The 115,343-nt window shown below is 30.6% G+C and carries 93 protein-coding genes and 4 pseudogenes (2 of these 97 cut by a window edge); 62 read left to right on the top strand and 35 right to left on the bottom strand.

Features of this window, described 5'->3' with window-relative positions; translation table 11 throughout:
• From porK to JL193_RS05055, 5 genes are all read left to right on the top strand, one after another.
• On the top strand, positions 1–1,021 hold the 3' portion of the coding sequence (gene porK, locus JL193_RS05075) for a T9SS ring complex lipoprotein PorK/GldK (protein WP_207972775.1). 353 nt of this gene lie to the left of the window's left edge; the window shows 1,021 of its 1,374 coding nt (coding positions 354–1,374); its start codon lies off the left edge, out of view; its stop codon occupies positions 1,019–1,021.
• Positions 1,022–1,052: 31 nt separating this feature from the next.
• Positions 1,053–1,697, top strand: a complete 645-nt coding sequence (porL, locus tag JL193_RS05070; protein WP_207972774.1) for a type IX secretion system motor protein PorL/GldL — start codon at positions 1,053–1,055, stop codon at positions 1,695–1,697.
• Between the two features lie 45 nt (positions 1,698–1,742).
• Positions 1,743–3,275, top strand: coding sequence for a type IX secretion system motor protein PorM/GldM (gene porM, locus JL193_RS05065; RefSeq protein WP_207972773.1), 1,533 nt, complete (start codon positions 1,743–1,745; stop codon positions 3,273–3,275).
• 19 nt (positions 3,276–3,294) lie between these two features.
• Complete coding sequence (porN, locus tag JL193_RS05060) at positions 3,295–4,146, top strand: type IX secretion system ring subunit PorN/GldN (RefSeq protein ID WP_207972772.1); 852 nt, start codon at positions 3,295–3,297, stop codon at positions 4,144–4,146.
• Between the two features lie 298 nt (positions 4,147–4,444).
• A complete protein-coding gene (locus JL193_RS05055) occupies positions 4,445–5,500 on the top strand; it encodes an NAD(P)/FAD-dependent oxidoreductase (RefSeq protein WP_207972771.1) in 1,056 nt (351 codons plus the stop codon).
• Between the two features lie 71 nt (positions 5,501–5,571).
• On the opposite strand, the gene JL193_RS05050 is transcribed toward JL193_RS05055, so the two are convergent.
• Entirely contained in the window at positions 5,572–5,997 is a 426-nt protein-coding gene (locus tag JL193_RS05050; RefSeq protein ID WP_243456844.1) for a DUF983 domain-containing protein, read from the bottom strand.
• A gap of 46 nt (positions 5,998–6,043) precedes the next feature.
• On the opposite strand from JL193_RS05050, the gene JL193_RS05045 reads away from it, so the two are divergent.
• From JL193_RS05045 to JL193_RS05035, 3 genes are read left to right on the top strand one after another with little or no spacing between them, the layout of a single operon-like run.
• Positions 6,044–7,963 (top strand): ABC-F family ATP-binding cassette domain-containing protein, encoded by a 1,920-nt coding sequence (locus JL193_RS05045; RefSeq protein ID WP_207972770.1) that lies wholly within the window; start codon positions 6,044–6,046, stop codon positions 7,961–7,963.
• Positions 7,964–8,015: 52 nt separating this feature from the next.
• The gene (locus tag JL193_RS05040) at positions 8,016–8,957 is read left to right on the top strand and encodes a 1-aminocyclopropane-1-carboxylate deaminase/D-cysteine desulfhydrase (RefSeq protein WP_207972769.1); all 942 of its coding nucleotides are present in this window, start codon (positions 8,016–8,018) and stop codon (positions 8,955–8,957) included.
• The gene (locus JL193_RS05035) at positions 8,954–9,805 is read left to right on the top strand and encodes a glucosaminidase domain-containing protein (RefSeq protein ID WP_207972768.1); all 852 of its coding nucleotides are present in this window, start codon (positions 8,954–8,956) and stop codon (positions 9,803–9,805) included. Before JL193_RS05040 ends, JL193_RS05035 begins: the two co-directional genes overlap by 4 nt.
• Positions 9,806–9,855: 50 nt before the next feature.
• Here the strand turns inward: JL193_RS05035 and JL193_RS05030 are convergent, their stop codons facing one another.
• On the bottom strand, positions 9,856–10,557 hold the full coding sequence (locus JL193_RS05030; protein ID WP_207972767.1) for an SIMPL domain-containing protein: 702 nt from the start codon (positions 10,555–10,557) through the stop codon (positions 9,856–9,858).
• A 205-nt stretch (positions 10,558–10,762) separates the two neighbouring features.
• On the opposite strand from JL193_RS05030, the gene JL193_RS05025 reads away from it, so the two are divergent.
• From JL193_RS05025 to JL193_RS05005, 5 genes are all read left to right on the top strand, one after another.
• The gene (locus tag JL193_RS05025; RefSeq protein WP_207972766.1) at positions 10,763–12,961 is read left to right on the top strand and encodes a tetratricopeptide repeat-containing sensor histidine kinase; all 2,199 of its coding nucleotides are present in this window, start codon (positions 10,763–10,765) and stop codon (positions 12,959–12,961) included.
• A gap of 77 nt (positions 12,962–13,038) precedes the next feature.
• On the top strand, positions 13,039–13,770 hold the full coding sequence (locus tag JL193_RS05020) for a LytR/AlgR family response regulator transcription factor (RefSeq protein ID WP_207973389.1): 732 nt from the start codon (positions 13,039–13,041) through the stop codon (positions 13,768–13,770).
• Positions 13,771–13,909: 139 nt separating this feature from the next.
• Complete coding sequence (locus tag JL193_RS05015; RefSeq protein WP_207972765.1) at positions 13,910–14,425, top strand: gamma carbonic anhydrase family protein; 516 nt, start codon at positions 13,910–13,912, stop codon at positions 14,423–14,425.
• A 74-nt stretch (positions 14,426–14,499) separates the two neighbouring features.
• The gene (locus JL193_RS05010; protein WP_207972764.1) at positions 14,500–14,877 is read left to right on the top strand and encodes a hypothetical protein; all 378 of its coding nucleotides are present in this window, start codon (positions 14,500–14,502) and stop codon (positions 14,875–14,877) included.
• A 200-nt stretch (positions 14,878–15,077) separates the two neighbouring features.
• Positions 15,078–15,284, top strand: coding sequence for a hypothetical protein (locus JL193_RS05005; RefSeq protein ID WP_207972763.1), 207 nt, complete (start codon positions 15,078–15,080; stop codon positions 15,282–15,284).
• A gap of 404 nt (positions 15,285–15,688) precedes the next feature.
• On the opposite strand, the gene JL193_RS05000 is transcribed toward JL193_RS05005, so the two are convergent.
• Positions 15,689–16,876: a pyridoxal phosphate-dependent aminotransferase gene (locus JL193_RS05000; RefSeq protein WP_207972762.1), complete on the bottom strand. Its 1,188-nt coding sequence runs from the start codon at positions 16,874–16,876 to the stop codon at positions 15,689–15,691.
• A 21-nt stretch (positions 16,877–16,897) separates the two neighbouring features.
• Positions 16,898–17,989 carry a fatty acid desaturase family protein gene (locus tag JL193_RS04995; RefSeq protein ID WP_207972761.1) on the bottom strand — a complete coding sequence of 364 codons (1,092 nt, stop codon included), beginning with the start codon at positions 17,987–17,989 and terminating at the stop codon, positions 16,898–16,900.
• 123 nt (positions 17,990–18,112) lie between these two features.
• On the opposite strand from JL193_RS04995, the gene rsmG reads away from it, so the two are divergent.
• Together rsmG and JL193_RS04985 are read left to right on the top strand one after the other, a co-directional pair.
• Positions 18,113–18,742, top strand: coding sequence for a 16S rRNA (guanine(527)-N(7))-methyltransferase RsmG (rsmG, locus tag JL193_RS04990; RefSeq protein WP_207972760.1), 630 nt, complete (start codon positions 18,113–18,115; stop codon positions 18,740–18,742).
• Positions 18,743–18,862: 120 nt separating this feature from the next.
• The gene (locus JL193_RS04985; protein ID WP_207972759.1) at positions 18,863–19,048 is read left to right on the top strand and encodes a hypothetical protein; all 186 of its coding nucleotides are present in this window, start codon (positions 18,863–18,865) and stop codon (positions 19,046–19,048) included.
• 266 nt (positions 19,049–19,314) lie between these two features.
• Here JL193_RS04985 and JL193_RS04980 read toward each other — a convergent pair whose 3' ends face one another.
• The 6 genes and pseudogenes from JL193_RS04980 to JL193_RS04955 form a co-directional block, all read right to left on the bottom strand.
• Positions 19,315–19,617, bottom strand: coding sequence for a helix-turn-helix domain-containing protein (locus tag JL193_RS04980; protein ID WP_207972758.1), 303 nt, complete (start codon positions 19,615–19,617; stop codon positions 19,315–19,317).
• A pseudogene (locus JL193_RS04975) lies at positions 19,601–19,876 on the bottom strand (type II toxin-antitoxin system RelE/ParE family toxin); the annotation flags it as partial. The gene JL193_RS04980 and the pseudogene JL193_RS04975, both read right to left, overlap by 17 nt.
• A 327-nt stretch (positions 19,877–20,203) precedes the next feature.
• Positions 20,204–21,592: a tetratricopeptide repeat protein gene (locus JL193_RS04970; protein ID WP_207972757.1), complete on the bottom strand. Its 1,389-nt coding sequence runs from the start codon at positions 21,590–21,592 to the stop codon at positions 20,204–20,206.
• A 110-nt stretch (positions 21,593–21,702) separates the two neighbouring features.
• On the bottom strand, positions 21,703–22,626 hold the full coding sequence (locus tag JL193_RS04965) for a glutaminase (RefSeq protein WP_207972756.1): 924 nt from the start codon (positions 22,624–22,626) through the stop codon (positions 21,703–21,705).
• 94 nt (positions 22,627–22,720) lie between these two features.
• Complete coding sequence (lysS, locus tag JL193_RS04960; protein WP_207972755.1) at positions 22,721–24,418, bottom strand: lysine--tRNA ligase; 1,698 nt, start codon at positions 24,416–24,418, stop codon at positions 22,721–22,723.
• A gap of 349 nt (positions 24,419–24,767) precedes the next feature.
• The gene (locus JL193_RS04955) at positions 24,768–25,268 is read right to left on the bottom strand and encodes a DUF456 domain-containing protein (RefSeq protein WP_207972754.1); all 501 of its coding nucleotides are present in this window, start codon (positions 25,266–25,268) and stop codon (positions 24,768–24,770) included.
• A 337-nt stretch (positions 25,269–25,605) separates the two neighbouring features.
• Here JL193_RS04955 and JL193_RS04950 point away from each other — a divergent pair, with 337 nt between their 5' ends.
• Positions 25,606–25,965: a BlaI/MecI/CopY family transcriptional regulator gene (locus JL193_RS04950; protein WP_207972753.1), complete on the top strand. Its 360-nt coding sequence runs from the start codon at positions 25,606–25,608 to the stop codon at positions 25,963–25,965.
• 309 nt (positions 25,966–26,274) lie between these two features.
• Here JL193_RS04950 and JL193_RS04945 read toward each other — a convergent pair whose 3' ends face one another.
• The gene (locus tag JL193_RS04945; RefSeq protein ID WP_243456875.1) at positions 26,275–27,144 is read right to left on the bottom strand and encodes an IS3 family transposase; all 870 of its coding nucleotides are present in this window, start codon (positions 27,142–27,144) and stop codon (positions 26,275–26,277) included.
• A gap of 26 nt (positions 27,145–27,170) precedes the next feature.
• On the bottom strand, positions 27,171–27,482 hold the full coding sequence (locus JL193_RS04940; protein WP_207970461.1) for a transposase: 312 nt from the start codon (positions 27,480–27,482) through the stop codon (positions 27,171–27,173).
• Positions 27,483–27,603: 121 nt separating this feature from the next.
• On the opposite strand from JL193_RS04940, the gene JL193_RS04935 reads away from it, so the two are divergent.
• The 9 genes from JL193_RS04935 (at position 27,604) to JL193_RS04895 (ending at position 40,485) form a co-directional block, all read left to right on the top strand.
• Positions 27,604–28,899, top strand: a complete 1,296-nt coding sequence (locus JL193_RS04935; protein WP_243456842.1) for a M56 family metallopeptidase — start codon at positions 27,604–27,606, stop codon at positions 28,897–28,899.
• Positions 28,900–30,156 (top strand): tetratricopeptide repeat protein, encoded by a 1,257-nt coding sequence (locus JL193_RS04930; RefSeq protein WP_207972751.1) that lies wholly within the window; start codon positions 28,900–28,902, stop codon positions 30,154–30,156.
• A gap of 689 nt (positions 30,157–30,845) precedes the next feature.
• Positions 30,846–31,409: an RNA polymerase sigma factor gene (locus JL193_RS04925; protein ID WP_207972750.1), complete on the top strand. Its 564-nt coding sequence runs from the start codon at positions 30,846–30,848 to the stop codon at positions 31,407–31,409.
• Between the two features lie 325 nt (positions 31,410–31,734).
• Entirely contained in the window at positions 31,735–32,883 is a 1,149-nt protein-coding gene (locus JL193_RS04920; RefSeq protein ID WP_207972749.1) for a FecR family protein, read from the top strand.
• Positions 32,884–33,032: 149 nt separating this feature from the next.
• Positions 33,033–36,617 carry a SusC/RagA family TonB-linked outer membrane protein gene (locus JL193_RS04915; RefSeq protein ID WP_243456841.1) on the top strand — a complete coding sequence of 1,195 codons (3,585 nt, stop codon included), beginning with the start codon at positions 33,033–33,035 and terminating at the stop codon, positions 36,615–36,617.
• Positions 36,618–36,627: 10 nt separating this feature from the next.
• Complete coding sequence (locus JL193_RS04910) at positions 36,628–38,124, top strand: RagB/SusD family nutrient uptake outer membrane protein (protein WP_207972747.1); 1,497 nt, start codon at positions 36,628–36,630, stop codon at positions 38,122–38,124.
• A 2-nt stretch (positions 38,125–38,126) separates the two neighbouring features.
• Positions 38,127–39,107 (top strand): substrate import-associated zinc metallohydrolase lipoprotein, encoded by a 981-nt coding sequence (locus JL193_RS04905; protein ID WP_207972746.1) that lies wholly within the window; start codon positions 38,127–38,129, stop codon positions 39,105–39,107.
• Between the two features lie 8 nt (positions 39,108–39,115).
• Positions 39,116–39,886 (top strand): DUF4302 domain-containing protein, encoded by a 771-nt coding sequence (locus tag JL193_RS04900; RefSeq protein WP_207972745.1) that lies wholly within the window; start codon positions 39,116–39,118, stop codon positions 39,884–39,886.
• Positions 39,887–40,107: 221 nt separating this feature from the next.
• On the top strand, positions 40,108–40,485 hold the full coding sequence (locus JL193_RS04895) for a hypothetical protein (protein ID WP_207972744.1): 378 nt from the start codon (positions 40,108–40,110) through the stop codon (positions 40,483–40,485).
• 110 nt (positions 40,486–40,595) lie between these two features.
• On the opposite strand, the gene JL193_RS04890 is transcribed toward JL193_RS04895, so the two are convergent.
• On the bottom strand, positions 40,596–41,216 hold the full coding sequence (locus tag JL193_RS04890; RefSeq protein ID WP_243456886.1) for an IS630 family transposase: 621 nt from the start codon (positions 41,214–41,216) through the stop codon (positions 40,596–40,598).
• Positions 41,161–41,664 (bottom strand): helix-turn-helix domain-containing protein, encoded by a 504-nt coding sequence (locus JL193_RS04885; RefSeq protein WP_207970473.1) that lies wholly within the window; start codon positions 41,662–41,664, stop codon positions 41,161–41,163. The genes JL193_RS04890 and JL193_RS04885 overlap by 56 nt, the downstream gene beginning before the upstream one ends.
• A gap of 205 nt (positions 41,665–41,869) precedes the next feature.
• On the opposite strand from JL193_RS04885, the gene JL193_RS04880 reads away from it, so the two are divergent.
• Positions 41,870–42,262, top strand: coding sequence for an energy transducer TonB (locus tag JL193_RS04880; RefSeq protein WP_243456840.1), 393 nt, complete (start codon positions 41,870–41,872; stop codon positions 42,260–42,262).
• Between the two features lie 10 nt (positions 42,263–42,272).
• Here JL193_RS04880 and obgE read toward each other — a convergent pair whose 3' ends face one another.
• The 4 genes from obgE to JL193_RS04860 all read right to left on the bottom strand — a co-directional run bounded on the left by obgE (position 42,273) and on the right by JL193_RS04860 (position 48,300).
• Positions 42,273–43,262: a GTPase ObgE gene (obgE, locus tag JL193_RS04875; protein WP_207972743.1), complete on the bottom strand. Its 990-nt coding sequence runs from the start codon at positions 43,260–43,262 to the stop codon at positions 42,273–42,275.
• 84 nt (positions 43,263–43,346) lie between these two features.
• Entirely contained in the window at positions 43,347–44,468 is a 1,122-nt protein-coding gene (locus JL193_RS04870) for an adenylate kinase (protein WP_207972742.1), read from the bottom strand.
• 107 nt (positions 44,469–44,575) lie between these two features.
• A complete protein-coding gene (secDF, locus tag JL193_RS04865) occupies positions 44,576–47,548 on the bottom strand; it encodes a protein translocase subunit SecDF (RefSeq protein WP_207972741.1) in 2,973 nt (990 codons plus the stop codon).
• A 152-nt stretch (positions 47,549–47,700) separates the two neighbouring features.
• On the bottom strand, positions 47,701–48,300 hold the full coding sequence (locus JL193_RS04860) for a hypothetical protein (protein ID WP_207972740.1): 600 nt from the start codon (positions 48,298–48,300) through the stop codon (positions 47,701–47,703).
• 167 nt (positions 48,301–48,467) lie between these two features.
• Here JL193_RS04860 and JL193_RS04855 point away from each other — a divergent pair, with 167 nt between their 5' ends.
• On the top strand, positions 48,468–50,144 hold the full coding sequence (locus JL193_RS04855; RefSeq protein ID WP_207972739.1) for a formate--tetrahydrofolate ligase: 1,677 nt from the start codon (positions 48,468–48,470) through the stop codon (positions 50,142–50,144).
• 48 nt (positions 50,145–50,192) lie between these two features.
• Here JL193_RS04855 and recQ read toward each other — a convergent pair whose 3' ends face one another.
• The 7 genes from recQ to rpsA all read right to left on the bottom strand — a co-directional run bounded on the left by recQ (position 50,193) and on the right by rpsA (position 60,682).
• Entirely contained in the window at positions 50,193–52,304 is a 2,112-nt protein-coding gene (recQ, locus tag JL193_RS04850; protein WP_207972738.1) for a DNA helicase RecQ, read from the bottom strand.
• Positions 52,305–52,447: 143 nt separating this feature from the next.
• Positions 52,448–53,374 carry a malate dehydrogenase gene (gene mdh / locus JL193_RS04845; protein WP_207972737.1) on the bottom strand — a complete coding sequence of 309 codons (927 nt, stop codon included), beginning with the start codon at positions 53,372–53,374 and terminating at the stop codon, positions 52,448–52,450.
• Positions 53,375–53,610: 236 nt separating this feature from the next.
• Entirely contained in the window at positions 53,611–54,666 is a 1,056-nt protein-coding gene (locus tag JL193_RS04840) for a DUF6588 family protein (RefSeq protein WP_207972736.1), read from the bottom strand.
• A gap of 307 nt (positions 54,667–54,973) precedes the next feature.
• Positions 54,974–56,911, bottom strand: coding sequence for a DNA topoisomerase (ATP-hydrolyzing) subunit B (gene gyrB / locus JL193_RS04835; protein ID WP_207972735.1), 1,938 nt, complete (start codon positions 56,909–56,911; stop codon positions 54,974–54,976).
• Positions 56,912–57,180: 269 nt separating this feature from the next.
• Complete coding sequence (locus JL193_RS04830; protein WP_207972734.1) at positions 57,181–57,792, bottom strand: CDP-alcohol phosphatidyltransferase family protein; 612 nt, start codon at positions 57,790–57,792, stop codon at positions 57,181–57,183.
• Positions 57,793–57,825: 33 nt separating this feature from the next.
• A complete protein-coding gene (locus JL193_RS04825) occupies positions 57,826–58,443 on the bottom strand; it encodes a hypothetical protein (RefSeq protein ID WP_207972733.1) in 618 nt (205 codons plus the stop codon).
• 397 nt (positions 58,444–58,840) lie between these two features.
• Entirely contained in the window at positions 58,841–60,682 is a 1,842-nt protein-coding gene (gene rpsA / locus JL193_RS04820; RefSeq protein ID WP_207972732.1) for a 30S ribosomal protein S1, read from the bottom strand.
• Positions 60,683–60,899: 217 nt separating this feature from the next.
• Between rpsA and JL193_RS04815 the strand changes: the two genes are divergently transcribed.
• Together JL193_RS04815 and JL193_RS04810 are read left to right on the top strand one after the other, a co-directional pair.
• On the top strand, positions 60,900–61,352 hold the full coding sequence (locus JL193_RS04815; RefSeq protein ID WP_207972731.1) for a RidA family protein: 453 nt from the start codon (positions 60,900–60,902) through the stop codon (positions 61,350–61,352).
• Position 61,353: 1 nt separating this feature from the next.
• Positions 61,354–61,983, top strand: coding sequence for a 7-carboxy-7-deazaguanine synthase QueE (locus JL193_RS04810; protein WP_207972730.1), 630 nt, complete (start codon positions 61,354–61,356; stop codon positions 61,981–61,983).
• 125 nt (positions 61,984–62,108) lie between these two features.
• Here JL193_RS04810 and cmk read toward each other — a convergent pair whose 3' ends face one another.
• Positions 62,109–62,804, bottom strand: coding sequence for a (d)CMP kinase (cmk, locus tag JL193_RS04805; protein ID WP_207972729.1), 696 nt, complete (start codon positions 62,802–62,804; stop codon positions 62,109–62,111).
• 5 nt (positions 62,805–62,809) lie between these two features.
• Entirely contained in the window at positions 62,810–63,841 is a 1,032-nt protein-coding gene (gene porQ / locus JL193_RS04800; RefSeq protein WP_207972728.1) for a type IX secretion system protein PorQ, read from the bottom strand.
• A 497-nt stretch (positions 63,842–64,338) separates the two neighbouring features.
• On the opposite strand from porQ, the gene JL193_RS04795 reads away from it, so the two are divergent.
• Positions 64,339–65,826, top strand: coding sequence for a DUF389 domain-containing protein (locus JL193_RS04795; RefSeq protein WP_207972727.1), 1,488 nt, complete (start codon positions 64,339–64,341; stop codon positions 65,824–65,826).
• Between the two features lie 54 nt (positions 65,827–65,880).
• On the opposite strand, the gene JL193_RS04790 is transcribed toward JL193_RS04795, so the two are convergent.
• From JL193_RS04790 to JL193_RS04780, 3 genes are all read right to left on the bottom strand, one after another.
• Positions 65,881–66,963: a mannose-1-phosphate guanylyltransferase gene (locus tag JL193_RS04790; RefSeq protein ID WP_243456839.1), complete on the bottom strand. Its 1,083-nt coding sequence runs from the start codon at positions 66,961–66,963 to the stop codon at positions 65,881–65,883.
• Positions 66,953–67,555 carry a SprT-like domain-containing protein gene (locus tag JL193_RS04785; protein WP_437440084.1) on the bottom strand — a complete coding sequence of 201 codons (603 nt, stop codon included), beginning with the start codon at positions 67,553–67,555 and terminating at the stop codon, positions 66,953–66,955. Before JL193_RS04785 ends, JL193_RS04790 begins: the two co-directional genes overlap by 11 nt.
• An 85-nt stretch (positions 67,556–67,640) precedes the next feature.
• The gene (locus tag JL193_RS04780) at positions 67,641–68,321 is read right to left on the bottom strand and encodes an SDR family NAD(P)-dependent oxidoreductase (RefSeq protein WP_207972726.1); all 681 of its coding nucleotides are present in this window, start codon (positions 68,319–68,321) and stop codon (positions 67,641–67,643) included.
• Positions 68,322–68,385: 64 nt separating this feature from the next.
• Here JL193_RS04780 and JL193_RS04775 point away from each other — a divergent pair, with 64 nt between their 5' ends.
• Both JL193_RS04775 and JL193_RS04770 read left to right on the top strand, forming a co-directional pair.
• The gene (locus tag JL193_RS04775) at positions 68,386–69,675 is read left to right on the top strand and encodes a metal-dependent hydrolase family protein (protein ID WP_207972725.1); all 1,290 of its coding nucleotides are present in this window, start codon (positions 68,386–68,388) and stop codon (positions 69,673–69,675) included.
• Between the two features lie 14 nt (positions 69,676–69,689).
• A complete protein-coding gene (locus JL193_RS04770; RefSeq protein ID WP_207972724.1) occupies positions 69,690–69,902 on the top strand; it encodes a hypothetical protein in 213 nt (70 codons plus the stop codon).
• Here the strand turns inward: JL193_RS04770 and JL193_RS04765 are convergent.
• Both JL193_RS04765 and JL193_RS04760 read right to left on the bottom strand, forming a co-directional pair.
• On the bottom strand, positions 69,889–71,400 hold the full coding sequence (locus tag JL193_RS04765) for a hypothetical protein (RefSeq protein WP_207972723.1): 1,512 nt from the start codon (positions 71,398–71,400) through the stop codon (positions 69,889–69,891). The two genes, JL193_RS04770 and JL193_RS04765, sit on opposite strands and share 14 nt — an antisense overlap.
• Positions 71,401–71,560: 160 nt before the next feature.
• Positions 71,561–72,601 (bottom strand): glutaminyl-peptide cyclotransferase, encoded by a 1,041-nt coding sequence (locus JL193_RS04760; RefSeq protein ID WP_207972722.1) that lies wholly within the window; start codon positions 72,599–72,601, stop codon positions 71,561–71,563.
• 263 nt (positions 72,602–72,864) lie between these two features.
• Here JL193_RS04760 and JL193_RS04755 point away from each other — a divergent pair, with 263 nt between their 5' ends.
• The 4 genes from JL193_RS04755 (at position 72,865) to JL193_RS04740 (ending at position 77,208) form a co-directional block, all read left to right on the top strand.
• A complete protein-coding gene (locus JL193_RS04755) occupies positions 72,865–73,119 on the top strand; it encodes a type B 50S ribosomal protein L31 (protein WP_207972721.1) in 255 nt (84 codons plus the stop codon).
• Between the two features lie 386 nt (positions 73,120–73,505).
• Positions 73,506–74,897 (top strand): phosphoglucosamine mutase, encoded by a 1,392-nt coding sequence (gene glmM / locus JL193_RS04750; protein ID WP_207972720.1) that lies wholly within the window; start codon positions 73,506–73,508, stop codon positions 74,895–74,897.
• Between the two features lie 56 nt (positions 74,898–74,953).
• Positions 74,954–75,727, top strand: a complete 774-nt coding sequence (locus JL193_RS04745; protein WP_243456838.1) for a hypothetical protein — start codon at positions 74,954–74,956, stop codon at positions 75,725–75,727.
• Positions 75,728–75,738: 11 nt separating this feature from the next.
• On the top strand, positions 75,739–77,208 hold the full coding sequence (locus JL193_RS04740) for an aminotransferase class V-fold PLP-dependent enzyme (RefSeq protein WP_207972719.1): 1,470 nt from the start codon (positions 75,739–75,741) through the stop codon (positions 77,206–77,208).
• A gap of 48 nt (positions 77,209–77,256) precedes the next feature.
• Here the strand turns inward: JL193_RS04740 and JL193_RS04735 are convergent, their stop codons facing one another.
• Positions 77,257–78,147 carry a lysophospholipid acyltransferase family protein gene (locus JL193_RS04735; protein WP_207972718.1) on the bottom strand — a complete coding sequence of 297 codons (891 nt, stop codon included), beginning with the start codon at positions 78,145–78,147 and terminating at the stop codon, positions 77,257–77,259.
• 82 nt (positions 78,148–78,229) lie between these two features.
• Here JL193_RS04735 and JL193_RS04730 point away from each other — a divergent pair, with 82 nt between their 5' ends.
• A complete protein-coding gene (locus JL193_RS04730; protein WP_207972717.1) occupies positions 78,230–78,883 on the top strand; it encodes a rhomboid family intramembrane serine protease in 654 nt (217 codons plus the stop codon).
• Between the two features lie 170 nt (positions 78,884–79,053).
• On the opposite strand, the gene JL193_RS04725 is transcribed toward JL193_RS04730, so the two are convergent.
• Positions 79,054–79,665, bottom strand: a complete 612-nt coding sequence (locus JL193_RS04725; protein ID WP_207972716.1) for an RNA polymerase sigma factor — start codon at positions 79,663–79,665, stop codon at positions 79,054–79,056.
• A gap of 110 nt (positions 79,666–79,775) precedes the next feature.
• Here JL193_RS04725 and JL193_RS04720 point away from each other — a divergent pair, with 110 nt between their 5' ends.
• From JL193_RS04720 to JL193_RS04630, 19 genes are all read left to right on the top strand, one after another.
• The gene (locus tag JL193_RS04720; RefSeq protein ID WP_207972715.1) at positions 79,776–80,930 is read left to right on the top strand and encodes a FecR family protein; all 1,155 of its coding nucleotides are present in this window, start codon (positions 79,776–79,778) and stop codon (positions 80,928–80,930) included.
• Positions 80,931–81,088: 158 nt separating this feature from the next.
• Positions 81,089–84,169 (top strand): TonB-dependent receptor, encoded by a 3,081-nt coding sequence (locus tag JL193_RS04715; RefSeq protein ID WP_207972714.1) that lies wholly within the window; start codon positions 81,089–81,091, stop codon positions 84,167–84,169.
• 57 nt (positions 84,170–84,226) lie between these two features.
• Positions 84,227–85,201 carry a glycerophosphodiester phosphodiesterase family protein gene (locus JL193_RS04710; protein ID WP_207972713.1) on the top strand — a complete coding sequence of 325 codons (975 nt, stop codon included), beginning with the start codon at positions 84,227–84,229 and terminating at the stop codon, positions 85,199–85,201.
• Positions 85,202–85,205: 4 nt separating this feature from the next.
• The gene (locus tag JL193_RS04705) at positions 85,206–86,450 is read left to right on the top strand and encodes a ComEC/Rec2 family competence protein (protein ID WP_207972712.1); all 1,245 of its coding nucleotides are present in this window, start codon (positions 85,206–85,208) and stop codon (positions 86,448–86,450) included.
• A gap of 6 nt (positions 86,451–86,456) precedes the next feature.
• Positions 86,457–87,404, top strand: coding sequence for a glycerophosphodiester phosphodiesterase family protein (locus tag JL193_RS04700; protein ID WP_243456836.1), 948 nt, complete (start codon positions 86,457–86,459; stop codon positions 87,402–87,404).
• An 85-nt stretch (positions 87,405–87,489) separates the two neighbouring features.
• Positions 87,490–88,794: an MFS transporter gene (locus JL193_RS04695; RefSeq protein WP_207972711.1), complete on the top strand. Its 1,305-nt coding sequence runs from the start codon at positions 87,490–87,492 to the stop codon at positions 88,792–88,794.
• 227 nt (positions 88,795–89,021) lie between these two features.
• On the top strand, positions 89,022–89,600 hold the full coding sequence (locus JL193_RS04690; protein WP_207972710.1) for an RNA polymerase sigma-70 factor: 579 nt from the start codon (positions 89,022–89,024) through the stop codon (positions 89,598–89,600).
• A gap of 47 nt (positions 89,601–89,647) precedes the next feature.
• Positions 89,648–90,823, top strand: coding sequence for a FecR family protein (locus JL193_RS04685; protein WP_207972709.1), 1,176 nt, complete (start codon positions 89,648–89,650; stop codon positions 90,821–90,823).
• Between the two features lie 163 nt (positions 90,824–90,986).
• A complete protein-coding gene (locus JL193_RS04680) occupies positions 90,987–94,415 on the top strand; it encodes a SusC/RagA family TonB-linked outer membrane protein (RefSeq protein ID WP_207972708.1) in 3,429 nt (1,142 codons plus the stop codon).
• 20 nt (positions 94,416–94,435) lie between these two features.
• Positions 94,436–95,821 carry a RagB/SusD family nutrient uptake outer membrane protein gene (locus JL193_RS04675; protein WP_207972707.1) on the top strand — a complete coding sequence of 462 codons (1,386 nt, stop codon included), beginning with the start codon at positions 94,436–94,438 and terminating at the stop codon, positions 95,819–95,821.
• Between the two features lie 53 nt (positions 95,822–95,874).
• Positions 95,875–96,768 (top strand): glycerophosphodiester phosphodiesterase family protein, encoded by an 894-nt coding sequence (locus tag JL193_RS04670; protein WP_243456835.1) that lies wholly within the window; start codon positions 95,875–95,877, stop codon positions 96,766–96,768.
• A 32-nt stretch (positions 96,769–96,800) separates the two neighbouring features.
• Positions 96,801–97,712: a glycerophosphodiester phosphodiesterase family protein gene (locus JL193_RS04665; protein ID WP_207972705.1), complete on the top strand. Its 912-nt coding sequence runs from the start codon at positions 96,801–96,803 to the stop codon at positions 97,710–97,712.
• A gap of 301 nt (positions 97,713–98,013) precedes the next feature.
• Positions 98,014–99,015 (top strand): NAD(P)H-dependent glycerol-3-phosphate dehydrogenase, encoded by a 1,002-nt coding sequence (locus JL193_RS04660; RefSeq protein ID WP_207972704.1) that lies wholly within the window; start codon positions 98,014–98,016, stop codon positions 99,013–99,015.
• Positions 99,016–99,084: 69 nt separating this feature from the next.
• Positions 99,085–99,690, top strand: a complete 606-nt coding sequence (udk, locus tag JL193_RS04655; protein ID WP_207972703.1) for a uridine kinase — start codon at positions 99,085–99,087, stop codon at positions 99,688–99,690.
• Positions 99,691–99,694: 4 nt separating this feature from the next.
• Positions 99,695–100,012 (top strand): FtsB family cell division protein, encoded by a 318-nt coding sequence (locus JL193_RS04650; protein ID WP_207972702.1) that lies wholly within the window; start codon positions 99,695–99,697, stop codon positions 100,010–100,012.
• The gene (locus tag JL193_RS04645) at positions 100,012–101,373 is read left to right on the top strand and encodes a methylmalonyl-CoA mutase subunit beta (protein WP_207972701.1); all 1,362 of its coding nucleotides are present in this window, start codon (positions 100,012–100,014) and stop codon (positions 101,371–101,373) included. The genes JL193_RS04650 and JL193_RS04645 overlap by 1 nt, the downstream gene beginning before the upstream one ends.
• Positions 101,374–101,393: 20 nt before the next feature.
• On the top strand, positions 101,394–101,708 hold the full coding sequence (locus JL193_RS04640; RefSeq protein WP_207972700.1) for a hypothetical protein: 315 nt from the start codon (positions 101,394–101,396) through the stop codon (positions 101,706–101,708).
• On the top strand, positions 101,705–103,798 hold the full coding sequence (scpA, locus tag JL193_RS04635; protein ID WP_207972699.1) for a methylmalonyl-CoA mutase: 2,094 nt from the start codon (positions 101,705–101,707) through the stop codon (positions 103,796–103,798). Before JL193_RS04640 ends, scpA begins: the two co-directional genes overlap by 4 nt.
• A 157-nt stretch (positions 103,799–103,955) precedes the next feature.
• Complete coding sequence (locus JL193_RS04630) at positions 103,956–104,570, top strand: GAP family protein (protein WP_207972698.1); 615 nt, start codon at positions 103,956–103,958, stop codon at positions 104,568–104,570.
• A gap of 88 nt (positions 104,571–104,658) precedes the next feature.
• Here the strand turns inward: JL193_RS04630 and JL193_RS04625 are convergent, their stop codons facing one another.
• Positions 104,659–104,823: a hypothetical protein gene (locus JL193_RS04625; protein ID WP_207972697.1), complete on the bottom strand. Its 165-nt coding sequence runs from the start codon at positions 104,821–104,823 to the stop codon at positions 104,659–104,661.
• Between the two features lie 173 nt (positions 104,824–104,996).
• Between JL193_RS04625 and JL193_RS04620 the strand changes: the two are divergent.
• The 6 genes and pseudogenes from JL193_RS04620 to cas1 form a co-directional block, all read left to right on the top strand.
• Positions 104,997–105,872: pseudogene (locus JL193_RS04620) on the top strand (IS982 family transposase).
• Positions 105,873–106,125: 253 nt separating this feature from the next.
• Positions 106,126–107,645 (top strand): annotated as a pseudogene (locus JL193_RS04615) (GH3 family acyl-acid amido synthetase).
• Positions 107,646–107,887: 242 nt separating this feature from the next.
• A complete protein-coding gene (locus tag JL193_RS04610) occupies positions 107,888–109,411 on the top strand; it encodes an FMN-binding glutamate synthase family protein (protein WP_207972696.1) in 1,524 nt (507 codons plus the stop codon).
• 4 nt (positions 109,412–109,415) lie between these two features.
• Complete coding sequence (locus JL193_RS04605; RefSeq protein ID WP_207972695.1) at positions 109,416–110,390, top strand: YpdA family putative bacillithiol disulfide reductase; 975 nt, start codon at positions 109,416–109,418, stop codon at positions 110,388–110,390.
• 243 nt (positions 110,391–110,633) lie between these two features.
• A pseudogene (gene cas9 / locus JL193_RS04600) lies at positions 110,634–114,820 on the top strand (type II CRISPR RNA-guided endonuclease Cas9).
• An 11-nt stretch (positions 114,821–114,831) separates the two neighbouring features.
• A protein-coding gene (gene cas1 / locus JL193_RS04595; protein WP_207972694.1) for a type II CRISPR-associated endonuclease Cas1 crosses the window boundary here: on the top strand, positions 114,832–115,343 show its 5' portion. The gene runs 382 nt beyond the window's last position; only the first 512 of its 894 coding nucleotides appear in the window; it begins with the start codon at positions 114,832–114,834; its stop codon lies beyond the right edge, outside the window.

Raw genomic sequence — 115,343 nt, 5'->3', positions numbered from 1 at the left:
TAATGGAGCATTGCCTTCTGGAGGTATTCACGATTACGCATTTGCAACTGCAGATACAACAAATGCAACTCCTTATCAAAAATACATGTACGACAACTATTGGAGTTTAGGAGACGGAATCGACTCTATAAAACCTTTAAATTGGGAAAAAGAATTGATTTGGAAAACAGAAGAATATCCAGATGTAGATTATGTAGAGGTTATGGATTCTCTTTACATTAGTAGAGAAGAAGCCGTAGATGGAATTAGAACCTTTAATACAAAATTTTTAAAATATAGATACTCTTGGTTCGATCGAGACAATGCAGCAAGAAAAGGAGGAAATAGAAAAGATTTTGTTCAAACAGAAGTTTTAAATATTTACCCAGATACAACAGTTTGGGTAAAAGATTTTAATTATTCTTATAACGATCCAATGCATCAAGATTATTTTTACCATCAATCTTATGGAGATTATCCTGTTGTTGGTGTCACTTGGGGGCAAGCAAATGCATTTTGTAATTGGAGAACAAAAAAGAAAAACGATTACTTAAGAACCAGAAAAAACGTAACGCAAGTACCAGATTTTAGATTACCTACAGAAGCAGAATGGGAGTATGCAGCACGTGGAGGCTTAGAATTTGCAACATATCCATGGGGTACAGGAAGTACAACAAGCGATAGAGGTTGCTTTTTAGCAAACTTTAAACCCGTAAGAGGAAATTATGCAGTAGATGGTGCTTTATATACTATGGAAGCAAAATCTTTTAATGCAAACGATTACGGTTTGTACAACATGGCAGGTAATGTATCTGAATGGACAAACAGTGCTTACAACTTATCTTCTTACTACATGGCCTCAACAATGAACCCGAATGTAGAAGATAGAAAAAATAAAAGAAAAATTGTACGCGGAGGTTCTTGGAAAGACGTAGCATATTTCTTGGAAGTATCTTCTAGAGATTACGAATATGCAGACACTGCAAGAAGCTACATTGGTTTTAGAACCGTACAAAATTACATAGGAACTACAAACAAATAATACAAAAAACCCCTAAAAATTAAAAAAAATTATGGCACAATCAAGAACTTACAAAAGAACAATGAATTTCGTTTACGGAATGGGAGCAGCAGTAGTAATTATTGGAGCTTTATTTAAAATACAACACTTTTCTATAGGCCCTTTAACAGGAGGAGTAATGTTAACAATTGGTCTATTAGTAGAAGCAGCAGTATTTGCAGTCTCTGCTTTTGATGCCCCAGAAGACGATTTAGATTGGTCTAAAGTATATCCAGAATTAGCAGATGAAGGCTTGTCTTCAGAAAAAGAGCAGAAAAAATTAGGAGCAGAGGGCATGCTATCTCAAAAATTAGACAATTTATTACAAGAAGCAAAAATAGACTCTAGCTTAATGGAAAGCTTAGGAAATAGCATGAAAAACTTTCAAAATGCCGCAGAAGGTTTATCTGCAGCATCTGGTTCTGTAGCTTCAACCAACAAGTATAACGAAGAAATGTCTAAGGCAGCACTTCAAATGGAGTCTTTAAACAACTTATATAAAATTCAAGTAGAAAATTCTAGCAAACAAACAGAATTAAATACAGAAGTCGTACGAAATACAGAACGATTAAAAGAACAAATGGATGCTTTGGCTAAAAACATGTCTTCTTTAAATGGAGTGTATGGAGGAATGCTTTCGGCAATGTCAACAAAATAATAATTAGTTAAAACGAAATGTATAACAACTTAAAAACTAATTAGAATGGCAGGAGGAAAAATGTCCGCAAGGCAAAAGATGATTAACTTAATGTATCTTGTATTTATTGCAATGTTAGCAATGAATATGAGTAAAGAAGTACTATCGGCTTTTGGTTTTATGAACGAAAAATTAGTAGAAAATAATATTTCTACGACAGAGAAAAATGCTTTAGCATACGCTAATTTAGCAACAAAAGCATCAGAACAACCAGCAAAATTTGGACCTTTAAAAGCGAAAGCAGATAAAATTAAAGATTACTCATCAGATTTTTATTCTTATTTAGACGAATTAAAAACTAAAATGATTTCTGAAATTGAGGATAAAGATAATTATGAAGAAATGGATAAAACAGACTGGCTAGATGCTTATTTCTTTAAAGGAGATGGTTACACAGCGGAAGGACAGGAGTTTTTAGATAAAATGAATGCTTATAGAAATAACCTAATTACCGTTTTAGGAAAAGATAGTAAGTTTGCTCCAATTATTAACGAAAGATTTAATACAAATCCTGTTATAAATAGTAAAACAGAACAAGAAGTACCTTTTTTAAAAGCTCGTTATGAAGGATTTCCTATGGTAGCTTCATTAACTAACTTTACACAAATTCAGGCAGATATTAAAAATACCGAAAGCGATATTATTTCAGATTTATTAGGGGGCCAATTAGAAAGTGAAGTTTCTATGTCTAACTATAATGGAATTGTTCAATTAGATAAAAATGCTTTTTATCCTGGAGATAAAGTTACTGGTTCTGTAGTTTTAGGTAGGTACGATCCTAACCTAAAACCAAGTAGAGTCGAATTAAATGGTAGTAAATACGATAACTTTAAAGATGGTAGCGTAGTTTTAGATTTAAGAGCTGGTAGTGTTGGAGAAAAAGATATTAAAGGGACTATCTATTTTATGGAAAATGGAGAAGAGGTTCCTGTTCCTTTTAAAAGCACATATTCTGTAATATCTAAACCAAATGCTCCTGTAGTTTCTGCAGATAAAATGAATGTAGTCTATAGAGGTTTGCAAAACCCTATTTCTATTTCATTACCTGGAGTTCCAGACAAAGATATCAAAGCAAGTGCACCTGGCTTAAGAAAAACAGGAGCTGGTAAATATATGATGAGCCCACAAGGAGGAAAAACCGTAAAAATAAATGTAAATGCAAAATTAGCAGATGGTAACTCTATTAATACAAGTTCAGAGTTTAGAATAAAAGATATTCCTGCTGCAATGGGTACCGTAAGAAATCAATTCGGAACTGTAAGAATGCCTAAATCTGGTCTAGCAAATACACCAATTGGCGCAGGTTTACCAGACTTCTTATTCGATTTAGATTTAAGGGTAACAAGCTTTAAAGTTAAGGTTCCTGGTCAACTAGCAATAATTGTTAATGGAACTGTATTTAATGCAGCAGCTAAAAAAGCCTTAGCTAAAGCAAGAAGAGGTGATATGATTAATATTTTTGATATTAAAGCAGAAATTAAGAATAACTCTTACAAATTAAAAAAAGTATTACCCGTTAATATCGAGTTAACAAACTAGAATAAAATAATAGATAAAGATGAAAAATTTTATAATACTATTTTTTACCCTTTTAACAACAGGTTTGGTAAGTGCGCAAGCAAACTTATTAAATGCAAAATCTGTAGATCAAATAGGTGTAAAAAGCGAGCAACAATTAGCTGCAGATAACGATGGTCCATTACCTTATGGGTATGTAGATGATAGAGATGTGCTGTGGTCGAAAGTTGTTTGGGAATTTATAGATTTAAATCAAAAAATAAATTTACCATATTATTTTCCAATAGATACAACCAACATTTCTACAGATAGAAGATCTTTGTTTGATACTTTAATTAAAGGAATTCGGCAAGGAAAAATCAAAGAAGCATATTCCGATTCTTTTTTTACTTCTAGAATGACACCAGAAGAAATAAATTCTCGTTTGGTAAACGTTCGTGAAGAAAATGGATATACAGATACCTATAGAATTCAATCACAAGATATTGGAGGCTATATGATAAAAGGCATGTGGTATTTCGACAAACGACAAGGAGAACTAAAATACCGTTTATTAGCACTCGCACCAATGGGTAAAGATGTACAAACTTTAGGCGTTCAAGAAATAGAAGACGAAGAATTGTACGAATTATTCTGGATTTTCTTTCCTTCCGCAAGAGACGTTTTACACGACGCAAAAGTTTTTAATCCACAAAATGCTTCACACCCTATTTCATTCGATCACTTATTAAACGCAAGAAGATTTAGCTCGGTAATTGTGCGTGAAGAGAATATTTATGGAAATAGAAGCATAGAAGACTATGTGCGCGGAAACTCATTATTTCAGCTTTTAGAAGCGAACAAGATTAAAGAAGATATTAGAAACAAAGAAATGGATATGTGGAATTACTAAATTCATTTTAACAATAATAATATGATAAAACGTTTGCGAAAGCAAGCGTTTTTTATTTGAAGCTATTTACTACTTGTAGTTTATCTTGAACGAATTCGAAAGACACTCGCTTTTTTTTATGCTGTATCTATTTTAGTACCTCCACTTTTTAAAAAAGTAATTTCATAATTATAACAGATACCGAGTCGAGTTCAGCATAAAAAAAGAGCTCAAACAAATGCTACAATCAGGGCTAAGCATACCAGTAATTTTCGTTCAATTACTATAATTTTTAGCATAACTTAACTACTTTTGGCATATGAAAGTAGATTACATAATTGTAGGTTTAGGTTTGGCAGGATTGGCTTTTGCAGAGGAGTTAATAACTGCAAAAAAAACTTTTATTGTTTTCGAAAATGCCTCGCAAACATCATCTTTAGTCGCTGGTGGAGTGTACAACCCTGTTATTTTAAAAAGGTTTTCTCCAGTTTGGAAAGCCAAAGAACAATTGGCAGTAGCACTTCCATTTTACGAAAGATTAGAAAAAAAATTTAATACAAAGTTCGATACAAAACTTGTCATTAAAAAAGTATTCAAATCAATAGAAGATCAAAACAACTGGTTTGCAGCTTTAGATAAACCCAATGTGGCTCCATTTTTAGATAAGAAATTAGATAAAAAAAACTATTTAGGAGTTGTTGGAGAACAACACTTTGGAAATGTAAAAGAAGGAGGGAGAATAGACACTCTAAAATTAGTAGAAACTTACAGAAACTATTTAAAAGAAAACCATTCGATTCGTTTCGAAAAATTTAACTACAAAGAAATTGTTTTCGACCAAAATTTGGTAAAATATCAAGATTTAGAAACAAACACCATTGTATTTGCAGAAGGTTTTGGCATTAAAGAAAATCCATATTTTAAATATTTACCATTAAAAGAAGCAAAAGGCGAGTTAATTACCATACATGCACCAGAATTAAAGATCGATTTTTTACTAAAATCAACACTATTTGTAATGCCTTTAGGAGACAATTATTATAAGGTTGGTGCAACTTTTAACCATGCAGACAAAACGTCTAAACCATCGAAAGAAGGAAAACAAGAATTGGTAGAAAAGTTACAGAAAGTAATTTCTGTTCCCTATAAAATTGTAGATCACACAGCAGGCATTAGACCTACTGTAAAAGATAGAAGACCAATGGTTGGTGTACATCCAAAATTTAAAAACTTAGCAGTTTTAAATGGCTTAGGAACACGTGGAGTTATGATTGCCCCAACAGTGGCAAAGAACTTATTTCATCATTTAACCAATAATAAAAAGTTAGATAATGAAATAGATATTAAAAGATTTAAGAAAGATTTTTTATTCTAAGTTAATCACTTTTTTAAGATAATAATCCTTTTTTTACGACTATTCGTAAATCTTCTTTCTTTTCTGCAATTTTACTCTTGTGGTTTTTGTTTCTGGGAGAATTTTTTATAACCCACAAACATATTTATCCAAAGAATTCGAGACAAACGTAAATTTACAGGAGCCAAAACAACTAACGCCACAATAATTACAATAAAAGATTGTAATAAAGTAAAACCGAAAAGTAATTTCGAAATTAAAAAAACAATAATAGAAAGTGCAACTGTAATGCCATAATTTACGTACATAGCACCATAAAAAAAAGAAGGCTCCATCATATATTTTAAATTACAACTAGGGCAGTTACTATGCAATTGCGTAATTTTAGAAGGGTTAAAGGTAAATTTATATCTAAAGAAATCTCCTTCATGGCATCTTGGACATTTCCCTTTTACAATACTGTAGATTTTTGTTCCTTTTTTAAACATCTGAACCTTAAAAATTATATACTTTTGCAAAGGTAAATTTTTTACAACTTTAATTCGGTAACAATCATTACATTTCATGCTAAACGTTCATAATTTAACAGTTTCTTTTATGGGAACTGATTTGTTTTCAGGAATTACATTTAAACTCAACAAAGGCGATAGGGTGGGTTTAATTGGTAAGAATGGAGCTGGAAAATCTACGCTTTTAAAAGTACTTTCTAAAGATATAGAAACAAGTGGGGGCACCATGGCTTTCGACAAAGACATTCGTATTGGTTTTTTACGCCAAGATATCGATTTTGTAGAAGGAAGAACCATTTTAGAAGAAGCATACCAAGCTTTTGAAGAAATAAAAGCCATAGAATTAGAACTTGAAGAAATTAACGAGCAACTAGCCACAAGAATAGATTACGAAAGCGAAGGTTACACACAGTTAATACACGATTTAACCGATAAAACAGAACGTTACGAGTTGTTAGGAGGTTATAATTACCAAGGAGATACAGAGAAAATTTTGCAAGGTCTAGGTTTTCAAAGAGAAGATTTCGATAAATTAACAGACACTTTTTCTGGAGGCTGGAGAATGCGAATCGAGTTGGCAAAATTGTTGCTCCAGAACAACGATATTTTATTATTAGATGAGCCAACAAACCATTTAGATATCGAATCTATTATTTGGTTAGAAAACTTTTTAAAATCTTACACAGGCGCCATTGTATTGGTTTCTCACGATAAAATGTTTTTAGACAATGTAACCAATAGAACTATTGAAATTTCTTTAGGGCAAATTTACGATTATAAAAAACCATATTCCGAATTTTTACTATTAAGAGGCGAAATTAAAGAAAAACAGTTGCAAGCCCAAAAGAACCAAGAGAAAGAAATCAAACAAAAACAACACTTAATAAACAAATTTAAAGCAAAAGCGAGCAAAGCTTCTATGGCACAATCTTTAATGAAGCAATTAGATAAAGTCGAATTAATTGAGGTAGATCAAGATGATAACCAAGCCATGAATGTTCGTTTTGCAGTTTCAAAAGAACCAGGAAAAATTATTGTAGAAGCAGAAAATTTGTCGAAAAGTTATGGAGATAAAAAAGTTTTAGAAGGTGTAAATTTATTAATTGAAAGAAATAGTAAAATCGCATTTGTGGGGCAAAACGGACAAGGAAAATCTACTTTGGCAAAAATGCTGGTAGGAGAAATTCCTTTCGAAGGACGTTTAAAACTTGGGCATAATGTAGAGGTAGGATATTTTGCCCAAAATCAATCTGAACATTTGCCACCAGAAAAAACCGTCTTAGAAATTATGGAAGACGCTGCAACAGATACCAATAGAATGCGAGTTAGAGACATGCTAGGTGCTTTCTTATTTGGTGGAGATGCTGTCGATAAAAAAGCAAAAGTACTTTCTGGAGGAGAAAGAAATCGTTTGGCATTGTGCAAATTATTACTCTTACCATTTAATGTGTTAATAATGGACGAGCCCACAAACCACTTAGACATTGCTTCGAAAACCGTTTTAAAAGAGGCCTTAAATAATTTCGACGGAACTTTAATAGTAGTTTCTCATGATAGAGAGTTTTTACAAGGGTTAACCACAACAGTTTATGGTTTTAAAGACAAAGAAATTAAAGAATATTTAGGCGATATCGATTATTTCTTAGAGCAACACAAAATGGAAAGTTTGCGAGAAGCAGAAAAGAAAACCGTTGTAAAAGTGGCTAAAGATACTTCTAAGAAAGAAGCACAGCAATTTTCTAGAGAACAAGAAAAAGAATTAAAAAAACTAAACAATAAGCTTTCTAATATAGAAACAGAAATTGCAGACTTAGAAAAAGAAATCGAAAAAATAGATTTAGAATTGGCTAATAATTACGACGAAGTTGCTGCAAGACCCAATTTTTTCGAAACATACAAAGCTAAAAAAGCAAAAGTAGATGCCTTAATGGAAGAATGGGAAAAAGTAGAAGATCAGGTTTCTAATTTTTCTTAAAATAAAATAAAAACCTTACCAGTTTTTAAAATTGGTAAGGTTTTTTTTAAATATGGACTTCAACAAACAAATAATTTCCGAAAACCAACAAATTCATCTTCCCATTCTCGAAGAAAAAAAAGTAGCCCTTTTTATCAAAAGAGAAGATGTTATTCATCCTTTTGTTTCTGGAAATAAGTTTCGAAAACTAAAATACAATTTAGCGGAAGCTAAAAAACTAAAGAAAAAAGCACTTTTAACTTTTGGAGGTGCCTTTTCGAATCATATTGTTGCTACTGCAGTTGCCGGTAAATTAGCAGGTTTTAAAACTTTTGGTATAATTCGAGGAGAAGAATTGGGTAAAAACCTCAAAAAAACCTTAGAAGAAAACCCAACTTTAAGACAGGCACACAAAAACGGAATGAAATTTAATTTTGTTTCCAGAGAAGTTTACAGACAAAAAGATTCTTTCGGTTTTATCGAAAAAATGAAAAATAAATGGGGCGATTTTTACTTGGTGCCAGAAGGGGGCACAAATTGTTTGGCAGTAGAAGGTTGTAAAGAAATTTTAACAGAAGAAGATGCTAATTTCAATTATATTTGTGTGGCTGTTGGTACAGGTGGTACCATTGCAGGTGTAATTAAATCTCGAAAAAAGAAACAGAGAATAATTGGTTTTTCTGCATTAAAAGGAAATTTTCTTGTTGAAGAGGTTAAAAAATACACAATTAAAAATGATAATTGGTCGTTAAATAACGAATATCATTTTGGCGGATATGCAAAATACAACGAAGAATTAATCGATTTTATAAATAATTTTTCGAAACAAACCCATATTTTGTTAGACCCTATTTACACAGGTAAAATGATGTTCGGAATTTTAAATTTAATCGAAAAAGAGTATTTTCCGGAAAATAGTAAAATACTAGCAATTCATACAGGAGGAATCCAAGGAATAGAGGGTTTTAATCAGAAATTAAAAAAGAAGAATCAGCAAATTATTAATTATTTATGAAGTTAAAAATTTTACTTGGGTGTGTATTTTTATTGTTACTTGCTAGCTGTGGTTCTAAGAAAAAGGTAATTAACAAGAAAAATCCTGGAGTTGTAATTATCGAACCAGAACCTGTAGAATTACCTTCTGTAAACGAAGTAAAGCTTACCAAAAAAATAGCCAAGAAAAACCCGAAATTAAATAAACATACGTTAGCTTACATTCGAAAATATGCTCGAATTGCCGTAAAAGAAATGCACGAATATAAAATTCCTGCAAGTATTACTTTGGCCCAGGGAATTTTAGAATCCGGAAAAGGAAGAAGCGAATTAGCGCTAAAATCTAACAATCATTTTGGCATAAAATGCCATACACAATGGAAAGGCGAACGCGTTTATCACGATGATGATGAAAAAGGAGAATGCTTTCGAAAATACGTATATCCAGAGACTTCTTACAACGACCATTCTTTATTTTTAACCCAAAGAAAACGCTATGCATTTCTATTTAATTATAAAATAACAGACTATAAAAAATGGGCTTATGGTTTGCGGAAAGCAGGGTATGCAACAGACAGAAAATATCCTGCAAAATTGCTAAAAATTATAAAAGACTATAAATTATATGAGTTCGATAAGGTTAAAAAAGAAGAATTTTCCGAAGAAATTAAAGAATTAAATGATGGAGAAGCTTTCGAGAAACCAATTGTAATTGAAAAAGCAGCAGGAAAATATTACACCGTAAAAAAAGGAGACACTTTATATTCTATTTCAAGAAAATTTAATATTTCGGTAGCAGATTTAAAAGAAATTAATAACCTGGCAGACAATGTTATTTCTATAAATCAAAAATTATTGATTGAGAAATAATACATAATTTCTGGTTGAATGCTGTCGAAATCAAAATAAGAAATTCTTATTTATTTGATTTCGAACTTTATATAAACAGACGTTTTTAAAACCATTTTCTCAAACTGAACAATCGATTTGTTACTTCTAAATTTAGAAATTCCAGAACCTGCTCCATAGCCCAAAACATTGATATGATTTGCAGCCACAAAATTAGGATTATGGGTTTCAATTTCGTTAATTTTAATCGGTTTTCCTACCTTTTCGTTGATAGCAGATAACAGATATGTTGCTTTGGCTTTTGCGGCTTTTATTGCTTCAATTCTATTTTCTTTTTTCAATGCTACAATTTTAGAATGTGTCGCTTTTGTAATATTTACATTGGTTATTTTAAGCGCTTCAAAACACTCGAAAAGTTGTTTTAATTTCTTGGGATTTTTTACCTTTAAGTGATACTTTGCAGTAGAAAGAATTTCTTTCGAAAACCAACCCGTTTTCGATAAAACCGAATTTATATCAGAAATAAATAGATTGTTTTCTGGAATGCCAATGTTTTTTAACTCTTGTTTTAATTGATTTTCTAGGCGTTCTAACTTTATTTTATTTCCTTTTTGCATTCTTTCCTTCAAAAAAATATCTAAGTAAATTTCATCGGGTATTATTTCTTTTTCTGAAGTGCCAACAACTTCTATAAAAGATTTTTCTTGTGTAAAATTTTGACTGTAAGTAACAGATGCCAATAAAAAAAATACGAATAGTTGGTAATATTTCATGCTATTATTTTTTAAGAGGGCATAAAATTAAAGTCAACTTTTTAAAGAAAAAAAGTAGAATGAGTAAACACAACTTTTCTTTGAGTGAACAAGCATAAAAGATTCGTAAACGATACAAAATGAGCTGTAAATACAAGAATTTTAAAACAAACACGTTTTTTTAGGTAATTTTTTGTGTGTATGTTTACAGCAATTATATTTCTAAATGAATTTTAAAAAACACATTATTTTATTACTTCTTTTTTTAAATGCCATGTTTTTTGCACAAGAAAAAAAGGGTCTTATAAAGGCAAAAGATTTTTTTGTAAAGGTAGTAGTAGAATCAGAAAAAACAGGGAATTTAATTACAAATGCAGATGTTTCGATTAACGGAAAACAGTTTCTATATTCAGATTTTTATAGGTGCTACAGAATAAAAGCAAAAGTAAATGACGAGTTGATAATCAGGCATCCCGATTTCGAAACGGTGTATTATGTTATAAAATCGAATGAAGAAATAAAAATTTTAGTCAAAGATTTTCCAGACGAAAATTATTCTATTTCCAAGCTTCGAAAAAGCAAAAAGCCTACAGATAATTTTTATTTGCAGTATTTAGATTCAGCAAAATATTACACAAAAAAAGACATCGAAAAGAGTTTAACTTTTATCGAAAAAGCCCTACAAGGCACTAATAGTAGAGAAAGAAATGCCACCACCTATAAAACGTTAGCCAATATTTATTTGTATTGGAAACAGTACGATTTAGCGGTTTACAATTACAAATTAAGCAATCAAATTTATAGAACAATAGATACCAGAATTAAGTTGGCAAAAGCGCAATTTCTATTGAAAGATTTCGAAGGCAGTAAAAATACACTCAAAAAACTAGAAACAGAAAAATTACGAAATTTCGAGAAAATTTTAGTGTTCGAAAGTTTAGGAGATATTGCTTTTAAAAATAAGAATTATACAGAAGCAAAAAAGAAATATCAACAAGCATTTAAAGTTGCAAAAAACAATAAGGTAACCTCTAAAATTACAGATTTAAGCTCTAAATTAGGCACTGTTTTTTCTGCTCAAGGAAATTTAAAACAAGCGAAATTAAGTTTTAAAAATTCTTTAAATTTTGCTGAAAAAGAAAATGAAACTCGTGTTTTAGAGGAAGAAGAAAAAGTAGCAGATTTTTTAAATTCCAATAAAAAATACGACGAAGAAATAGAACTTAGAAAAAAGAGTTTAGAAAAAACAAAATCTAAAAAAATACCGTCGAAAAGTGTTGAAAATGTAAAGTCAGATTCGATTACTTCACAAAAAATAAACTATAAAATAGGAAATGCCTATATTTTAAAAGAAGCGTATAAAGAAGCCATTCCGTTTTTAGAAAAAAGTAGAATAGATGCCAAAGAAAATAACGATATTGTTGTAGAAAAAGATGCGACTAGAAAAATATCGGAAGTTTTTGCAAATCTTGGAGAATACGACAAAGCTTTAAAAAATTACGAAAAATATGTGGCTTTGGTCGATTCTTTGTATGTTCGAAAAGAACAAGAAATTCAACAAGCAAAACGTTTGTCTAAAAAAATTGCCGACAACCAAAATAGAATTGCAAGTTTAGAAAAAGACAAAGAACTTACACAAAGTAAAATTAGTTTGGCGTACATAGACCAAAAATTATCCGAAGAAAGCAACCGCAGACAGCGACTAATTATTTACTCTTTAATTGGCGGTTTTTTATTGATGTGTTTATTGGCTTATTTTATGTACAGAACAAACAAACAGCAAAAACTGGCAAATAATTTATTGGCTTTAAAATCGATGCGTTCGCAAATGAATCCACATTTTATATTCAACGCTTTAAATTCTGTAAATAGTTTTATTGCTGTAAACGACGAGCGAAATGCAAACAGATATTTGTCGGAATTTTCGGTGTTAATGCGATCTGTTTTAGAAAATTCCGATGAAGATTTTATTTCATTAACAAAAGAAGTAGAATTGTTAGAATTGTACGTAAAACTAGAACACAATAGGTTTAAAGACAAGTTCGATTACCAAATAAATATCGATAAAAATATCGATTTAGACCAGTTTTTAATTCCGCCAATGTTGTTGCAACCTTATATAGAAAATGCAATTTGGCACGGATTAAGGTATAAAAAAGAGAAAGGAAATTTAGAAATATCCATCAATCAAAAAGATGCAGAAACCATTTCTATTTTAATTATAGATGATGGAATTGGAAGAAAACAGTCTCAAGAATTAAAAACGAAGAATCAGTTAAAACAAAAGTCTAAAGGAATGAGTACCATAAAAAACAGAATTGCGATTTTAAACGATATGTACAAAGACCGAATTTCTGTAGAAGTTTCGAACGTTTTAGAAACTGGAGAAGGTACAAAAGTAGCGTTGTTGTTAAAAAAAGTCTAAAGATAGAAGCTTAAAGTTGGAAGATTTTGAGCATTAAACTTCCAACATTAAGCTACGAACTTCTAACTATAAAATATATGAAACTAAAAGCCATAATTGTAGAAGACGAACACATAAGTAGAGAAATTCTACGCAATTATTTAGGCAAGTATTGCCCAAATGTAAAATTGTTAGGCGAAGCAAGCAATATCGAAGAAGCCTATAGTTTAATTAAAAAACACGAGTTAGATTTAGTGTTTTTAGATGTAGAAATGCCTTTTGGAAATGCCTTCGATTTGTTAGAAAAAGTAGAAAATAGAACCTTTGAAACCGTTTTTGTAACTGCTTACGACCATTATGCAATAGAGGCGTTAAACAATCATGCCAGTTATTATTTGCTAAAACCAATTTCGATAGACGAGTTGATAAAAGCCGTAAATATTGTTACAGAAATTAAAGAAAAAGAGAACGAATTGCAAGACCAAATATTGGCGCCAAAAACAAATTCTGCAACTGGTAAAATAACCATTCCACATCAAGAAGGTTTTGAAGTTTTAAACATTAACGATATTCTTTTTTGCAAAGCAGACGATAATTATACAGAAATTCATTTAGAAAATTCTAAAAAATTAGTGAGCAAAACTCTAAAATATTTCGAGGAAACTTTAAAAGAATATACCTTTGCAAGAATTCATAAATCGTATTTGGTAAACGTAAATGCCATTATTAAGTACAAAAAAGGAAAAGGAGGAAGCGTAATTGTTTCGAGTGGAAAAGAAATTTTGGTTTCTGCTTCTCAAAAAGCGAATTTGCTGTCGTATTTTAAATAAAGAAGTTATTCAACAGGAAGAAAACTCAAAACGAAAAATTCGAAGAAAAATATAAAAATTACCCAAAATTCTCGAAGAACAAAGTGTTTTATAAAAAATGTAAATTTAAATCTTGAACTTTAAACTTTAAACCTAAATCATGCCCATCATAAAAGCTGTAAACGGAAAATATCCACAAATACCAGAAGACTGTTTTGTGGCAGAAAATGCTACAATTCTTGGCGAAGTTTTTCTAGGAAAAGAATGTTCTATTTGGTACAATGCTGTAATTCGTGGCGATGTTCATTATATAAAAATTGGCCATAAGGTAAACATTCAAGATGGTGCTGTAATTCATGCAACATATCAAAAATCGCCAACCAACATTGGCAATAATGTTTCTATAGGACACAATGCAATTGTGCACGGTTGTACAATTCACGATAATGTTTTGGTAGGCATGGGATCTATTATTATGGACGATTGTGTGGTAGAATCGAACTCGATTATTGCTGCAGGAGCAGTTGTTACCAAAAATACGCATGTAAAAAGTGGTAGCATTTATGCAGGAGTTCCTGCCAAAAAAGTAAAAGATATTTCACAAGAACTCATTTCTGGAGAAATTAATAGAATTGCCAATAACTATGTAAAATATTCAAGCTGGTTTAAGGAGTAAGTTTTGGTAATTATTTAACGCACAGTTGCCAGTTTAGTCTTTACCTTTGTTTGTACAGTTTAAAAAAAATATTGATGAAACAGCATAAAAAAGCAGCTTTGGTTGGTCTCATATTCGTGTTGATATACTTTTGCTACGACATTTACCATATCATTAGAATAAGCAAAGGATTTAGTTTTGAAGAATCTTTGTTACCAGAACTTGTAATTCTTTTTATTAATCAATTATTACTTATTGCGCCTGCAGTGGTCTTATTTATAATTAAAAGCTTTAAAAAAAAGTACATTTTTGCGGTGTGGTTGTATCCGATTATTCTTGCTTTAGGTTTTATAAATATTTTAGTTTCTAATGATCCATTAGCAGCTGGGTTGCCAATGGTTTTTTTGGTATTTCCTGCTTGCATAATATTGGCCATTTTATATTTTTTATTCCGAGAAAAAGATAAATTCTAGCTTTAAAATCGATTTTTAAAAGAGGTAGTTTTGTTGTTTTGTAAAATTATTTTCACTTTTTTTTCTGATTGTCGTAAACTATAAATGCTACATAAATTAAATTTTGGCATTTTATAAAGAAATTAAAAATGTAACATTTTGTTTTTCTCGTCGTCTTCTAAATGTAATCAACAAAACAAAAATAGTTTAAATATACCATTATGAAATCGACAATCACACCTACACAATTTGAAAGAGGAATTTTAACATCTGTTTACAAACAAGATATAAAGAGCGGATTTGCAAAAACAAAATCTTTATGGAATGTAAAATCTTCTATTTTCCACCAAGAATGTATCGAAAGTCAAATAGGTGTTGTTTTAAGAGTTTCTCTTTTTGCAATCGCTATTATTATGATTTCTTTCTAAGGAGTACCCAATCAACCCAAAAAACACTCCATACATCAAGAAAGGCTTTGTTCTCTTTCTGTATAAAAGAATTCGTAATTTAGACCTCTCAAGATTTTAAAAATCTGTGAGGTCTTTTTTTTTAACAGGTAATAAATTAGCTTACAAGTAAGCTTGTGTGAAAGATTGTAGCAATTGTTTTGATCTGTTTTTTCTTTTTCAGAAAAAAAGCGAGTGCCTTTCGATTTCGCTCAAGATAAACTCTCAACCTGAGTTGAAAGGACACGCCCAAAACAAAAAAAATCCACCTTAAAAAAAGATGGATTTTATAATTTTATAAAAAAAGAGTTCTCGTGAACTTCGTTCGATACTTTCAATTAAAATATATTATATTTGAAAGTAATGCTCGAACTGACTTTGAACTTTTAACTCAATGCTTTTTTAATTCTTTTAATGGCTTCACGAATTTGTAATTCGGATGCTGCATAAGAAATTCGAATACAATTTGGCGCACCAAAAGCATCTCCTGTGACTGTGGCAACATTGGCATTTTCTAAGATAAACAAAGAAAAATCGCTTGCATTTTCAATTTTTGTGCCTTTAATAGTTTTACCAAAGAAAGCAGAAATGTCTGGAAAAACGTAAAACGCACCTTCTGGAACATTTACTTTAAAACCATCGATTTCTCTAAGTAAATCGATTACAATATCTCTACGAGTTTTAAACTCATCTACCATATACTGTATTTTTTCAACAGGCGCTAAAACAGCAGTAATTGCTGCTCTTTGGGCAATACAATTGGTTCCAGAGGTAATTTGCCCTTGCATTTTTGTACAAGCCTTTGCAATCCATTCTGGTGCTCCAATAAAGCCAATTCTCCAACCAGTCATTGCAAAACCTTTTGCCAAACCGTTTACAGTTATTGTTCGATGGTACATGCTTTCGATAGCCGCAAAACTAAATGGTTTCGAATTGTAATTTACGTGCTCGTAAATCTCGTCTGATAAGACATAAATTTGTGGATGTTTTTCTAAAACGGCTGCTAAAGCTCTGTATTCTGCTTCAGAATAAATCGTTCCACTTGGGTTATTTGGCGAATTGAAAAACACCATTTTTGTTTTTGGTGTGATTGCCGCTTCTAATTGTGCTGGTGTAATTTTAAAATCGTTTTCTATTGAAGAAGGAATTTCTACATATTTTGCTTCACATAATATTGCAATGGCAGAATAACTTACCCAATAAGGTGCTGGCAATAAAACTTCGTCTCCAGGGTTTAATAAAACCTGCGCAATGTTTGCAATAGACTGTTTTGCACCTGTAGAAACCACCACTTGGCTTGGTTTGTAATCTAAATTATTGTCGCGTTTAAACTTTACGCAAATTGCTTCTTTCAGTTCTGCATAACCATCTACTGGAGAATACGAATTGTAGTTTTGATTGATGGCTTCTATGGCAGCATCTTTAATAAAATCTGGTGTATTAAAGTCGGGTTCTCCCAAACTTAAACCAATAATGTCTTTTCCTTCTGCTCTTAATTCTCTTGCTTTGGCAGCCATTGCTAAAGTTTGAGAAACGGGTAAACTGTTAATTCTGTCCGATAATGGATGTTTCATTGTACTATTTAGTTGTTTTATTTATGCTAATTCTGGTTTTTGACCTAAAACGCCCAAATGTCTAAAGTGCTCTATAATTGCTTTGCGCATTGTTTTGTATTCGTTGTAAGGCAAATTAAACTCTTGTGCTGTTTCTTTTACAATTTTAGCTAATTTATTATAATGTACATGAGAAATATGCGGAAAAATATGATGTTCAACTTGATGATTTAAACCTCCTGTATAGAAGTTTACCAACCAATTCGTAGGTGCAAAGTTAGAGGTGGTATATAACTGGTGGACTGCCCAAGTGTGTTCTAAATTACCATCTTTGTCTGGAAGTGGCATTTCTGTATTGGGTACAATGTGTGCCAATTGAAAAACCAAACTTAAAATCATCCCAGCTGTATAGTGCATTACAAAGAAACCTAAGAGAACTTTCCACCAAGCAACGTCTAAAACCAACAATGGTAAAACAATCCAAAGTGCATAATAAACAATTTTAGAAATTACCAGTTTTGTCCACTCTACTTTAGGATTGGGAAATTTACCATAAGATAATTTGCGTTTTAAATACCTGTGCATTTGTTTAATATCTGTGGTTATTGCCCAGTTAATAGTTAATAACCCGTATAAAAATATCGAATAATATTTTTGAATTTTATGAATTGGAAACCAAGAAGAGTGTTGAGAAAAACGAATGATTCTACCAGCATCTATATCTTCATCATGGCCTTCTACATTGGTAAATGTGTGGTGCAAAACGTTGTGTTGCACTTTCCAGTTATATACGTTTCCTGCAAGAATATAAATACTGCTTCCCATTAATTTGTTTACCCATTTTCTTTTCGAAAAAGATTCGTGGTTTGCATCGTGCATTACATTCATACCAACTCCAGCCATTCCAATTCCGGTAATTACCATCAGCAAAACCATAGCCCATTGAGGCATAGAAACTGTTAATATTAAAATAAACGGAATTAAGAAAAGCGAAAACATAATAATTGCTTTGGTGTACAATTTCCAGTTTCCTGTTCTTTTTAGATTGTTCTCTTTGAAATAATTGTTTACTCTTTTATTTAGAGTTCTAAAGAATTTGGCTTTATCTACTCTAGAAAAATTTATTGTTTTCATTAATTGTTTTAAAAATAAGTTACAAAAATAATCTTTTTGAATTTGCTTTATATGATAAACGTCAGCTTTTGTTGCCAATTGTTTGTTAAGTATAACTATTTTTGCACTTTAAATGTTATATAGATGGATATTATTCACAAATATTTTAAAAATTTATCAGAAACGCAAATTCAGCAATTGGGTAAGTTGCAAGAGTTGTACCAAGATTGGAATTTGAAAATAAATGTGGTTTCTAGAAAAGATATCGACGAATTATACTTGCGTCATGTTTTACATTCTTTAGGAATTGCAAAAATTGTTAGTTTTAAACCAGGTTCTAAAGTAATGGATGTGGGTACTGGAGGTGGTTTTCCAGGAATTCCTTTGGCCATTTTGTTTCCAGAAACGCAGTTTCATTTGGTAGATTCTATCGGAAAAAAGATTAAAGTGGTAGATGAAGTTGTGGCTGGTTTGGGTTTAGAAAATGTAAAAACCACCAATAGTAGGGTAGAAGAAATAAAAGATACCTACGATTTTATTGTGAGTAGAGCTGTAGCGCAAATGGAAACCTTTGTGGGGTGGACCAAAGGAAAAATCAGTAAAAAACAAAACCACGATATTAAAAACGGAATTCTATATTTAAAAGGTGGAGATTTAACTGAAGAATTACAAAAATATACTTCTGCAACCATTTACGATTTGCCCAATTATTTTGATGAACCTTTTTTTGAAACTAAAAAAGTGGTGCATTTAGGGATGAAGTTTAAGGGATAATTTTTGCAAACCACTCAAATTTAGCCTCATATCCTATTATTTGTTGTTCATACGATGCTGAGGTTTAGAGATTTTCTTTCTTTTTTATAGTTTTACTTTTCAACGAAAAAAAGGAAGGAAATGAATTTAAAAAGAACATTTGGAGCAGTATTAACCACATTAGGAATTATAGGATTAATCTACACAGGATATATGGTTTTACAAGGTGGAGGAGAAATTACATCTATGATTGTATTTGGGATTTTAGGTTTTATCTTTTTTGCTTACGGAATTAGCTTGCTAAGAACAACTAAAGATAAGGCTTAATATTAGCTCTTAAAAGATATTCATAAAAACAAGAATCTTTTTGAGATTTCTGTTTTTTGATTTTCGTTAATGTGTTTTATATAAAAAGTAGCGATAACTTTTCGGATGATACACAAGCCGAATTTTTAAATTGTACTATATTACTTTTTTGTTGGAAATCGTTAAATTTAAAAATTTGATGGACTTGCAAACACACCCTAACTTTGATTGAGCAACTAATTAGCAGTGAGCGATATAGTTATTTCGATTATTGTTTTTAGCTCGAGTTAAATATTCAGCGATAATTTCAAGCTTCCACCCAATCCTTCTCGGATAATTCTCATCAAAGTAGAAAGTCGAATATCACTTGCGTTATTTTCAATTCGGGAAATATAACTTTTAGTCGTTCCGACTTTATCTGCAAGTTGTTGTTGGGTTAGATTTTTGCTTTTTCTTGCTTCTTGAATCAAAACACCAATCTTAAAAGCTTCAAACTCTTCTTGGAATTTTTCTCTACTGTCAGTACCTTTTTTTCCGTATTTGGCGTCTAAATGGTCGTCCCAATTCGTAACGTTATTTTTTGTCTTCATAATACTCTTTTTTTAGTTTTTCAGCTCTTTTTAATTCCGATTTAGGTGTTTTTTGCGTTTTCTTTTGAAATCCACTTAACAGAATAACCAAATTTCCTTTGTCAAAAAAACAAAATATTCTAAAAATTCCTTTATTCGCAGACACTCGCATTTCCCAAAGGCCATCTGTGTTAGTTAGGTGCTTTAAAAATTTGTTAGGAACAATTTTGGTTGTTTGAACCATTGTTACAGTCCAATCAATTTTGTCCTGTACATTTTTGTCTTGCGTATTATAAAAATCTCAAAAATGGTTTTTATAAATTTCAATTTTCCGTTTAAATTTGCTCAATTCTGCTAAGTACTGAATTTAACACAAAGTTAGCTAATTAGATAACATTAGGCAAGTTTTATTCTAGAATTTTAGATTCGAAGACGAATTTCCGGGTATTTAATGGCAACTTAATACACTCACAATATCTTTTTAGTGATTTATAAAAAAGTAAAAAAGAAAATAGTTGAGATACTTTTATATCGTGAATTTTGATTGAAAGTAGTAAGTTCTTCAATTTTATTGAAAGTAGTAACAGAATTTTACAATTTGATAAAATTAATTTTTAATAATTTTGAAAGTATTTTTTACTTGTGTTTTATTGTCTAAAGTTATAAAAGTATAAAGTCCTTTTGGTAATTCAGAAATATTAAAATCTACTTTTTTTGAGACACCTTGTTGAATTACATTAGTATTGTAGTCGAGTATTTTATATCGAAAATGATCGGAAGAATAATTTTTAATAGTAAAATTAGTGCTTACAGGGTTAGGGCTTAGGTAAGGTAAATCGGCTAAACTTGGTAATGGTTTTGCTATTGTATAGTTGATGGAATTTTCTAAATAATAATTTAAATCGTTAGAATCATATTTTTGAGTGTAGTTTAATTCTTTTGCTTTGTTTAAATATTTAAGAGATTTCTCGAACTCCCCTAATTCATTATATATAACTCCTAAATTTTTATTTGCATAAGAATTTTCTTTATTAATTTTTAAAGCTTCTTCTAAATCTGTAATTCCTTCATCAGTTCTATTTAATTTGTGTAATATAAAACCTCTAATGGTTCTAATATCTAATTCGGCTTTACCGTCTCCAAATTTATTTAAATTAGCTTCTTTTTCGAAGGCTAAATTTATAAATTCCAGTGCTTTTTCATAATCTTGAAAATCGGAATAAATAGCGCCCAAAATCCAATTAGAAAAAGCATGCTTTTTCCATTTTTCTTTCACTTTATTAAAGTAGGTTATTGCTAATCTATAAGATTTAATTTGAAATAAATAAGCACCTAAATTATACTTATAAGTATAATTTTCTGGAAATTGATCTATTGCTTTTAATTTATAGTGAATTGCTAAATCTTCATTTTCAAATTCAGCAAAAATAGCACCTAATTGACTATATAAATCACTTTTAAGTTTTGGAGAAACTTTTTCTCGAACACTTTTTCGATGTATAAATCTCTCTGCATTTTGAAAGTCCTGCAGAGCTAAAAAAGTATTTCCCAATCTTTTTCTGGCAACAGCTCTTATATAAAAATCTTTTAAAGTTTTAGGATTAAATTCAGTTCTTTTATTAATACCTTTTAAAGTATTAATATTATTGCGAACTTTTTTCTTGTTCTTTTGATTAAATTCTAAAGCGAAATCATTTCTATTTACAAGTTTACCATTCTTAAATTCCCAAGTAACTATTTTTTTATTTTTATCGTTAAATTGAAAACAGTTTCCGTGAATTTTTTCATCATTATTATAATAGAAAATTTCTTTTTTGTTCCCAGAAAGATAATACGTTTTTAAGCTATCTAATTTATTATCATCGCCAAACCAACTTTCTATAGAAACAATACTATCTTTAAAATAACCCCTAACAACTTTGTTTTCTTGCGAAAGTGAGTTTAAGTGTAGTAACAGAAAAAATATAAATAAGAAGATTTTATTTTTTTGCAACATATTTTGTGTGTTAATTTTCTGGTATTTAAGTAAATAGTTGATTTTTTTATATTTTACCTCTATTAATGTAGGAAAAGTTCTTCAATTTTATTGAAACTGACAAATTAGTTTTAAAAAATAGAGCAAGCTGTTTTTGTTGTAAAATGCTCTAAAAACAACATTCCTTTGTAAGAGTTTCCTTTTTTATTTAATTTTGGGCTCCAAACTGCAATACAAAATCCATTTGGATGAATCGCGACAATTCCTCCACCAACACCACTTTTTCCAGATAAGCCAACTCTAAAAGCAAACTCACCAGACTCATCATAAAAACCACAAGTTAGCATAATTGCATTAATTCTCTTTACTTGGCTTTTTGTAATTACTCTTTTTTCTTTGTGGGTTTTAAAGTTATTATCTGCTAAAAACAAAAATATTTTAGATAATTCTTTGCAGCTCATCTCTAAAGAGCAGATATAAAAATAGAAGTCTAAGACTTTATCGACATTATTTTTTATATTACCAAAAGACTTTATAAAATTACACAGAGCGACATTTCTAAAACCTGTATTTTTTTCTGACTTGGCTACTTTTTCGGAATAATTTAATGTAGCATTGTTTGATAATTCTCTGCAAAAAGCTAAAAATTCTTCTTTTGGGTTTTCTAAATGGCTTATTAAAACATCGCAAACTACAATGGCGCCTGCATTTATAAATGGGTTTCTTGGAATTCCGTTGTCAGATTCTAATTGTTGTAACGAATTAAAAGGGTTTCCAGAAGGTTCTACATCTACTCTTTGCCATAATTTTTCGCCTTCTAGTTTATAGGCCAAAGCAAGGGTTAGTATTTTAGAAATACTTTGTATAGAAAATTTTTCTTCGAAATTGCCAATACCAAAAGTTTCGTTATTTATTTTAGTGATGTGTATGCCGAAATTATCCGCAGAAACACTTCCTAATTCTGGAATATAATTAGCTACCTTACCAATGTCTTCGACATTTTTTATGTTGGAATAAATTTCCGTAATTATTTTTTGATATTCTTTTATTTGCATTTTGTAAACTTACTAAAAGCGAAGTTAGTTTTTTTAAACAAAAAAAGGAACTACATTTCTGTAATTCCTTTTCATCTTATACTTTAAAAAACTTTTACAAAGCTTCCACAAACAAACCTTCGTTTGTTTTAGAAACTTTCGCAACTTCTTTTTTAGTTAAACCTTTAATGGTTTTGTCCCATTTTTTGTTAGACAAGCCCGATTGCGTTTTTAACTCGTTTAAATCTATTTTCTCTACTTTTGCAATCATTGCCAAGACTGTTTTTTCTTCGTCATTTAACTCGACAGAAGGCGTTTTTTTCTCAGGACGCATTTGTGGGAAAAATAATACTTCTTGTATAGATTGGTTGTTGGTTAAAAACATAATTAACCTATCCATACCAATTCCCATTCCTGATGTTGGAGGCATACCATATTCTAAAGCACGTAAAAAATCGTAATCTATAAATTCGGTAGCTTCATCATCTCCTTTTGCAGCTAATTTTAACTGATGTTCAAAACGTTGGCGTTGGTCAATTGGGTCGTTTAATTCTGAATAGGCATTGGCAATTTCTTTACCACAAACCATTAATTCGAAACGTTCTGTTAGTTCTGGATTGTCTCTATGTTCTTTACACAGTGGAGACATTTCTTTTGGGTAATCTGTAATAAAAGTTGGTTGAATGTAGTTTCCTTCGCATTTCTCGCCGAAAATTTCATCAATTAATTTTCCTTTTCCCATGGTTTCATCCACTTCGATATGCATCGATTTTGCTGCGGTTCTAATTTCATCCTCAGTTTTATCATAAATATCAAAACCTGTAAATTCTAAAATAGAATCGCGCATAGAAATTCGTTTGTAAGGCGCTTTAAAGTTAATTTTATGTTCGCCAAAAGTAGCTTCTGAAGTTCCGTTTACAGCAATGGCACAATGTTCTAACAAGCGTTCACAAAAATCCATCATCCAATTGTAATCTTTGTAAGAAACATAGATTTCCATGGCTGTAAATTCAGGATTATGTGTTCTGTCCATTCCTTCGTTTCTAAAGTTTTTCGAGAATTCGTAAACTCCATCGAAACCACCTACAATTAACCGTTTTAAATACAGTTCGTTGGCAATTCTCATATACAAAGGAATGTCTAACGAATTGTGATGCGTAATAAAAGGTCTTGCTGCAGCACCTCCAGGAATGGGCTGTAAAACCGGGGTTTCTACTTCGAAATAACCCGCGTTATTAAAAAAAGAACGCATGGCATTAAATAATTTTGTACGTTTTATAAAAACCTCTTTTACGTGCGGATTTACCACTAAATCTGCATAACGTTGTCTGTAACGTAATTCGGGATCGTTAAACTCGTCAAAAGTATTGCCTTCTGCATCTGTTTTTGGTAAAGGTAAGGGTTTTAATGCTTTAGAAAGTAACTTAAAGCTTTTTACCATTACTGTTTTTTCGCCTACTTTAGTAGTAAAAAGTGTTCCTGTAATTCCTATAAAATCACCAATATCTAATAGTTTTTTATAAACCTCGTTGTACAAAGTTTTGTCTTCACCTGTACAAATTTCATCACGATTAAAATACACCTGAATTCTTCCTTCACCATCTTGTAACTCTGCAAAAGAAGCTTTCCCTTGAATTCTACGCGACATTAATCTACCAGCAATAATTACCTGTTTACCTTCAGAAAAGTGCTGTTTTATTTCTTTTGAATTTGAATCGATTGGAAACAAATCTGCAGGATAAGGGTTGATGCCCAAATCTCTTAATTTTACAAGCTTTTCTCTACGTACAACTTCTTGTTCTGATAATTGCATTTTGTATGGTATTAGGTTCTGTTTTTATAAAGGTTGCAAAGATACAATCTATAAAAGAATTAGGCAATTGGCGGTATTAATAAAATGCAGATTATTATTTGCGGAAATACGAAATCGTTGTATATTTGCATGCTACTTTTTGTTGAAGTAGCATTTAGTTGTGTTGTTTGGCACTTTAGAAAAAGTGTCTTGGTTTTGTTAACCAATGGAAAGCTTCCCTTAAAAGGGTCGCTTTTTTTGTTTAAAAGAGTTTTTATTTCTTGGTATTTCCGTTTTTACTTGAATAACAGTTTTAGGGCAAATCCCTAGGCATCGCTTCGAGGATTTTTTTGGTTAAAAACAGTGAAAATTAAAAGAAATCTCCTTTAAATTGCCAAAACTTCATTAAAAATAAAATAACAAAAACCACAGCCACAGAAAATTTAATGGTTGCAGAAGCTAGCAATCCAATAAAAGAGCCGAAAGAGGCTTTTATTGCTCTGTTGGTGTCTTTACTATCGTATATTAATTCGCCTATAAGAGCTCCAAAGAAAGCGCCAATTAAAATACCAAAAGGAATAGGGGTAAGCAAACCAATAACTAAACCTATTGTGGTTCCATAAACGCCATATTTACTTCCACCAAAACGCTTGGTTCCAATTGCAGGAATTATATAATCGAGCACCCAAATAAGAACGGCAACGCCTAAGGTAATTCCTAAAAAATTCCAATTCATTGGTATTACAGATGTAAAATGCAGTACCAATAAACCAATCCAACCTGTTAAAGGACCAGGTAAAATGGGTAAAAAAGAGCCTACTATACCTAATAATACTAATATAAAACCAATAAAAAGCAAAAGAATATCCATAGTTTATTTTAATTGTAAGACGAAAATACAAAACCTTTGTTACATATTTTTAACTAAAAAATTAGTTTAAACTAATTTTTTAGTTATATTTGTGTGGTTAAAAAAAAAATTATGCAAAAAATAGTTCTTCAAGCGTTGTTATTGATAACCATTTTTATTGTAAAATTTGGTAAGGGAAAATAACCGTTTTTGGAGAAGCAGCAGTGTTTACAGCGCAAACACTAACGAATAATTCTGGGACGTTTAAGTTTGGTTTTCACGCAGAAAGCGCTCCTAATAACATTCGATTTATAAGAAATTTAATGTATTGGTTAAGTAAAAAATAAACATCTAAAAAATGAACAAACAATTAACAAAAGCAGAGGAGCAGATAATGCAGGTTTTGTGGGATTTAGAAAAAGCTTCTGTAAAAGAGGTTATCGATAAATTGCCCAAACCAAAACCCGCTTATAATACTGTTTCTACGATTATAAGAATTTTAGAAAATAAAGAATTTGTAGCTCATAAAGCTGTAGGTAGAGGTTTTATTTATTATCCAATAATCGATAAAGAAACCTATAGCAACCAAAGTTTACACAAATTAATGAACGGTTATTTTAACGGCTCGTTTAAAAGTATGGTTTCCTTTTTTGTAAAAGAAAATAAAATGGATGTTAAAGAATTAGAAGCAATTTTAAAAGAAGTGAATAAGAAGTAGTAAGCAGTAGGCAGTAGGCAGTGGGCAGTTTGAAGTGGGCAGTTGGCAGTAGGCAGTAGGCAGTAGGCAGTAGGCAGTAATCAGTTGGCAGTAGGCAGTGGGCAGTGGGTAGTTTATAGTAGGCAGTCTAAAACCCTGTGTTTTTATATTCGTATAAAAAATGTACTGACTTAAAGTCTTTTTGAGGAAAATTTAAAAAACAAAAAACAATGATAAATTATATAATTCAAGTCATTTTATTTCAAATGCTATTCTTGGCTGTTTTGACCCCTATAAAACAAGAGTAATCTTTTAAATTTCGATTATTAATTAAGCTGTTAATTTATTTCTTCTAATAAGGTGTTTATCTTGACTCCATTTTTCCATTGGAGTTATTCGTCCTAATAGACCATGGATCCTTCTATTATTGTAAAATTTCACGTAGCGTTTTAGTATTTGCTCTATTTCTCCAAAATATTGATAATCGAACCTTTTGAATACTTCTTTTTTTAATATTCCGTGGTATGCTTCAATATGTGCATTCTCTTCTGGAGTCGCAATGTGTGTAAATTCTTGTTGTACTCCGATTAATCCTAAATATTCACGCACTTTTTTTGCTATAAATTGACTGCCATTATCACTCCTAATAACTACATTATTGGGATAATCACAATCTTCAAACAATGCAGATAATAGCGCTATTACGTGATTTTGTTTGATATTAAAGGAAAAATAGTCTTTCAATATTCTACGTGTGTGAACGTCAATAACCGAGAGTAAATAAGCGTTTTTACCTACACTTGGTATCCAAACCATCTTTATATCCATCTCTAAACACTCCAAAGGTCTAGAAGTATAAACCTTTCTAAACTTTACAAATTTACGTCCAGAACCACTTCTATCTATCCTATTGTCAAGCTTCAACAGACCTTCTTCCTTCATAATTCTATATAGCTTTTTATGGTTTATAGTATAGCCGTCTCTATTTAAATAACTGGTCATTAATCTATAGCCACAATCTATAAATTCATCCTTTAAAACCTCTTTAATAGCTGCAACTACGTCATCCTGCAATACCAGGCCTTTAGTCTTGTGAAAGGTCTCTTTAGTTGGCTTATTTCCTTTTTTACCACCACTAGGCTTTCTATAATAGCTACTTGACACAATACCTACCATTTTGATAATCTTACTCTTGCTAATTTTATGTTTTTTATATATAGCGTCTACTAGATCTTTCTTGGATCGGACGTTCCAAACTTTTTTTTTAAAAGTTCTCGTTGCACTTCAAGTTCTATTTCTCTATCGCTTAGTAATTTTCTTAAAACACGATTTTCTTGTTCGGCTTCTTTAAGTTCTTTGCTTTTAGTGTCATAGGTAACTTTTAAACCAGCTTCACCTTTGTGCTCAAACTTTTTCCGCCAACTGTAGAAAGTACCTGTGCTTACACTGTATTTTCGGCAGGCTTCAACAATGCCGATTTCTTCTGAAACTGATAGTATTTCTAACTTCTGTGCTAATGTCCATTTCTTGTATTTCATATCTCAAATATATTTATTTGAAATTTAAAATATCACTCCGAATTAATAAGGGGCTAAAGTATTGGCTTTGTATGATTTTATATTAAGTAAAGAAACATTTTTTGTAAAAAATCGATGGTATTTGTTAAGTACACCAATTTTATCCTTTTTATTGCCATTGGTAAAAATACCCACCTTTAAAAAAGCAGTTCCGCAAGAATTTATTATTTATTTACCAGAAATAGTTTTATCTCCGCAGAAAGTAATTCAAGAAGCTTCTTGGTACCAAAGTATTAATTACATAGATGTTTTTTTGGGTATTGGTTTTATTGTTTTTAGCATTTTTTTTATCGCTAAATTATTACAAATTATACATCTTATAAAAACTCATAAATTAATTAAAAAAGAAGGATTTACCTTGGTTATCATTGCTAATAAAACCAAAGCTTTTTCCTTTTTTAATTATATTTTTTTAGGGGAAGAAATTCCAGAAACTCAACGACCTCAAATTATAGCCCACGAATTAGTGCACAGCAAGCAGAAACATTCTTTAGACTTATTGTTTTTCGAATTTTTAAAAATTGCAATGTGGTTTAATCCAATAATTTTTTTATATCAGAAAAGAATAAGGCTTTTACATGAATACATTTCAGACGAAGTTGCCACCAAATTACTGCCAAAAGAAAATTACATTAACCATTTATTATCGAACTTTTTTCAAGTTGAAAACATTGCGTTTATCAACCAATTTTACAAACAAACATTTATAAAAAAAAGAATTATTATGATCACAAAGAAACAGTCAAACAAAATAAATCAACTAAAATATTTATTATTAATTCCTGTATTAATAAGCATGCTTTTTTATACTTCGTGTTCTGATTCTCCAGAAATTATCGAAAATGAAACTTTAGAAAATTTATCTTCAGACTTAGAAGTTGAAAGATTATTAAGAGAGAATCAATTATTAAAAGATTCATTAATCAAAATTAAAAAACAAGTAGAAATTCGATCTAATTTAAAACGTTTTTCAAAAAATAACATGTTAGAAAATTATAAAAATTTTACTAATAAAGAAGAAATTTCTTTTATGAAAATTGATAAAGCACCTACTTTTCCAGGTTGTGAGTCTGGAGATAAAAACTGTTTTTCTAAAATGGTACAAAAACATTTTAGCAAAAACTTTGATGCGAAATTGCCTAATCAACTAAATTTAAGTTCAGGAAGAAAAAGAATTTTTATCATGTTTAAAATAGATAAAGATGGAAATGTGGTAGAGGTAAAGGCGAGAGCTCCACACGAAAAAATAAAAGAAGAAGTGCTAAGAGTTATGCAATCTTTACCAAAAATGATTCCAGGAGAACAAGATGGTAAACCAGTGGCTGTTAAATATTCCATACCTTTTGTTATTGCAGTTGAAGGAAATAATAAAAATTAGATGAAAAAGAAAATTTTAATTGCATGCTTATTTTTTACCATTTTAAAAGTGCAAGCTCAATCTTCAATTTTTTCTGCAGTAGATAGTTTGTTCGAAAAAGGAAGGTATCAATTGGCTTTAAAAGAATTGGCAAAAATAGAGGCTTCTTTTATCTCTAATTACAAAACAGCAACAATTTACGAATCGATAGATAATTATAAGAAAACTGCCTATTTTTTAGAAAAAGCCTTAGAATTTCAAGACGACGAGCAAGCCAAACTAAAATTGGCAAAAGCCTATCAAAGACTTAAAAAGCCAAGTAAATCCATAAAAATTTACAAAGAAATTACTGCCAAAGATTCTTTAAATTTAGTACTAAAATATCAATTAGGAAAACTATATTTAATTACAAATAACGCTACAAAAGCGGTTAAATTATTTAAAGATTTAGTAAAAAAAGACTCTTTAAATGCCCATTATTCTTATCAATTGGCTTTGGCCTATGCAAAAAGAAATGATACCAATAGAATGATAAATAGTTTTATAGATACTTTCGAAAAAGACACCACTCACTTAAAAGCAATTGCGCATTTAGCGTCGAGTTTTCAAAAATTAAATAAGATTGATTCTACAAAGCTATTTATAGAAAAAGGATTGAAATTGGATAAAAACCATATCCGTTTAAATAAATTAAAAATCAACCAATTATATAGAGAAGAGAAATATAAAGAAAGTATTCCTCTACTTTTAAATTTAGACACAATAGATAAAAAAGACACCTATGCTACCTCTATGTTGGGTAGAACTTATTACAATTTAGATAGCTTAAAAATAGCTAAAAAATATTTTAAAAAGGTATCTTTTTTAGATAAAGAAAACTATAAAGCTTATACCTATTTGGGGCATATTGCTATGAAAGAGAACGATTATAAAAATGCACAATTCTTTTACAGATTGTCAACTTTTATAGGAAAAAAGAAAAGAGATGAAGAGTATTTTGGGTTGGCAACCATGTATTATGAAACGAAACAGCCAAAAAATGCACTTATAAATTTCGAAAAGGCCTACAAAGAGAATAGAAAAAATTATAAAGCATTATACCAATTAGCAAAAATTTCTGACGACTATTATAAAGATAAAAAAATAGCATATAGACATTATATAAAATACATGGATCATTTTCAAGATAAAGATACAGAGATAACAAATTTTATAAAAAGGAGAATTGCAGAAATTAAAAAAGATTATTTTCTAAAAGGAGAAAAGTTAGACGATTAATATCGTTAAAATTTAGTAATTTTACGCTCTTATTTTCAAACAATAAGAGCGTTTTTTTTTGCCATAATGATGAATATTTACTTCCTTTTTTAAAGTAACTATTTGTTATAATTTATGAATTGAAATTAAGAAAAAAAAAGATGATGATTTTTTTACAGTAAGCGAAAAAAGACGTTTTATTACGGTAAAATTGGATTAAGATATTATTTTTAGTAGAAGAATTACAGGAAACTTCAGGAGTATTTATTGTTTTCTGATAAAAAAAACTAAGTTATATGTTAAGATGTTACTCTTAGTACACAATTAATTTAGATATATTAGTCTAAGTTCTGCATAAAAATTAGATATAAGACACATAATCATCTTAAAATCAAAAATTTATCAGTTTTAGCTCAATCTTAAAACTAGAATTTCAAATAAATCTCGATTACGCTCGACTTGATATTTGAATTAATATATTGATAGTGAGTAGTGTAATGGATAAATTTCCTCGAACTCACGTTAAAAGAATTGCTAAAAAAAGTAGGTAAATCATTACTTATTTAAAATATTTATTATTCGATAGTAAATTTATTTTTTTTTATCATGTTAATATTAACTACTTTTCGCGTCACTTTGTAAGAAGTTTACTCACACATATTGTTTTTTAATTAAATAAAATATTTACTTTTCAATATTTTAAAGTTATCATGGATAATAACCTCATAATAAAGCAACTAAAGAATAAAGATAAAAAGGTCTTTAGAAATTGCTATGAGTTATATTTTGAAGATTTGGTGCTTTATGCAAATAAATATGTGTACGACTTTTCTATAAGTGAAGATATTGTTCAAGAGGTTTTTGTACAACTTTGGATGCAAGCAAACACTATAAATATTAAGGTTTCTTTTAAATCTTATATTTATAAAATGGTAAAAAATAGAAGTTTAAATTATTTAAAGTCAGTTAAAATTGTCGATACCGAAAATTATATAGAATTAAGTAATTTAATAGTTAGTGATCTTGATGTTTCTGATTTTTCGGAAGAAGAGAGAGAAGCAAAATATCAAAAAATTATGCAGGTGGTACAAACAATGCCAAAAAAAATGCAAAAGATTTTTAAACTAAAATTTATAGAAAATTACAAGTATAAAGAAATAGCAGACGAACTAAATATTTCTATAAATACAGTAAAAACTCAACTGAAAAGGGCTAAAGTTAAGTTTGATAAATCTTTAATACTATTTTTACTATTCCTATTCTTAAATAATTAATGAATTTTAGATAATCTTGCTCGAAATTAATTACCTGTTGTGCATTTTTACTTAAAAATATGCAAAAATTGTCGTTAGTTCGAGTGATTTTGAGGATCGAAAAATGGTATCAAGAACTATTTAAAAAACTAAAATTTTTATTCTCTACACCAATTTTATTCATTTTAATCGTAAGATTTCCTCGAATTGACAGAATTTTATCGAAATGTACAACAGGTTTCATCATGTTTTTTTAATAATTAATTAACTTTTTTGTAACCCTTTTTTAGTTTTAAACTGTCTTAGTTAAAAATGCTATCAAAAGCCTCTGTTTAAATAGATGTTTATGGAATTTAAATTAATTATAAAAAAAATTAACAATACTCTTTCAGAAAAAGAAAAAGAGGAATTCGAGACTTGGTATTCAGAATCAAAAGAACATCAAGAGTATTTTCATAAAGTAAAAAATAATAAGGAGTTTTCTGATTATATTTTAGAAAAAGAGAAAAAATGGAATTCTATTGTACAAAGAACAACTAAAAATCATCATAAAAACAACAACAAGAAATATTTTGCAGTAGTAGCTTCAATTGCTTTATTTTTTTCAGTTTTTTACTTTTTTAACATGTCAGGAAAAAAAGTTCCTGTAAAAGAAGCTGTTGTTAAGTATGATAACTTAAAAAAAGTTACACTTACTTTAAATAACGGAGAGAACATTAGTCTAGAAGACAATACTAATATTGAAGTGTTAAATGTTAAAAATAAAAATAAAACATTAGAATATTATAAAGTAGAAGACGCTTTAAAAGAGAAAGAGAAAGAAAATCTAACAGAAATAGCTTATAATTTTTTAACGACGAGTAGAGGTGGTGAGTATTCTTTAGTTTTGGAAGATGGAACTAAGGTTTGGCTAAATTCTGAATCTAAATTAAAATATCCCGTAAATTTTATTGATGGAAAAACAAGAGTTGTAGAACTTATTTATGGCGAAGCTTATTTTGAAGTTTCATCGAGTAAAAAACATTCTGGAGATGGTTTTAAGGTAGTTCACGCTTTGCAAGAAGTAAATGTTTTAGGGACACATTTTAATATTAAGGCATACCCAGAAGATAGAGAAATAATTACAACTCTAAAAGAAGGACGTGTTTTAATCGAGAATATAGATGGTAAAAAAACATATTTAAAACCCAATGAGCAATTTATTTATAACAAATTAGATGCAAGTGCTATTTTAAAGAAAGTTAATGCAGATGAACAAATATCTTGGGTTAGAGGTTTTTTTACATTTAAAAACACATCATTATTTGAAATTGCAAAAGTGCTTTCTAGATGGTACGATGTAGATATAAATATAAAAGATGAAAAAATTAAAAATTTAAAGTTTAATGGAGTTTTAAACAAAAAACAAAATTTAGATCTAATTTTAAAATCAATTACAAATACAAGCAATATAAATTATGAGAAAAATAATGGAAGTCTAGATTTTAAGAAATAAAAAAAGGAATGCGGTTTTGTCAATCTCTCACAATATAAAAACCAACATTCCCTATAATCATGCTAATTAATTTAACACTTAACAAATTTATGGAAATTAAATTTACTGGAGTTTTTTTCTTTTTAAGAAAAAAACTATTAACTACTATTATGAGAACGTTCATATTCTTATTCTGCACAATTTCGTTTGCGTTAGTACCAAATGAAGGATTGTCTCAAAACGCAAAAATTAAAATTGATTCAGATAAAACAGTCTCTGTAGAAGAGGTTTTTGAGTTAATAAAAAACCAAACAAATTACACCTTTGTTTACGAAAATCATCTTTTTGAAAAATTACCAGAAGTAATTCTAAAAAAAGGTATTATTGTCGTAAAAGATCTTTTAAACCTGAGTTTAAAAACAAGTAATATCGTATATACATTCGATAAAAGTGGCACAATTCTACTTAAAAAGGGTGTTTTTCAGCAGAAAATTAAAGGAACTCTATTAGATAAAAATAAACAACCTATTGTTGGTGCTTCTGTTTTAGTAAAAGGAACTGGTAAGGGAGTTTCTACTGATTTTGATGGAAAGTTTTCTATTGCAGCTTCCAAAGGAGATATTTTAGTTTTTCAATCTTTAGGTTTTAAATCAAAAGAAGTATCAATTCTAAATGCTTCTGAAATTACTGTAGTTTTGGAAGATTTTGCTGAAAGTTTAGGTGAAATAATTATAACAACTGGTTATGATAAAATTAATAAAAGAAGTTTTACAGGTGCTGCAACTACTATTAAAGCGGCAGATTTAAAAATCGATGGAGTTGTAGATGTAAGTAGAATGTTAGAAGGTAAAATAGCTGGTGTTAACGTACAAAATATTACAGGAACATTTGGTGCAGCACCCCAAATTACTATTAGAGGTTCTTCTTCTGTTTTTGGAAATAACAATCCGTTATACGTTATAGATGGTGTTGTACAAGAAGATATTGTAGAACAAGATTTAGACGCATTAACTTCTGGTGATGCATCTACACTAATTAGTTCTTCTATTGCAGGTGTAAACTCAACAGATATAGAAAAGATAGATATCTTAAAAGATGCATCAGCAACCTCTATTTATGGTGCAAGAGCTAGAAATGGTGTTGTGGTAATTACCACAAAAAGCGGTAAAAGATCTAGTCCGTTAAAAGTTAATTATACACTAGAGCAAACAGTAAGAGACATTCCATCATATAACCAATACGATATTTTAGACTCAAAGGAAACTATTGGTGTATTAGAAGGTTTAAGAAGTCAAGGCTATTTAAGATTACCAAATGTTGGAAACGCAAGATTTTCAGGTGTTTATGGTGTTTTAGAAAAGCAAATAAATAGCTATTCTAATGGTGGCTTTGGTGTGCCAAATACACCTGAAGGAAGAAGTGCTTTTTTACAAAATTACGAATTAGCAAATACCAATTGGTTTAAAACACTTTTTAGACAGTCTCTAATGCAAAACCATACATTAAGCTTTACAGGTGGTGGAGAAAATAATTCTTTTTATGCCTCTGTTGGTTTTTTACACGATCCAGGATGGTCTGTGGCAGATAAAGTAACAAGAATTACATCGAATATAAAAAATACGTTTTATTTTTCAGATAAATTTAATTTATCTATCTCCACTGTTGCATCTGTAAGAAACCAAAAAGCACCAGGCTCCTTTAATAGAGAAGCAAATGTTGTGGATGGGCAATTTAGTAGAGATTTTGATATCAACCCATTTAGTTATGCATTAAATACTTCTAGAGCACTAAGACCTAGAGATAATAACGGTAATTTAGAATATTATACAAATAATTGGGCACCATTTAATATTTTAGAAGAATTAGATAATAACACGTTAGATTTAGATGTAAAAGATATTAGATTTCAGATTGATGCATCTTACAAAATAACCGATCACCTTACTTACGACTTAAACACATCTGCCAGATATGTAAACAGTACAAGAGAGCATCAAATTAGAGAAAATTCTAATGTAGTTAAGGCTTATAATGCCGATCAAACAGCGGTTATTGCAAATGCAAACATTTTCCTATACAGAGATCCAAACAATCCAGATGCAATTCCAATTCCTGTTTTTCCTGAAGGAGGTTTGTATCGTAAATTCGACAATTCTTTAACGTCTTATTATTTAAGAAATAGTTTTCAATACAAAAGAGATTTTAATAAAAAACATAGTTTTGATGCTTTATTAGGTCAAGAGTTAAGGTATGTTGATAGAAATGATGAGAACTTTACAGGTTATGGTTTACAATATGAAAACGGTTTTGTACCATTTACTGATGCAAGATTACTTGAAAAAATTATTGCAGAAGGGGGGAATTATTTTGGACTAGGAAGAGAAAGAGAAAGAACTGTCGCTTTTTTTGGAAGAACGACTTATTCTTACGATAACAAGTATGTTTTTTCTTTAACAGGAAGATACGATGGTTCTAATAGGCAAGGAAGAAGTGCTAAATCTAGATGGTTGCCAACTGGAACAGTAAGTGCAAAATGGAATGCAACCGAAGAAAATTTTATTCAAAAATCTAATACCATTAATAATTTACAATTTAGAGCATCTTACGGTTTAAGCGCTTCACCTGGACCAGCTACAAATTCTTTAGCAATTTTCAGAAGCCAAATTACAGATAGGCTAACACCTTCTGAAAGAGAAACGTATCTCGATATAGATGCATTAGAAAATTCCGAACTTACTTGGGAAAAACAATACGAGTTCAATATTGGTATGGATTTAGGCTTGTTTGATAACAGAATTCAGTTTACAACAGATATTTACCAAAGAAATATTTTTGATAATATCGATTTTGTTAGAACATCTGGTATTGGTGGTGAACTTGTAAAAAGTGGTAATAATTCCGACAGTGAACAAAAAGGTATTGAATTCGCAATTACATCAACAAACATAAAAACAGATAACTTTAAATGGGTTACCTCTTTAAATTTTTCTTATTTTGATCAAAAGATTACAAAACTTCAAAATAGACCTAGAGTTATAGATGTAGTAGGTTTACAAGGTGGTTCCTTAGAAGGTTATCCAAATAATTCATTATTTTCATTCAATTTTAATGGACTTAATGAAGATGGCATTCCTACATTTGTTTTACCTGATGGAGACAATCCTGTTACAGATGTAAATTTTCAAGACAGTTTTAATATTACAGATTATTTAGTTTACAATGGATCTGTATTGCCAAACAAAGCTGGAGGTATCTCAAATTCATTTAGTTACAAAAACTGGAACTTAAATGTTTTGATAACAGGTGCAGGAGGTAATAAGGTAAGGTTAAACCCTTCTTTAGATAATTTTTACTCAGGTACAAATGTATTTACAAAAAGTAATATTAACAGATGGATTTTACCAGGAGACGAAAATATTACAAGCATTCCAAAAATTATAGATGTTAGAGATAATAATATTTATAACCAAAGCGATTTATCAAGAGCATATAACGCTTACAACTTTTCTACAGCAAGAGTTGCAAATGGAGATTTCTTAAGAATGAAAAGTATTTCTTTAGCATATAATTTTAACAAAGATGTTTTAAAGAAATTAGATCTTTCTCAATTACAATTAAAATTACAAGGTACTAACTTGTTCTTATTGTATTCAGATGATAGATTAAATGGACAAGACCCAGAGTTTTATGGAACTGGAGGAGTTGCCTTACCTATAACGAGACAATTTACTATGTCTTTAAATATTGGACTATAAAAAAAACAAAATGAAAAAATTACAAAAACATATATTTAAAATAACTACAGTATTAGTATTTTCTTTACTAACAGTTAGTTGCGACGATTATTTATCTGAATTACCAGATAATAGAGCAGAAATAAATTCTCCAGAAAAAATAAGTGCCTTAATAACAGGTGCATACTCACAAGGAAATTATCAATTAATTGCAGAAATTATGTCGGATAATGCAACTTCTAGATCAAATATTAGAAGTTACATCAATGTTTTACTTCACGAACAAATGTTTACTTGGGATATAAGTTTAGATGAAAATCAAGACTCACCAACATTTTTCTGGTCAAACAGTTACGAGGCAATTTCACAAGCAAACCAAGCATTGTCGTCAATAAAAAAATTAGAAGGGCAATTTAATTTAGACGCGCAAAAAGGAGAGGCTTTATTAGCAAGAGCATATGCACATTTTATGTTAGTTACCTTTTGGGGGAAACAATACAATCCAAGTAGTGCCAATTCAGATTTAGGTGTACCCTATATTTTAGATCCTGAAACAGAGTTAATAAAACCTTACAAAAGAAATACGGTACAAGAAGTATATGACTTAATTGAAAAAGATTTATTAGAAGGTTTAAATTTAATACAAAATAGAGAAAAGAACCCTAAATACCATTTTTCTAAAGAATCTGGAGCTGCATTTGCAACAAGATTTTATTTACAAAAAGGAGATTGGGACAAAGTAATCTTTTATTCAAATCAAATACTTACAAATCCAAGATTACAAATTAGAGATGTTGTTGAATATTCAAATTTATCCTATTCTCAACAAACATTACAATATAGCAATTCTTTAGAAGACGCAAATTTACTTTTAAACTCTACATCTTCTTGGTGGGCAAGAAATTTTTGGAGAACAAATTACGGATTATCATTTTTAAACACCGAAGAAATTTTCCAACAAGATAATCCATTTAACAAAAACTGGGCCTATGGTATTTTCGGGTCAAATGAAGCAAGTAATGTTCCTAAATTTGATGAATATTTTAAGATTACCAATCAATCTGCAGGAACAGGAAGAGGTTATACAAACTCCGTTTTATTTGGTTTTGATGAAGTTCTTTTAAACAGAGCAGAAGCCTATACAATGAAAGAAGATTATACAAATGCTATTAAAGACTTAACAGATTTTTTATCAAAAAAAACAGAAAACTTTAACCCAAGTACAGACATTTTAACAGAAGATATGATTGTAAGCTTATTTCCTGTAACTACAGGAAGGTTAACACCATTTTACGGTTTTATAAGCGACAAACAAAATTCATTTATAAACGCTATTTTAAAATTTAGACAAAAAGAATTTTACCATGAAGGTATGAGGTGGTTTGATGTAAAAAGATTCAATATCGCCATTAAAAGATACTATAGAAAAGAAGATAAAGAAATCGAATTAACTAAAGAAGATTTAAGAAAACAATTACAAATCCCAGAATCCGCAATTAATTTTGGAATAACACCTAATCCTAGATAATTATGAAAAAAACATATATGTATATAGCAGTAATAATTTTCGGAATTATTTCTGCTTGTAGTTCAAACGAAGAAAAATTAACCGAAAGCAATTTAAATACAGAAACACCAGAATTAAACGCAACTGATGTTTGGTTGAGAGAAAACATTACAAACGATTATAATATTGATGTTACCTATCAATGGGATGAAGGAAGAGTAGATTTAAATAGATATTTATTTCCACCAACTTTAGAGAATGTCATTCCAATTATGAAAGTTGTTAAAAAAGTTTGGATTGATACTTACTCAGAATTAGGTGGTGAAGATTTTATAAAAAGAATAGCGCCAAGAGAAATGGTTCTAATAGGTGGTTTTAATTTAAATCCAAGTGGAACAAGAACTTTAGGTTTTGCTGAAGGTGGAAAAAACATCGTACTTTTTGAAGTTGATGAAGTAGATGTGAAAAAAAAAGATGATGTTACAGAATTTATAAAAACCATTCAACACGAATATACCCATATTTTAAATCAACAGGTGCGTTATGACGAAGAAGCTTTTAAGCAAATTACACCAGGAGGTTACACTGCGCAATGGTTTAATCCAGCAAATAGGCAAGAAAGATTCGATATAGCCAACAAACAAGGATTTATAACAGATTATGCAAGACTAAACGAAAATGAAGATTTTGCAGAAATGGTTGAAACAATGTTAACAAATAACGCGACTGAATATCAAGCATTATTAGATAATATAAAAAATGGAATAATAAAAAATGCTGTAGAGAAAGCATTAGACGATTTAGGTTCAGGAGCAACACAAGCAGAAAAAGACGCAGCAACACAAGCAGCAAAAATTACTGCGACTCCAGAAGCAGACAATGCAATAGCATTAATTAAAGCAAAAGAAGCCATAGTAGCGGAATATTTTAAGAAGTCTTTTAATATAGATTTATATGAATTACAAAAATTAGCTACAGATAATATTTTAGAAGCAATTAAATAATAAGAAAAATGAAAAAAAATAAAATTAACACCTATCAATTATTGGTAGCACTTTTTCTTCTAATATTAAGTAGCTGTCAAGACAATAGTGATCCAGATCTTCTTTTCGAAGACACTCCAACAGTTAGAATAGAAAAAGCAATAAAAGAACTAGAAGAGTCTTTACAGAGTTCCGAAAATGGTTGGAAAATGACTTATTTTACTGATAATACACAATTAGGTGGTTATACCTTCTTATTTGATTTTATTAGTAATTCTGAAGTTAAAATGGATTCTGATTTTGGAACTCCAGACGCAAGTAAAGTTAGCTTGTATGATATTACTTTAGGTTCTACAGTAAAATTAACTTTCACAACAAAAAATGTTATTCATGAATTATCAGATGGCGCTAATTCTCCCGATAGCGATTTAGTAGGGCAAGGTTATAGAGGGAGTTTTGAGTTCTTATATTTCAAAAAAGAAGGAGAAGATATTCTTTTTAAATCCAATAGAGACAGAGACAATATCATCCGTTTTACAAAAGCAACTGCAGATGATTGGACGAATTTGACAACCCAAAATAAGGCTATGTTAAATGATAATATTCCTAATAAACCTTTAAAATCGGTATTTAGAAATCTTACTATAGAAAACAATGGGCAAATTACAGTTTACGATTTTTCTTTCAACAAAAATAGAAGATTTGCGACTGTAACTGCAATTACAAAAGATGTAGCCAAAAAGACATTAGCTTTGGAATTTCACCAACACCAGATGGATTTAAAATTAGTCCAAGAGTAGAAGTAGGAACTGCAAAAATTAGTGAATTTACGTATAATGCTACAGAAGATGAATTTGTAGCAGAAGCTAATGGAGTAAAACTAACTTTAAGATACGAAAGCGATTTAAACTTTGTTTTACCTGCCTATGATTTTGGAAACGAACCATCAGGGAATAATAACATAAGACTATATTCGACAAGATTCTCTACAAGTGATGATAGCCCAGCTTTTACAAAATTTATGGATGAATTTAGGGCGTTTTTTACAGCAACATTAAATGGACGCTCTGTACAAAGACTTTACCTATATGATTTAGATCAACCTGAACCTTATCTTGAACTACGTTATTTATCTGGGACTAGAATTTTTACCCAAAGGTTTTCTGTTAAACTTACAATTACTGAAGATACTTTAGGAAATAAAATAGCAAAATTTACTGAAATTTTGCCTAGTAATACTCATTTTTCAAGAAGAGGTTTACTCCCTTTCTTAGAATATATAACTAGAGATAGTGGTTTTTACATTCAAAAAAGAGCAAATTTAAATGCAACGCAAAATACAATTGGTTTAATTGCTGTAGATGATTTTACATTACTTTCTCATTGGTATGATTTTTAATATTACTGTACAGGAGTAACTCCAAATTTATAACTTTTAAATTAAAACCCTTTTGGAAACAAAAGGGTTTTTGAATTTTTGAGATATTTATCAAAAAGTATTAATACCATTTAAACATTAAAAACGTTATAAAAAGATTTTAGATAAAATTCATATCCGGTTATAGACTTAATGGTCTTATTATCCATTTGATAAACTAGGTGCTCTATTTTGGATTCTAGTATATCTAAAGTGTCATAAATTTTCATTGCAATTTTACTTTTAAGGTATTGCCAAACTTTTTCAGCTGGATTTAGTTCAGGGCAATATGCAGGGATAGGTAATAAGATAATATTATCAGGCAATTTTACATCTTTAGTAGAGTGGAAAGCTGCATTGTCAATAATTACAATTTTTAGTTCCAAAGGATTACAGGCACTTAAGTCTCTTAAATACTCAATAAAAAAGTCTTTACACACAGTATCTGTTAGCATGCAGAAACTCTCACCTGTAATGGGTGAAAAACTTCCCCATAGCCATTTACTCTGATAACTATGTTTGTACTTTGCTATAGGTTTAACGCCTTTAGCTGTAATGACTCTTTTTTGTTTGGTGATTAATCCAAAACGAGATTCATCTTGAAAAAATAAATTGACCGATTCAAAGTTATTTTTATTTAGTTTTGTTCTAAATAATTTAAAAGTGTTTTCTAGGTTTTTTAAAAACCATTTCGGCTTTCGGGTCTTTTTTATAATGTGACTTTCTTGATACTTTTAGCTTAGACTTATGTTTTCGCCTACAATGTGCATAAAGTGCACCATAATTTATCATCTCTGATAAATCTTCGGCTATATGAGCTTGTAACTCTATATAGGAAGTTATGGTGGTATCGCTGTTAGATAATGTCTTGGAGATATAGGCTTTTGCTCTATCAGAAATATGAACGGTATTATTACCTCCGCTATGTATTTCTAATAAATTTGAAAGGCCTCCTGTTTCATAGTCTTTAATCCAATTGCCTATGGTGGTTGGACGTCTGCCAAGCTTCTTTGCGATTGCATTACGATAGATATACTTCCCGGACTTTATGTAGTATAACATTTTTAAACGATCTCTTCGTAATTCTGTAGTGGTAGACTCATATAGTTTTCGCAATTCAACAGATTCTTCTTTAATCGATAAGGTAATTTTCTTTGGCATATTGAAAGATAATAAATTTTACCCCGAAAGATAATAAATATTATCTTGAATTCAAAGTTTAAATGGTATAAGTATGATTAAAACTAATTTAAATTGTATTTTTACTACATATTGTACAATTATGTGTTTTAGGTTTTTTTCTTTTTTAATTTTAACTCTCTTTTGCATTTCTTGCGATAAATTTACTTTCAAAAAAAATACAAATGTGCAAGTTTTAGATACATTTGTTAACTTTTCTTCTATAGACACGTATCCGTCTTTTAAAGTTTGCGATTCATTAATTGAAAAAGCTCAACAAGAAGACTGCTTTAGAAACACCATCCATAACAAAATAGGAGAGGAGTTGCTAAAACACGAATTCACAATAAAAGATTCCATTTTCGAAACTGTAATTGTTAATTTGCTAATAAATTCTAAAGGAAATATAGAATTGGAAACGATTGAATCTTCAGAAATTATAAAAAAAGAATTACCAGAGTTAGATAGTATTTTAAAAGTAAGTATTCGGCAAATTCCAATAATTTATCCCGCAATTAAAAGAGGTATTCCTGTAACTACCAAATATAGGTTGCCAATACAAATTCAGTTAAAAGAATAAAGAAATGGAATTAGTTTAGCATCTTCCATAGTTTATCTTTTAATTCTTGTAAGCCAATTTCTGCTACTGAAGAAATAAAAATAGTCTCTATACCTTTTGGCAAATCTTGTTTTATTTCAGTTATCAATTCATTATCTAACATATCTGATTTAGAAATGGCCAACAAACGATCTTTATCTAACAATTCTGAATTGTGTTTTTTTAGTTCGTTTAACAAAATTTCATATTCTTTATTAATATCATCACTATCTGCAGGAATTAAGAATAATAAAGCAGAATTACGTTCTATGTGACGTAAAAAACGATGTCCTAATCCTTTTCCTTCAGCAGCACCTTCTATAATTCCAGGAATGTCTGCAATAACAAAGGTTTGATGATTTCTGTGCTCAACAATACCTAAATTGGGTTTTAAGGTGGTAAAAGCATAATCTGCAATTTTAGGTTTTGCAGCAGTTAAAACCGATAATAATGTCGATTTTCCGGCATTTGGGAAACCAACCAAACCTACATCTGCTAATAATTTTAATTCAATTCTAAACCAGCCATCTTGTCCGTCAATTCCAGGTTGCGCATAGCGTGGAGTTTGGTTTGTCGAAGATTTAAAATGCCAATTTCCAAGACCGCCTTTTCCACCAGGTAATAAAATTACTTCTTTTTGATCTTCGGTAATTTCGTGCAAAATTTCGTCGGTATCTGCATCTCTAACAATTGTTCCTAAAGGTACATCTATATAAATATCTTTGGCATCGTGACCAGTACTTCTGCTTGCGCTTCCAGCACCACCATTTTCTGCTCTAAAATGGCGTTTAAATTTTAGGTGAAAAAGCGTCCACATATTTTTGTCTCCACGTAAAATAATGTGTCCTCCACGTCCACCATCTCCACCATCAGGGCCTCCTTTGGTAATAAATTTTTCTCTGTGTAAATGCACAGAACCTTGCCCTCCTTTTCCAGAAGATGCGTATATTTTTATGTAGTCGACAAAATTTCCTTCAGTCATAGTTTTTGTGTAATTGTGTAATTGTTGAAACGTGTAATCGTACTCGTTGCTTAAACAATTAAACGCTTAAACAGTTACACATTTTTACAATTTATTAAATACTTTTGCGATACGTTGTGTAATTTCTTCAATAGAACCTACACCATTTATTCCATAATATTTATTTTGAGCTTCGAAATAGTCCTTTAAAACGGCAGTTTTTGTGTTATATTCGTTAAAACGGTTTCTAATTTTAGCTTCATCAGTATCGTCTGTTCTTCCGCTAGTTTTTCCTCTTTCTAACAAACGCTCTACCAATAAATCTTCTGGTACTTCTAAAGCAACCATTCCGTTTATTTGTTCTCCTTTATCGGCTAAAAAAGCGTCTAAAGCTTCTGCTTGCGATTGTGTTCTTGGAAAACCATCGAAAATAAAACCATTGGCATCTGCATTTTTTTCTACTTCGGCTTTTAGCATATTTATGGTAACTTCATCTGGTACTAAATCGCCTTCATCCATATATTTTTTGGCTAATAAACCCAATTCTGTTTCATTTTTAATGTTAAAACGGAATACATCTCCTGTAGAAATGTGTACCAAATTGTACATGTCTTTTAAAAATGTTGCTTGTGTTCCTTTTCCTGCTCCTGGAGGGCCAAATAATACGATGTTTTTCATTTTTGGTGGTGTTGATAATTGATATATTTCTGAATAATTTCTTCCTAAACCCTTGTAGTCTAATCCATAACCTACAATAAATTTATCTTCGATACTTTTTCCGATATAATTTATGGGCAACTCTTTTCTAAAAACGTCTGGTTTAAAGAATAAAGAAGCCACTTTTAATTGTTTTACATTCTTGTTTTTAAAGATATTATAAATTTCTTGGAGCGTAGTTCCTGTATCTATAATATCTTCTAAAATAATAACGGTTCGTCCTGTTAAATCTTCATTTATGCCCACCAATTCTTTTACATTTTCGGTTGAAGAGGTTCCTTGGTAAGAAGCTAATTTTACAAAAGAGACTTCGCAATTTCCTTCAAACTCTCTAATAAAATCGGCAGCAAATAAAAAGCATCCGTTTAAAATACCCACAAAAATAGGTACTTCGTCTTTAGGAAGATCTCTTTTTACCTTTTTTGCCAGATATTTTACGATACTTTTAATTTCGTTTTCTGAAATAAAAGGTTTAAAATATAAATCGTGAAGTTTTATAATACTGCTCATAGAAGTGCAAATATAACTGCTATTGATTGAATAGAAAAACCGTTTTCTTTTTGAAACCAAAACAAGTTTCGCCTAAAGAAAACGGTTTTTATTTATTTTAGTTAGAACTATTTTTTCTTTTCTTCTTTTTTAGACGAATCGTACATTATTGGTGTTGCCACGAATAACGATGAATAGGTACCCACAATTACCCCTACAATTAAGGCGAACATAAATCCTTTAATAGAATCTCCACCAAATAAGAAGATAGCTAACATTACCAATAATGTGGTTAAAGAGGTGTTTATGGTTCTTCCTAGAGTAGAACTAACTGCTTTATCTACGTTTTCATTTAATGGTCTGTTTTTGTAGTCTCCTACAAATTCTCTAATTCTATCGAAAATTACCACAGTATCATTTAAGGAGTAACCCACTACCGTTAAAATGGCGGCGATAAAAGATTGACCAATTTCCATATCGAAAGGCATAAAATTGTATGTTATTGAGAATACACCCAATACAATTAATACATCATGAAAAACGGCAACTACAGCTCCAATAGAGTAAGATATTTTTCTAAAACGTAATAAGATGTATAAGAAAACTACTAACAAAGAGCCAAAAACGGCATACAATGCATCTGTTTTAATATCATCTGCAATGGTTGGTTCTACTTTCATATAACTCATTACACCAGCACCTTCTTTCTCGAAACCTGGTTTAAAGTTTTCGTAAGTTGTATTTCCTAAATACGGTTTTAATCCATTATATAAAGTGTTTTGTACAGCATCATCTACTTCTTGCCCTTCTTCATCAATTTTATAAACGGTTGTTATTTTTAACTGGTTTGCACTTCCGTATGTTTTTACTTCTGGAGCGGTTCCAAAAGCATCTTTTAATGTTCCAGCAACTTCAGTAGCGCTCATATCTTGGTCGAAACGAACTACATAAGAACGGCCTCCTTTAAAATCTACTCCTTGTTTTAAGCCAATAGAGAAAATAGAAACGATTCCTGCTAAAATAATTGCTCCAGATATGAAGTATGCAATTTTACGTTTTTTTAAGAATTCTACATTAATGTTTTGGAACCATCCTTTAGAGATAGAAGTATTAAAAGTTAAGTTTGTACCTCTATTGATAGCGCCATCAATTAAGATACGCGTAATAAATACTGCTGTAAATAAAGAAGTTGCAATACCAATCATTAATGTTAAGGCGAAACCTTTAATAGGGCCTGAGCCAAAAACATATAAAATAATACCTGTTAATAAGGTCGTAATGTTTGCATCTATAATTGCAGAAAGTGCTCCTTTTACAGAGAAACCTTCTTCCACAGATTGTTTTAAGCCTTTTTTACCAAATAAACCTTCTTTAATTCTTTCGAAGATAATTACGTTTGCATCTACAGACATACCTATGGTTAAGATAATACCAGCAATACCTGGTAATGTTAAAACGGCGTTGAAAGATGCTAATATTCCGAAGATGAATAAAATGTTTACAAGCAATGCAATATCTGCAAATAAACCTGCTTTTCCGTAATATAAAATCATCCAAAGTAACACTAAGATGATTGCCAAACCAAAAGATAAGAAACTGGCATCAATTGCTTCTTGCCCTAAAGATGGTCCCACCACTTCTGCTTGAATAATTCTTGCAGCTGCTGGTAATTTACCTGCTTTTAAAACGGTAGCAATGTCTTCTGCCTCTGCAACCGTCATGCTTCCACCAGAAATAGAAGTTCTACCACCAGTAATCGCTTGGTTTACGGAAGGTGCAGTATATACATAGTCGTCTAGAACAACAGCAACAAAATTACCTACATTGTCTGCAGTCATTTTTGCCCATTGTTTTGTTCCAGAACTATTCATGGTCATGCTAACTTCTGGCTTATTTAATTGGTCGAAAACCTGTGCAGCGTCTAAAATAACATCACCTTCAATTGTAGGTTTGTCTTTTCTGTTAGATTTTATAGCATATAAAGAGATAATTTCTGTACCATCATCAATTTTATTAGACTTATAATCCCATAAGAATTTTGCATATCTTAATTCGTTTGGTAATAAGTCTCTAACTTCTTTATTTTTTAATAAGCTATTTACTCTTGCAGTATCTGCTACTTTTGCTTCTGCTACAACAGAGCTAATTTGTTGTTGAGATTGCGCGATGTTTGGTCTTAAATAAGTAAATAGATTTTTTTGAACCTTAGTAGAATCTACTGTTTCTCCTAAAAGATCGTCAATATCGTCTTTTTTAACAGAATCTTTTGCTTGTTCAACTTCAGAATCGTCTTTTAATAATTCAGTAACTTTAGCATTTGCAGAAAAGAAAAAGTTTTGTACTTCTGCATTTGTATAGACTTCCCAAAACTGTAATTCGGCTTTGCTTGTAATTAATTTTGTAACACGTTCTATGTCTTTTGCACCTGGCAATTCAATTTGAATTCTACCAGAATTTCCAATTCTTTGAATGTTTGGAGAAGCAACTCCAAACTTATCAATTCTACTTCTTAATACTTCAAAAGCAGTACCAATAGAGCTGTTAATTTCTTCTTGTAAAGTTTCTCTAACAGAAAAATTATCTTCATTAAAAGAAATTTTATCGCTTAAAGCTTTTGTTCCGAAGATAGAAGGATCGCTTAATTTTGTAGTGCCAGCAACTTTTTCGAATTCTTCGAAAAACAAATCTAAATAAGTAGCATTGCTGTTTTTTTGTCTTTCGTCTGCGTTTTCTAAGGCTTTATTAAACGCTTCGTTTTTAGAGTCGTTAGACAAACTTTTTAAAACTTCTTTTACAGAAACTTGTAAAATGGCATTAATACCACCTTTTAAATCGAGACCGAGATTCATTTCTTTGTCTCGAACATCATCGTAGGTATATTGTGCGATACCTAAATCGATAACATCTTTGTTGGCAACGCTATCTAAATATTTTTTCTCGAATTTAGCTTTTTGTCTAGCATCGTTGTCTGGTGCATTTTGTTTAGCGTACACTTTCGCATCCTCTTCTACTTTATTGGCTAGAAATGTGAACGATAATTGGTATAAACTCACTAATCCAAAAAGAATAGCGAATAATTTAATGAGTCCTTTGTTTTGCATTTTATATTTATTTAGTCAAAATTTTTTAAAAAACGAGCAAATATATGCCTTCTCGTAAAATCTGACAATTATTTTAATGGTTTGTTTTTTTGTGATGTGTTTGATTTACATTCACTTAAATCGTTTGAAAAAAATGTAAAAAAGTTTACATTTTAAGCGAAGTATTTTTGTGGTCCAGCTCTCACTTCTGGCTCTTGATAAGAAGTGTAATCTTTAATGTAAAGGCTGGTTTTGTTCGCTTTATAAGCTGTTTTAAAGAGTTGATTGGCTTGGTTTTCGAGCACTTTATAAAAACAGAAAATATTATTTGTGGTAAACCTATCTGAATGAGGTTCGATTTCAAATATAAACTTATCGTCTAAATTAGAGATATCAAGTTTATTTGTTAGTTCGTAAATATCGATACTATAGGTAGTGGAGTCTCTATTTTCGTTTTCTTTTTTAGAATTTTTATTTAAAGATAACCTATGTTCTTTTGTAAGTGCTTTTTTAACGTCATTTACATTTACAATACTGTAATAAGAGATTTTTAAAGTGCCTTTTTCTGTTTTTTGAATGGCGATGTTTGTAACCCCAATATCTACAAGTTTTTTTTGAACTTCAGAAATGGTGTTTTCAATATTTTTATTCTGCGAAGAAGTATCTATAAATTCTAGAACAATTTCTTGATTGGGTTTATAAACCTGCTCTTGGAATACTCCAAAACAAATGCATATGAAGAGAAAAGCACTAAGGTACCATTTAGAATTCATGCCCCAAATATATGTAAAAAAATGGGTTTGTACTTTAGAAATAAAAAATCTTCTTTTCTAAGAAATTTATAGTTGTAAAATGGATTGATTTGTCTTCTTCTATCTTACAAAATTAACTATATTTAATTTTTGAAAAAATTTAAAATAAAACAATACAAATTGTAAATATGGCTTACTTAACAGACATTAAAATTGCGCAAGCAAAAGAACTGAAACACATAAGAGAAATCGCAAAAAAATTAAATATTAATGAAGACGATTTAGAAATGTACGGAAAGTACAAAGCAAAACTTCCTTTAGCTTTAATTGATGATAAAAAAATAGCCCAAAATAATTTGGTTTTAGTAACAGCGCTAACACCAACTCCTGCTGGAGAAGGAAAAACAACGGTTTCCATTGGTTTAACAGAAGGATTGAATAAAATAGGAAAACAAGCAACCGTAGTTTTAAGAGAACCTTCTTTGGGACCTGTTTTTGGAATAAAAGGCGGAGCAGCAGGTGGAGGGTATTCTCAAGTGGTACCTATGGAAGATATTAATTTGCATTTTACTGGAGATTTTAATGCGGTTGAAAAAGCGAACAACTTGTTATCTGCATTAATTGATAATAACATTCAGAGTAAATCCAATAATTTAAATATAGATCCAAGAACCATTCTTTGGAAACGTGTAATAGATATGAACGATCGTTCTTTGCGTGATATTACCATTGGTTTAGGAGGAACTGCAAATGGCGTTCCAAGGCAAGATGGTTTTCATATTACACCAGCTTCCGAAGTAATGGCGATTCTTTGTATGGCTTCGGATATCGAGAACTTAAAAAAGCGTTTAGGAGATATCTTTATTGGTTTTACCTATAAAAATGAACCCGTTTTTGCACGAGATTTAAAAGCAGAAAATGCGATGGCAATTTTATTAAAAGATGCCATTAAACCCAATTTGGTACAAACTTTAGAAGAAAATCCTGCCATAATTCATGGAGGACCTTTTGCAAACATCGCACAAGGAACCAATACGATTATTGCTACCAAAATGGGGCTTTCTTTATCTAATTACGTAGTTACAGAAGCGGGTTTTGGTGCAGATTTAGGCGCAGAAAAATTTCTGAATATAAAATCTCAGTTCGCAAAACTGAATCCTAAATGTGTGGTTTTAGTCGCTACAATTAGAGCTTTACGCCATCATGGAGGTGCAACAACAGAAGATTATAACGCCCCAGATTTAGAAAAAGTAACAGAAGGATTTAAAAACCTCGAAAAACATATCGAAAACATTCGCAAATATAATATAGAACCTGTTGTCGCAATTAATTCTTTTGTTTCAGATTCTGATGAAGAAGTAGATTTTGTGATTGAAAAATGTGCCAGTTTAGGCGTGCAAGCAGTATTGTCTGAAGGTTGGGCAAAAGGAGGAGAAGGAACCAAAAAATTAGCTGAAGCAGTTGTAGAGGTGGTCGAAAATAAAGCAACTCAATACAAACCTTTGTACAATTGGAACGCTCCAATTAAAGATAAAATAGAAACAATTGCCAAAGAAATTTACGGGGCAAAAAATGTCGAATACAGCAAACAAGCTCAATTAAATTTAAGAAGAATTGATCGATTAGGATTTAATAATTTTGCGGTTTGTATGGCGAAAACACAAAAATCGTTTTCAGATAATGCCGCTTTAATAGGAAGACCAGAAGGTTTTACAGTAACCGTTCGCGAAATTGAAATTGCTGCTGGAGCCCAATTTGTGATTCCTATTTTAGGAAAAATGATGCGTATGCCTGGATTGCCAGCCATACCAGCTTCAGAAAATATGACCATTGATAACGATGGTGTTATTTCTGGTTTGTCTTAAAATTTACCAGACCTTACAGGTTTTTAAAACCTGTGAGGTCTTTAAATATTATTTGTTCTTTAAAATAAGCGTAATACTTATTCTTATTTTGGAATAAGAAACTTCTTCATTTAGTTTTTCGTAAATCGGTTTTAGTTCTATTTTTCTGTCGAATTCATTAAAAGCAACACGCACTTTCTCTATGGTTTCTTTGCTAACATATTGTTCTAAATCTACCTTTTTACCTTCGGAATATAATTGAGACAAATGCGAAAAAATAGTAGTGATAGATAAATTTCTTTCTTCTGCAATTTCTTTGGGAGTCAATCCTTCTTTGTATAATTCGAAAGTTTTTAATGTGGTAGGCGTTTTTCTTGGCTTTGCAACATTTTTATACTTTCGAATAACACTCATAAACTCATCTCCATACTTTTCCATTTTGTTCATTCCCACTCCAGAAATGGCTAAAAATTCGTTTTCGGTTGTTGGGAGTTCACTTGCCATTAATTTTAATGACTTGTCACTAAAAACAATATAAGCAGGCATATTTTCTTCTTTAGAAATAGAATATCTTAGTTTTTTGAGTTCTGTAAACAAGTCTTTATTTGTTTCGCCTTCAATTATAATTTTTGCTGTTTTTTTAATTTTCTTTTTTTCATCAATACTTATTGGGGTTGTTAATCTTATCGTTTTTTCTCCTTTTAAAACTTTCCAACCAATGGGTGTTATTTTTAAAGCAGAACCTTCTGCATACATGATTTCTATCAAACCTTGGTTTGCCATTTGAATGATGTAATCTCGCCAGTTAAAAAAAGAAATGTCTTTTCCTATTCCGTATGTTTTTAGACGAAAGTATTGTTTTTCGTGAATAGCTGCATTGTTACTTCCTCGTAAAACGTTAATTAGCATTGTAATTCCGTCTTTTTCTCCCATTCTTGCAATTCCAGAAAGTGCTTTTTGGGTAATAATAGTGCCATCAAAACCTTTGGGCGGATTTGCACAAACATCGCAATTGCCACAATTTTCTGTTAAATGTTCCCCAAAATAAGACAATAATATTTTTCTTCTGCACGATTTTGCTTCCGCAAATTGAAGCATTCTATTGAGTTTTTCTTTCTGCATTTCAGTATTTGCGCCTTCTTCTGCAAACTGACTATACAAAACAAAATCTCTCATATTATAATACAGCAAAGTTTCAGAAGGCAACCCATCTCTTCCTGCTCTTCCTATTTCTTGGTAATAACCTTCGAGGTTTTTGGGTAAGTTATAATGAATCACAAAACGTACGTTCGATTTGTCAATTCCCATCCCAAAAGCAATTGTAGCAACAATTATTTTTGTGTCATCATTTATAAAATCGGTTTGAGTTTTTTCTCTTTCCTCATTACCCATTCCAGCATGATAAAAAGCAACAGAATGCCCAAGTTCTTTTAAATGATTGGCAACTTCTTCTGTGTTTTTTCTGCTCAAACAATAAATAATTCCACTTTCGTTTTTTCTTCGATTTATAAAACTAACAATCTCTTGTAGTTTTTTCTTTTTTTGAACTTGTCCACGAACTTCAATACTTAAATTTTTACGATCAAAAGAAGAAATAAATAATTTAGAATTTTTTAAACCTAACTGTTCTTCGATATCTTTTCTGGCAGATTTATCAGCAGTGGCAGTCAATGCCATAAAAGGTATGTTTGGAAGCGAATTTCTAAATACTTTTAACTGTGTGTATTCTGGTCTAAAATCATGCCCCCACATACTTACACAATGTGCTTCGTCAATAGCAACCAATTTTATATTTAGTTGTTTTAGCCAAGTATTGCTAACGGATATTAATTTTTCTGGTGATAAATACAATAGCTGTAGATCGCCATTCATGGCTTTTGTAATGACTTCGTTTTCTTCTTGAACAGAAATAGAGCTATTAAAAAAATCGGCTTTTATTCCATTTGCTTTTAATGCTTGTACTTGGTCTTTCATTAAAGAAATTAAAGGAGAAACTACGATTGTAATTCCATCGAAAAGTAAGGCAGGAATTTGAAAACACATCGATTTTCCACCTCCAGTTGGCATCAATACAAAACTATCTTTTCCTTCTATGGTTCTGTTAATAATGTCTTCTTGTAAAGGACGAAAATCTTCAAAACCAAAAATATTTTTTAATAAAGTGTGGGGTTGGCTCTTCAATTTATGGACAATTTAAACACAAACATACATATTGAATTTTAAAATTTCTTAAATATTGATAAAAACACGAGTAAAAAAACAACTCTTTCAAGATTTTGAAAGAGTTGGATTTATACTATTTATTAAAAGCTAAGTATTAATTATTATAATTCTAACAATCCATTCGTTTTAGAAACGCCTTCTGCAGACGCTTGCATGTGTGCTTTTTCTGCATCGTTTAAATTGATTTCTACAATACTTTCAATTCCGTTTTTACCTAAAACAACAGGAACTCCAATACACAAATCATTTAAACCATATTCGCCTTCTAAGAAAGTAGAACAAGGGTAAATTTTCTTTTGGTCGCAAGCAATTGCCTGAACCAAACCACTAACAGCTGCTCCAGGAGCATACCATGCAGAAGTGCCTAATAAACCAGTTAATGTTGCTCCACCAACTTTTGTGTCTTCCTTAACTTGATTTAACCTTTCCTCTGAAATAAATTCTGAAACAGGTACAGAGTTTCTTGTTGCCAACCTCGTTAAAGGCACCATTCCTTTGTCTGAATGCCCACCAATTACCATTCCATCTACGTCAGAAATCGGTGCGCCTAAAGCTTCTGCCAACCTGTATTTAAAACGAGCAGAATCTAATGCACCACCCATTCCAATAATTCTGTTTTTTGGCAATCCTGTAGTTTTATGAACTAAATACGTCATGGTATCCATAGGATTAGAAACCACAATAATAATTGTATTTGGAGAATGCTCAATTAAGTTTGAAGAAACTGTTTTTACGATTCCTGCGTTTATTCCAATTAATTCTTCACGAGTCATACCAGGTTTTCTTGGAATTCCAGAAGTAATTACACAAATGTTAGAATCTGCAGTTTTAGAATAATCGTTTGTGCTTCCAGTAATCTTCGTATCAAAACCATTTAAAGAAGCAGTTTGCATTAAGTCCATCGCTTTTCCTTCTGCATATCCTTCTTTAATATCTAATAAAACCACTTCCGAAGCAAAATTTTTAATGGCAATATACTCTGCACAACTTGCACCTACTGCACCTGCACCAACAACTGTAACTTTCATATTTTTAAATTTTAATTTATGTTGAATAATCGTTTGCTAAAATACGATTTTTAGACGATGTTTTAGTTAATTTAAAGCAAAAAAAAGCTGTCACAAAAGTAAATTTAACTGTTGTTTTTAGCAAAGTATAAAGATATAAAATACTAAAAAATCAATAATTAAGATCTCCCATTACAGTCGAAATGACAAATTTTAATACTTTCGAGACAGCTTTTTTTGTTAAATTTTAATGTTTTTTATCTGATGCTAATTGCAACTCCTAAAGTAGCAGTGTTATATTGCTGTAGAGTATAAGCTCCAAATATTTTGAAAAAACCTAAACTTAGTCTAGCGCCAACTGTTGTTGTAAAGCCACTGGCATCATAATCTAAAGTTAAAGGATCTTTTAAAGTTCTATTATAATTATTAATACCATCGCTATATTGTAAATCGTATTCTCCTGCCAAACGTAAAGTAGAAGAACCTGAAGTATATCCAACTCCTCCATATAAATTAATAATAGGAAAATTTAAAGAGGCTAAAGCTTGAAAAGTGTAAGAATTTAATTTTAATTCAGCTAAACCATTTGTAATATTAATATCATTTCCATTAGGGTCTTTAATGTTATGAGAAATGGTCATGTTGGTAAAAGCTCCTAACAAAGAAATATGAAGAGGGGTTTTGTCCATTGGTCCAAACCAATCTGTAATTTCTTTTTTTAGGCCTAAACCAAATAAATTAGCTTTGGTTTCGTTACTACCAACATTAGGAACGAATCTTAGTGTTGCTTCGAATTTAGCGGGAAGTCCAAGACTTAGTTGAACTACAGGTGTAGGAACACTATTAAGTGGGAGTTCATCTCTATAACCATCTGGCATTGTAAAATTTCTTTTTAATTCAGGATGAGTTCCTCCATTAATATTTGGGTCTGAATTTGCAGGTATCGTTACCTCAAAGGCATTAACAGCAGCTGCACCTTTTCCAAAAATAGTAGGAGAAGTAGATGGGTTTTTAGTGATTTTATTAGAAAGTTTTAAAGAGTTAATGTCGAAGTTATTTTGGTTATCGCCTGCGAAAGAAAAATTACCTCCAATTGCAATGTCAAAGCCAAATGGCTTGTGAACCTTAGCAGTATGATACCAGCCATTACTCATTCCAAAAATTAAGGCTTCTGCAGCAGGTGTTAAGTATCCTTTTGTAAGCTCGTTAGCGTCTGATAAATCGGCAAATAGGATATTTTCGAAACCATCCTGTGCTTTTGCATTAAAAACTAGGGCGAATACACCCATAAAAATTAAAATAGATTTTTTCATTTTGTGTGGTTTGGTTAGTGTTATTTAGTTGAATAAGGGGATATATATGTAGCGAATATATAAAATTATGTTAATAAATTTAATATTTGAGGCTTCTTAGGGGTAAAAAAAGGGAAAAATACCTAATTATAGGTACAAAAAAAAGAGACTGTCTTAAAAATAAATTTAGCTGTTATTTTGAGTGATGTCGAAAGATCTAAAATATTGAAATTCAATAAATAAGATTTCTCCATTACAGTCGAAATGACAAATTCTAAAACTTTTAAGTCAGCCTCTTTTGGTGCTTTAATTATTTATGAAGAATAAATTAAACGTCGATGTTTGCATATTTTGCATTTCTTTCGATAAAGTCTCTTCTTGGCGGAACATCATCTCCCATTAACATAGAGAAAACTCTGTCTGCTTCTGTTGGGCTGTCTATAACTACTTTACGAAGTGTTCTAAATTCGGGGTTCATGGTTGTGTCCCAAAGTTGTTCTGCGTTCATCTCTCCAAGACCTTTATATCTTTGTATGGCTACAGAGCCTCCCATTTGCTGTGCAATTAAATCACGCTGATTATCGTCCCACGCATATTCTTTTTTCTGTCCTTTTTTTACTAAATATAAAGGTGGTGTTGCAATGTAAATATAACCTTGCTCTACCATTTCTCTCATATATCTAAAGAAAAACGTTAATATTAATGTAGCAATATGCGAACCATCAACATCGGCATCACACATAATTACAACTTTATGGTATCTTATTTTTGATAAATTTAAAGCTCTTGGATCATCTTCAGTTCCTATAGAAACACCCAAAGCAGTAAACATATTTTTAATTTCTTCGTTTTCAAAAACTTTATGTTGCATTGCTTTTTCAACATTTAAAATTTTTCCACGAAGAGGTAAAATTGCTTGAAAATTTCGATCACGACCTTGTTTTGCGGTTCCACCTGCAGAATCTCCCTCAACTAAGAAAATTTCACATTGTGCAGGGTCAGTTTCTGAGCAGTCAGATAGTTTTCCAGGCAAACCACCAATAGACATTACCGTTTTACGTTGTACCATTTCTCTGGCTTTACGTGCTGCATGTCTTGCAGTGGCTGCTAAAATTACTTTTTGGACAATGGTTTTTGCATCGTTCGGATTTTCCTCTAAATAATCAGTTAACATTTCTGAAACTGCCTGCGATACTGCAGAAGTAACTTCTCTGTTACCTAACTTAGTTTTGGTTTGTCCTTCGAATTGTGGTTCTGCTACTTTTACAGAAACAATGGCGGTTAACCCTTCACGAAAGTCGTCTCCAGCAATTTCGAATTTTACGTTTTTTAACAAACCGGATTCGTCTGCATATTTTTTTAACGTACTTGTTAAACCACGTCTAAAACCAGATAAATGCGTACCACCTTCGTGTGTGTTAATGTTGTTTACATAAGAGTGTAAATTTTCTGCATAAGAAGTATTGTAAACCATGGCAACTTCTACAGGAATGCCATTTTTTTCCCCTTCCATAGAAATTACAGAACCAATTAACTGCTCACGCGTAGAATCTAAATACTTGATAAACTCTGGCAAACCTTCATCAGAATGAAACGTTTCTGAAATAAAGTTTCCTTCATCGTCTTTTCTTCTTTTATCGGTTAACGTAATGGTAATTCCTTTATTTAGGAAAGACAATTCACGCATACGAGTTGCTAACGTTTCGTAATTATATTCAGTTGTTTGTGCGAAAATCGATTTGTCTGGTAAAAAAGTAACAATGGTACCTGTAAAATCGGTTTCTCCAATAGTTTTAACAGGATATAAGGCTTTCCCTTTTTCGTATTCTTGTTGCCAAATTTTACCTTCTTTATGAACGGTTGCTGTTAAATGATCCGATAATGCGTTTACACAACTTACACCCACACCATGCAAACCACCAGAAACTTTATAAGAATCTTTGTCGAATTTACCACCAGCACCAATTTTTGTCATTACAACTTGTAGTGCAGAAACGCCCTCTTTTTTGTGAATTCCAACAGGTATTCCACGTCCATTATCTTTGGTTGTAATAGAATTGTCTTCGTTTATGGTAACATCAATTGCATCGCAATAACCACCCATTGCTTCATCAATAGAGTTATCTACAACTTCATATACCAAATGGTGTAAACCACGTATTCCAACGTCTCCAATATACATAGATGGACGCATTCTTACATGCTCCATTCCTTCTAATGCCTGAATACTGGACGCATCATATTCTTTCTTTTTGTCTTCGCTCATTATAAAAGTGATTTTTTATTTTTAGGTTGATAAAACTCGTCTTAAAAAACGAATTTTGTAAACTCAAATTTACAATTTTTAGTGTATTTTTCAAGTGTTTTTAGCGATTTAGTTCTAAAATTATCAACATTTGTTAAAAACAAGAAAGTGTCTTAAATCGCTTAAAAATGATTTTATTTTCGATTTTTTAAATTTTGAATTAGTTTTTAAAAACCGAAAACAGCGTAATTGCTTATATCTTTAATTTTTGTGCTTAAAATTTTAGAAGTTTAACTATTTAAGAGTATATTCTTCTTAAAACCTTTCTTTTTTCTGATTAAATACGCGTGGTAAGCACTTGGAATATCGTGCGTCCATTTAGGAAGAATTAGAATGATTAAAATTACATCAATATGAGAAATTAAACCAAAAATAATTGCTAAATAAAATGGAATTCCTGCGTAATTAAAACCTATTAAAGAGGTAAAAGCAATCAATAATGTGAGTCCCCAAATTTTAGATAGAAATGCGTGGGTACAAGTTTCTTTACCAAATTTTAAATAACTAATTACATAACAAGCAATTTCCATAATAAGAATAGACCATATTGCAATAGAGTTTTCTTTGATTAAATTCGGATATAAAATCCAAGTTGCAAAACCAATTGAGAGCCAAAAAACCATATCTGTTTGGCTGTCTAATCTCCTTAGTTTTTCTGACGAAATTTCTTGTTTCCTTGCAATAATTCCATCTAAAATATCGGAAATTAAACCTAAATACATTAAAATTAAAATGATTGGTTTTGAGGATTCTCCAATAAAATAAGCAAGGCATAAAATTATAGGAGCTAATAGAAATCTGAATAAAATGAGTTGTTGTGGTATATTTAATTTAAGTTTCATAAGTTTATTTTTTAATTACTCGGAAGTTTTTAATTAAAATGTAAATAACATTTTTGGTGTAATCGCAAAACTGCCAATATCTTCTTTTACTGCACCTTCAATTTTATAAGGCGAATATTGTGCTCCTAAAGCAATTGTAAGTTCAGTTTTGTTTTTTAGCTTCTTTACAAATTCTAAAGAAGGATTCATTAGTATAGAAGAAATCATTTCATATTTATCTTCGTCTTCTTTGCCAGTATAGAAAGGATTTCTAGCATTTGTTTGAATTCCAGATGCTCCAATACCGAACCTAAAATTTATAACTGTTTTTGACTTTTCTAAAATATTCTTCTTTAAATAAAATACAATATTTGCCATAAAAGTGCTTTTTGCTTTTAAAGTATCTATAGTTCTTCGATAAGTAAATTCTTTTTTTTGCGTTGGAACTGCAAATTGCAAGCCTATTCCGAAAATGTCTTTTTTAAAGAATGGAAAATCGGAACTTATTTCAAAATAAGGCGAAGTGCCAAAATATTTTGTCAATTCTCCTTGTGGAATAAATAAACCAACTCCTGCTTTAATTTTTGGGTTTTCTTCGAATAGGTTGTTTTCTTGTGAATTGATGTTTATTGATACAATTAAAATAAGACCGAATAAAATTATTTTTTTCATGATGATGTATTTAAAATTAATACGTCAAAATTATTTCTTCAATAAAAAACAAGAGTCCAGAATTTCTCGATTTTAGGAAATTCTGGACTCATTTGTGGAATTCTGGACAAATTTTTATAACTTTTACGAATTGTTTTTTAAATTTTACGGAATCGTGTTAAAGATTGCAATGGCATCTTTTTGCTTTTTTGGCAAAAAAAGATATCTTTTTGGATGGTGATTAAGATAAATTCAAGCTCGTTAAAAGACTCAAAAAAACTGGAATGATTAGCCAGTTGCAGTTTTTAGTTTTTTTTGAAAAAAAAATCAGGGCATAAAAAAACCGATGCAATTTGCATCGGTTTTTAGATATTATAAACTTTTACTGAGATACTGAAAACAAGTTCAGTATAAAGAATTACTTCTTCTTTTTCGCGCCAGCTTCCATTTTTTCTTTAAGTGCTGCTAAACCACCAATGTCTCCAAAAGTTGTTTTTTCTGCATCTGCAGATTTTTTAGCGGCAGCTTTGATGTTTCTTTTTTCTTCTTCTTTAAAAATTGAAGTATGAGAAACAACTACTCGTCTGTATTCTTTAGAAAATTCCATTACAATAAACTTTACTGTATCTCCTTTTTCTAATTTAGAACCGTCTTCTTTTTCTAAGAAACGAGTTGGTGCAAAACCTTCTACGCCATCAGCAAAAGTTACCACAGCTCCTTTATCGTTTTTTTCTTTAACAGTACCTTCGTGTATAGAACCGATTGTGTAGGTAGCTTCATGCGCATCCCAAGGATTTTCTTGTGTTTGCTTATGACCTAAGTTTAACTTTCTGTTTTCTACATCTAACTCTAATACTTGTACTTCTAACTTGTCTCCAACAGTTACAAAATCTGACGGATGTTTGATTTTCTTCGTCCAAGATAAATCAGAAATATATACCAAACCATCAATACCTTCTTCTAATTCTACAAACACACCAAAGTTCGTGTAATTTCTTACAGTTCCTGTATGTGTAGAACCTATAGGGTATTTAGAGGTAATATCTGTCCAAGGATCTGGGTGTAATTGTTTGATACCTAAAGACATTTTACGGTCTTCTCTATCTAAAGTTAACACTTGTGCTTCTACTTTATCTCCAACTTTTACGAAATCTTGTGCAGAACGTAAGTGTGTTGACCAAGACATTTCCGAAACGTGAATTAACCCTTCTACACCTTGTTCTACTTCTACAAATGCACCATAATCTGCTAAAACAACCACTTCTCCTGTTACTTTATCACCCACTTTTAAAGTGTCGTCTAAAGCTTCCCAAGGATGTGCCGATAATTGTTTTAAACCTAATTGAATTCTAGATTTGTTATCATCAAAGTCTAAAATTACAACGTTTAATTTTTGATCTAATTCTACAACCTCATTAGGGTGATTAATTCTAGACCAAGATAAATCTGTAATGTGTATTAAACCATCTACACCACCTAAATCTACAAACACACCATAAGAAGTAATGTTTTTAACAACACCTTCTAATACTTGTCCTTTTTCTAATTGGCCAATGATTTCTTTTTTCTGTAACTCGATATCTGCTTCGATAAGCGCTTTGTGAGAAACGACAACGTTTTTAAATTCGTGGTTGATTTTTACAACTTTAAATTCCATTGTTTTTTCTACATACTGGTCGTAATCTCTAATTGGTTTTACATCTATTTGAGAACCTGGTAAGAATGCTTCGATTCCAAAAACATCTACAATCATACCACCACGAGTTCTACACTTCACAAAACCGTTTACTACTTCACCAGTTTCGTGAGCATTATTCACTCTTTCCCAAGCTTTAATTACTCTTGCTTTTTTATGAGACAATACTAATTGACCAGAAGAATCTTCTCTTTTGTCAACCAATACCTCTACTGTATCTCCTTCTTTTAAACCTTGGTTGTAACGAAATTCGTTTAAAGAAATAACCCCTTCTGATTTAGAATTGATGTCGATAATTGCATCTCTATCTGTAATTCTAATTACTGTTCCTTCAATAACGTCACGTTCGTTTACAAAACCTACAGTTCCTTCTAATGCTTTTTCAAAATTTTGCAATTTTTCTTCATCAACAGCCTCAATACCTTGTTCGTATTTGTGCCAGTCAAAATCTGCTAAAAATTGTTTTGGATCTTTTTTTTCTTCGACAACAGGAGTTGTTGTTTCAGTTTCTTGTACTTCAGTAGCAACTACTTGCTCTTCTGTGTTTTTTGTTTCTTCAGACATGTGTCTAAAATTAATTTTGTATCTTATTGTTTTACAGATTTTTAACGATTAAAACGCAAAGAGATGTTTTTATAAATAATTGTTTTTAAATCCTTTTACAAATCTGTTCTCGTAAAAAGGAGTGCAAATTTACAAAATACATTTGATTTTTAAGTACTTACAAGTAAAAATATTTCACATAATTTGTTTTTATATTTGTGTTGAAAATCAAAACTTTATGAAAATTACTTTAAAAATCTTATTTCTTTTTTTATTATTGATGAATTTTTCCTGCAAAAACGAATTAAATTCTATTATAAAACATCACAAATCTCACGAAAAAAGCAGGCAAAATGTTCCTTTTTCAGATGCTGTGCAAGTTGGTAACATCTATTTCTTAACTGGACAAATTGGTAAAAACCATAAGACTGGTAGAATTGTTGGGGGAGGCATAGAAGCAGAAACCAAACAAACTCTCGAAAATATTGAAGCTGTTTTAAAACAACACAATTTAACATTAAAAGATGTTGTAAAATGCACCGTAATTTTAGCTAATATTGATGATTTTTCTAAAATGAATACAATTTATCGTACTTTCTTTACCGATAATTTACCTGCAAGAACTACCTTTGCAGCCAATTTAGTTGCTGGCGCAAATGTAGAAATTGAAGTAATAGCCGCAAAGAGGTAAAATGGACAAAAAAACGCAGGATTTAATCGATAAAGGAATAATGCTTCCGTTAATGGAAGAATTTTACACCATACAAGGTGAAGGCTCTCATACAGGAACTGCAGCCTATTTTATTAGAGTTGGTGGTTGTGATGTGGGTTGCCATTGGTGTGATGTAAAGGAAAGTTGGAACGCAGATTTGCACCCGCCAACTTTAGCAGATACAATTGTGCAAAACGTAAAAAAGTACGCAAATACGGTTGTAATTACTGGTGGTGAACCGTTAATGTGGTCTATGGATTACATTACAAACCTACTTCAAGAAAATCATATAAAAACACATATCGAAACTTCTGGAGCGTATTCGTTTTCTGGAAAATGGGATTGGTTTTGTCTCTCGCCTAAAAAAACAAAACTACCATTAAAAGAAAATTACAGAGAAGCAGATGAGCTAAAAATGATTATCCACAACAAATCAGATTTTGATTTTGCGGAGCAAGAAGCTGTAAAAGTAGGCAAGAAATGCCAGCTTTTTTTACAACCCGAATGGAGTAAAAAAGAAAAAATGACCGAAGAAATTGTAAATTATGTGATGAAAAACCCAAAATGGAAAATTTCTTTACAGACCCATAAGTATTTAAACATTCCTTAATTTTTTTATTTGAAGCTATTTCCAGCTTGGAATTTATCTTGAGCGAAGTCGAAAGGTTATGTCTTTTTGCTGAAAAAAGCAAAAAGGATGCTGTTTCAATCTGGGCTAAGCAAGTTTATAAACTTTTAGTTTTCTTGAAGTTTTCTGTCAATTAAACTACAAATTCTCTCGAACTGTTCTTTTATTCCCATATCAGAATTATTAATTTCTACAGCATCTTTGGCTTTTATTAATGGAGAATCTTCTCTTGTAGAGTCTATTCTATCTCGTTCTTCCACATTAAAAAGTATGTCTTTAAAAGAAACCTTATCGCCTCTATCTATTAATTCTTTATAACGTCTTGTCGCTCTTTTATCTGCAGAAGCTGTTAAAAATAATTTTAATTCAGCATTCGGAAAAACAACAGTTCCAATATCTCTTCCATCCATTACAACACCACTTTTTTCTCCCATTTTTTGTTGTTCTGCCACTAATTTTTTTCTTACTTCAGATATTGCAGCGACTTTGCTTACCAGCTGAGAGATTTCTAAGGTTCTTATTTCTTTTTCTACATTTTTGCCATTTAAAAACATTTCAGCAAAACCTAATTGTTTGTTAAACTGAAATGAAAGAGAGATGTCTTTTAAATTTGAAATTAATTTTTCTTTATCTAAAAAATCTTTACCTACAAAAAAATGTTGTTTGGCAAAAAGCGTAACAGCTCTGTACATTGCACCTGTATCTACATAAATATAATTGTATTTTTTTGCAATTAATTTTGCGATACTACTTTTTCCTGTTGACGAAAATCCATCGATTGCAATAGTAATTTTTTTACTCATATTAATTATCTGTTTCTTTGACTATTCAAATCAATTTCTAAACTAAATGTACTCGCATTTGTAGCTGAATGATACTTAGAATAGGCATAATTTAATTTAAATCTATTCATTTTAACACCAAAACCGAAAGAAATTCCGCTAAAAGTTCTGGTATTTTGTAATTTTAATTCTGCTGCTCTTCTAAAGTTGTAGCCTACTCTTAAATTGATAAGACTTTCTGGAAATAGTTCTGCACCTATTACCAAATGTCTAATAGCATTTCCTAAAAAGCCTACATTTTTTTCGGTAATGTTGCCTTCTAAATCAATGGATTGATCAGAAGGGTTTGCAACAGAAATATTCCATTGTTGTAAATTAGTAATGGTTCCATACCATTTTAAAGGTACATATTCTAATTTATAAGAACCTCCTAAAGCAACAACGAAAGGTAATTTTTCAATTTGTCCGTTAAAAGATTTAATTTGAGTTCCAATGTTTCTTGCTACTAAAGTAAAAGAAAACGATTTATATGGGCTATAATATAAAATTCCAATATCTGTAGCAATTCCAACCGAAGAAAAGTTACTTATGTTTGAATGAATTAATTTAAGATTGGCTCCTATATAAAAATTTGTATATGGTAAATTATAAGAGTAACCAACAGATATAGCAATATCATTAGCATTAAAAGTACCAGTTTCATTTCCTTGTTGATCTGCTTCAATAAACGATCCATAATTTAAATATTTAATGCTTCCTTGAATAGTTCCAAATCTTTTTGATATTTCTCTAGCATAAGAAACAGACCCAACATTTATTCCTGCTAAATAACTAGAATAGTTTGCCGAAAACTGATTGTCAAGTTCGGCATTTATAGTAGCAGGATTCCAAATAGGTTGATTTACATCGTCTAATAAAGTTAAAACTTCCCCTCCTAAACCAATTTGTCTTGCAGAAGTCGAAAGATTTAAAAACTGATATATATTTTCTCCTCCAACTTGTGCATTTATCGTTGTTAAAAAAATGAAGAAAAAAAATAAAAATTTAGTAAATTTCATATCACTGCAAATAAACGAAGTATCACAACAATAACGAAAATAATTAAAAATATTTTACAGCACTGTATATAATTACCCCGATTTTCTTATAATTTTAGATGATTGAGTTGAGTAGATGGTTTTTTGCATTCTAATTCAACAAAACCAAGTATTTACGAAGATTTTTATTGGAAAAAATCTTCTAGAGTATAGTAAACACTCCTAAAACGATGATAACTGTAAAGAGTATTTAAAAAAAAAGGATTTAAATAAGCATTATTTTTAAAGCTTAAAACCCAAAATAAGATATAAGAGTGGCACTTTTAACGATGTATCTTGCTTTTAGTGATAGAAATTAGAGGTTAATAATTTTTCTTCAAAAAAGTATCGAAGAACTCTCATTTTTAATAGAACAAAGTTTTAAATTAAAAATCGATAAAATCTACTTACAGTAAATTTAAATTATTCTTTATCAGTAAACTTTTTTTGTATCTTTCCAACGTTCTAAATCATAGAATATGGAAGAAGATATAAAGAAGAATATAAAACCACATTCACCAGAAGAGAATTCTAAACCCGAAGATTCTAAGCAAAGTGTTAAGAATGAAGCAAAAGGATTGCTTGAAAGTATTAAAAATTTTTTAATTGAACTTTTCGACTTTAGAGACGACACAGATCAGGAAGCTACTTTAGAAGCCATAAAAGCAGATATTCCTTTTAAAGGCGCAACAGCTTGGATTCTTATATTTGCCGTTTTTGTGGCGTCCATAGGTTTAAATGCCAATTCTACAGCAGTGGTTATTGGAGCCATGTTAATTTCTCCTTTAATGGGGCCAATTTTAGGTTTGGGAATGTCTTTTGCTTTAAATGACATTAATACATTTAAAAAATCGCTTATTAACTTAGGAATTATGATTGGGCTAAGTTTATTTGCCTCTTTTATGTTTTTCTATTTTTTTCCTTTAAGTGAAGATACTTCAGAATTATTAGGTCGTGTAAGTCCAGATATTCGAGATGTTTTAATTGCGTTTTTTGGAGGTTTAGCACTAATGGTTGCACGAACTAAAAGAGGCACAATTGCTTCTGTAATTTTTGGGGTTGCGATTGCCACAGCTTTAATGCCTCCTTTATGTACAGCTGGTTATGGCTTAGCAAAAGGCAATTTTTCTTACTTTTTTGGTGCCATGTATTTGTTTACAATTAACACCATTTTTATTGCCTTGGCAGCTTTTATTGTATTAAAAATGTTGCGTTTTCCTATGCATAAATATGCAAATGCAGCCAAAAGAAAGCGGTATGCAACAATTGCGTCTGTAGTAGGTGTTGCAGTAATGATTCCTGCAATATTTACATTTATTAATGTATTTAAAGAAAACCAAGTGAATACAGAAATTAGAAATTTTATTAAAAATGAAATCAGTTCTAATCCTTCTTATTTGTTAATGGAAAGTCCTTATGAGAAAGAATCTAAAACATTAGAATTAAAATTTTTTAACGAAGTAAGTGAAGCTGAAGAAAACTCTTTAAAAAATAGGTTGTTAACCGACCCAAGATATAAAAATCTAAAAGAAATTTCTTTAAAAATAAGAGATAGTGATACCAAAAGCTTCGATTTAATTACAACTGCTTATAAAGAGAAGCGTGAAGAACTTCAAGAAAGTAAAAATATTATTGCAGGTTTACAAAAGCAAATTGCAGAGTTACAAGAAACCATCTCTACATTAAATGCAAGAATAGAGCAAGATGCACTAAATAAAAATCAAAAAGTTATTGCTTTTAGTAGAATTGCAAAAGATGCTAAAATTAGGTATGTAGATATCGAACAAATTAGTTTTGCCAATAAACTATCATCTAAAGATTTTATAAATATAGACACAATACCTGTGGTTGCTATAAAATGGAATAAAAAATTAAACGATAGCATAATTAAACCCAAAGAAAGAGAACTTAGAAATTGGCTACAAAAAGAAATGCAATTAGATACCTTATTTATTAAAAGAGATTAGCAAAGGTAAAAAGCTTCTTTTTTGGAGCTTTTATATCTTTTAGAAGATTTTATTTTAAACAAAATCGTCGCCAAAGTTCGCTTTCACTTGGGTACTAATTTGTTTAATATCTTGCTCGTCTTTTTTAGGACAAATTAAAAGTACATCTTCTTTTTCTATAACCATAAAGTCGCTTAAACCTTGTATAACTACTTTTTTACCAGATTGTGTACGAACCATATTTCCATTGGCGTTTCTAAAAATAGTAGTTGCGCCAACAACAGCATTTTCGGTTTCGTCTTTTTCTAATTTGCTATACAAAGAGCCCCAAGTACCTAAATCGCTCCAGCCAAAATCTACTGGAAGAACATGTACATTATTTGCTTTTTCCATAATGGCAAAATCAATTGAAATATTTTTACATTTTGTATAATTATTTTTGATGAAATCGTCTTCGAAATCTGTATTATACACACGATTGCCATCGTCTAAAATATCGACCATTTCTGGTAGAAAATTTTTAAATGCTTTGATAATACTTTTGGCAGACCAAACAAATATACCTGCATTCCAAAGGTAATCTCCATTTTCTAAAAATTTTTTTGCTGTTTCTAGATCTGGTTTTTCGGTGAAATTGGTTACTTTTTTTATTTTTGAAGCTTCTTTTTTAAATTGAATATAACCATAACCCGTATTTGGAGAGTCTGGCTGAATGCCTAAAGTCATTAAAATATCTTTTTCTAAGCAAGCATCAAAAGAAGTTTTAATGTTGTTTGTAAACTCATTTTCGTCATCTATCCAATGGTCAGATGGAGCAACCAACATTACACCATCAGGGTTTTGATTGTAAATTTTTAAAGCGGCATATAAAATACAAGGAGCTGTATTTTTCATGGCAGGTTCTAACAATAGCTGGTTTTTCTTTACTTTTGGTAATTGCTGTAAAACCAAATTCTCGTAGTTTTCGTTAGTAGCAATTAATATGTTTTTTGTAGGAACTAAATCGTTAATTCTTTCGAAAGTACGCTGTATTAAACTTTGTCCAACTCCCAAAACATCGTGAAATTGCTTTGGATATTTAGAGGTGCTAATTGGCCAAAATCGAGTACCAATTCCTCCAGCCATTATTACTGCGTAATAATTTTTATTATTTTTCATACACTGTTATCTCTACATTTTGGTTGAATAAATAAACCTTTTTATTGCTCATATTCAAACATTCGAATCTTGTTCTACGCTTATTGCCTCTTTTGTAGATGGTATTTTTAAAGACAAATAAGCTTCCATAAGGAATTTCAAAGATAAAACTCTTTCCTGTTTCAGCAATATTTCCTTTTAAAGCTAACGATAAATTAACATCTGCGTCTGTACTCGCTTTCGGATTCTTTAAATAGTTGGCAAGGTAAGGCAATATTTCTTTTGGATAAATTTCAGGATTTAAAAACGGCAACATTAAATGCTGAAAAATAGCTTTCCATTCTTGTCCATGAGGTTGAACTCGTCCAAATTTTTGATGCGTTACATGATGTGCAATTTCATGTATTAACGTTAGTAAAAATTGATGTTTGTTGAGGTTGTTATTTACCGTAATTTGAAAACTTCCATCAGGCAATTGTCTAAAATCTCCATGTTTTGTAGCACGTTGATTTACAATTTTAAGTGTAAAATTGTGCTCGTTTATTAAAAACTCTACAAACGGAATGGCTTTAGCAGGAACAAAATTAGCCCACCCTAATCCTCGCAAAGGCAAGGAACCTTTATTCTTGTTTAAAAAGTTGTCTTTATTAGAAATAACTTTATTTTTTTATTATTGAACCACAGCTGTTTGCTAATTTTTATGGTGTTGACGAAGAAACTTGTAAAACTTTACCATTGTAAAATTTATTTCCGTTTAAAGCGAAATTAAATATATAATCTGCCATTTCTTTTGCCGAAAGTGGGGCTTGATAACCAGGAAAAGCTTCTGCTAACATTTCGGTTTGTACTGCTCCTAAAGCCAAAACATTAAAAGCAATTTGTTGTTCTTTATATTCTTCTGCTAGTAATTCTGATAATGTAATTACGGCTCCTTTTGCAGACGAGTAGGCTGCCAAACCAGGAAATTTCATGCTTCCTTGAATACCTCCCATAGAACTTATGGTAACCACATGACTTCCTTTTTGCAAATACGGAATCGTTAATTTGGTAATTTCTGCAACTGCAAACACATTTACTTTATAAACCTCTAAGAATTCTTGCGAAGAAATTTCGGTGAAGGGTTTGTTTACTAATTTACCAGCGTTATTCACTAAAATATCAACTTTAGGCCAATTGTTTTTAATAAAATTAGTTACTTTTTGCAAATCTTTACGATTTGAAATATCTACAGAAAGTACTGTTATATTTTTATGGTTGATGTCTTTTAAAGGTTTCGAATTTCTTGAAATGGCTAAAACTCGATGGCCATTTTCTGCGAATTGTTGCGCCAATTCAAAACCAATTCCTCTACTTGTACCTGTAATAACAATGTTTTTCATTCTTTTTGTTTAAAAGAAGCAAATTAGGTAAAATTTCATACATTTAAGAACTAAAAATACAATAATGAAAAAAATATTCTTTCTTTTTTGCACACTATTTCTTTTTCAAAACTTAATAGCGCAAACCACACATATTTTATGCGGAAAATTAATCGATACAAAATCAGGAAAAATCGAATTAAAAAAAACAATTGTTATCGAAAAAAACAAAATTGTTCGTGTTTTAAACGGTTATGTAACACCTAAAGGTAAAAATGCCCAAACAATTGATTTAAAAAATAAAGTGGTAATGCCAGGTTTAATAGATTTTCATGTACATATAGAACAAGAATTCGATAGAAATACACGCTTAAATCGGTATATTTTAAATGAAGCAGATATTGCCTTTAATTCAGTAGGGTTTGCAAAAACAACGTTGTTAAATGGTTTTACAACAGTGCGCGATTTGGGTGGAACTGGTGTAAATATTTCCGTTAGAAATGCCATAAATGCAGGTAAAATTTCAGGACCAAGAGTGTTTACCGCTGGTAAATCTTTGGCAACTACAGGAGGTCATGCAGATCCAACAAACGGAAGCAGTAGGGTTTTAACTGGCAATCCTGGGCCTAAAGAAGGCGTTGTAAACTCTGTAGAAGATGCAAAAAAAGCGGTAAGACAGCGTTACAAAAATGGGGCAGATTGTATTAAAATTACTGCAACTGGTGGCGTTTTAAGTGTGGCGAAATCTGGTGACAATCCGCAATTTACAATCGAAGAAGTAAAAGCTATTTGCGAAACTGCCAAAGATTATGGAATGCATGTTGCTGCACACGCCCATGGAGATGAAGGTATGCAAAGAGCCATCATTGGAGGCGTAAAAACCATAGAACATGGAACGTATATGAGTGACAAAACGATGGAACTTATGAAAAAACACGATGCCTATTTGGTACCAACAATTACTGCAGGAAAAGAAGTAGAAGAGAAGGCAAAAATAGCTGGATTTTACCCCGAAATTGTGGTGCCAAAAGCCTTGGCAGTTGGCCCGCAAATTCAAGGAACTTTTGCAAAAGCGTATAAAAAAGGTGTTGGAATTGCATTTGGTACAGATGCAGGAGTTTTTAAGCATGGTAATAATGGCAAAGAATTTGGGTTTATGGTAGAAGCAGGAATGCCAGCAATGGAAACCATACAATCTGCCACAATTACAAACGCGATGTTATTAAAAATGGAAAATGAAATCGGACAAATACAAAAAGGTTTTTATGCCGATATTATTGCTGTGGATGAAGACCCAACAAAAAACATCTCTACAATGGAAAACGTGGTTTTTGTAATGAAAAATGGTGTGGTTTATAAAATATCTAACAATTAAATAGAAACCGAAAAATGTTAAAAAATAAAAATTGGGATGTATTCTTTATGATTGTAGCTTTGCTAAATGTTACGTTTTCTTTTGTGGGAGATAAAGAAGTAGAAAAGATTTTTAGCTACGAAATAAATATTTGGAGTTATAGAATTCTTTGGGCTGTGCTTGCCGTTATTTTTTTTATGAATTATAGAAAGAAAAAGAATTTAGAAGCAGCTGCTAATCAAAAGTAATGTGTTGGTAGGCACCAATATCTGGGCTCGAAGTTCTGTTAATTCCTAAAATATCTGTAGTAAAAGGTGTTGCAATGGCTTTGTTAATGGCGTCACTTTTTTCTCCTATGATAAAATCTTCTTTTTGGCTATTTCTAAAATTTGGATTTCCATTTAAAATGCAGTTGCTATAATTTGTGTTATTTTCAAAATCAACTTCAGCAATACCCTCGAAAGAATTATTGGTGTCGTTAAATTTAATCATACAATTTTTTATTGTGTAATTAAACATTCCTCCGTCATCTAATCGATCTAAAAGAAATTCTACATTGTTATTTCCATCAAAAATGCAGTTGGTAAAATTAGCCTCTATTAAATTTCTAGTTTCAATAACTTCTTGTTTGTTATCATCTAAATAAGTAAAAAAATTATTAATTAAAACTGCGGGCAATTGTCTTAAGCCTTTGTTCCAATAATTGGCAAACGTACTGTGTGTAAAATTATACGTTCCGCCAGCAGTTGCTGCCAAAGAAGCTTGCCCAGCAGCACCAATAACCACATTGTGTGCTTCTATGTTGGTTTCTCTGGCTAGTATTCCGTAATTAGAATGGTTGTAAATTTCTGTATTTTGTAATTTTAAAGTAGGGGTAGAGGTGTTTCCAATACTATCGATTAAAATTCCGATAATTCCGTTTTTAATTTGAGCGTGGCTAATTTCGTTATTGGTGCTTCCTGCGCGCATCCAAATAGCGCCCCATTGTCCAGGAACATCACTAAAACTGTTTTCTAATCGATCGCCTTCTATAATTACTTTTTCGGTTAAAGTTCCATTAATTTTTAAAGTGGCTTTATCGTCTATAATTAAACCCGAATTATCATGAAAATGCACTCTTGCACCAGCTTCAATAGTTAATGTTTTATTTGCAGGTACAGCTGCATAACCATAAATAACAGTGGGTTTGGTTTTAGAAAAAACAAGTTCTTTAGGTTCTAAAAAGCGTCCTTTTATTGTAGTGGGTTTTCCGTCTAAAGTTAAGCTATCTATTTTCATAGTAATAGGGTCTTTTCCTGGATAAATAAAAGTAGCGTCTTCTACCAAAGTTACTAAATCTACATCTTGTTGGTTGTTTCCATTATCAAACAAAATACGATCTGTGTATAAAGGATTTGTTTCTGTAGAAACGTTTACAGTGGTTTCTATAAATACGTAAATGCTGTCTTTTGCGAGAATGTCTATATTGCTAAAATCTTTTCCAGGAATACCATCGACATTTAATCGGTAGTTAGAAGAAGCTCCTTTTTCTAACTGAATTCTAGGAATGGTAATTGCATTGTTACTTCTGTTATATACTTTTAAATTGTAGGTTGCAGAGCCAATATTTGTAAATATGGTATCTAAAAAAACCGTGTCTTTAGAAAATTCTAGATTTCCAGAACTAAGTATGGTCGAAAAATCTTTTCTACAAGAACTTATAGAAATTAGGGCAGTACAAATTAAAAAAGTTAAAAAATAACGCATAGATTTTATTTCTGTCTCTTCGATCGCAGTCGAGAGGTTAATACCATTTACCATTTGAAAATCCTGTAATTTCAAACAATAACTGGTATAATTTTAGGTCTCGACTGCGCTCGACCTGATATTGTTGTGTAAACAAGATAACTTATAAAATTAGTAAATATTACTTTTTAATTAATTCTATTTCAAATAATTTTCCCCAATACTTTCCAGTTACAAAAAGCCTGTTGTTTTCTTTGTCGTAAGCAATTCCGTTTAAAACTTCGTCGTTAGCAACTAATTTTTGTGTTTTTGCCATTTCTTTTTCTAAAGATCTTAAATCTGCCAAACCTTCTACAATACCTGTTTTTGGGTTTATAATTGCGATGGCACTTTTTTGATAAATATTACCGTAAATTTTTCCGTTAATTAATTCCAATTCATTTAAACTTTCTAAAGCTCTATCGTGTGTATAAACTTGTATCGAATGCTTTTCTTTAAAAGTTTCTTTGTCTAAAAACCAAATTTTGTTTGTACCATCAGATTTTATCAAATTATTTTCATCTTGTGTTAAACCCCAACCTTCTTTACTTTTATTATAGGCAAATTCTTTTTCTTGTTTAAAAGTTTCTAAATCGTACACAAAACCCTTTTTGTTTTGCCAAGTTAACCAAATAATTTTATGGTTAACGATGGTCATTCCTTCTCCAAAATATTTTTTATCTAAATCTATTTTTTGAAGCACTTTACCAGTTTTAATATCTACTTTTCTTAAAGTAGATTCTCCTCTTCGTCCAGTGGTTTCGTATAAAAAACCATTGTAATATTCTAAGCCTTGCGTATATGCTTTTGTGTCATGTGGGTAGGTGTTTACAATTTTATAATCGTAAATGGCTGGTTTTTTATTGGCAAAAACTTCAATAAAACTATTTTTCTTTTTTGTTTTTCCGTCAAAAAAAGCCAAAGCAGCCACACTGTGTTTACCAACCCCTAAATTTGTGGTATTTATTGTTGCAGTATTGCCTTCGCTAGCAATTTCTTTTCCGTTTACATAAAACTGAATTTTATCTACAGGTTTGCCATTTTTCTCTACCATTTTAATGGTTACAGATTCATTTAAAACAGTTTTTGCGGGTTTTTCAATCGAAAATTTATAACCATCGTTACAAGATATGGCAATTAATAAAATAGATACAAAGGCTATTAAAATAGAAAATTTCTTCATTATTTATATAAATTTCAATGTTTTGGAGTGTAAATATTCAAAAAAAAGGCGATAAAAAACAATTTTCAAGCACTAAAAGAGCCTTAAATTTTTAGAATCTTTACAGATGTTCAAATAAAAACAATTTATTTATTTGTAAATTAAAAAATAAGGTTAAATTTGCATCCTCAAAATAGTTAAAAACAGCTATTTAGAATTTTTGAGTAGAACCTTACCAATTTTACTCTTGCAAACATAACACTAAAGTATTAAAATATAATAAAATGAAAAAAGGAATTCATCCAGAGAATTATAGAATGGTAGCATTTAAAGACATGTCTAATGACGATGTATTTTTAACACGCTCTACAGTTGACACGAAAGAAACGATAGAAGTTGATGGTGTTGAGTATCCTTTAGTAAAATTAGAGATTTCTAGAACTTCTCACCCATTTTACACTGGTAAATCTAAATTAATTGATGCTGCAGGACGTATTGATAAATTTAAAAACAAATACAAAAAATTTAAAAAAGACTAATTTTTTTAGAATTTTAAAGATATGTAAAACTTCAACATTTATTTGTTGGAGTTTTTTTATGCAGCTTATTTCAGTATTTTTATTTTGGGCGTTTCCTAAAATTCGAACTTGCAATTTGTATTGAATGTAGTCAAAAGGTGTAGTTTTGTTCTCGATATAAATTTGTTCATTCTTCATAAATTCACTCGAACTGAGAGCTAAAAAGGATGACATTACAATCTCTAACGCGCATTTTTATTAACAATTTTTTTCTTTAAACTTATACCATTTCTTGTTGTAAATTACAGTAATTTAAAATGATAAATGATCTTACTACTTGTTAAATTATTTTACAGAATCATTTAATAGAATTATCTTTGTATTTAATCAAAAAACAACCAAAAAGAATGACATTAATCAAATCAATTTCAGGAATTAGAGGAACCATTGGTGGTAAAACAGCCGATAATCTTACTCCAATAGACGCGGTAAAATTTGCATCTGCTTACGGGGCATTTATAAAAGCAAGAAACCATCATAAAAAAGACATTAAAGTGGTTATTGGAAGAGATGCACGTATTTCTGGAAAAATGATTTCGAGTTTGGTAGCCAATACTTTAGTTGGTTTAGGAATAGATGTTGTAGATTTGGGTTTGTCAACCACACCAACTGTAGAAGTTGCAGTTCCTATGGAAAATGCAGACGGAGGAATTATTTTAACAGCATCTCACAATCCAAAACAATGGAATGCTTTAAAATTATTGAATGAAAAAGGAGAATTTTTAAATGGAACTGAAGGTGAGAAAATTTTAGAGTTAGCAGAAAATGAAGATTTTGAATTTGCAGAAGTAGATGATTTAGGAAATTACTCTAAAGACAGTTCTTATTTACAAAAACACATTCAAGCTGTTTTAGATTTAGAATTGGTTGATGTAGAAGCCATTAAAAAAGCAAAATTTAAAGTAGTTGTAGATGGTGTAAATTCTACAGGAGGAATCTTTATTCCTGCATTATTAAAACATTTAGGTGTAGAATGTGTAGAACTGTATTGTACACCCAATGGACAATTTCCACACAATCCAGAACCTTTAAAAGAGCACTTAACAGATGTTTCTGAATTAGTTGTGAAAGAAAAAGCAGATTTCGGAATTGTAGTAGATCCAGATGTAGATCGTTTGGCTTTAATTTGCGAAGATGGTTCTATGTTTGGCGAAGAATACACGCTAGTTGCTTGTGCAGATTATGTTTTAGGGAAATTAGGTGGTGGAAATACAGTTTCTAACCTATCATCATCAAGAGCATTAAGAGATATTACAGAAAAACACGGAGGCACGTACACAGCATCTGCAGTTGGAGAAGTAAACGTAGTTATTAAAATGAAAGAAACCAACACTGTAATTGGTGGCGAAGGAAATGGAGGAATTATTTATCCTGCTTCGCATTATGGTAGAGATTCTTTGGTAGGTGTCGCATTATTTTTATCGCATTTAGCAACCCAAAAAATGTCTTGTAAAGAATTAAGAGATTCTTATCCAAGTTATTTTATGAGCAAAAATAAAATCCAGTTAACACCAGAAATTAATGTTGATAAGATTTTAGAAACCATGGCTTCTAAATATGCAAACGAAGATGTAAACACCATAGATGGTGTAAAAATAGACTTTGCAGAAAAATGGATTCACTTAAGAAAATCGAATACAGAGCCAATTATTAGAATCTATACAGAAGCAAAATCGCAACAAGCTGCAGACGATTTAGCGGTTCGTTTTATCGATGAAATTAAAAAAATTATAGCTTAGAAATATTGAAAACAAAATTAGTAGTATTATTTTTTTTATTGATATCTGTTACTCTTTTGTCACAAGAAAAAAAAGTAAAAAAAACATCAAATAAAGGAAAATTGTTTTTTTATTGGGGTTGGAATAGAGCGAGTTATTCGAATTCAGATATTCGTTTTCAAGGAAATAATTACGACTTTACATTACAAAATGTAAGCGCAAAAGATAGACCCACAGATTTTACGTTCGATTATTTTCATCCTACAAAAATAACCTTACCACAAACAAATGCTAGGGTTGGTTATTTTTTAAGCGATAATTATACGATTTCTGTAGGTGTAAATCATATGAAGTATGTAGTAAGATCTTTTCAAACAGTAAAAATTAATGGAGAAATAAATGCAGGAAATACTTTTGATGGAATTTATAATAAGGAAGATATCCAATTAACCCACGATTTTTTACAGTTCGAACATACAGATGGTTTAAATTATGTTAACGTAGAGTTTAAAAGGTTTGATGAAATTGGACATTTTATTGGAATGAATCATAAAGATTTTCAATTAAATGTAACCGAGGGTTTTGGGGCAGGTGTTTTGTTTCCAAGAACAAACTCGAAGCTTTTCAATCAAAAAAGGTGGGACGAGTTTCATGTTTCTGGTTGGGGTATTTCTGCAGGAGCCGGTTTAAACCTAACGTTTTTTAAGTATTTCTTTGCTCAGTCTGATTTAAAATACGGCTACATTAAAATGCCAAGCATAAGAACTACAGAAAATGCAGAAGATAAGGCTTCACAAAGTTTTACATTTTTCGAAAAAACAATTGTGTTTGGGGCAAAATTCAATATTTAAAACATAAAGTAATGGATTTAGAAAAGTATTTTAGTCAGTTTAGAAAAAACATTGTAGGCATCAATCAAAAATTTACTTCTCCTTATGGAGAACAAAATTTAATTTATACCGATTGGACTGCCAGTGGAAGGCTGTACTTGCCATTAGAAGAAAAAATGCTTCATAAATTCGGACCTTTTGTAGCGAATACACATACAGAAACTTCTACTTCTGGAGCGGCAATGACGTTGGCATATCACGAAGCTAGAAAAATTATAAAAAAACATGTAAATGCGAATGAAAACGATGTTTTAATAACATCGGGTTCTGGTATGACAGGAGTTGTAAATAAATTTCAACGTATTTTAGGTTTAAAAGTTTCAGAAAATTTAAAAGACCATACCCATATTCCAGAAGAAATAAAACCCATTGTTTTTGTATCTCATATGGAACACCACTCTAACCAAACTTCTTGGTTAGAAACCATTGCAGATGTAGAAGTTGTACCTTGTAATGACGAAGGTTTAGTGTGTTTAGAAAGTTTCGAAAAGTGTATTAAAAAACATGAACATCGTAACATAAAAATAGCTTCAATTACTTCTTGTTCTAATGTTACTGGTATTAAAACGGAATATCATAAAGTAGCAAAACTAATACACAGTTATAATGGTTTGTGTTTTGTAGATTTTGCTTGTTGTGCACCTTATGTAAATATAAATATGCATCCTGAGGCAGAAGACGAATATTTAGACGCTATTTTCTTTTCTCCTCATAAATTTTTAGGAGGTCCAGGCACTTCTGGAGTTTTAGTTTTTAATAAAAAGTTATACAAAAATACCATTCCAGATAATCCTGGAGGAGGAACCGTAAGTTACACAAATCCTTGGGGGCAACATGATTATTTTGATGATGTAGAAACCAGAGAAGATGGAGGAACCCCTGCATTTTTACAAACAATTAGAATTGCTTTGGCGATTCAATTGAAAGAAGAAATGGGCGTTGAAAACATTAAGAAAAGAGAAGATGAAATTAATAAAGTTATTTTTAAAACTTTAGAAGATTTAAAAGGAGTTAAAATTTTAGCACCCAATCATAAAGAAAGGTTAAGCATTTTTTCTTTCTATTTTGAAAAATATCATTTTAATTTAGTAGTAAAATTACTAAACGATCGTTTTGGAATTCAAACAAGAGGGGGGTGTTCTTGTGCAGGAACTTATGGGCATTTTTTATTAAATGTAGATCAAGAAACGTCTAACAGAATTAAGGACCAAATTTTACACGGTTGTAATACAGAGAAACCAGGTTGGGTTCGTTTGTCTGTGCATCCAACAATTACAAATAAAGAATTGGAATATATATGCAATTCTTTAAAAGAATTATCTAAAAATATCGAAAATTGGTCTAAAGATTACGAATATCATCCAATTAAAAACGATTATGCACATAAAACTGTAGCAGCAATCGAGCATCAATTGGTAAACGATTGGTTTTATAAAGATTAGAATTTATTTTTTATCGTTCGTTAAAATAATATGAAGTGTTTTTTAAAATTATAAAAATTCTTTTGGCACTTTATCTCTATGCTTAAATCGTTTGTGAGACCACAAATAGAATTCGGGTTGGTCTAAGATGTTTTTTTCTGTTAACTTAGTATATAAATCTGTAATTTTATAATTTTTAAATTCTTTTGGAGCTTCCGTTATTAACTGAAATTCTATTTCGTAATAACCTCTTTTTACTTTTTTTGCAACGTAGTTGATCACTACTAAATTAAATCTTTTCGAAAGCATTTCTGCACCTGTATGCACTGGAACTTTTATATTAAAAAATTCTCGCCAATAATAGGTTTTGTGAGGTTGTGGAGATTGATCACTTAATAAAATATATGCACCTCTTAAACCTTTACTGAAATTACTTTGCATTCCCTTTATCGTATTCGAAGTATCAAAACCATCGATACCAAATCTTTTTCGAGACTTGTAAATTTTCTTTTCGAAGTATTTATTTTGAAGTTGTGCGTATGTTCCGTAAACAGTAATGTCTAATACCAATGGCATGGTTACAGACCATTCCCAATTTGCTTGATGCGCTCCAACCAAAGCGATATTTCTTCCTTGTTTGGCATACGAATTTACTAATTCTGGATTTTTATACTTGTACCGTTTTAAAATTTCTTTTTCAGAAATAGAGAAAGCTTTTACACTTTCCATCATTAAATCGATTAAATGTTTAAAGAATTTTTTTCTAATTTTTAAAAGTTCTTCTTCAGGTTTTTCTGGAAAAGCCAATTTCAAATTCTCTAAAACAACGGTTTTTCTATAGCCAATAACATGATAGATCAGAAAGTACAAAACATCAGACTTTATATATAATAATCTCATTGGTAGTCTCGAGAGTATCCAAATAATAGGGTATGTAAGTGCAAAAACAAGAAATTGCATAATAAGGTTTTATCTTGCAAATATCGGATATAAATTTAAAACGAAAAGAGATATTTCTAAAGGTTTTTATTATGTTTGTTGTATGATAGAAAGTATAAATAGCGCCGTTTTATTTATTATTATTGCCAATGTTTTGGTTTCGATGAAAGGTTTTAACGATTATTCTTTTTTAGACACCTATAAATTTCAAGTTAGTAGAATTTTATCTGGAGAAAAAGTAAGAATGTTTACCTCTGGCTTTTTACATGTAGATTGGATGCATTTAGCATTTAACATGTATGCATTGTATTTATTTGGAGGAATTGTTTCTGGAGTGTTAAAAACGCCTAATTTTTTAATAATTTACTTCGGTAGTTTGTTAACAGGAAGTTTGTATTCTTTACTTTATCACAAAAAAGAGCCTTATTATAGTGCGGTTGGAGCTTCTGGAGCGGTTTCTGGAGTTATATATTCTTCTATATTATTGTATCCAGACATGAGTTTATATTTATTTTTTATTCCAATACCAATTCCAGGATACATTTTCGGAATTGCCTATTTACTATATTCTATTTATGGAATGAAAAAAAATCTAGGAAATGTTGGTCATGCAGCGCATTTAGGTGGGGCAATGGGTGGTTTTGCTATTACATTAATTCTAGTTCCATCATTAATTTCTACGAATACATTAATGGTTATTTTATTAGCTGTTCCTATTGTATTGTTATTAATTTTTGGAGATAAATTAAAATCATAATTACATTTTTTCTAATGATAAATGGTACTAGAGTGGAAAGACTATATTTACCTCAATTTCGTTCGATATAGATTTTTCCTAATATTTTTGTGAGTCCAATAGTGGGCAGTTAGCGTAAATTAATTTTGTTTATAAGGTGTTTTAAATCAATAAAATGGCTTGTAAGTGTGTTAGTGATTCGAAAAAACGGCATGCACCTCTTTTCGTTTCTTAAACATTAAAAACAAAATCGTTTTTACTTTGTCTCCAAGGCTTTTTCTTAATGCAGAAAATGCTTTCGTAATATGGGCTTCTACAGATTTTATAGAAAGATTTAAATATTCTGCAATTTCGATATTTGTAAGTCCCTCTTTCTTACTCAGTAAAAAAATTTGCTTGCATTTTGGAGGTAGTTTTTCAATTTCTGTTTTTACAAGGCCAATTAATTTCTCTAAATTCTTTTCTTCATTCTCTTCAACAATAAGATTTAGTGCATCAATATGAATTTTTTCGAGCATTAAAACTTTTTTCTGTTTTCGATATAGGTCTATAAATTCATTATAAACAGACTTGTATAAATAATTTCTTAAAACAAAATCTTCTTTTAATTTTTGGCGATTTCTCCAAATCTTCATAAAAACATTTTGCACAATGTCTTCTGCCAAGCTACTATCATTTGTTAAACTAAATCCATAAACACAAAGTTGATGGTGATAATTTTTTACTAAAAAACGATAGGCTTCAGATTCTCCATTTTTTAGAGACTTTATAAGAGAAATCGTATTAGAAAAATGATTGTTCATTTAGAAAATGATATTTTTTGAAGTTATTCTATGCGAAAGTAAAAAAAAATGCATCAAAAAAGTTAGGGTTCAATAAAAATGTAACGTTATAATAACATATACGTAAAAGAATGATTTCGAATAAAGTGCAAAATATAATTATAAAATACCTAAACAAACAGGCTTCTGCATCAGAATTAAACGCCTTAGAAGAGTGGTTGAAAGAACCTTCGAACATCAAGGAATTTAATGCGTATGTAAAAGTAAATTATCTCTCAGATTTCAACACGAAAGAATTCGATGCTATTGCTTCAGAAAAAAAAATACTTCATTTTATTGCCAAAGATAAAAAGAGATTACGGCTTAAAAAAGTTACCAATTTTCTTAAATATGCGGCTACAATAGCCATATTTGTTTCTCTTGCTTATTTCTATCAGCAAAATAATTCTAAAAATAAAAAAGAAGTTGCACTTCCTTCGGAAAAAATTACATTACAAACGAGTAATGGAAAATTTACTGTTTTAGAAGAAGATGGAAACTTTAAAATACAGGATAAAGAAGGAAATGTTATAGGAAGCCAAAAAGGAGACGAATTGGTGTACGAGAAAAAGAGTGAAGCGAAAGAGCTTATTTACAACACTTTAAAAGTACCTTATGGAAAACGGTTTGCCATTGTTTTGTCTGACGGAACAAAGGTAAATTTAAATGCAGGTACTTCTTTTAAATATCCTGTAAATTTTATAGAAGGAAAAGAAAGACAGGTTTTTATTGAAAGTGGAGAAGCTTATTTCGATGTTACAAAAGACCCTAAACACCCATTTATCGTAAATAATAGGAATATGAATGTACGTGTTTTAGGAACACAATTTAACATTAGTTCGTATCCAGAAGACGCAAATATTACTACAGTATTGGTTGAAGGTGCTGTAAGTTTGTACAATGCTAAAAATAATTACAATGCAAACAATACCACTTTGCTAAAACCTGGTTTTAAAGCAAATTGGAATAAAAAAGATTCAAATATAAAGGTTCAAAAAGCAGATATCGAGATTTATACGGCTTGGATTAACGGAAAAATACTTTTAAAACATATGCCTTTTAAAAGTATTATTAAAAAATTAGAAAGACATTACAATGTTGAAATTATAAACAATAATAAAAAATTAGATAACGATTTTATTACTGCAACTTTCGAAACAGAAACTATTCAAGAAGTTTTTGAGGTAATAAATGAAGTGCATCCAATAAACTATACAATAGAAAAAAATAAAATAATAATTAACTAAACCTAAAATCTAAACAGCCAATGAAATAAGTACTTTACATTTTAAATAAAAGAAATCTACTTTTTAGTTACCATTAAAAAAAACCGAAAGATGCTGGAACATCTTCCGATTATATAGTGTGACTAAATGAATTAATCACTTAAATACACCACAAAAATATGAAAAAAGTAATTAGGTCTGTAAGAGTAAAAAAACCTTACCCTATAAAACTCAATTTAAAAATGAGAATTACAACATTGTTATTCTTAGTATCGTTATTTCAGCTTCAAGCCACTGAATCTTATTCACAAAAAACCAAAGTTACATTACACTATAAAAATGTAGTTTTAGAGGAAGTTTTAAATAAAATAGAATCTATCACAGATTTTAAATTTATCTACAAAGACAATCATATAAACTACACAAAAAAGGTTTCTATAAAGTCGGCAAAAGAACCCTTATCAAGTGTTTTAAAGAGATTATTCTCTAATACACAGATTTCCTTTTCTGTAAAAGGTAAGCAAATTATTTTAAAACCTGCAAAAAACAAAACTTCTACAGAAGATACTATTCAACAGCAAACTAAAATCACAGGAAAAGTTACGGACATAAATAAGGAACCACTTCCTGGGGCTAGTATTCTTATAAAAGGGACTACAAAAGGGACTGAAACAGATTTTAATGGTAACTTTTCTATAGATGTTACAAATGATAATGTAATACTTATTGTTTCTTACATTGGTTATACTTCTAAAGAGATAGCTATTAAAGGACAAAATAATTTAAAAATTATTTTAGAAGAAAATTTGCAATCTTTAAATGAAGTTATTATTAGAGGATATCGTAAAAGTTTAAGTAAAGCTATTGATATAAAGAAAAATACTGTTAATAGTGTTGATGCTGTTGTTGCTGAAGATATTGCCAAATTTCCTCAATCAAACATGTCTGAAGCTATACAAAGAATTTCAGGTATTCAAATTAGAAGAGATAATGCAGGTGGAGTTGGTAATGAAGTTAGTGTTAGAGGTTTGCCTCCAGAATACACTCAGGTAACATTAAACGGACAAGCCGCTCCAAATTCAAGTGAAGCAAGTAGAACTTATAATTTTAATACTATACCCGCTGAATTATTTGGAGCAGTTGAAGTGTTTAAATCTCCTACAGCTAAATTAGACGAAGGTGGAATTGGAGGAACTGTTAATTTAAAAACAAGAAAAGCTTTAGATATAAAAGACAAAATTTTGGTAACATCACTAGAAGGATTGTACAATACACAAGGAGATAAAATTACACCAAAAGCAAGTTTAGTGTATGGGAAAAATTGGAATAATAAATTTGGTATTATTGTGGGTATAACATACAATAGATTTTTAAATGCTTCAGAAGGTTACGATATTGTAAGATATAGAGACCAGTCTTTTGACACTAATAATGATGGAACAGATGATATTACTGATGTAAGAGTACCACTACCTAGATACGTTCATCAAAACCAAGACGTTAAGCGTTTTGCTTTTAATTTTGGTTCGCAGTATAGACCTTCAGATAATTTTACACTTACGTTTGACGCGCTATATTCAAAAAACAAACAACTTGAAACTCGTTACACTCCTATTTTTTTCGTACAAGGTACAGAAGCAATTAATGTAAAAAATGATGGACCACTTCTACTTTCAGCAGATTTCCAAGATGTACGAATTGTTTTAGAAAATCAGCAACAATTAAATGATACAGATGTATTTCAATCAGGCTTAACTGGTAAATGGTTTATGGGTAATGACTGGCAATTAGAAACAACTGTTTCATATGGTACAAATTCAAGATTTATTGATAGACCAAGATATTATGCACAAAATATAAATACGGTTTCTTTCAGTATTGAGGATGATAAAAAATGGTTTAATCTACAAACTCCTACAGATTTAACCAACCCCTCTCAATTTACAGTAACAGAAGCAAGAGCACGTAATTTAAATTTAAGCGATAAAGTTTTTGGAACGCAGGCAGATTTCACAAAAATAATAAATAACCTAAAACTAGAATTTGGTGCAAAATTTACTAATAGAAATAAAGAGAGGACATTTTTTGATAATAGAATTAGAGGTCTAAGTGATGATTTTGCTCCTATTTCTAAATTATTTACTGGTTTTTTAGACAATGTAGATGAAGCAAAAGGACCCGAAGAATTTTTGGTTCCAGATTGGGATAAAGCAAGAGATATTTATGCTTCTCAAATTGATTTAAAAAACGCGGAGCGTAAAGATGCTTTCTTCGACATTACAGAAAATGTTACAGCATCTTACATTATGGGTACATTTGATTGGACAAAGATTAAACTTAATGCAGGTATAAGATTCGTGAATACATCAATAATTTCAAGAGGTTTAGAGTTAGATGAAACTTCTGGAAATTTTTCTAATCGTGAAGTAAAGTCTAGTTACGTAGATGTTCTACCAAGTATAAATGCCAATTATGAAATTGGTAAAGACTTATTTGTAAGAGCAAATTATGCTCGTGTTATGACAAGACCTAATTTAAGTGATTTAACCTCTTATAGAGAAATTGACGATGTTAATCTTACTATTTCAGAGAAAAATCCAAATTTAAAACCATTTAGAGCAAATCAATATGAAATTGGTTTGGAATGGTATCCAAAAAAAGAAACATTAGTTTCTGGAGCTGTTTTTGTAAAAGATATAGAATCTTTTATTACAAATGAAACGACGCAGGTAGAACTTGACGGACAAACATATACTTTAAGAAGACCAGTTAACGGAAATCAAGCATCTATTGTTGGTATGGAATTGAACTACCAGCAACCATTTTCTTTTTTACCTAGTCCTTTTGATGGTTTAGGTGTTGTAGCTAATTATACACTTTCAAATAGTAATTTTAAAGAAGTTATAGATTTAGGAACAGGAGAAACTGAAAGTTATGATTTACCTAATAATTCTAAGCACTCTTTTAATTTAATTGGTTATTACGAAAAATATGATTTTAATTTTAGAGTTGCATATAATTATAGAAGTGATTTCTTACGAAGTAAACCTGTACCTGAAGACGGTCTAAAATTTAGAGATGACTATGGTCAAACAGATATTTCTGCAGGTTATGATATTTCTGACAAATTTGGAATTACTTTAAATATACTAAACGCTTTTAACGCTCGTAGGTTTGAATACATTTTCAACCCTAATTTTCAAGATAATATTTCTGTTTTCGGAACAACATGGCAATTAGGAGCTAGATACTCCTTTTAAAATTTAATTTCCTGTTTATAATCTATAAACAGGAGATTATTTTTAACTCTTTAAAATATGCACAAATTATTTTGCACTTACCTAATTTTTACATCTATCTTTTATTCTTGTAATAAAAAGAACTTGTTAGACGTAGAGGAAATTGAAAAAAATATACCTCATGGAACAGGTATAGATTCTGAAATAAATCGAACTAAAATAGATTTCTTAATAGATAAACTAAATAACCCAGATAATAATTATGTTTTAGTAGCTTCTCATAGAGGTGGTATTTATTGGAATAATGCTCCTGAAAACACTATTAAATCATTTGAAAGAACATTAGGGACAGGAACAGATATCATTGAAATAGATATAAGAAAAACAAGTGATGGTAAATTAATTGTAATGCACGATAGTGATTTAGAAAGAACAACAAATGGAACAGGAAAAATTTCCCATCGTACCTTATCTTATATCAAATCTTTAAAAATACTAAATAGAGATGGACAAATTACAGATAATTTAGTTCCAACATTAGAAGAAGTAATGCGCTTTGCAAAAGGAAAAACTTTGGTTATGATAGATAAAGCCAACGATTCTTTTGAAGAAGTTAAAAATATCTTGATAAAAACAAAAACAATGGACCATGCAGTTTTTGTTGAACCATATCAAAAAAACGAAGCTCAAAAAAAATTAACACCTTATTTATTTGAAAAGAGTCATTATATACCTAGAGTAAAAGAAACCGTTGATAATGTTGCAAGGTATGTTACTCCATTTTTAAAAGATGGTAGTGCAAGTGCATTTGAAATCAGATTTTCAACAGAAAATTCTCACACATTAAATTTAATTCAAGAGTTTAAAAAACAAAATATAAGTGTATGGATAACAACGCTATCTAAAGAAATGTGTGCTGGACACGATGATACTTTAGCACTAACAAAACCTGAAGAAGCTTGGGGTTGGTGTGTTCGAAAAGGGGCAAATATTTTACTTACTGATTATCCAGAAAAGATGGTAAAATTTTTAGAAACTAAAAAACTACATTAATTTTATGCGGAAATTAAAGGCAATAATATCATTTATTATTATATCATCTTTTGTATTATTTTTTATTTCTTGTGAAAATAATAGAGTAAATAATAAAACTTCTTTAGAGTGGGAAGAAGGTTTTTTAGATATCCATTTTATCCATTCTGGAGGAGGAAATGTTTCTTTTATGATTTTTCCAGACGGAACTTCTTTACTTTTTGACGCAGGAGATGCAAAACAGCGAAAAAAACATCCATATTATCCACCTTTCGATAATAAAAATATTTCTACAGGAGAACGCATTGCAAACTATATTAACTATTTTTTAGATAAAGATACGCTAGACTATGCGCTAATTTCCCATTTTCATAGCGACCATTATGGAGAAGTTACTAGAAATACTCCCATAGCAAAAAATGGAGCTTATAAATTAACAGGCATTACCGCCGTTGGAGATATTATACCTATAAAAAAATTAATTGACAGAGCATATCCAGAATACAATTATCCTCTTGACTTATTAAAACCAAATGGAAAGGTAAATTTATCGATGGATAATTACTTAAAATTCTTGTTGTATCAAAAAGAAAATGCTGGTTTAAAAGTAGAGCAGTTATTTCCAGGTACTAACAAACAAATAATATTAAGACATCAACCATTAAAATTCAAAAATTTTGAAGTTAGAAATATAAAGGTTAATAATTTAATTTGGGCTGGTAAAAATAACGAAATTAGTAAATATACATTTACCCCACCACTAGTTAATAATAAAGGTTATTATAATGAAAACCCTTTAAGTTTGGCTTTAAAAATTTCTTATGGAAAATTCGATTATTATGTTGGTGGAGATTTGCCAGGGATAAATGATTATCCAGATTATGATATTGAAACTTCAATAGGAAAAATTCTTGGAGAAGTAGATGTATTAACCTTAGACCACCATGGCCATAAAGATGCTACAAACGCTTACTTTTTAAAAAAACTGAAACCTCAAGTAATCGCTCATCAAAGTTTACATGACCCGCATTTTTCGAAAAAAGTTCAAAACAATCTTCAAGACAGCAAAGCAGATGTTTTTTCTCCTTTTGTAGGCGAAGAAATAAAAAAACAGTTTGGTCGTCAAATAAAAAAAGTCTATAAAAGTACAAAAGGGCATTTTTTTATTAGAGTATATCCTAATGGAGATAGTTTTGAAATTTTCGTTTTAGATCATAATAAAAATACTTATAAGTTAAAAGAGAAATTTGGTCCCTACAAATCAAAATAAAATTTTATGAAAACATCAATATTAAAAATAAGACATTTTATATACATTCCTTTAGTGCTAATTTTGCTCGTTTCTTGTAAACAACGGGCAAATGATATAACTTCAAAAAAAACGAATAAAAATACTATTCGAAGTTTAATAGCAATGTTAGAAAATGCTGATTCCAACAATGTAATGGTTATTGCACATAGAGGAGATTGGAGAAATGCACCAGAGAATTCTTTACAAGCCATTCAAAACTGTATAGATATGGGGGTAGATATAGTAGAAATAGATATCCATAAGACAAAAGATGGAAAACTCGTTTTAATCCACGATAAAAAATTGGATAGAACTACAACAGGTAAAGGTTTGGTAAAAGACTGGACTTTAGATAGTTTGAGAACGTTGTATTTAAGAAACGGTGCCAATCATCCAACACATCATAAGATACCAACGTTAGAAGAAGCAATGTTATTAGCTAAAGGAAAAATACTTATCAATTTAGATAAATGTTATAGTTATTTTGATGAAGCCTATGAAATACTAAAAAAAACAGGAACTACAGATCAAGTAATTATGAAAGGAAAAGTAACCCTGCCAGAAGTTAGAAAAGAGTTTGGAGAATACTTAGACAAAGTCCCTTTTATGCCTGTAGTTGTGCTTCACGAAGAAAACACGGAAGAAACCATTAACGAATATATAGAAAAATTTTCGCCAATTGCCTTTGAATTTGTTTTCAAAGATGAAAAATCTCCCATACTTAGTAAATTTAAAGAAATTAGAAAAAAGGGTTCTCGGATTTGGGTAAATTCTTTATGGAAAAGTTTAAATGCTGGTTATGAAGATGATATGGCCTTAGTAAAAACGGATAGCATTTATGGTTGGTATATTAAAAAAGGTGTAAATATGATACAAACGGATAGACCTCAACTACTCTTAAACTATCTTCGAGATAAAGGACTTCATAAATAGAATTATTTTTTTACAACCTATTTTTTTTTGAAGATACAAACGAATGTATCTTCTAATTTACCCTATCAAAAATTTAAAAAAGTATATGTTTCAATTTTTCAAAAAATCAGCTTCAAAAGACATTTCTTTAGCAGAAAATGCTCAAAAAAAGTATTACAAAAAACTAAAATGGCAAGTTTTTATTTCCGCAACTTTAGGTTATGGCTTCTATTATGTGTGTCGTTTAAGTTTAAATGTAGTTAAAAAACCAATTGTAGATGCTGGTGTATTAACAGAATCTGAATTGGGCATTATTGGTTCTGCCTTATTCTTTTCTTATGCTGTGGGTAAACTAACCAATGGTTTTTTAGCAGACCACAGCAATATTAAACGTTTTATGGCAGTGGGTCTTTTAATTTCTGCCTTGGCAAATTTAATAATGGGGTTTACAGGCGCATTTTTGTTTTTCGCTATTTGTTGGGGCGTAAATGGTTGGGTACAATCTATGGGGGCTCCCTCTTGTGTTGTTTCATTATCTAGGTGGTATAAAGACAAAGAACGGGGTAGCTTTTATGGTTTTTGGAGTACCAGTCATAATATTGGTGAAGCGCTTACCTATATTTTAACAGCAGTGGTAGTTTCTTACTTTGGTTGGGAATGGGGTTTTAGAGCTGCTGCAATGGTTGGTTTATTAGGTGCGTTAATGATTTCCTTATTTTTCCACGATACACCAGAAAGCAAAGGTTTACCTCCTGTAAACAAAGATTTTAAAAAGGTAAAAACCTCTACTTGGGAAGAACAAAAGGGTGTTTTAAAGAACCTTAACGTATGGATTCTCGCTTTCGCCAGTGCATTTATGTATATTTCTAGATACGCCGTAAATAGTTGGGGACCTTATTATTTCGAAGCTGCAAAAGGCTATACATTAACCCAAGCCAATAGTTTAGTGGCTATTAGTGCCGTTTTTGGAATTTTAGGAACTGCTTCCTCTGGGTTTGTTTCAGATAAACTTTTTAAAGGAAGAAGAAATGCGCCTGCTTTAATTTTTGGATTAATGAATGTGTTTGCGCTTTCACTTTTCTTATTGGGACCTAAAAATATGTGGTGGTTAGACGCCATAAGTATGGTTATTTTCGGATTGGCAATTGGGGCATTAATCTGTTATTTAGGAGGTTTAATGGCCGTTGATATTGCTTCTAAAAAAGCTTCTGGTGCTGCTTTAGGAATTGTTGGAATTATGAGTTATGCTGCTGCAGGAATTCAAGATATTGCAAGTGGCTATTTAATAGAAAATAACAAATCTGTAATAAACGGAGAAACACTTTATAATTTCGATACCATTACTTTTTTCTGGATTGGTGCCGCAATCTTATCTACTTTACTTGCCTTATTGGTTTGGAAGAAAACGTAAAAACCACTAAGAAATTACATTTTTTATTAACTTAATAGTCTCACAAAAACCTTATTATCAATAGATAAAATTCTTACAAATGCTAAAAAAAAGGTTTCATTTTTTTAGCTCTTTACCATACTTTAAAAAATAGTTTACCTAATCTTAATATACATATTGTAAGTTTATAAAGTTATTTTATTGTAATTTGTAATTTTATAATTACTAATTTAATATCTTAATTTTTCTTGGTAGCGGCAAAAAATATACAAATTAAACAAGATTTTAAGCAAATCTTCGACGATAATTACGAGGCATTAGTTCTTTATGCAACAAGATTTTTACCATTAAAAGAAACTAGCGAAGACTTAGTACAAGATCTATTTGTAGATTTATGGAATAAAAACAACTCTTTCCCAGACAATTTGTCTCTTAAAGCTTATTTATATAAGGCAACTCGTAATAAATGTTACAATATTATAAAGCATTATAAGGTAAAAGACAAACATTCTTTAAATACAATTAAGGCGTTGCATGACGATAATCTTTTTTTTAAAAACATTTTAGAAGAAGAAATTGTAAAACAGTTGCATCAGGCAATAGAAAAATTATCAGATCGTAAGAAAGAAATTATAAAACTTAGCTTAAAAGGAATAAAAAATAATGAAATTTCAGAAAATTTAGGCATCAAACTACAAACTGTAAAAACTCTTAAATCTCAAGCTTACAAGATTTTAAGAGAACAGTTTAGAGATATAGAAAATACTATTTATTTCTTATTATTTAGCAATAAACGAATCAATATTTCAAAAAAAATACATTTCTAGTAGTACCATTTTAAATCTGTGTTGTTCTATACAAAAGAACAGGTAGTATGAAGGGTATTTTAAAAATATCGAAACTTATCATTAAAAAGAAGCTGAAAATAATTACAGCTCAAGAAAAAATAGCTTTAAAACAGCAGTATAAAGAACATCCGTTTTCTAAAAAAATAGATTTTGAAAAAGTGGTAGATAGACTTTCTGAATACGAAACGATTAATAAAGAACAAGCTTGGGAAAATATTCTTTTAAAAAGGGAAGCAATTCAGAAAAAAAACAAAAAAACCAAATCAATTGTTAAAAAAAACTGGTTTAAATTTGCTATTGCTGCCATGTTCGTAGGAATTTTAGCTGCCAGTTACTTCTATAAAAACCAGTCTTTTAACATAACTACAGAAAAAAACATTTCTAAATATATAGATACCATAATACCTGGTAGCAACAAAGCGACACTAACTTTGGCAAACGGAACTTCTATCCAGTTAAAAAAAGGAGCGTCTTTTTCGACAAAAAATGCAAATAGTAATGGAGAAAAATTGGTTTATAAGCCTAATAAACAAGAAGTTACAGAAATTGCATACCACTATTTAACAATACCTAGAGGGGGTAATTTTTTTCTAGAATTGTCTGATGGTACTAAAGTATGGTTAAATTCAGAAACACAATTAAAGTATCCAGTTACATTTTTAGATGGAAAAATACGAAAAGTCGAATTGATGTATGGAGAAGCATATTTCGTTGTTTCACCAAGCACACAACACAAAGGTGTAAAATTTAAGGTAATTAATAGCGCACAAGAAATTAATGTTTTAGGAACAGAATTTAATCTAAAAGCCTATAAAGATGAAACAAATATTTACACCACTTTGGTAGAAGGTAAAATCTCTATAGATGTAAATGATAAGGAACAACAATTAACTCCAAATCAACAATTAAATTACAACCTTATAACAAATACTTTAACTACAAAAAAAGTAGATGTTTACAACGAAATTTCGTGGAAAGATGGTTTGTTTAGTTTCGATAATAAATCTATAAAAGAAATGATGAAAGTACTATCTCGTTGGTATGATGTAGATATTATAATTAAAAATAAAAAAATAGAAAATGAAGAATTTATTGGAGTTTTAAGAAAACAACAACAAATTGAAGATATTTTAAACAGTATTAAAAATTTCGGAACAATTAAAAACTTTAAAATAATGGATAAAAAAATAATTTTAGAATAAAAAAAAAGGAACGAAGTATAAACATTTGGCGGTGTCAACAACTTCGTCCCCAAGTAATCACGTATCAATTAAAAACAAATATTTAACTAACACATGCAAACTTATGAAATTTAGTCCTATTAATTTTAGTTTCTTATGTAGGAAACAATTATTCAAAGTAATTATGAAAACCTTTATCTTTTTAATGTGCACAACCGTTTTTAGTTTCAATACAAAAAACACAATAGCACAAAACAAGGTTTATATCGAAAGTGATAAAGAAGTTACCATCGACCAAGTATTTAAAATCATAAAAACACAGAGTGATTTTAATTTTGTGTATCCTAAAAATTTATTTAAAAAAACACCAAAAGTTAAAATAAAAAAGGGCGAAATCGAAATTACTCAACTCTTAAAGAATAGCTTATCAAATAAGAACGTTACTTTTGAAATAATAAAAAACCATACCATTATTATTAAAAGAAAACCTGTTGTTAAAACACCAGAAAAACAACAACAAAGCATTCGTGGAATGGTTACAGACGAAGCAGACAATCCTTTGCCAGGAGCTAGTATTCTTGTAAAAGGAACGACAAAAGGTACCGAAACCGATTTCGATGGTAACTTTTCTATAGATGTTGCAAATGACAATGCAATACTTGTTATTTCTTATATTGGATACACTACAAAAGAAGTAGCCATTAAGGGTAAAAACCAGCTTATAGTAAAGCTTAAAGAAGATGCTAGCCAATTAGAAGAAGTTGTTGTAATTGGTTATGGAAAACAGTCGAAAGCCAAAGTTATTGGTGCAGTTAGTAAAATTAATGCAAAAGAATTAAATAAAGTAGCTTCTGTTTCTTTAGACCAACAGTTGGCTGGTAAAATATCTGGTGTGGTTGTAAATCAAAGTAATGGGCAGCCTGGTGCTTCTTCAAATATCTCCATTAGAGGTGTTGGAACGTTAACTGCAGGTACAAACCCATTAATTGTGGTAGATGGTTTTCCTTTATCTGAAGGGAGCTCTCTAAACTCTATTAATACCAACGATATCGAAAATATTAGTGTCTTAAAAGATGCTGCTTCTGCTGCTATTTATGGTTCTAGAGCAGCAAATGGTGTTATTTTGGTAACTACTAAAAAGGGGAAAAATAACCAAGAAACTAAAATAACGTTAGATACTTATGTTGGTTTTCAACAACAAAGTTCTGGAGTAGAATTAGTAGATGCCTACCAACATGCACAATTTTTAAAAGAAGCGAGAGATTGGGGGTATGTTTCTAAAGACCCTAGCAATAGAAATGCTTCTGACCCAAATAGCGTACGAGTTACCAAAAAACTAAATGGTAGAAATATCGACGGTCGTGAGCTGAACTTAGATTTTCTACAACCTTATTTAGATAGGCAACCTGGTTTAACAAATACAAATTGGATGGATGTTGCCTTTAGAACTGCGCCCATGTATAACTACAACCTTTCTGCATCTGGTGGCAATAAAAAAACAAATTATTATGCTTCTTTAGGGTATTTTAATCAAGAAGGTGTTGTAATTGGAACCGATTTAAAACGCTATTCTGCTTCATTTAATTTATCTTCTAAAATCAACAATAAAATTAAATTTGGCATTTTGCTAAATCCAAGTTTTACCATACTAAATTCCAAAAACCAAGGAAGTAGAAGTTCTGGTGCTTTAGGTTTACTTCCATTAAGTTTTCCTTATTACAGCCCGTATAAAACAGACGGAAGTCTAAATATTAGCGAACAGGTTATTAGCGAGCAAAGAGAATTAGAAGGCGTTCGTATTAATGGTACTCCTGTAGAAAATTTACTAGCAACCTCTACAAAAGTAATCGACCATAAAAAAAGGTTTAGAGTTTTTGGAAACATGTTTGTTGAAGCAGAAATATTAAATAATTTAACTTATAAATTGCTTTTAGGTGGAGATTATGATGCTTATAATAAAGATTATTATTACCCTTCTAGTATTGGTTCTTACAGAACTCCTGCTCCAAGAAAAGATGCAAATGGAGAAGAAACAAAGCAATTTCGTTATAATTATTTAGTAGAAAACACGTTAAATTATAGTTTAGAATTTAACAACCATAGTTTTAACATTTTAGCAGGACATACTTTTCAAAAAGAGTTTAACAATTTCACGAAAGTAACAGGAACAGGCTACCCAGATGATAACATTCAAAATATCGCTGGTGCTAGTGCGTATTCTGCTGATTACAATTCTTCCATTTGGACACTAGAATCTTATTTAGCAAGGATTCAATACGATTATCAAACAAAATATTTAATAAGCGCAGCAGTTAGAACAGATGGCTCTTCAAGGTTTGGTGTAAATAATCGTTGGGGAAGTTTTCCTTCCTTATCTGCGGGTTGGATTTTCACGAAAGAGTCTTTTTTCCCAGAAAACGACATTCTAAACTTTGGAAAACTATCTGCAAGCTGGGGTAAAACAGGAAACAATCAAATAGGAAACTATGGTTCTCAAGCCTTAATTACAGACTCTAATTATGTTTTTAACGACGCTTTAGCACCAGGATTTATTACGACCTCTTCTCCAAACCCAAACTTAGGTTGGGAAGTAGCCTCTTCTCTAAATATTGGTTTAGATTTTCGTTTATTTAACAAATTAAATATTAGCACTGCTTATTACAAAACCAATACAAAAGATTTGTTGTTAAACCTACCAGTACCACAACAAACAGGTTACAATACAGTATTAGCAAACATTGGCGAAATGGAAAATAAAGGATTTGAAATAGACCTTTCTGCCAATAATTTAAAGTTAGGTGCATTAAATATTGGGTTTAATGCAAATATTACCACTTATAAAAATACGGTTTTAGCTTTAGGACCAGACCAAGACGTAATTGCCACTGGAAGAGACGAAAATTTTGTAACTAAAATTGGTCATTCGATCGCAGAAATATATGGTTACGAAATCGAAGGAATTTATAAAACACAAGAAGAAATAAATAACTCACCACACCTTAGTGGAACTTTAACCGGAGATTATAAAGTAAAAGATATTAATAAAGACGGAAAAATCGACTCAAGTGATAAAGTCTCTAAAGGTTCTTTTTTACCAGACTTTACTTATGGTTTTGGTGCAAATGTGGCTTACAACAACTTTAGTTTTAGTTTCGATTTTACTGGGGTTACTGGTAGAACTTTAATGGATGGAGATATGGCTTCGTTAACAGAAGCTGGAGAAGGTTTTTCTGTACCAACAACCTATTATTTTAAAAACAGATACCACCCAACCAACAATCCAAACGGATTTTTAGGACAACCAAATTTTGGAAACTTTTCTAACTCTAGAAAGCAACTTAGAAGCTCTTCTGTAGTAGAAAAAAATAATGGTGATTATTTAAGACTTAGAAACATTCGTTTGGCATACGATTTTTCTCCTTCGGTTTTACAAGCCATAAAAGTATCTAGTTTTCAACTATACCTTTCTGCAAATAATGTTTTTACACTTACAAAATATAGAGGTTGGAATCCAGATGGAACCAGTTCTAACGTATTAACTTCTGGGTATAATACAGGTGCAAACTATCCAATTGCTCGTACTTTTTTAATAGGTGCAAGAATTCAACTTTAAAAACAAAAAAATACAATATTATGAAACGTATTATAGTAATTTTAATCACAATCGCTTTAACCACTATTTCTTGTCAAAACGAATTATTACAAGAACCTATTACCAATAAGGTATCTGGAAAATTTTATACCAATGAAAAAGAATTAGAAGAAGCTGTAAATGCAGTATATGCATCCTTACAATTTACAGGAAATTTTAATACTGCCATTCCTGCAATAGGAGAAATTCCTGGAGAAGATGCATACGATGCAACACCTGCAAACGATGGTGGTGTTTATGGGCAATTAGACGATTACAATGTAATTCCACAAAATGGCTTAATAGGTACTATTTGGCAAGATGCTTACAAAGGCATTCAAAGAGCCAATATTGTTATTAACAGAATAGAAAATGTTACCTACGAAAATAACGATACCAAACAAGCAAGAATTGGAGAAATGAAATTCATTAGAGCTTTATACTACTTTAACTTAGTAAGAATTTTTGGTAATGTTCCTTTAATTATTGATGAAGTTGAAAATCCACAAGACTTTTTCGATCAAAAAAGAGCAGCAACTACAGAAGTTTATTCACAAATTAAAGCAGACTTAGAAGACGCAATTTCTAAATTACCAACTCGTAATGACAGTAACAAAGGTAGAGTCGTAAAATCTGCAGCATATACTTTATTAGGTAAAGTAGCTTTAACCTTAAAAGAATATGCAGATGCAAAAACACAGTTATTAAAAGTCGTAAATACCCAAATTTTTAAATTAATCGATGCAGATAAAGTTTTTGCAATTGATAATGAGTTAAACGAAGAAATTATTTTCGCAGTACAATACGCTTCAGGTATTAATACAAACAAAGAAGGTTCAGACGCCTACAGAATGTTTAATCCAACAAGTAGAGTTGTAAACTCTTTAAGTGGTGCCAAAGGGCATGGTGTGTTAAAAGAATCTTTTTACAATTTATATGCAGCCACAGATGCTCGTAAAGATGTATATGTAGGTAAATTATCTAGTGGCGAAGCCTACAACAATAAAATTGCAGTACCAACTACAGTGATAACAGATGCTGGTAGCGATTGGGTAGTTTTAAGATATGCAGATGTATTGCTAATGCTAGCAGAAATAGAAAATGCATTAAATAACCAAGACCAAGCAATTTTTTATGTAAATGAAATTAGAAAAAGAGCAAAATTAACACCATATACTGGTACAAAAGATAAAAATACTGTTTTTAATGAAATCGATTTGCAAAGAAGATTAGAGCTGGTTTGGGAAGGCCATCGTTGGTTCGACTTGCTACGTCAAGAAAGAGCACAAACGGTCTTAGGAATTACAGATATTAATAAACTATTAATGCCAATTCCAGCAAGTCAAATAGCGGCAAGTACAGCTTTAACTCAAAACCCAGGATATTAATTAAGATGAAAAAAATACAACTATTGTGTAGTCTTTTGTTTCTTCTTTTTTTAATGAATTGCAAAGAGGCAACCCCAAAAGAAGAGAATAAAATTACAGCAAAAAAAGTAGTTACAATTAACGATTTAATTACGAATTTGCAAGATTCTAAAAATAAAGACGTAATTGTAGTTGCTCACAGAGGAGATTGGCGAAATGCACCAGAAAATTCCATACAAGCCATAAAAAATTGTATAGAAATGGGGGTAGATATGGTAGAAATAGATGTACAAGAAACCAAAGACGGGCAACTCGTTTTAATGCACGACAAAACCATTAACAGAACCACAACAGGTAAAGGAAAGGTAACCGAACTAACTTGGGAATATTTACAGAGTTTACATCTTTTAGACGGAATTGGGCATGAAACTCCGCATAAAATTCCAACATTAGAAGAAGCTTTAAAAGTTTGTAAAGATAAAATTTTAGTAAATTTAGATAAGAGCTACGAAATTTTCGATAAGTGTTTCGAAGTTGCGAAAAAAACCGGAACATTATCTCAAATTATTATCAAAGGAAACAAAACGAAAGCAGAAGTAGAAACTCAGTTTGGTAAATATTTAAACAAAGTTAACTTTATGCCTATTGTTCGTTTAAATAACCCGAATTCTAAACAAATTATAAACGAGTATTTAAAAGATAAAAACAACATTCCTGTAGCATTCGAATTTACTGTACCACAAGATACAATCGCATTAATTAAAGAATTTAAAAACATTCGAGAACAAGGCGCAAGTATTTGGGTAAATTCACTTTGGCCAAAACATAATGGTGGCCATGATGATGAAAAAGCCGCGCTAAATACAAAAGTGTACGACTGGTTTTTAAACAATCACGTAGATATTATTCAAACAGACAGGCCTGCCTTACTCCTTTCTTATTTAAGAGAGAAAGGAAAACATCAATAATAAAAAACATCAACAATAAAAAAATATCAATAATGAAAAAAATTATAATACTTGTATTCTTTTTTGCGACCACTTTTTACGCGCAAGAAGCTAAAGTAGAAACCAAAGCAACTGCCATTTTAAAACGTTTAAAAAACCCTTCAAAAGATTATATTTTAGCAGTTTCACATCGTGGAGATTGGCGTTATGCACCAGAAAATAGCTTGGCAGCCATACAACGTTGTATCGATTTAGGGGTAGATGTTGTAGAAATAGATGTACGTCTTACAAAAGATAGACACATGATTTTAATGCACGATAAAACTGTAGATAGAACCACAAACGGAAAAGGCAAAGTAAGCGATTTTACACTGGCAGAAATTAAAAAATTACGTTTAAAAAATGCCTGCGGTGTAAAAGGTTCTATACATCAAATACCTACTCTAAAAGAAGTTATGGAGTTGGCTAAAGATAAAATTTTAATCAATTTAGATAAAGTAGAAGGTGAAACTGTAAAAGAAGCCTACGCAGTTTTAAAAGAAACAGGTACTATAAAACAAGCTATTTTTAAAGGCCGCAAACCCGCAAAATATATGCTCGATAAATATGGAGATTTAATGAAAGAAATAATTTACATGCCTATTTTAATAGACAATGTTACAGATGCCAATAAGTATGTAGAAGAATACAATAACACGATTTCGCCTTTTGCATACGAAGTTACGTTTCCTTCTACGAGTTCTAATAACTTTAAACAAATTAAATATTTAAATTCAAAAAATATAACTGTATTAACCATTCCTCTTTGGGACGATTTAACAGCTGGTCATACAGATGAAAAAGTAATTACTGAAGGTGCAGATGCTGTTTGGGGATGGTTAATTAACAACGGAGCCAATGCAATTATGACGGATAGAACTGCCATGTTAATGGATTATTTAAGAAGCAAAAATCTTCACGACTAAAAGCTAAAAAAGTTTCAAATAAGAAATTGGTATTAGGCTAAAAAAGACGAGACTGTCTCGAAAGTATAAAAATTTGTCATTTCGACTGTAATGGAGAAATCTTATTTATTGAATTTCAGTATTTTAGATTTTTCGATAACTTCGTTCGCTACTTTCAATCAAAATATATTTTGATTTTAGGAATGCTTACAATGACCGTTAAATTTACTTTTGTAACAGCTTCGTCTTTTTTTACATCTCATGCCTTTTAAAACTTTTAAAATAAGTATCTTGTCATAAAATACTTTTTAAAACAATAATTATGAAACTTAAAGTTGGTTTATTGGGTGGTGGTTCTTGGGGTACTACAGTTGCGTCTTTAACGGCCAAAAATAGCGAAACTACACTTTGGGCAAGAAATCCGGAAACCGTAAAAGAAATTAACGAGCATAATTCCAATGAAAAATATTTACCTAATGCAAAATTGCATAAAGGTTTAAAAGCATCAAACTCTATAAAAGAAACCGTACAAAATGCAGATGTTATTGTTATGGGAATACCATCGCAACATTTTAGAGCTGTATTATTAGAAGCAAAACCATACATAAGACCTTGGGTTCCTATTGTTAGCTTGGCAAAAGGTTTAGAAATTTCTACTAAAATGAGAATGACTCAAATTATTGAAGAACTCATGCCAGGACATCCAGCAGGAGTACTTACAGGACCTAATTTGGCAAAGGAAATTCATTTTGGTAAAGCTGCAGCAGCTGTAATTTCTACTGCAGATAAAACCATTGCAAAAAAATTACAAACCGTTTTTAGTTCTGGTTTGTTTAGAGTTTATACAAATACAGATGTAATTGGAAGCGAATTGGGTGGTGCTTTAAAAAATGTTATGGCAATTGCCACAGGAATGGGTGATGGAGCAAATGCTGGTGATAATACGCGTTCTGCGTTAATTACAAGAGGTTTGTCTGAATTAACAAGATTGGGTATAGCCATGGGTGGTAAAAGAAGAACTTTTTCTGGGCTAACAGGTTTAGGTGATTTAGTCGCCACTTGCTCTAGCTCAAAAAGTAGAAATCATCATGTAGGTTTTCAATTAGGAAAAGGAAAAAAATTAGAAGTTATTATAAAGGATATGAATGAAGTTGCAGAAGGCGTTAAAACAACAAAAGTAGTTATGGAATTAGCAAAAGATTATAATGTAGATATGCCTATAACCAAAGAGGTTTATAAAGTTTTGTACGAAGGAAATACTGTTTTCGACGCTTTTAGAGGATTAATTACACACGAAGTAGGTTCTGAAAAAGAACCAGGATAGCACAAAATTTATATATTTATAATATCTTTACTTTTTAAAGTCGAGTTTTTACTAAAATTGTAAATTTTTATGCTAATTATTGGAATTGCTGGTGGAACAGGAAGTGGAAAAACAACTGTTGTAAATCAAATAATCAAACAACTACCTTCAGACGAAGTTTGTGTAATTTCGCAAGATTCTTACTACAATGCAACCGATAACTTAACTTACGAAGAACGCTCTAAAATTAATTTCGACCACCCAAGAGCAATTGATTTCGATTTAATTATCAAGCACTTAAAAGCATTAAAAAATGGCAAAACCATCAATCAACCTGTATATTCTTTTGTAACGCACAATAGAACCAAAGATGTTGTAAAAATACACCCAAGAAAAGTAGTAATTGTAGAAGGCATTCTTATTTTAAATAATAAAGAATTAAGAGATTTGTTCGATATTAAAATTTTCGTACATGCAGAAACAGACGAGCGTTTAATAAGAAGATTAAAAAGAGACATTTCTGAAAGAGGTAGAGATTTAGACGAAGTTTTAAACCGATATCAAACAACTTTAAAACCGATGCATCAACAATTTATAGAGCCAACAAAAAACTTTGCAGACCTTATAATACCTAATGATAAATACAATACTGTTGCCATAGATATCGTTAGAACAGTTATAAACGAACGATTGTAATATAATGATTTTAAAGAACTTAAAAGAAAATAAAATTGTAAAAATTCTAACAAATATTTTTGTTTTAATTTTAATTCCGTTTGTAATATGGATGCTTTTTTTTGATGACAACTCTTATTTAGTACATCGTAAATTCAACAAAGAAATAGAAGATTTAGAAAACACCATCTCATTTTATAAAACAAAAATAAAAGAAGACAAAGCTACCATAAAAAAATTACAAGATTCCTTACAATTAGAACGTTTTGCCAGAGAAAAATATCTAATGAAAAAAGAAAACGAAGATATTTATATTATTGAATTCGATACCATAAAAAAATAATGAGCACATTTTTATTTGACAATTTTAATGGAACTTCGCCAGCTGCTTGGAAACAAAAAATTCAAGTAGATTTAAAAGGTGCAGATTATAACGAAACATTACTTTGGAAAACAAATGACGGACTTACTGTAAGACCTTTTTACACAAAGGAAGACAGAAACCATATAAAAATTAACTTACCCAAAGAAAATTTTAAAACTTGCCAAACTATTTTTATTAATGATGAAGAAAAAGCCAATCTTTTTGCCTTAGATTCTTTAAAAAGAGGGGCAACTGCACTACAATTTGTGGCAAAATCTAAATTCGATTTTAAAGCTGTACTAAAAGAAATTCAATATAAAAAAGTTTTTATTTATTTTAAATTCAACTTTTTAGACGATTCTTTTACAAAAAAAATATCCGAATTTGTAAATAGCAAAATTTGTTATTTTCAAACAGATATTCTTGGAAATTTTTCAGAAAGTGGTAATTGGTTCGTTAACTTAAAAGAAGATCATAAAAAGCTAGAAAGTATTGTAAATTCTACCGAAAACTCGATTTCTGTTTCTGGAGATTTGTATCAAAATGCGGGGGCAAACAACATTCAGCAACTAGCATATACATTGGCGCATGCGAATGAATATTTAAATCATTTTGGAGCTTCAATCGCCTCTAAAATTCATTTTCAGTTTTCTGTTGGTGGAAATTATTTTCACGAAATCGCCAAATTAAGAGCATTTCGCTTGCTTTGGTCTTCACTTTTAAATGAATATAATATTAAAGAAAAAGAAGATGTTCATTTGTTTGTGCAACCTTCTTTACGCAACAAAACATTGTACGATTACAATGTAAATATGTTACGAACAACCTGCGAATGTATGAGTGCCATTTTGGGTGGTGCAAATACAATTGCCAATATTTCTTACAATGCGATATATGCAAAACAAGATGAATTTGGAGAAAGAATAGCAAGAAACCAATTACTAATTTTACAAGAAGAAAGTGGTTTAAAAAACGCCCAAAATTTTGCAAACGGAGTCTATTATATAGAGTCTCTAACACAACAAATAGCCGAAAAAGCTCTTATTATTTTTAAACAAATAGAAAAAGGTGGTGGCTTTTTAAAACAATTAAAAGAAGGCAATATTCAAAGAAAAATAAAAGAAAGTGCCGTAAAAGAAGAAAAACAATTTGCGAAAAAAGAACTTATTTTATTAGGCACAAACTTACAAGCAAACAAACAAGATTTTATGAAAAGTAAATTAGAAATAGATCCTTTTCTAAAACAAAGAAATATAAAAACATTAATTGCCCCATTAATTAGAAAACGCCTTTCAGAAAATCACGAAAAACAACGATTAAAAAATGAAAGCAATTTTTAATGAATCGTTAATAAAAATGAATGAAGAAAAAAGAAATATTAATACAGCAGAAAAAACAAGATCAATTAAAAAAAGAAATAGAATACATTAAAAAAACAATTCCAATTTGTTTAGCGGGTTTTAGCTTTGTTATGCTTTTAATTATATTTTTTTTAGAAGATAAATTGTACATCTATTTTAAAGGAGCTATAAATTTTATTATAGTAGGTATTGCATTTACAATAATAATTGGAATTTTATTCTACAGCTATTGTCTGCGAAAAATTAAGGCGAAAGAAAAACAATCTAAAGCAATTAGTATAAAGTTATACAGCTTAATGAAGCTAGAAAAATGAGTAGAAAATCAGTAGAAAATATCACGCTAAAAAAAGAGGTGTCTAAACCTTTAAAATCTTTTAAGCACGAAGATTTTGTGGCAGGAATTGCGCCAAATTTACGAGGACCTTACTCCACAATGTATGTTAAAAGACCCTGGACAATAAGACAATATGCAGGTTTTTCAACAGCAGAAGAAAGCAATGCTTTTTATAGAAGAAATTTAGAAGCTGGGCAAAAAGGCTTGTCTGTTGCATTCGATTTGGCAACTCATAGAGGTTACGATTCCGATCACGAACGTGTGCAAGGAGATGTAGGCAAAGCAGGTGTTGCCATAGATTCTGTAGAAGACATGAAAATTTTATTCGACCAAATTCCTTTAGATAAAATGTCGGTTTCCATGACTATGAACGGGGCTGTTTTGCCCATTTTAGCATTTTACATTGTGGCAGCAGAAGAACAAGGAGTTTCGCCAGAATTGTTATCAGGAACGATACAAAACGATATTTTAAAGGAGTTTATGGTGCGCAATACCTACATTTATCCTCCTGCTTCATCTATGAAAATTATTGCAGATATTTTCGAATATACCAGTAAGAAAATGCCAAAATTTAATTCGATTTCTATTTCTGGCTATCACATGCAAGAAGCTGGTGCCACTGCAGAAATTGAATTGGCATACACACTCGCAGACGGATTAGAATACATAAAAAAAGGCATAGAAGCAGGGATGGACATCGATTCTTTCGCACCAAGATTATCGTTCTTTTGGGCCATTGGAATGGATCATTTTACTGAAATCGCAAAATTAAGAGCGGCAAGAATGTTGTGGGCAAAAATTGTAAAAGATTTCAATCCTAAAAATCCAAAATCTTTAGCTTTAAGAACGCATTGTCAAACAAGTGGTTGGAGTTTAACAGAGCAAGATCCATTTAATAATGTTGCCAGAACAACAATCGAAGCCATGGCAGCCGCTTTTGGTGGTACCCAAAGTTTACATACAAATGCATTAGACGAAGCCATTGCATTACCCACAGATTTTTCTGCAAGAATTGCAAGAAATACACAAATATACTTGCAACAAGAAACTCACATTACAAAAACAGTAGATCCTTGGGCTGGAAGTTATTATGTAGAAGAATTAACAGAAAAAATTGCCAATAAAGCTTGGGAATTAATGCAAGAAGTTGCAGAATTGGGAGGCATGACAAAAGCCATCGAAAAAGGAATTCCGAAAATGAGAATTGAGGAAGCTGCAGCAAAAAAACAGGCAAAAATAGATAGTGGACAAGACGTTATTGTGGGGGTAAATAAATATCAATTAGAAAAAGAAGATCCTTTACATATTTTAGAAGTAGATAATGAAGCTGTTCGAAATTCTCAAATCGAACGATTAGAAAAATTAAAATTAGAAAGAAATACTGCTGAAGTTAAAAAATCTTTAGTAGCTTTAACTGAAGCTGCAAAATTGAGTTTAAATAAAAAAGATCCTGATATTCATCAGGATAAAAATTTATTAGATTTGGCTGTAAATGCGGCAAGAAATAGAGCAACTTTAGGAGAAATTTCGGATGCTTTAGAGGTCGTTTTTGGCAGGCACAAAGCAGTTCATAAAACCATATCTGGCGTGTATAGTAAAGAAATAAAAGAAGACAAACTCTTTAAAAAAGCAAAAGATCTAGCAGATAAATTTGCAGAATTAGAAGGAAGACGCCCAAGAATTATGATTGCCAAACTAGGGCAAGATGGGCATGATAGAGGCGCAAAAGTAGTTGCTACGGGTTATGCAGATTTGGGTTTCGATGTAGATATTGGGCCACTTTTTCAAACCCCACAAGAAGCGACAAAACAAGCTGTAGAAAACGATGTGCATATTTTAGGAATCTCTTCTTTGGCTGCCGGACATAAAACTTTAGTGCCAAAAGTTATTGCCGAACTAAAAAAATACGAACGCGAAGACATTATGGTAATTGTGGGTGGGGTAATTCCTGCACAAGACTATCAATTTTTATTTGATGCTGGTGCTGTTGGTGTTTTTGGTCCAGGAACAAAAATCGCACAAGCTGCTATAGAGATGTTAACAATTTTAATTGATAGTGTTGTTGAATAACTTCATCAAAAAGAATTCCTAGAGCTTCTGTATCAAGGTTTCCGTTAAAATTGTTCTGCTTCGAGGATAGTTGGTTTCAAGAAATTCTTTATTTTGTTTCTAAACGTATTTTCCGAATTTATATATAGCAGATTACCAATAACAGTAAAAATTAAAAATGACAGACATTGCAATCTTACCTCTGGCACTAACAGTAATGTTGGGCCCCCAAATTTTAGTGGGTATGTTATTAATTACCAGAAAAGATCCCGTAAAAAGTTCTTTAGTTTACGTTTTAGCCATAATAGCTACTTTAATATCTACAACCTATTTATATTATTTGCTTGCAAATATTACAGATTTGCACAAGGCTTCTATAGGCAATAAGCCTTTGGTTAAATACTTTTTAATTGTAGTATTTATATTCTTAATAATTCGTTCGATAGTAAATCGTAATAAAATTACAGAACCACCAAAATGGATGCAAGGTATTTCAACAGCCTCTTTAGGTAAAATTTTTGTTATTGGGTTTTGTTTAATTGCTTTTATGCCAACAGATATTGCAATTGCTTTTAGTGTTGCAAATCTTTTAAATAGCGAATCCAATTCCTTTTTAGAAGCAATGCCTTTTTTTGGAGCCGTTTTATTTATATCTATCTTGCCTTTAGCCATTTATTTTTCTTTAGGTTCAAATGGTTCAAAATATTTAGAGAAAATAAACATTTGGCTAAATACCCATGGCTATATTATAAACGTTATTGTTTTAACTTTTTTTATATTACTTTTAATTTAATCGAAATAATTCGCCAACAAAATAATACCATTTACAAGGATGGCAACCTATACAAATTAGGCAACGAAAACCAAACAAAACTTTAGTTTTACATAAAAATATTCTCGTCTTTAGAGATGTTTTTCTTAGGAATTTCCTTAAAAAAATCTGCGATTTCTAAATCTGCAGTAGCGCCATAAGAAGCCACTAAAGTCCCTTTTGTGTCTTGGGTTTCAATTACATATAAGATAGACATGTCAGACGGATTGCTCATCCCTTCGAACCTATGTTCTGCAACAATTTTTACATCTTTTGGCGTGTATTCTTTTTTTGCATTGTTAGCAATCAGTTTATCGTCAGCAACTCTATAGCTTTCTACATACCCTTTTTCTTCGTATTTTTTAACCTGAGTTCGATTAAAATTTAGGCATTTTTTTCTAGTAAAAAATTACTGAAATTTTCTGTCTTGTTGATGAATTTTGTAAAGAATATGACCAAATAGTCAGTAAACACCTTTTAGGCAATCCATCAAAACGTCCCAGTGTTATGTCAAATAGCGAGGTAATTACCATTACCATTTTGTTTCAGCTTAGTGGTTTTAGGACCTTTAAACACTTTTACGTGTATTACTTGCAAAAGCATATGCAAGATGATTTCCCAGCTACAGTTTCATACAATAGATTTACAGAACTCATGCAGCAAAACCTCATGCCAATGACTTTATTTTTAAAGACATGTTGTTTAGGTAATTCTACGGGTATTTCTTTTGTAGATTCTACACCTGTTAGAGTTTGCAGCCCCAAACGAATTAAGAATAATAAAGTATTTAAAGGCATTGCAACCACTGGAAAATCCACTATAGGATGGTTCCATGGCTTTAAATTGCATATCGTTATAAATGATAAAGGTGAAATCCTAAACTTCTGCATAACCTAAGCTAATGTTGATGATAGAACGCCATTAAAAAAGAAGTCTTTTTTAGATAAAATTTATGGTAAGTTATATGCGGACAAAGGTTATGTTGGAAAAGATTTAATGCAGTTACTTTTTGCTGATGGATTGCATTTAATTACTCATATTAAAAACAATATGAAGAATTCTTTAATGACAATGAGTGATAAAATTTTACTGCGTAAACGCTCTGTTATTGAAACCGTAAATGACGAACTCAAAAATATTTGTCAAATTGAACATTCTAGACATAGAAGTTTTACTAATTTCTTGTCAAACATAATCGCAGGTCTTATTGCATATAGCTTTTTACCAAAAAAACCTGCTATAAAATATCAGACTGTAAAGTCTAATCAGTTGACAATTTATTAATCGAACTCAGGTTTTTAATTAATTCGGCTTCATTTTTAACATTTTTCATAATAATATCGGTTTTTATTTTTATCAAAGTAACAAAATAGTAGAGAATTGTTTTATTGCAATCCGTCTTAAAATTAGCTCATATAAACAAGAAGGATATCATTTATTATCGAATCGAAGTATATTATCGAATCGAAGTAATTTTTAAATCTAATGAGTTCAAATAATTTTGTTTTATTCTCCATCTTTGTAAAAAAAATAACCAATGGCAATCTTAGGAAATCTTATCAAAGGCTTAATCGATTTAAAGGGGTGTTTACATCTGAGGTAAACCATATCGAAAATCAAGAAAACGTGCTTAAAAACTTATTAGAAAAAGCAAAAAATACGCAGTTTGGAGAAAAATATCAATTTAACGATATTTTAAATGCAGAAAACTTTCCAAAAATATTTTCTGAAAAAATTCCTTATTTCGATTACAATAGCATCGAAAAAGAATGGTGGCACAAATTACATGAAGGAGAAAAAGATGTTACATGGCCTGGAAATCCTTCTTATTTTGCCTTGAGTTCTGGAACCACAGGAAAAAGCAGTAAAAAAATTCCTGTTACAGATGAAATGATTGCAGCCATAAAAAGTTCAGGAATAAAACAAGTTACCGCTTTAAGTAATTTCGATTTGCCTGCAGATTTTTTCGAAAAAGATATTATGATGTTGGGGAGTTCTACAGATTTAGAAGAAAAAGACGATCATTTAGAAGGAGAAATTAGCGGAATTAGTGCCAGTAATATTCCTTTTTGGTTTAAAGGATATTACAAACCTGGAGAAGAAATTGCTAAAATAGAAGATTGGGACGAACGTGTACAACACATTGCAGAAAATGCAAAAAATTGGGACATAGGTGCTTTAAGCGGAATTCCTGCTTGGATAGAATTAATGTTGCAGAAAGTAATAGCGCATCACAATTTAAAAAACATCCACGAAATTTGGCCCAATTTGCAAGTTTATACTTCTGGCGGCGTAGCTTTTGGTCCTTACGAAAAAAGTTTCAACGCACTTTTAGGAAAACCAATTACGGTCATAGACACCTATTTGGCTTCCGAAGGCTACATTGCCACACAAGTAAGGCCAGAAACAGACGCCATGCAATTGAATACCGAAAACGGAATTTATTTCGAGTTCGTGCCTATGAATCCAGATTACATAAACGAAGACGGTTCTATACATCAAAACGCGCCAGCACTTACGCTAAAAGAAGTAAAAACAAACCAAGATTATATCTTAATAATTAGTACAGTTTCAGGCGCTTGGCGCTATTTAATTGGCGATACTATTAAGTTTACAGACGTAAAAAAAGCCGAAATTAAAATTACAGGACGCACAAAATTCTTTTTAAATACAGTAGGCTCGCAATTGTCTGTTAATAAAATGGACGATGCCATTAAAAGTTTAGAAGAGAAATTCGACACTTTAATTCCAGAATACACCATTTGCGCAAAGCGTTTCGAAGACGGCGAATTCTACCACTCTTGGTATTTAGGAACCGATTTAAACAAAAACGAAGAGGAAGTTGCCACTGCATTAGACAATTTTTTAAAAAACGCCAATAAAAATTACAAAGTCGCTAGAAGCAAAGCTTTAAAAGGAGTAAAAGTGCAATTAATTCCAACAGAAAAATTTTACGATTGGAGCGATAAAAACAAGAAAAAAGGCGGACAAGTAAAAATGGAACGCGTTATGAAAGAAGAAAAATTTGCCGAGTGGGAAAAATTTGTAAATAACTAATTCTATTTTGTATCACTCAATTTTTATACAATTCTTTGGGCGTTCGAGCGGGCTTTCACTACTCGCTTCCCGCAAAAAAGCGGGCGAGCTCAAACAAGCCGTTCAATCCCTAACGCACTTAAAAAACGGCGATTTATAAAGATAAATTTATTTCATTGTACTTTTGTAATTATTAAATTTATAAACCGACTTTATCTATAGAATATATTATTTTTAGTTTCTTTAATTCGAAAACTTATTCCATGAGAAATACCATACTTTCTATACTTATTTTAGCAACAGTTCTTTGCGGGGTTTTGGTTTATTTTATACCACAAACAGGCACTATAATTTTACTGGCGATAGCAGGAATCTTAACCTTAATTGCAATTTACGACAGTTTACAAACCAAACACTCGTTATTAAGAGCATTTCCATTAGTAGCAAGATTAAGGTGGTTTTTCGAAGAAGAAAGAGATAAAATTCAGCAATATTTTATAGAAGATAATTTAAATGGCACCCCTATAAATAGAGAAAAAAGAAGTTTGGTGTACCAACGTTCTAAACAACAAATAGAAACAGTTCCTTTTGGTACACAACACAATGTGTATAAAAAAGGATACGAATTTGTAAAACATTCGATGTTTCCACGAGACCATCATCAAATAGCTGGAGAAAGAGTAATTTTTGGTTCAGATAAATGCACGCAAAAATATAGTGGTTCCATTATACATATTTCTGCAATGTCTTTCGGTTCGCTTAGTAAAAATGCCATAAAGGCATTAAATCAAGGAGCAAAAATGGGTAATTTTGCCCATAATACAGGAGAAGGCGCAATTTCTCCTTACCATTTACAAGGAGGCGATTTAATATTTCAAATAGGCACAGGATATTTTGGGGCAGGAAGATTCGATGGAGAAGGAAAAAGAATTTTCGACGATAACACTTTTAAAAAAAATGCCATTCGTCCAGAAGTAAAAATGATTGAAATTAAATTTTCGCAAGGAGCAAAACCAGGACATGGAGGTATTTTACCTGCCAAAAAAAATACCGAAGAAATAGCAGAAATTAGAGCTGTTACGCCGTTTACAAAAGTAGATTCGCCTCCAGGTCATTCCGCTTTTTCAAATTATGATGAAATGGTTGTTTTCATTCAAAAAGTAAGAGATTTATCTGAAGGAAAACCAGTAGGAATTAAATTATGTGTTGGAAACAACGACGAAATCGAAAACATGATTAAAACCTTTGCACTTGCTGGTAATTATCCAGATTTTATTTCGGTAGATGGAGCAGAAGGAGGCACAGGAGCTGCCCCATTAGAGTTTTCTAATTATATAGGCACTCCATTAATCGAAGGCTTGGTTTTTATAAATAAGTTACTAATTGCATACGGATTAAAAAAACAAATTAAAATTATTGCAAGCGGCAAAGCTGTTGATGCTTTTGATGTAGTAAGGTATTTGGCTTTAGGGGCAGACGCTGTTGCAATGGCAAGAAGTTTTATGCTTAGTTTAGGGTGCATTCAAGCAAGAGAGTGTAATTTAGATACCTGCCCAGTTGGTGTTGCTACCCAAGATAAAGATTTGGTAAAAGCATTGGTTGTAGAGAAAAAAAATGTACGAGTAAAAAATTACCATCATAAAACCATTGCAGCAATTAAAGAAATGGTTGCAGCAATGGGCATTAGTAATATTAGCGACTTAAAACCCAAACATGTTTTTAGAAGACAAAAAGAAAAGGTAGTAAATTTAGAAGAGGTTTATTATTTAGAAAAAGAGGTAATTTAAAAATATGAAGATTTTCGATATTGTTATTATTGGTGGAGGTCCCATAGGAATTGCTTGTGGCTTAGAAGCTCAAAAAAAAGAGTTAAGCTATTTAATTTTAGAAAAAGGACCCATTGTAAATTCGCTATATAATTACCCTGTAAATATGCAGTTTTTCTCTTCTTCAGAAAAGTTAGAAATCAACGAAATTCCGTTTATTAGCAAAGAAGCAAAACCAAGAAGAAGCGAAGCGTTAGAATATTACAGAAGAATTACAACCTCGAATAAACTAAATATTAACTTATTTGAAAAAGTAACTAAAGTTTCTAAGGGAGAAGATAAATTTACGATTGTTTCTAATAAAAACACTTACAAATCTAACCATGTAATTATTGCAACGGGTTTTTACGATATTGCCAATATGCTAAATGTTATAGGAGAAAATTTACCGAAAGTTTCGCACTATTATAACGACCCTCATTTTTATGCAGGACAAAAATTAGCTATAATCGGTGCGAGTAATTCCGCAATCGATGCCGCTTTAGAATGTTACAGAAAAGGAGCAGAGGTAACTTTAATTATTCGAGGAAAAGAAGTTGGGCAACGTGTAAAATATTGGGTAAGACCAGATATTATTAATAGAATAGAAGAAGGCAGTATTAAAGCATTTTACAATTCTACCGTAAAAGAAATTTTAGAAGATAAAATAATCATCAATACTAAAAACAGAGAAATAACAATCCAAAACGATTTTGTTTTGGCCTTAACAGGTTACAAACCCAATTTTACTTTTTTAGAACAAATAGGTATTAGTTTTTCTAATGACGGTAAAAAAATACCATCTTATAACAAAGAAACGATGGAAACCAATATCAAAGGAGTTTATTTAGCTGGCGTTATTTGTGGTGGCATGGAAACCCATAAATGGTTTATAGAAAACTCTAGAATTCATGCTAAAATTATTGTTAAAGCTGTTTTAGAGAGGGGTAAAAAGGTTTAATTAGCTACTTTACGAAATCCTGTAAATAGCAATTAAATATTTTCCTTTATATTTGCAGAACAATTTGAAATCAATTCACAATAAGGATTATTCCGTTGTGAAAACATTTAAAGCGGCACGAAAGTGTCGCTTTTTTTTATCTTCTTCTTTGATTTACGAATTTTTACATTGTAATTTTTATTTTTTCTCTTAAATTTAGAAATTGAAGTCATCTTTACTTTTTAAGATTATAAAAAAAACGATATGAAAAAGATTTTAGGATTAGATTTAGGCACAAATTCTATTGGTTGGGCTTTAGTAAACGAAGCGAACAATTCCAACGCCAACGAAACATCAGAAATTATAAAATTAGGAGTTCGAATTATTCAGTACGATAATTTTAGTAAAATCGATAAAAGTGGTAAAGTTACAGAGTCTAAAAGCCCAATAGATGATTTTTTAGCTGGTAAGGGTTTGTCTCCAAATGCAAGTAGAACTCAAAAAAGAACTGCAAGAAGAAATTTACAGCGCTTTAAACTTCGCAGAGAAAATTTAATTGATATTTTAATCAAAAATAGAATTATTTCAAAAAACACTTTTCTTACAGAAGTGGGCGAAAACTCAACACACGAAACTTTATTATTAAGAGCAAAATCTGCGAGCGAAAAGATTGAGCTAGATCAATTTGCTCGTGTTTTATTATCGATTAATAAAAAACGTGGTTACAAAAGTAGTAGAAAAGCAAAAAACGAAGAAGAAGGAAACTTTATTGACGGAATGGCAATTGCCAAGGAATTATATGATAAGGACCTTACTGTTGGACAATATGTGTATAATTTGCTAAAAGATGGAAAAAAGTTTATTCCAGAATTTTATCGTTCAGATTTACAGACTGAGTTTGATAAGGTATGGGATTTTCAAAAGCAATTTTACCCAGAAATTTTAACTGATGATTTTTATCGAAAATTAAAAGGGCAAGGACAACAAAATAGCAGAAAACGGTTTTTAGCGATTCATGGCATTTATACTGCTGAAAATAAAGGAAAAAGAGATGAGGTTAAAGAACAGCATTACAAATGGCGAAGCGAAGCAATTTTAAATCAATTAAAAATAGAAGAAGTTGCTTATGTCTTAGTCGAAATTAATAATAACCTTAATAAATCGAGTGGGTATTTAGGTGCTATTAGCGATAGAAGTAAAGAACTCTATTTTAATAACGAAACTGTAGGGCAAAATTTGTACAGACAAATAGTAGCCAATAAACATACTCCCTTAAAAAACCAAGTTTTTTATAGACAAGATTATTTAGATGAATTTGAGAAAATTTGGGAAACACAAGCCCTATTTTATCCAGAATTAACTTCAAAATTAAAAGAAGAAGTTAGGGATGTTATTATTTTTTATCAACGAAAATTAAAATCGCAAAAACACCTAATTTCAGATTGTAGTTTCGAGAAAAACCATAAAGCGGTTCCAAAATCGTCTCCACTATTTCAAGAATCTAAAATTTGGGCAATTTTAAATATTTTAGAGTTTATAAATGCAGAAACTAAAGAGAAGAAAATCTTAGATATAGAAGATAAAAAAGAGTTGTTTAACAAATTAAATACTCTTGGAAAACTAACAGAAAGAGAAGTTTTAAAATTTGCGGGTTTAAATAGTAAAATTTGGAAAACGAATTTTCCTGAAGGAATTGAAGGGAACAATACCAATCAAAAACTATATGAAGTTTATAAAAAAATAGCAGAAAACGAAGGTTATGGTTTCGATTGGGATAAAAAATCAATAAAAGAAATTAAAAAAGAATTAAAAGCTGTTTTTATTTCTTTAGGTATAAACCCCGAAATTTTAGATTTCGATGCTAATTTAGAAGGAAATAGTTTTGATAAACAAAAAAGTTATCAGTTTTGGCATTTACTATATTCTGCAGAAGATGGAGATAAAATATTAGCCGAAGATAAAATGGTTTACGGAAATTCTAATGTCGCTTTAAAGAAGAAATTACATCACAAATATGGTTTTAAACCCCAATATGCAAATATGTTGGCAAATATTTCTTTACAACAAGATTATGGAAGTTTAAGCGCCAAAGCGATAAAGAAAATTATGCCCTTTTTAATTGATGGTAATGTGTTTTCCGAGGCTTGCAAACTAGCTAAATATAATCACTCTAATTCTCTAAGTAAAAAAGAACTAGAAAATCGTGTCTTAAAAGATAGGTTAAATTTATTACCGAAAAATAGTCTAAGAAACCCAGTTGTTGAGAAAATTTTAAATCAAATGGTAAACGTGGTCAACCAAATTATAGACGAATACGGTAAGCCAGATGAGGTAAGAATAGAATTGGCAAGAGAATTAAAAAAATCTGCTAAAGAAAGAGCAAAAACTACAGAGTATATTAATAAAACAACTTTAGAAAATGAAAAAATTAGAGAAATTTTACGAAATGAATTTTATATTAAAAACCCAACAAGAAACGATGTTGTTAAATATAAGTTATACCAAGAATTAAAAGATAACAATTATAAAACCTTATTTACAAACCAACACATACCACAAGAAAAACTATTCTCAAAAGAAATTGATATTGAGCATATTATACCCAAAGCGAAATTGTTTGATGATTCTTTTTCGAACAAAACATTGGCTTACAGAAGTATAAATTTAGAGAAAGCGAATACTTTGGCTTTTGATTTTATAAGCAATAAATACAATTTAGATTTAGAAAATTATAAAGCTCGTGTAGAAAGTGCTTTAAAATCTGGTGCCATTACTAAAGGAAAATATAAAAAACTACTACTTTCAGAAAAAGATTTACCAAAAGATTTTATAGAAAGAGATTTAAGAAATAGTCAATACATAGCAAAAAAAGCAAGGCAAATTTTACAAGAAGTTTTTAGAAAAGTAACACCCACAGTTGGTAAAATTACAGATAAACTTCGTGAAGATTGGGATTTAATAAATGTAATGAAAGAATTGAATTTGCCTAAATACAGAGAATTGGGCTTAACAAAATTAGAAGATAGAAAACATGGTAAGAAAGTAGAAAAGATAATAAATTGGACAAAAAGGAATGATCACAGGCATCATGCAATGGATGCCTTGGCAGTTGCATTTACCACAGAAAACCATATTCAATATTTAAATAATTTGGCAACTATAACGAACTTAAAAACTACAGAAGAAGATTATAAAAACAGTAACTTATTTGGTATAAAACAAAAATTACAAAAATTTATAAAGATAAAAACGGAAGAGGAAAACGTAAATTTATCTTACCAACAGATAATTTTAGAAGAGAAGCTAAAGAACATATCGAGCAAATTTTAATATCATTTAAAACCAAAAATAAAGTAGTAACTAAAAATAAAAACAAAACTAAAACTAAAGGAAAAGATAAATATCTAGAAAAAGTTCAATTAACACCTCGTGGCCAACTACATAAAGAAACCGTTTATGGTAAAATAAAAGAAGAAACTATAAAAATTGAAAAAGTAAATGCAAAGTTTACTGCAGAAAAAATACAAACAGTTACAAAACCTGCTTATAAAGAAGCACTTTTAAAAAGATTACAAGAATTTGGTGGAGATGCTAAAAAAGCATTTGCAGGAAAAAATACACTTGCTAAAAACCCAATTTATTTTTCAAAAGGAAAATTAATGCCAGAGCAGGTTAAAATAAAAACTTTTAAAAATAATTATACGATTAGAAAAGAAGTAAATCCAGATAATTTTAAAGACCTAAAAAGTATTCAAAAAATAATTGATGTTGGAGTTAGAAGAATTTTAGAAAAAAGATTATTAGATTATAACAATAAACCCAAAGAAGCATTTTCAAACTTGGCAAACAACCCTATTTGGTTAAATAAAGAAAAAGGTATTTCCATTAAAAGAATTTTAATTAGTGGAGTTAAAAATGCCGAAAATTTACATATTAAAAAAGACCATTTTGGAGCAATTATTTTAAATGAAAATGAAAAAAAAATAGAAAACGATTTTGTAAGTACTGGAAATAATCACCATGTTGCAATCTATAAAGATAAAGCTGGTAAGCTACAAGAAAAAGTAGTTTCTTTCTTTGAAGCAGTAGCAAGAGTTAATGCAGGGCTATCAATTATAGATAAAGATTACAACTCTAAAGTAGGTTGGGAGTTTCTGTTTACAATGAAACAAAATGAAATGTTTCTATTTCCTACAGACGATTTTAGGCCTACAGAAGTAGATTTACAAGATAAAAATAATAAAAAAAATATTAGTAATAATTTATTTCGAGTTCAAAAAATTGCTACAAAAAATTATATGTTTAGACATCATTTAGAAACCACTGTTAATGATGTAAAAGAATTGAGAGGTACATCATATATTCACATTAGAAATACCGAAGCTTTAAGAAATATAGTAAAAATAAGAATTAATCATATTGGAAAAATAGTTCATGTAGGAGAGTATTAATAAAGGCAGTTATGATTAAAAGAACCATTTACATAGGCAACCCGTCTTACCTAAAATTAAAGCAAAAGCAACTAGTTGTTCAAGAACCAGAAAGTAAAGAAATAATTGGTACAGTGCCAATAGAAGACATAGCTTTGCTAATGTTAGACCATTATCAAATAACAATTAGCAATCAGCTCTTAATAAAATTACAAGGCAATAATGTAGCTGTTATTAGTTGCGATGAACATCATTTACCATTTGGAATGATGTTGCCAATGTATGGACACTCAGAATATTCAGAAAGAATAAAACATCAATTAGCAGCCTCAGAACCTCTAAAAAAACAACTATGGAAACAAACCGTTGAGCAGAAAATAGCAAACCAAGAAGCGTTATTAAATTTGAATAATAAATTTTCAGAGCCTTTAACAGAATATAAATTGACGGTAAAAAGTGGCGATACAAGCAATAGAGAAGGAATGGCTGCACAATATTACTGGAAACATTTGTTTGATAATTTTTCGAGAGAACGTTTTGGAGA

This window comes from Polaribacter batillariae (assembly GCF_017498485.1).
In the GTDB taxonomy this organism is placed as follows: domain Bacteria; phylum Bacteroidota; class Bacteroidia; order Flavobacteriales; family Flavobacteriaceae; genus Polaribacter; species Polaribacter batillariae.
The sequence above is the reverse complement of the archived record's forward strand: the minus strand, read 5'-3'. Positions and strand labels throughout refer to the sequence as shown.

What these genes read in the sequence shown, in the direction of transcription:
- porL (WP_207972774.1), top strand. Translation starts at nt 1,053, where the DNA reads ATGGCACAATCAAGAACTTACAAAAGAACAATGAATTTCGTTTACGGA.
- porM (WP_207972773.1), top strand. Translation starts at nt 1,743, where the DNA reads ATGGCAGGAGGAAAAATGTCCGCAAGGCAAAAGATGATTAACTTAATG.
- porN (WP_207972772.1), top strand. Translation starts at nt 3,295, where the DNA reads ATGAAAAATTTTATAATACTATTTTTTACCCTTTTAACAACAGGTTTG.
- JL193_RS05055 (WP_207972771.1), top strand. Translation starts at nt 4,445, where the DNA reads ATGAAAGTAGATTACATAATTGTAGGTTTAGGTTTGGCAGGATTGGCT.
- JL193_RS05045 (WP_207972770.1), top strand. Translation starts at nt 6,044, where the DNA reads ATGCTAAACGTTCATAATTTAACAGTTTCTTTTATGGGAACTGATTTG.
- JL193_RS05040 (WP_207972769.1), top strand. Translation starts at nt 8,016, where the DNA reads ATGGACTTCAACAAACAAATAATTTCCGAAAACCAACAAATTCATCTT.
- JL193_RS05035 (WP_207972768.1), top strand. Translation starts at nt 8,954, where the DNA reads ATGAAGTTAAAAATTTTACTTGGGTGTGTATTTTTATTGTTACTTGCT.
- JL193_RS05030 (WP_207972767.1), bottom strand. Translation starts at nt 10,557, where the DNA reads ATGAAATATTACCAACTATTCGTATTTTTTTTATTGGCATCTGTTACT.
- JL193_RS05025 (WP_207972766.1), top strand. Translation starts at nt 10,763, where the DNA reads ATGAATTTTAAAAAACACATTATTTTATTACTTCTTTTTTTAAATGCC.
- JL193_RS05020 (WP_207973389.1), top strand. Translation starts at nt 13,039, where the DNA reads ATGAAACTAAAAGCCATAATTGTAGAAGACGAACACATAAGTAGAGAA.
- JL193_RS05015 (WP_207972765.1), top strand. Translation starts at nt 13,910, where the DNA reads ATGCCCATCATAAAAGCTGTAAACGGAAAATATCCACAAATACCAGAA.
- JL193_RS05010 (WP_207972764.1), top strand. Translation starts at nt 14,500, where the DNA reads ATGAAACAGCATAAAAAAGCAGCTTTGGTTGGTCTCATATTCGTGTTG.
- JL193_RS05005 (WP_207972763.1), top strand. Translation starts at nt 15,078, where the DNA reads ATGAAATCGACAATCACACCTACACAATTTGAAAGAGGAATTTTAACA.
- JL193_RS05000 (WP_207972762.1), bottom strand. Translation starts at nt 16,876, where the DNA reads ATGAAACATCCATTATCGGACAGAATTAACAGTTTACCCGTTTCTCAA.
- JL193_RS04995 (WP_207972761.1), bottom strand. Translation starts at nt 17,989, where the DNA reads ATGAAAACAATAAATTTTTCTAGAGTAGATAAAGCCAAATTCTTTAGA.
- rsmG (WP_207972760.1), top strand. Translation starts at nt 18,113, where the DNA reads ATGGATATTATTCACAAATATTTTAAAAATTTATCAGAAACGCAAATT.
- JL193_RS04985 (WP_207972759.1), top strand. Translation starts at nt 18,863, where the DNA reads ATGAATTTAAAAAGAACATTTGGAGCAGTATTAACCACATTAGGAATT.
- JL193_RS04980 (WP_207972758.1), bottom strand. Translation starts at nt 19,617, where the DNA reads ATGAAGACAAAAAATAACGTTACGAATTGGGACGACCATTTAGACGCC.
- JL193_RS04970 (WP_207972757.1), bottom strand. Translation starts at nt 21,592, where the DNA reads ATGTTGCAAAAAAATAAAATCTTCTTATTTATATTTTTTCTGTTACTA.
- JL193_RS04965 (WP_207972756.1), bottom strand. Translation starts at nt 22,626, where the DNA reads ATGCAAATAAAAGAATATCAAAAAATAATTACGGAAATTTATTCCAAC.
- lysS (WP_207972755.1), bottom strand. Translation starts at nt 24,418, where the DNA reads ATGCAATTATCAGAACAAGAAGTTGTACGTAGAGAAAAGCTTGTAAAA.
- JL193_RS04955 (WP_207972754.1), bottom strand. Translation starts at nt 25,268, where the DNA reads ATGGATATTCTTTTGCTTTTTATTGGTTTTATATTAGTATTATTAGGT.
- JL193_RS04950 (WP_207972753.1), top strand. Translation starts at nt 25,606, where the DNA reads ATGAACAAACAATTAACAAAAGCAGAGGAGCAGATAATGCAGGTTTTG.
- JL193_RS04940 (WP_207970461.1), bottom strand. Translation starts at nt 27,482, where the DNA reads ATGAAATACAAGAAATGGACATTAGCACAGAAGTTAGAAATACTATCA.
- JL193_RS04930 (WP_207972751.1), top strand. Translation starts at nt 28,900, where the DNA reads ATGAAAAAGAAAATTTTAATTGCATGCTTATTTTTTACCATTTTAAAA.
- JL193_RS04925 (WP_207972750.1), top strand. Translation starts at nt 30,846, where the DNA reads ATGGATAATAACCTCATAATAAAGCAACTAAAGAATAAAGATAAAAAG.
- JL193_RS04920 (WP_207972749.1), top strand. Translation starts at nt 31,735, where the DNA reads ATGGAATTTAAATTAATTATAAAAAAAATTAACAATACTCTTTCAGAA.
- JL193_RS04915 (WP_243456841.1), top strand. Translation starts at nt 33,033, where the DNA reads ATGAGAACGTTCATATTCTTATTCTGCACAATTTCGTTTGCGTTAGTA.
- JL193_RS04910 (WP_207972747.1), top strand. Translation starts at nt 36,628, where the DNA reads ATGAAAAAATTACAAAAACATATATTTAAAATAACTACAGTATTAGTA.
- JL193_RS04905 (WP_207972746.1), top strand. Translation starts at nt 38,127, where the DNA reads ATGAAAAAAACATATATGTATATAGCAGTAATAATTTTCGGAATTATT.
- JL193_RS04900 (WP_207972745.1), top strand. Translation starts at nt 39,116, where the DNA reads ATGAAAAAAAATAAAATTAACACCTATCAATTATTGGTAGCACTTTTT.
- JL193_RS04895 (WP_207972744.1), top strand. Translation starts at nt 40,108, where the DNA reads ATGGATGAATTTAGGGCGTTTTTTACAGCAACATTAAATGGACGCTCT.
- JL193_RS04885 (WP_207970473.1), bottom strand. Translation starts at nt 41,664, where the DNA reads ATGCCAAAGAAAATTACCTTATCGATTAAAGAAGAATCTGTTGAATTG.
- obgE (WP_207972743.1), bottom strand. Translation starts at nt 43,262, where the DNA reads ATGACTGAAGGAAATTTTGTCGACTACATAAAAATATACGCATCTTCT.
- JL193_RS04870 (WP_207972742.1), bottom strand. Translation starts at nt 44,468, where the DNA reads ATGAGCAGTATTATAAAACTTCACGATTTATATTTTAAACCTTTTATT.
- secDF (WP_207972741.1), bottom strand. Translation starts at nt 47,548, where the DNA reads ATGCAAAACAAAGGACTCATTAAATTATTCGCTATTCTTTTTGGATTA.
- JL193_RS04860 (WP_207972740.1), bottom strand. Translation starts at nt 48,300, where the DNA reads ATGAATTCTAAATGGTACCTTAGTGCTTTTCTCTTCATATGCATTTGT.
- JL193_RS04855 (WP_207972739.1), top strand. Translation starts at nt 48,468, where the DNA reads ATGGCTTACTTAACAGACATTAAAATTGCGCAAGCAAAAGAACTGAAA.
- mdh (WP_207972737.1), bottom strand. Translation starts at nt 53,374, where the DNA reads ATGAAAGTTACAGTTGTTGGTGCAGGTGCAGTAGGTGCAAGTTGTGCA.
- JL193_RS04840 (WP_207972736.1), bottom strand. Translation starts at nt 54,666, where the DNA reads ATGAAAAAATCTATTTTAATTTTTATGGGTGTATTCGCCCTAGTTTTT.
- gyrB (WP_207972735.1), bottom strand. Translation starts at nt 56,911, where the DNA reads ATGAGCGAAGACAAAAAGAAAGAATATGATGCGTCCAGTATTCAGGCA.
- JL193_RS04830 (WP_207972734.1), bottom strand. Translation starts at nt 57,792, where the DNA reads ATGAAACTTAAATTAAATATACCACAACAACTCATTTTATTCAGATTT.
- JL193_RS04825 (WP_207972733.1), bottom strand. Translation starts at nt 58,443, where the DNA reads ATGAAAAAAATAATTTTATTCGGTCTTATTTTAATTGTATCAATAAAC.
- rpsA (WP_207972732.1), bottom strand. Translation starts at nt 60,682, where the DNA reads ATGTCTGAAGAAACAAAAAACACAGAAGAGCAAGTAGTTGCTACTGAA.
- JL193_RS04815 (WP_207972731.1), top strand. Translation starts at nt 60,900, where the DNA reads ATGAAAATTACTTTAAAAATCTTATTTCTTTTTTTATTATTGATGAAT.
- JL193_RS04810 (WP_207972730.1), top strand. Translation starts at nt 61,354, where the DNA reads ATGGACAAAAAAACGCAGGATTTAATCGATAAAGGAATAATGCTTCCG.
- cmk (WP_207972729.1), bottom strand. Translation starts at nt 62,804, where the DNA reads ATGAGTAAAAAAATTACTATTGCAATCGATGGATTTTCGTCAACAGGA.
- porQ (WP_207972728.1), bottom strand. Translation starts at nt 63,841, where the DNA reads ATGAAATTTACTAAATTTTTATTTTTTTTCTTCATTTTTTTAACAACG.
- JL193_RS04795 (WP_207972727.1), top strand. Translation starts at nt 64,339, where the DNA reads ATGGAAGAAGATATAAAGAAGAATATAAAACCACATTCACCAGAAGAG.
- JL193_RS04790 (WP_243456839.1), bottom strand. Translation starts at nt 66,963, where the DNA reads ATGAAAAATAATAAAAATTATTACGCAGTAATAATGGCTGGAGGAATT.
- JL193_RS04780 (WP_207972726.1), bottom strand. Translation starts at nt 68,321, where the DNA reads ATGAAAAACATTGTTATTACAGGTACAAGTAGAGGAATTGGTTTTGAA.
- JL193_RS04775 (WP_207972725.1), top strand. Translation starts at nt 68,386, where the DNA reads ATGAAAAAAATATTCTTTCTTTTTTGCACACTATTTCTTTTTCAAAAC.
- JL193_RS04770 (WP_207972724.1), top strand. Translation starts at nt 69,690, where the DNA reads ATGTTAAAAAATAAAAATTGGGATGTATTCTTTATGATTGTAGCTTTG.
- JL193_RS04765 (WP_207972723.1), bottom strand. Translation starts at nt 71,400, where the DNA reads ATGCGTTATTTTTTAACTTTTTTAATTTGTACTGCCCTAATTTCTATA.
- JL193_RS04760 (WP_207972722.1), bottom strand. Translation starts at nt 72,601, where the DNA reads ATGAAGAAATTTTCTATTTTAATAGCCTTTGTATCTATTTTATTAATT.
- JL193_RS04755 (WP_207972721.1), top strand. Translation starts at nt 72,865, where the DNA reads ATGAAAAAAGGAATTCATCCAGAGAATTATAGAATGGTAGCATTTAAA.
- glmM (WP_207972720.1), top strand. Translation starts at nt 73,506, where the DNA reads ATGACATTAATCAAATCAATTTCAGGAATTAGAGGAACCATTGGTGGT.
- JL193_RS04740 (WP_207972719.1), top strand. Translation starts at nt 75,739, where the DNA reads ATGGATTTAGAAAAGTATTTTAGTCAGTTTAGAAAAAACATTGTAGGC.
- JL193_RS04735 (WP_207972718.1), bottom strand. Translation starts at nt 78,147, where the DNA reads ATGCAATTTCTTGTTTTTGCACTTACATACCCTATTATTTGGATACTC.
- JL193_RS04730 (WP_207972717.1), top strand. Translation starts at nt 78,230, where the DNA reads ATGATAGAAAGTATAAATAGCGCCGTTTTATTTATTATTATTGCCAAT.
- JL193_RS04725 (WP_207972716.1), bottom strand. Translation starts at nt 79,665, where the DNA reads ATGAACAATCATTTTTCTAATACGATTTCTCTTATAAAGTCTCTAAAA.
- JL193_RS04720 (WP_207972715.1), top strand. Translation starts at nt 79,776, where the DNA reads ATGATTTCGAATAAAGTGCAAAATATAATTATAAAATACCTAAACAAA.
- JL193_RS04715 (WP_207972714.1), top strand. Translation starts at nt 81,089, where the DNA reads ATGAAAAAAGTAATTAGGTCTGTAAGAGTAAAAAAACCTTACCCTATA.
- JL193_RS04710 (WP_207972713.1), top strand. Translation starts at nt 84,227, where the DNA reads ATGCACAAATTATTTTGCACTTACCTAATTTTTACATCTATCTTTTAT.
- JL193_RS04705 (WP_207972712.1), top strand. Translation starts at nt 85,206, where the DNA reads ATGCGGAAATTAAAGGCAATAATATCATTTATTATTATATCATCTTTT.
- JL193_RS04700 (WP_243456836.1), top strand. Translation starts at nt 86,457, where the DNA reads ATGAAAACATCAATATTAAAAATAAGACATTTTATATACATTCCTTTA.
- JL193_RS04695 (WP_207972711.1), top strand. Translation starts at nt 87,490, where the DNA reads ATGTTTCAATTTTTCAAAAAATCAGCTTCAAAAGACATTTCTTTAGCA.
- JL193_RS04685 (WP_207972709.1), top strand. Translation starts at nt 89,648, where the DNA reads ATGAAGGGTATTTTAAAAATATCGAAACTTATCATTAAAAAGAAGCTG.
- JL193_RS04680 (WP_207972708.1), top strand. Translation starts at nt 90,987, where the DNA reads ATGAAAACCTTTATCTTTTTAATGTGCACAACCGTTTTTAGTTTCAAT.
- JL193_RS04675 (WP_207972707.1), top strand. Translation starts at nt 94,436, where the DNA reads ATGAAACGTATTATAGTAATTTTAATCACAATCGCTTTAACCACTATT.
- JL193_RS04670 (WP_243456835.1), top strand. Translation starts at nt 95,875, where the DNA reads ATGAATTGCAAAGAGGCAACCCCAAAAGAAGAGAATAAAATTACAGCA.
- JL193_RS04665 (WP_207972705.1), top strand. Translation starts at nt 96,801, where the DNA reads ATGAAAAAAATTATAATACTTGTATTCTTTTTTGCGACCACTTTTTAC.
- JL193_RS04660 (WP_207972704.1), top strand. Translation starts at nt 98,014, where the DNA reads ATGAAACTTAAAGTTGGTTTATTGGGTGGTGGTTCTTGGGGTACTACA.
- udk (WP_207972703.1), top strand. Translation starts at nt 99,085, where the DNA reads ATGCTAATTATTGGAATTGCTGGTGGAACAGGAAGTGGAAAAACAACT.
- JL193_RS04650 (WP_207972702.1), top strand. Translation starts at nt 99,695, where the DNA reads ATGATTTTAAAGAACTTAAAAGAAAATAAAATTGTAAAAATTCTAACA.
- JL193_RS04645 (WP_207972701.1), top strand. Translation starts at nt 100,012, where the DNA reads ATGAGCACATTTTTATTTGACAATTTTAATGGAACTTCGCCAGCTGCT.
- JL193_RS04640 (WP_207972700.1), top strand. Translation starts at nt 101,394, where the DNA reads ATGAAGAAAAAAGAAATATTAATACAGCAGAAAAAACAAGATCAATTA.
- scpA (WP_207972699.1), top strand. Translation starts at nt 101,705, where the DNA reads ATGAGTAGAAAATCAGTAGAAAATATCACGCTAAAAAAAGAGGTGTCT.
- JL193_RS04630 (WP_207972698.1), top strand. Translation starts at nt 103,956, where the DNA reads ATGACAGACATTGCAATCTTACCTCTGGCACTAACAGTAATGTTGGGC.
- JL193_RS04625 (WP_207972697.1), bottom strand. Translation starts at nt 104,823, where the DNA reads ATGAGCAATCCGTCTGACATGTCTATCTTATATGTAATTGAAACCCAA.
- JL193_RS04610 (WP_207972696.1), top strand. Translation starts at nt 107,888, where the DNA reads ATGAGAAATACCATACTTTCTATACTTATTTTAGCAACAGTTCTTTGC.
- JL193_RS04605 (WP_207972695.1), top strand. Translation starts at nt 109,416, where the DNA reads ATGAAGATTTTCGATATTGTTATTATTGGTGGAGGTCCCATAGGAATT.